The organism is Streptomyces vastus, from assembly GCF_039532825.1.
Taxonomy (GTDB): Bacteria; Actinomycetota; Actinomycetes; order Streptomycetales; family Streptomycetaceae; genus Streptomyces; species Streptomyces vastus.
In genome coordinates, this window is record NZ_BAAASJ010000003.1 from 1 (window position 1) to 113043 (window position 113043).

Annotated in this window: 108 protein-coding genes and 5 pseudogenes (1 of these 113 only partly in view); 45 read left to right on the forward strand and 68 right to left on the reverse strand. The window is 68.7% G+C overall.

Annotation, left to right across the window (positions count from 1 at the left end; all coding sequences use genetic code 11):
• Positions 1–203: 203 nt before the first annotated feature.
• The 3 genes from ABD357_RS01245 to ABD357_RS01255 form a co-directional block, all read right to left on the reverse strand.
• On the reverse strand, positions 204–614 hold the full coding sequence (locus ABD357_RS01245) for a hypothetical protein (protein ID WP_344386862.1): 411 nt from the start codon (positions 612–614) through the stop codon (positions 204–206).
• Between the two features lie 211 nt (positions 615–825).
• Complete coding sequence (locus ABD357_RS01250; protein ID WP_344386864.1) at positions 826–1920, reverse strand: sensor histidine kinase; 1095 nt, start codon at positions 1918–1920, stop codon at positions 826–828.
• 10 nt (positions 1921–1930) lie between these two features.
• Positions 1931–2626, reverse strand: a complete 696-nt coding sequence (locus ABD357_RS01255; protein WP_344386865.1) for a response regulator transcription factor — start codon at positions 2624–2626, stop codon at positions 1931–1933.
• Between the two features lie 87 nt (positions 2627–2713).
• On the opposite strand from ABD357_RS01255, the gene ABD357_RS01260 reads away from it, so the two are divergent.
• From ABD357_RS01260 to ABD357_RS01295, 8 genes are all read left to right on the forward strand, one after another.
• Positions 2714–3364, forward strand: a complete 651-nt coding sequence (locus tag ABD357_RS01260) for a M15 family metallopeptidase (protein ID WP_344387030.1) — start codon at positions 2714–2716, stop codon at positions 3362–3364.
• A gap of 116 nt (positions 3365–3480) precedes the next feature.
• On the forward strand, positions 3481–4467 hold the full coding sequence (locus ABD357_RS01265) for an endonuclease/exonuclease/phosphatase family protein (RefSeq protein WP_344387031.1): 987 nt from the start codon (positions 3481–3483) through the stop codon (positions 4465–4467).
• Positions 4468–4903: 436 nt separating this feature from the next.
• Positions 4904–5524 (forward strand): mycothiol-dependent nitroreductase Rv2466c family protein, encoded by a 621-nt coding sequence (locus tag ABD357_RS01270; protein ID WP_344386866.1) that lies wholly within the window; start codon positions 4904–4906, stop codon positions 5522–5524.
• Positions 5525–5667: 143 nt separating this feature from the next.
• Positions 5668–6555, forward strand: a complete 888-nt coding sequence (locus tag ABD357_RS01275) for an alpha/beta fold hydrolase (RefSeq protein WP_344386867.1) — start codon at positions 5668–5670, stop codon at positions 6553–6555.
• 119 nt (positions 6556–6674) lie between these two features.
• Positions 6675–7526: a transporter substrate-binding domain-containing protein gene (locus tag ABD357_RS01280; protein WP_344386868.1), complete on the forward strand. Its 852-nt coding sequence runs from the start codon at positions 6675–6677 to the stop codon at positions 7524–7526.
• The gene (locus tag ABD357_RS01285) at positions 7523–8356 is read left to right on the forward strand and encodes an amino acid ABC transporter permease (RefSeq protein ID WP_344386869.1); all 834 of its coding nucleotides are present in this window, start codon (positions 7523–7525) and stop codon (positions 8354–8356) included. The genes ABD357_RS01280 and ABD357_RS01285 overlap by 4 nt, the downstream gene beginning before the upstream one ends.
• A 38-nt stretch (positions 8357–8394) precedes the next feature.
• Positions 8395–9162, forward strand: a complete 768-nt coding sequence (locus ABD357_RS01290) for an amino acid ABC transporter ATP-binding protein (protein ID WP_344387032.1) — start codon at positions 8395–8397, stop codon at positions 9160–9162.
• Positions 9163–9186: 24 nt separating this feature from the next.
• A complete protein-coding gene (locus tag ABD357_RS01295; protein ID WP_344386870.1) occupies positions 9187–10278 on the forward strand; it encodes an amidohydrolase family protein in 1092 nt (363 codons plus the stop codon).
• Between the two features lie 16 nt (positions 10279–10294).
• Here ABD357_RS01295 and ABD357_RS44490 read toward each other — a convergent pair.
• From ABD357_RS44490 to ABD357_RS01305, 3 genes and pseudogenes are all read right to left on the reverse strand, one after another.
• Positions 10295–10438, reverse strand: a pseudogene (locus ABD357_RS44490) (transposase); the annotation flags it as partial.
• 43 nt (positions 10439–10481) lie between these two features.
• Complete coding sequence (locus ABD357_RS01300; RefSeq protein ID WP_344386871.1) at positions 10482–11216, reverse strand: TetR/AcrR family transcriptional regulator; 735 nt, start codon at positions 11214–11216, stop codon at positions 10482–10484.
• A gap of 25 nt (positions 11217–11241) precedes the next feature.
• Positions 11242–12447: a serine hydrolase domain-containing protein gene (locus tag ABD357_RS01305; protein WP_344386872.1), complete on the reverse strand. Its 1206-nt coding sequence runs from the start codon at positions 12445–12447 to the stop codon at positions 11242–11244.
• A gap of 320 nt (positions 12448–12767) precedes the next feature.
• Here ABD357_RS01305 and ABD357_RS01310 point away from each other — a divergent pair, with 320 nt between their 5' ends.
• Both ABD357_RS01310 and ABD357_RS01315 read left to right on the forward strand, forming a co-directional pair.
• A complete protein-coding gene (locus ABD357_RS01310) occupies positions 12768–13595 on the forward strand; it encodes an SDR family NAD(P)-dependent oxidoreductase (RefSeq protein ID WP_344386873.1) in 828 nt (275 codons plus the stop codon).
• Positions 13596–14025: 430 nt separating this feature from the next.
• Positions 14026–15270 carry an MFS transporter gene (locus ABD357_RS01315; protein WP_344386874.1) on the forward strand — a complete coding sequence of 415 codons (1245 nt, stop codon included), beginning with the start codon at positions 14026–14028 and terminating at the stop codon, positions 15268–15270.
• 335 nt (positions 15271–15605) lie between these two features.
• Here ABD357_RS01315 and ABD357_RS01320 read toward each other — a convergent pair whose 3' ends face one another.
• Entirely contained in the window at positions 15606–16772 is a 1167-nt protein-coding gene (locus ABD357_RS01320) for an alpha-hydroxy-acid oxidizing protein (RefSeq protein ID WP_344386875.1), read from the reverse strand.
• A 110-nt stretch (positions 16773–16882) separates the two neighbouring features.
• Between ABD357_RS01320 and ABD357_RS01325 the strand changes: the two genes are divergently transcribed.
• On the forward strand, positions 16883–17923 hold the full coding sequence (locus tag ABD357_RS01325; protein WP_344386876.1) for an Lrp/AsnC family transcriptional regulator: 1041 nt from the start codon (positions 16883–16885) through the stop codon (positions 17921–17923).
• Positions 17924–17986: 63 nt separating this feature from the next.
• Here the strand turns inward: ABD357_RS01325 and ABD357_RS01330 are convergent.
• Positions 17987–18157 (reverse strand): annotated as a pseudogene (locus ABD357_RS01330) (GNAT family N-acetyltransferase); the annotation flags it as partial.
• Positions 18158–18298: 141 nt separating this feature from the next.
• On the opposite strand from ABD357_RS01330, the gene ABD357_RS01335 reads away from it, so the two are divergent.
• The 5 genes from ABD357_RS01335 (at position 18299) to ABD357_RS01355 (ending at position 22445) form a co-directional block, all read left to right on the forward strand.
• Complete coding sequence (locus ABD357_RS01335; protein ID WP_344386877.1) at positions 18299–18772, forward strand: GNAT family N-acetyltransferase; 474 nt, start codon at positions 18299–18301, stop codon at positions 18770–18772.
• Between the two features lie 75 nt (positions 18773–18847).
• On the forward strand, positions 18848–19564 hold the full coding sequence (locus ABD357_RS01340; protein WP_344386878.1) for a DsbA family oxidoreductase: 717 nt from the start codon (positions 18848–18850) through the stop codon (positions 19562–19564).
• A gap of 112 nt (positions 19565–19676) precedes the next feature.
• A complete protein-coding gene (locus tag ABD357_RS01345) occupies positions 19677–20729 on the forward strand; it encodes an aminotransferase class V-fold PLP-dependent enzyme (protein ID WP_344386879.1) in 1053 nt (350 codons plus the stop codon).
• 56 nt (positions 20730–20785) lie between these two features.
• The gene (locus ABD357_RS01350) at positions 20786–21388 is read left to right on the forward strand and encodes an RNA polymerase sigma factor (RefSeq protein WP_344386881.1); all 603 of its coding nucleotides are present in this window, start codon (positions 20786–20788) and stop codon (positions 21386–21388) included.
• A gap of 40 nt (positions 21389–21428) precedes the next feature.
• A complete protein-coding gene (locus tag ABD357_RS01355; RefSeq protein WP_344386882.1) occupies positions 21429–22445 on the forward strand; it encodes a maleylpyruvate isomerase family mycothiol-dependent enzyme in 1017 nt (338 codons plus the stop codon).
• A 78-nt stretch (positions 22446–22523) separates the two neighbouring features.
• On the opposite strand, the gene thpD is transcribed toward ABD357_RS01355, so the two are convergent.
• The 7 genes from thpD to ABD357_RS01390 all read right to left on the reverse strand — a co-directional run bounded on the left by thpD (position 22524) and on the right by ABD357_RS01390 (position 29093).
• A complete protein-coding gene (gene thpD / locus ABD357_RS01360) occupies positions 22524–23414 on the reverse strand; it encodes an ectoine hydroxylase (protein ID WP_344386884.1) in 891 nt (296 codons plus the stop codon).
• 5 nt (positions 23415–23419) lie between these two features.
• Positions 23420–23818 carry an ectoine synthase gene (locus ABD357_RS01365; protein ID WP_033317823.1) on the reverse strand — a complete coding sequence of 133 codons (399 nt, stop codon included), beginning with the start codon at positions 23816–23818 and terminating at the stop codon, positions 23420–23422.
• Between the two features lie 39 nt (positions 23819–23857).
• Entirely contained in the window at positions 23858–25129 is a 1272-nt protein-coding gene (ectB, locus tag ABD357_RS01370; RefSeq protein ID WP_344386886.1) for a diaminobutyrate--2-oxoglutarate transaminase, read from the reverse strand.
• A gap of 140 nt (positions 25130–25269) precedes the next feature.
• Entirely contained in the window at positions 25270–25851 is a 582-nt protein-coding gene (ectA, locus tag ABD357_RS01375) for a diaminobutyrate acetyltransferase (RefSeq protein ID WP_344386887.1), read from the reverse strand.
• A 326-nt stretch (positions 25852–26177) separates the two neighbouring features.
• On the reverse strand, positions 26178–26726 hold the full coding sequence (locus ABD357_RS01380; protein ID WP_344386888.1) for a DinB family protein: 549 nt from the start codon (positions 26724–26726) through the stop codon (positions 26178–26180).
• Positions 26727–26787: 61 nt separating this feature from the next.
• A complete protein-coding gene (locus ABD357_RS01385; protein ID WP_344386889.1) occupies positions 26788–27396 on the reverse strand; it encodes a DUF1349 domain-containing protein in 609 nt (202 codons plus the stop codon).
• A gap of 167 nt (positions 27397–27563) precedes the next feature.
• Entirely contained in the window at positions 27564–29093 is a 1530-nt protein-coding gene (locus ABD357_RS01390; protein ID WP_344386890.1) for an aldehyde dehydrogenase (NADP(+)), read from the reverse strand.
• Positions 29094–29242: 149 nt separating this feature from the next.
• Here ABD357_RS01390 and ABD357_RS01395 point away from each other — a divergent pair, with 149 nt between their 5' ends.
• From ABD357_RS01395 to ABD357_RS01405, 3 genes are all read left to right on the forward strand, one after another.
• The gene (locus ABD357_RS01395; RefSeq protein WP_344386892.1) at positions 29243–30016 is read left to right on the forward strand and encodes an IclR family transcriptional regulator; all 774 of its coding nucleotides are present in this window, start codon (positions 29243–29245) and stop codon (positions 30014–30016) included.
• A gap of 10 nt (positions 30017–30026) precedes the next feature.
• A complete protein-coding gene (locus tag ABD357_RS01400) occupies positions 30027–30500 on the forward strand; it encodes a GNAT family N-acetyltransferase (RefSeq protein WP_344387033.1) in 474 nt (157 codons plus the stop codon).
• 91 nt (positions 30501–30591) lie between these two features.
• Positions 30592–32049, forward strand: coding sequence for a peptidoglycan D,D-transpeptidase FtsI family protein (locus tag ABD357_RS01405; protein WP_344386893.1), 1458 nt, complete (start codon positions 30592–30594; stop codon positions 32047–32049).
• Between the two features lie 64 nt (positions 32050–32113).
• Here ABD357_RS01405 and ABD357_RS01410 read toward each other — a convergent pair whose 3' ends face one another.
• On the reverse strand, positions 32114–33562 hold the full coding sequence (locus ABD357_RS01410; protein ID WP_344386894.1) for an NCS2 family permease: 1449 nt from the start codon (positions 33560–33562) through the stop codon (positions 32114–32116).
• Between the two features lie 288 nt (positions 33563–33850).
• Here ABD357_RS01410 and ABD357_RS01415 point away from each other — a divergent pair, with 288 nt between their 5' ends.
• The 3 genes from ABD357_RS01415 (at position 33851) to ABD357_RS01425 (ending at position 36224) form a co-directional block, all read left to right on the forward strand.
• Positions 33851–34417 carry a SigE family RNA polymerase sigma factor gene (locus tag ABD357_RS01415; RefSeq protein WP_344386895.1) on the forward strand — a complete coding sequence of 189 codons (567 nt, stop codon included), beginning with the start codon at positions 33851–33853 and terminating at the stop codon, positions 34415–34417.
• On the forward strand, positions 34414–35271 hold the full coding sequence (locus tag ABD357_RS01420) for a hypothetical protein (protein ID WP_344386896.1): 858 nt from the start codon (positions 34414–34416) through the stop codon (positions 35269–35271). The genes ABD357_RS01415 and ABD357_RS01420 overlap by 4 nt, the downstream gene beginning before the upstream one ends.
• A gap of 125 nt (positions 35272–35396) precedes the next feature.
• Positions 35397–36224, forward strand: a complete 828-nt coding sequence (locus tag ABD357_RS01425) for a pectate lyase (protein ID WP_344386898.1) — start codon at positions 35397–35399, stop codon at positions 36222–36224.
• Between the two features lie 156 nt (positions 36225–36380).
• Here ABD357_RS01425 and ABD357_RS01430 read toward each other — a convergent pair whose 3' ends face one another.
• Complete coding sequence (locus ABD357_RS01430; protein WP_344386900.1) at positions 36381–37538, reverse strand: right-handed parallel beta-helix repeat-containing protein; 1158 nt, start codon at positions 37536–37538, stop codon at positions 36381–36383.
• Between the two features lie 229 nt (positions 37539–37767).
• Between ABD357_RS01430 and ABD357_RS01435 the strand changes: the two genes are divergently transcribed.
• Complete coding sequence (locus ABD357_RS01435; protein ID WP_344386901.1) at positions 37768–40020, forward strand: glycoside hydrolase family 43 protein; 2253 nt, start codon at positions 37768–37770, stop codon at positions 40018–40020.
• Between the two features lie 3 nt (positions 40021–40023).
• Here the strand turns inward: ABD357_RS01435 and ABD357_RS01440 are convergent.
• From ABD357_RS01440 to ABD357_RS01530, 19 genes and pseudogenes are all read right to left on the reverse strand, one after another.
• Positions 40024–40219: pseudogene (locus tag ABD357_RS01440) on the reverse strand (HAD family acid phosphatase); the annotation flags it as partial.
• An 18-nt stretch (positions 40220–40237) separates the two neighbouring features.
• Complete coding sequence (locus ABD357_RS01445) at positions 40238–41350, reverse strand: right-handed parallel beta-helix repeat-containing protein (RefSeq protein WP_344386903.1); 1113 nt, start codon at positions 41348–41350, stop codon at positions 40238–40240.
• Between the two features lie 48 nt (positions 41351–41398).
• Positions 41399–42484 carry a dienelactone hydrolase family protein gene (locus tag ABD357_RS01450; protein ID WP_344386904.1) on the reverse strand — a complete coding sequence of 362 codons (1086 nt, stop codon included), beginning with the start codon at positions 42482–42484 and terminating at the stop codon, positions 41399–41401.
• Complete coding sequence (locus tag ABD357_RS01455; RefSeq protein WP_344387034.1) at positions 42471–43004, reverse strand: pectate lyase family protein; 534 nt, start codon at positions 43002–43004, stop codon at positions 42471–42473. Before ABD357_RS01455 ends, ABD357_RS01450 begins: the two co-directional genes overlap by 14 nt.
• 75 nt (positions 43005–43079) lie before the next feature.
• Positions 43080–44207, reverse strand: coding sequence for a pectinesterase family protein (locus ABD357_RS01460; protein WP_344386905.1), 1128 nt, complete (start codon positions 44205–44207; stop codon positions 43080–43082).
• Between the two features lie 268 nt (positions 44208–44475).
• Entirely contained in the window at positions 44476–45786 is a 1311-nt protein-coding gene (locus ABD357_RS01465; RefSeq protein ID WP_344386907.1) for a pectate lyase family protein, read from the reverse strand.
• Positions 45787–45823: 37 nt separating this feature from the next.
• On the reverse strand, positions 45824–46630 hold the full coding sequence (locus tag ABD357_RS01470; protein ID WP_344387035.1) for a rhamnogalacturonan acetylesterase: 807 nt from the start codon (positions 46628–46630) through the stop codon (positions 45824–45826).
• Between the two features lie 174 nt (positions 46631–46804).
• On the reverse strand, positions 46805–48157 hold the full coding sequence (locus ABD357_RS01475) for an ABC transporter substrate-binding protein (protein WP_344386908.1): 1353 nt from the start codon (positions 48155–48157) through the stop codon (positions 46805–46807).
• A 68-nt stretch (positions 48158–48225) separates the two neighbouring features.
• Positions 48226–50217 (reverse strand): pectinesterase family protein, encoded by a 1992-nt coding sequence (locus ABD357_RS01480; protein ID WP_344386909.1) that lies wholly within the window; start codon positions 50215–50217, stop codon positions 48226–48228.
• A 30-nt stretch (positions 50218–50247) separates the two neighbouring features.
• Positions 50248–52050 (reverse strand): glycoside hydrolase family 43 protein, encoded by a 1803-nt coding sequence (locus ABD357_RS01485; RefSeq protein WP_344386911.1) that lies wholly within the window; start codon positions 52048–52050, stop codon positions 50248–50250.
• The gene (locus ABD357_RS01490) at positions 52047–52892 is read right to left on the reverse strand and encodes a DUF6807 domain-containing protein (RefSeq protein ID WP_344386912.1); all 846 of its coding nucleotides are present in this window, start codon (positions 52890–52892) and stop codon (positions 52047–52049) included. The genes ABD357_RS01485 and ABD357_RS01490 overlap by 4 nt, the downstream gene beginning before the upstream one ends.
• A complete protein-coding gene (locus tag ABD357_RS01495; protein ID WP_344386913.1) occupies positions 52892–54049 on the reverse strand; it encodes a Gfo/Idh/MocA family protein in 1158 nt (385 codons plus the stop codon). Before ABD357_RS01495 ends, ABD357_RS01490 begins: the two co-directional genes overlap by 1 nt.
• Positions 54046–55350, reverse strand: a complete 1305-nt coding sequence (locus ABD357_RS01500) for a pectate lyase family protein (RefSeq protein ID WP_344386914.1) — start codon at positions 55348–55350, stop codon at positions 54046–54048. Before ABD357_RS01500 ends, ABD357_RS01495 begins: the two co-directional genes overlap by 4 nt.
• The gene (locus tag ABD357_RS01505) at positions 55347–56246 is read right to left on the reverse strand and encodes a carbohydrate ABC transporter permease (RefSeq protein ID WP_344386915.1); all 900 of its coding nucleotides are present in this window, start codon (positions 56244–56246) and stop codon (positions 55347–55349) included. Before ABD357_RS01505 ends, ABD357_RS01500 begins: the two co-directional genes overlap by 4 nt.
• On the reverse strand, positions 56243–57175 hold the full coding sequence (locus ABD357_RS01510; RefSeq protein ID WP_344386916.1) for a carbohydrate ABC transporter permease: 933 nt from the start codon (positions 57173–57175) through the stop codon (positions 56243–56245). The genes ABD357_RS01505 and ABD357_RS01510 overlap by 4 nt, the downstream gene beginning before the upstream one ends.
• A gap of 109 nt (positions 57176–57284) precedes the next feature.
• Positions 57285–59045 carry an L-arabinonate dehydratase gene (gene araD / locus ABD357_RS01515; protein WP_344386917.1) on the reverse strand — a complete coding sequence of 587 codons (1761 nt, stop codon included), beginning with the start codon at positions 59043–59045 and terminating at the stop codon, positions 57285–57287.
• Positions 59042–59953 (reverse strand): dihydrodipicolinate synthase family protein, encoded by a 912-nt coding sequence (locus ABD357_RS01520; RefSeq protein ID WP_344386919.1) that lies wholly within the window; start codon positions 59951–59953, stop codon positions 59042–59044. The genes araD and ABD357_RS01520 overlap by 4 nt, the downstream gene beginning before the upstream one ends.
• The gene (locus tag ABD357_RS01525) at positions 59950–60606 is read right to left on the reverse strand and encodes a GntR family transcriptional regulator (RefSeq protein WP_344386920.1); all 657 of its coding nucleotides are present in this window, start codon (positions 60604–60606) and stop codon (positions 59950–59952) included. Before ABD357_RS01525 ends, ABD357_RS01520 begins: the two co-directional genes overlap by 4 nt.
• Positions 60607–60867: 261 nt before the next feature.
• The gene (locus ABD357_RS01530; protein WP_344386922.1) at positions 60868–61467 is read right to left on the reverse strand and encodes a TIGR03086 family metal-binding protein; all 600 of its coding nucleotides are present in this window, start codon (positions 61465–61467) and stop codon (positions 60868–60870) included.
• A gap of 161 nt (positions 61468–61628) precedes the next feature.
• Here ABD357_RS01530 and ABD357_RS01535 point away from each other — a divergent pair.
• The 5 genes and pseudogenes from ABD357_RS01535 to ABD357_RS01555 form a co-directional block, all read left to right on the forward strand.
• Positions 61629–62342: pseudogene (locus ABD357_RS01535) on the forward strand (NAD(P)-dependent alcohol dehydrogenase); the annotation flags it as partial.
• A 140-nt stretch (positions 62343–62482) separates the two neighbouring features.
• Positions 62483–62605 carry a hypothetical protein gene (locus ABD357_RS01540; RefSeq protein WP_425584721.1) on the forward strand — a complete coding sequence of 41 codons (123 nt, stop codon included), beginning with the start codon at positions 62483–62485 and terminating at the stop codon, positions 62603–62605.
• Positions 62606–62742: 137 nt separating this feature from the next.
• Positions 62743–63252, forward strand: a complete 510-nt coding sequence (locus tag ABD357_RS01545) for a DinB family protein (RefSeq protein ID WP_344386925.1) — start codon at positions 62743–62745, stop codon at positions 63250–63252.
• Positions 63253–63692: 440 nt separating this feature from the next.
• Complete coding sequence (locus tag ABD357_RS01550; RefSeq protein ID WP_344386926.1) at positions 63693–64307, forward strand: dihydrofolate reductase family protein; 615 nt, start codon at positions 63693–63695, stop codon at positions 64305–64307.
• 96 nt (positions 64308–64403) lie between these two features.
• Positions 64404–65663: an MFS transporter gene (locus tag ABD357_RS01555; protein ID WP_344386928.1), complete on the forward strand. Its 1260-nt coding sequence runs from the start codon at positions 64404–64406 to the stop codon at positions 65661–65663.
• On the opposite strand, the gene ABD357_RS01560 is transcribed toward ABD357_RS01555, so the two are convergent.
• Positions 65597–66763: a hypothetical protein gene (locus tag ABD357_RS01560; RefSeq protein ID WP_344387036.1), complete on the reverse strand. Its 1167-nt coding sequence runs from the start codon at positions 66761–66763 to the stop codon at positions 65597–65599. The genes ABD357_RS01555 and ABD357_RS01560 overlap by 67 nt on opposite strands.
• Positions 66764–67120: 357 nt before the next feature.
• On the opposite strand from ABD357_RS01560, the gene ABD357_RS01565 reads away from it, so the two are divergent.
• Positions 67121–67744, forward strand: coding sequence for an SMI1/KNR4 family protein (locus ABD357_RS01565; protein WP_344386929.1), 624 nt, complete (start codon positions 67121–67123; stop codon positions 67742–67744).
• A gap of 51 nt (positions 67745–67795) precedes the next feature.
• Here the strand turns inward: ABD357_RS01565 and ABD357_RS01570 are convergent, their stop codons facing one another.
• From ABD357_RS01570 to ABD357_RS01590, 5 genes are all read right to left on the reverse strand, one after another.
• Entirely contained in the window at positions 67796–69169 is a 1374-nt protein-coding gene (locus ABD357_RS01570; protein WP_344386930.1) for a NucA/NucB deoxyribonuclease domain-containing protein, read from the reverse strand.
• Between the two features lie 217 nt (positions 69170–69386).
• Complete coding sequence (locus ABD357_RS01575) at positions 69387–69860, reverse strand: hypothetical protein (protein ID WP_344386932.1); 474 nt, start codon at positions 69858–69860, stop codon at positions 69387–69389.
• Complete coding sequence (locus ABD357_RS01580; protein WP_344386933.1) at positions 69821–70621, reverse strand: hypothetical protein; 801 nt, start codon at positions 70619–70621, stop codon at positions 69821–69823. The genes ABD357_RS01575 and ABD357_RS01580 overlap by 40 nt, the downstream gene beginning before the upstream one ends.
• Positions 70618–70971 carry a site-specific integrase gene (locus ABD357_RS01585; protein WP_344386934.1) on the reverse strand — a complete coding sequence of 118 codons (354 nt, stop codon included), beginning with the start codon at positions 70969–70971 and terminating at the stop codon, positions 70618–70620. Before ABD357_RS01585 ends, ABD357_RS01580 begins: the two co-directional genes overlap by 4 nt.
• A gap of 927 nt (positions 70972–71898) precedes the next feature.
• Positions 71899–72849 carry a 5-dehydro-4-deoxyglucarate dehydratase gene (locus ABD357_RS01590; RefSeq protein WP_344386936.1) on the reverse strand — a complete coding sequence of 317 codons (951 nt, stop codon included), beginning with the start codon at positions 72847–72849 and terminating at the stop codon, positions 71899–71901.
• 289 nt (positions 72850–73138) lie between these two features.
• Between ABD357_RS01590 and ABD357_RS01595 the strand changes: the two genes are divergently transcribed.
• The 8 genes from ABD357_RS01595 (at position 73139) to ABD357_RS01630 (ending at position 81084) form a co-directional block, all read left to right on the forward strand.
• Entirely contained in the window at positions 73139–73963 is an 825-nt protein-coding gene (locus tag ABD357_RS01595) for an NAD-dependent epimerase/dehydratase family protein (protein ID WP_344386937.1), read from the forward strand.
• A 275-nt stretch (positions 73964–74238) separates the two neighbouring features.
• Positions 74239–75000: a DeoR/GlpR family DNA-binding transcription regulator gene (locus ABD357_RS01600; protein WP_344386938.1), complete on the forward strand. Its 762-nt coding sequence runs from the start codon at positions 74239–74241 to the stop codon at positions 74998–75000.
• Positions 75001–75109: 109 nt separating this feature from the next.
• Positions 75110–76480, forward strand: a complete 1371-nt coding sequence (locus ABD357_RS01605; protein WP_344386939.1) for an ABC transporter substrate-binding protein — start codon at positions 75110–75112, stop codon at positions 76478–76480.
• Positions 76477–77415 (forward strand): carbohydrate ABC transporter permease, encoded by a 939-nt coding sequence (locus ABD357_RS01610; protein ID WP_344386941.1) that lies wholly within the window; start codon positions 76477–76479, stop codon positions 77413–77415. The genes ABD357_RS01605 and ABD357_RS01610 overlap by 4 nt, the downstream gene beginning before the upstream one ends.
• Positions 77412–78263: a carbohydrate ABC transporter permease gene (locus ABD357_RS01615; RefSeq protein ID WP_344386942.1), complete on the forward strand. Its 852-nt coding sequence runs from the start codon at positions 77412–77414 to the stop codon at positions 78261–78263. Before ABD357_RS01610 ends, ABD357_RS01615 begins: the two co-directional genes overlap by 4 nt.
• Positions 78260–79249 carry a zinc-dependent alcohol dehydrogenase family protein gene (locus tag ABD357_RS01620; protein WP_344386943.1) on the forward strand — a complete coding sequence of 330 codons (990 nt, stop codon included), beginning with the start codon at positions 78260–78262 and terminating at the stop codon, positions 79247–79249. Before ABD357_RS01615 ends, ABD357_RS01620 begins: the two co-directional genes overlap by 4 nt.
• A gap of 330 nt (positions 79250–79579) precedes the next feature.
• Positions 79580–79801, forward strand: coding sequence for a hypothetical protein (locus ABD357_RS01625; RefSeq protein WP_344386945.1), 222 nt, complete (start codon positions 79580–79582; stop codon positions 79799–79801).
• A 65-nt stretch (positions 79802–79866) separates the two neighbouring features.
• Complete coding sequence (locus tag ABD357_RS01630; protein WP_344387037.1) at positions 79867–81084, forward strand: TerD family protein; 1218 nt, start codon at positions 79867–79869, stop codon at positions 81082–81084.
• A 73-nt stretch (positions 81085–81157) separates the two neighbouring features.
• Here the strand turns inward: ABD357_RS01630 and ABD357_RS01635 are convergent, their stop codons facing one another.
• Entirely contained in the window at positions 81158–81595 is a 438-nt protein-coding gene (locus ABD357_RS01635; protein ID WP_344386946.1) for a hypothetical protein, read from the reverse strand.
• 83 nt (positions 81596–81678) lie between these two features.
• Here ABD357_RS01635 and ABD357_RS01640 point away from each other — a divergent pair, with 83 nt between their 5' ends.
• Complete coding sequence (locus tag ABD357_RS01640) at positions 81679–82386, forward strand: helix-turn-helix transcriptional regulator (RefSeq protein WP_344386947.1); 708 nt, start codon at positions 81679–81681, stop codon at positions 82384–82386.
• 44 nt (positions 82387–82430) lie between these two features.
• Here ABD357_RS01640 and ABD357_RS01645 read toward each other — a convergent pair whose 3' ends face one another.
• The 4 genes from ABD357_RS01645 to ABD357_RS01660 form a co-directional block, all read right to left on the reverse strand.
• Positions 82431–83447 (reverse strand): 1-aminocyclopropane-1-carboxylate deaminase, encoded by a 1017-nt coding sequence (locus tag ABD357_RS01645; protein ID WP_344386948.1) that lies wholly within the window; start codon positions 83445–83447, stop codon positions 82431–82433.
• A 14-nt stretch (positions 83448–83461) separates the two neighbouring features.
• A complete protein-coding gene (locus ABD357_RS01650; protein ID WP_344386949.1) occupies positions 83462–84109 on the reverse strand; it encodes a GntR family transcriptional regulator in 648 nt (215 codons plus the stop codon).
• 92 nt (positions 84110–84201) lie between these two features.
• Positions 84202–84450 carry a DUF397 domain-containing protein gene (locus ABD357_RS01655; protein ID WP_344386950.1) on the reverse strand — a complete coding sequence of 83 codons (249 nt, stop codon included), beginning with the start codon at positions 84448–84450 and terminating at the stop codon, positions 84202–84204.
• On the reverse strand, positions 84447–85265 hold the full coding sequence (locus ABD357_RS01660; protein WP_344386951.1) for a helix-turn-helix domain-containing protein: 819 nt from the start codon (positions 85263–85265) through the stop codon (positions 84447–84449). The genes ABD357_RS01655 and ABD357_RS01660 overlap by 4 nt, the downstream gene beginning before the upstream one ends.
• A 137-nt stretch (positions 85266–85402) precedes the next feature.
• Here ABD357_RS01660 and ABD357_RS01665 point away from each other — a divergent pair, with 137 nt between their 5' ends.
• Entirely contained in the window at positions 85403–85843 is a 441-nt protein-coding gene (locus ABD357_RS01665) for an ATP-binding protein (protein WP_344386952.1), read from the forward strand.
• 46 nt (positions 85844–85889) lie between these two features.
• Positions 85890–86330 (forward strand): GNAT family N-acetyltransferase, encoded by a 441-nt coding sequence (locus ABD357_RS01670; protein WP_344386953.1) that lies wholly within the window; start codon positions 85890–85892, stop codon positions 86328–86330.
• 26 nt (positions 86331–86356) lie between these two features.
• Here the strand turns inward: ABD357_RS01670 and ABD357_RS01675 are convergent, their stop codons facing one another.
• The 6 genes and pseudogenes from ABD357_RS01675 to ABD357_RS01700 form a co-directional block, all read right to left on the reverse strand.
• On the reverse strand, positions 86357–86683 hold the full coding sequence (locus tag ABD357_RS01675) for a hypothetical protein (RefSeq protein ID WP_344386954.1): 327 nt from the start codon (positions 86681–86683) through the stop codon (positions 86357–86359).
• Positions 86684–87069: 386 nt separating this feature from the next.
• A complete protein-coding gene (locus ABD357_RS01680) occupies positions 87070–87492 on the reverse strand; it encodes a hypothetical protein (protein ID WP_344386955.1) in 423 nt (140 codons plus the stop codon).
• Positions 87493–87612: 120 nt separating this feature from the next.
• Positions 87613–88026, reverse strand: coding sequence for a hypothetical protein (locus ABD357_RS01685; protein ID WP_344386956.1), 414 nt, complete (start codon positions 88024–88026; stop codon positions 87613–87615).
• 17 nt (positions 88027–88043) lie between these two features.
• A complete protein-coding gene (locus tag ABD357_RS01690; RefSeq protein ID WP_425584718.1) occupies positions 88044–92675 on the reverse strand; it encodes an RICIN domain-containing protein in 4632 nt (1543 codons plus the stop codon).
• 593 nt (positions 92676–93268) lie between these two features.
• Positions 93269–94066 (reverse strand): annotated as a pseudogene (locus tag ABD357_RS44495) (LAGLIDADG family homing endonuclease); the annotation flags it as partial.
• 159 nt (positions 94067–94225) lie between these two features.
• Positions 94226–95686 carry an alkaline phosphatase PhoX gene (locus ABD357_RS01700; protein ID WP_344386959.1) on the reverse strand — a complete coding sequence of 487 codons (1461 nt, stop codon included), beginning with the start codon at positions 95684–95686 and terminating at the stop codon, positions 94226–94228.
• Between the two features lie 230 nt (positions 95687–95916).
• Between ABD357_RS01700 and ABD357_RS01705 the strand changes: the two genes are divergently transcribed.
• Positions 95917–96255 (forward strand): hypothetical protein, encoded by a 339-nt coding sequence (locus tag ABD357_RS01705; RefSeq protein ID WP_344386960.1) that lies wholly within the window; start codon positions 95917–95919, stop codon positions 96253–96255.
• 72 nt (positions 96256–96327) lie between these two features.
• Here the strand turns inward: ABD357_RS01705 and ABD357_RS01710 are convergent, their stop codons facing one another.
• Positions 96328–97755 (reverse strand): hypothetical protein, encoded by a 1428-nt coding sequence (locus ABD357_RS01710; protein WP_344386961.1) that lies wholly within the window; start codon positions 97753–97755, stop codon positions 96328–96330.
• Between the two features lie 299 nt (positions 97756–98054).
• Between ABD357_RS01710 and ABD357_RS01715 the strand changes: the two genes are divergently transcribed.
• Positions 98055–99887: an endonuclease/exonuclease/phosphatase family protein gene (locus tag ABD357_RS01715; protein WP_344386962.1), complete on the forward strand. Its 1833-nt coding sequence runs from the start codon at positions 98055–98057 to the stop codon at positions 99885–99887.
• 115 nt (positions 99888–100002) lie between these two features.
• Here ABD357_RS01715 and ABD357_RS01720 read toward each other — a convergent pair whose 3' ends face one another.
• The 7 genes from ABD357_RS01720 to ABD357_RS01750 form a co-directional block, all read right to left on the reverse strand.
• Positions 100003–100740, reverse strand: a complete 738-nt coding sequence (locus ABD357_RS01720) for an SRPBCC family protein (protein ID WP_344386963.1) — start codon at positions 100738–100740, stop codon at positions 100003–100005.
• A 26-nt stretch (positions 100741–100766) separates the two neighbouring features.
• Positions 100767–101402 carry an ArsR/SmtB family transcription factor gene (locus ABD357_RS01725; protein WP_344386964.1) on the reverse strand — a complete coding sequence of 212 codons (636 nt, stop codon included), beginning with the start codon at positions 101400–101402 and terminating at the stop codon, positions 100767–100769.
• A 95-nt stretch (positions 101403–101497) separates the two neighbouring features.
• A complete protein-coding gene (locus ABD357_RS01730) occupies positions 101498–102202 on the reverse strand; it encodes an antibiotic biosynthesis monooxygenase family protein (RefSeq protein WP_344386965.1) in 705 nt (234 codons plus the stop codon).
• A gap of 122 nt (positions 102203–102324) precedes the next feature.
• Positions 102325–103182: a DUF3618 domain-containing protein gene (locus ABD357_RS44500; protein WP_425584719.1), complete on the reverse strand. Its 858-nt coding sequence runs from the start codon at positions 103180–103182 to the stop codon at positions 102325–102327.
• Positions 103179–103592, reverse strand: a complete 414-nt coding sequence (locus tag ABD357_RS01740; RefSeq protein ID WP_425584720.1) for a phage holin family protein — start codon at positions 103590–103592, stop codon at positions 103179–103181. Before ABD357_RS01740 ends, ABD357_RS44500 begins: the two co-directional genes overlap by 4 nt.
• Positions 103593–103682: 90 nt before the next feature.
• Complete coding sequence (locus ABD357_RS01745; RefSeq protein WP_344386966.1) at positions 103683–104360, reverse strand: hypothetical protein; 678 nt, start codon at positions 104358–104360, stop codon at positions 103683–103685.
• On the reverse strand, positions 104357–104494 hold the full coding sequence (locus ABD357_RS01750) for a hypothetical protein (RefSeq protein WP_344386967.1): 138 nt from the start codon (positions 104492–104494) through the stop codon (positions 104357–104359). Before ABD357_RS01750 ends, ABD357_RS01745 begins: the two co-directional genes overlap by 4 nt.
• Before the next feature lie 174 nt (positions 104495–104668).
• Here ABD357_RS01750 and dapA point away from each other — a divergent pair, with 174 nt between their 5' ends.
• The gene (dapA, locus tag ABD357_RS01755) at positions 104669–105565 is read left to right on the forward strand and encodes a 4-hydroxy-tetrahydrodipicolinate synthase (protein ID WP_344386968.1); all 897 of its coding nucleotides are present in this window, start codon (positions 104669–104671) and stop codon (positions 105563–105565) included.
• Between the two features lie 49 nt (positions 105566–105614).
• Here the strand turns inward: dapA and ABD357_RS01760 are convergent, their stop codons facing one another.
• The 7 genes from ABD357_RS01760 to ABD357_RS01790 form a co-directional block, all read right to left on the reverse strand.
• Entirely contained in the window at positions 105615–106799 is a 1185-nt protein-coding gene (locus ABD357_RS01760) for a WD40 repeat domain-containing protein (RefSeq protein WP_344386969.1), read from the reverse strand.
• Positions 106796–107353 carry a SigE family RNA polymerase sigma factor gene (locus tag ABD357_RS01765; RefSeq protein ID WP_344386971.1) on the reverse strand — a complete coding sequence of 186 codons (558 nt, stop codon included), beginning with the start codon at positions 107351–107353 and terminating at the stop codon, positions 106796–106798. Before ABD357_RS01765 ends, ABD357_RS01760 begins: the two co-directional genes overlap by 4 nt.
• Positions 107354–107623: 270 nt before the next feature.
• The gene (dapD, locus tag ABD357_RS01770) at positions 107624–108628 is read right to left on the reverse strand and encodes a 2,3,4,5-tetrahydropyridine-2,6-dicarboxylate N-succinyltransferase (RefSeq protein ID WP_344386972.1); all 1005 of its coding nucleotides are present in this window, start codon (positions 108626–108628) and stop codon (positions 107624–107626) included.
• Positions 108629–108764: 136 nt separating this feature from the next.
• The gene (locus ABD357_RS01775; protein ID WP_344386973.1) at positions 108765–108950 is read right to left on the reverse strand and encodes a hypothetical protein; all 186 of its coding nucleotides are present in this window, start codon (positions 108948–108950) and stop codon (positions 108765–108767) included.
• Positions 108951–108993: 43 nt separating this feature from the next.
• Positions 108994–109530, reverse strand: coding sequence for a TetR/AcrR family transcriptional regulator (locus tag ABD357_RS01780; RefSeq protein ID WP_344386974.1), 537 nt, complete (start codon positions 109528–109530; stop codon positions 108994–108996).
• A 31-nt stretch (positions 109531–109561) separates the two neighbouring features.
• Positions 109562–109882 carry a DMT family transporter gene (locus ABD357_RS01785; protein ID WP_344386975.1) on the reverse strand — a complete coding sequence of 107 codons (321 nt, stop codon included), beginning with the start codon at positions 109880–109882 and terminating at the stop codon, positions 109562–109564.
• A gap of 65 nt (positions 109883–109947) precedes the next feature.
• A complete protein-coding gene (locus ABD357_RS01790; RefSeq protein WP_344386976.1) occupies positions 109948–110313 on the reverse strand; it encodes a VOC family protein in 366 nt (121 codons plus the stop codon).
• A gap of 147 nt (positions 110314–110460) precedes the next feature.
• Here ABD357_RS01790 and ABD357_RS01795 point away from each other — a divergent pair, with 147 nt between their 5' ends.
• Entirely contained in the window at positions 110461–112209 is a 1749-nt protein-coding gene (locus ABD357_RS01795; protein WP_344386978.1) for a hypothetical protein, read from the forward strand.
• Positions 112210–112518: 309 nt separating this feature from the next.
• On the forward strand, positions 112519–113043 hold the 5' portion of the coding sequence (locus ABD357_RS01800; RefSeq protein WP_344386979.1) for an AbfB domain-containing protein. It continues 420 nt past the right edge of the window; the window shows 525 of its 945 coding nt (coding positions 1–525); its start codon is at positions 112519–112521; the stop codon falls past the right edge of the window.

Sequence of the window (113043 nt, forward strand, 5' to 3'; positions counted from 1 at the left end):
TCGCCCGTTCCAACCGCCCCCGGCGGCAGCATCAGTCCCACGAACGGCCCAACGAACCGACCGCCATCACGTCACGTGAACCACCGGCTGTAGTACTAGGAACGGTCGTAGTGCGGGCATGCGTACACATGCCCCAGCCCGCGCCGTGCGCTACGAGGCAGCGCACGACGAGGGCCGTCAACTCTCCGCGAGGGGCAGGTGGGTCAGCCAGTGATGGTCCGCGAGTCCACACCGACATTGCCGCCGCCCTGCTTGGTGATGTAGCCGCGGGTCATGTACTTCGATCCCGAGATCCGAGTGCTGACACACGACCAGGTCTTGGTCTGGTGCGCAGAGAACGACACCCTCTGCGCACTCTTGCAGACGCTGACGCTGCCGTTGATGTACCGGAACGTGGTCACCTGGGTCGTCTGCGTCCGGTCGATCAGGTTGCGGACTTGGTGCCGGTGCCTGATCCTGCTCCCGCTCTCGGTGATGACGCAGGCCCGCTCCTGGAAGCTCTCCACCTGCTTCCAGCCGCTGCAATAGGTGGCCGCCTGCGCAGGAGCCACGCCGAACGCGAGCATCCCGGAAGCCATCATCGTGCCCGCCACAGCGAGACGCACCATCCGCATTGGATTTCCCCCTTTTGTTGGTCAAACAGCGGTCGGTTCACAAAGATCGCGGCTCGCCTCGGGCATGTCAACGACCCCGCGACATCAGCGCGGTGAACTGCCGGAGCGGATCGCCCGGCTCCGCATCCTCAGTCAACTGCTTTGCCTGGCAGGGCACTTCACCGCGGGGTGAGGCGCAGCTCGGCACGAGGCGCGTCAATTTCCTGATTCTTCACCTGTCGGTGTGCGGTGCTGTCGCGGGTAGTTCCACGGTGATGCGGATCCCGCCGGCAGAGCGCGGGGTGAGGGTGAGCGTTCCGTCGTGTGCCTGGGTGATGGTTTTGACGATTGCCAGGCCGAGGCCGACGCCTGCGTGGTCGATGTGTATGCGCTCGGTGCCGCGCTGGAACGGCTCGGCGAGTGTCGACACCAGCCGTGGGGACATATTCTCGCCGGTGTTTTCGACAGTGAGCACCACAGTCTTGGGGCGGACGCCGGTATTCACCCACACGGTGCCCTGTTCAGGCAGGTTGTGGACGATGGCGTTCTGCACGAGATTCATGGTCAGCTGCAGCAGGAGCGCTTGCGATCCGATCGTGGGGGCGACGTCGCCAGAAGTCTCCATGGTGACGCCATGCTTTTCCGCGACGGGGAGGAGTGTTTCGGTGGCTTCTTCCGCTATGAGGGACAGGTCGACGTGTTCTCGGGTGAAGGACCGTTGGTTGGCGCGGCCGAGCAGGAGCAGTGCCTCGGTGAGGTCGATGGCTCGGGTGTTGACGGCGTGGAGGCGGTCGACGAGTTCGCCGGTGTCGTGGTTCGGATCGGTGCGGGCCACGTCGAGGAGTGCCTTCGAGATCGCCAGTGGGGTGCGCAACTCATGAGAGGCGTTGGCTGCGAATCTCTGCTGTTCGGCGACGTGTGCCTCGAGCCGTTCGAGCATCTTGTCGAAGGCGTCGGCGAGTTCGCGGAACTCGTCTTTGCGGCCCGGTAGCCGGATTCGATGGGAGAGTGATCCGCTCGTGGCCATGCGTGTGGCGTTGGTGATTCGGGTCAGGGGGGCGAGCATGCGGCCGGCGAGGATCCACCCTCCCAGAAGACCGAAAACCAGCAGGAACGCCAGTACTGCGGCTGCTCTCGGAGCGAAAACATCCAGCAGGGCGGACCGGATGGGGAAAACATCATTCGGGGGCTTTTCATCGGGATTGATGAGCCTCGCACGATCGGGGACGTAACGCAGGAGGAACACCCACACCGCCGCGAGCAGCAAGGCGCCTGCGACCATGAGGAATCCGGCGTAGCTGAGGGTGAGCTTGAGGCGAACGCTCAACCCAGGCGCTCTATCCACGGTCTCCTCCCCCACGCCCGGTGCCGGGTGCTGTGTCGATGCGGTAGCCGACGCCGGGCACGGTGGCGATGATCCAGGGTTCGCCGAGACGTTTGCGCAGTGCCGAGACCGTGATACGCACGGCGTTGGTGAACGGGTCAGCGTTCTCGTCCCACGCGCGTTCCAGGAGTTCTTCGGCGCTGACGACACCACCGTCGGCGGCGACGAGGACTTCGAGCACGGCGAACTGCTTCCTGGTCAGCGCGACGTAGCGGTCGTCACGGTAGACCTCGCGGCGGAACGGATCCAGACGCAGGCCTGCGATCTCTCGTACGGGAGGCCTGGTGTGTGCACGCCTGCGGTCGAGTGCCCTGAGCCTGAGCACGAGCTCCTGGAGCTCGAACGGCTTCGTGAGGTAGTCGTCGGCGCCGAGTCCGAACCCGGAGGCCTTGTCGTCGAGTCGGTCGGCGGCGGTGAGCATGAGGATCGGCATGCCGCTGCGGGAGGTGACGATGCGTTTGGCGATCTCGTCGCCGGAGGGGCCGGGGATGTCGCGGTCGAGAACGGCGATGTCGTAGGTGTTGATGCTGAGCAGTTCCAGAGCGGTGTCGCCGTCACCGGCGATGTCCGCCGCGATCGCTTCCAGGCGCAGACCATCGCGGATGGCTTCTGCCATATACGGCTCGTCCTCGACTACCAACACACGCATGTTCTTAAGGCTACGAGTCGGCACATATCGTCGGCGTATCGAAAACCGCATACGTGCCGGCAACACCACGCTGCCTTGACTGGCGGCATGACTTGGACCCCACCATCAGCACGAACAACGACCCGCCGGATTCGCCGGCTCCTTGTCGTCGACCTGATAGCCGTCATAGCAGTGATCACCACCCTCGGCTGCCAGGCGCCGAAGTCCTCGTCCACCTCGCCCTCTTCGTCCCCCTCGGCCGCATCGTCCTCGAATCCGCTTCACAGTGAGCACGGTGGTGCGCTCGGCGAGGCTGACGGTGCGGTCCCCGACGACGTGACGGTCTTCGATGACGCGATTCCGGCTGTGGCCAACCTCGATCCAGGTTTACGCAAGGCCCTCCGCCAGGCTGCAACGGATGCCGCGGACGACGGAGTCGAGTTCTACGTCAACAACGGCTGGCGTTCCCCGGAGTACCAGAATCAGCTTCTTCGCGAGGCGGTCTCCAAATACGGGTCTGCGGACGAGGCCGCCCGATGGGTGGCCACCGCGGTGACGTCTCCTCACGTGTCGGGGGACGCAGTCGACATCGGGCGCTCCGCTGCGATGGCGTGGCTTTCCGAACATGGTGCCGAGTACGGGCTGTGCCAGGTCTACAGGAACGAACCCTGGCACTACGAACTGCGCACCACTGCGATCGATCGTGGTTGCCCGCGTATGTATGCCGACCCCACCCAGGACCCGAGGATGCAGCAGTGACCGGCAGTGAGCGAGGACTGACGGTGGCGCAGGTGGACCCGGCGGCGACCGGGCAGGGCGGCGCGGGCCGCCGGGATACAGGCTCCGGTACCTGGCGCGCGGGCATCCGCCGGGCGATCCGCATCGGCTCCCGGCCGGGGCCCTGGAAGCGCGGCCCGGTGCTCGCGGCGCTGGCGCTGCTGCTCGGCCTGCTCATGCTGCTGCATGCGAAGATCCCGAACCGGATCGGGGGCCTCGGCAGCCTGGTGGAGACCTTCCTGCCGTGGTTCGGCCTGTTCATCCCGGTGCTCCTTGCCGGGGCGCTGTGGCGTCGCTCCGTCTCCGCGGTGGTCGCGCTGCTGCTGCCGGTCATGGTGTGGCTGCACCTCTTCGGCGCGATGCTCAGCGACAAGTCCCACCCGGGCGGCGACCTCACGGTGGCCGGCCACAACGTCGGCGCCGACAACCCCGACCCGGCCGGCACCGCCCGCGACCTGGCCGCCTCCGGTGCGGACGTGCTGGCCCTGCAGGAGATGACCGAGCAGACCACGGGCACGTACGAGAAGGGGCTGGCGAAGGCGTATCCGTACCACACGGTGCAGGGCACGGTCGGACTGTGGAGCAAGCTGCCGCTGTCGGACACCCAGCCGGTCGACATCAAGATGGACGTCGGGCCGCTGGGGGACACCAAGCCGGCCGAGGTCAAGATGGCCTACAACCGGGCGCTGCGCACCACGGTGACCACCGACCACGGGCCGCTGGCGGTGTATGTGGCCCACCTGGGGTCCGTACGGGTGAATCCCAGGGCGGGCTTCTGGACGGACTCGCGGGACCGCAACGCGCAGGCGCTCGGCGAGGCCCTCGCCGCCGAGCAGAACGAGCGGGTGGTGCTGCTCGGCGACCTGAACGGAACCATGGACGACCGCGCGTTCGACGGCATCACCTCACAGCTGCGCTCGGCCCGGAACGCGGCCGGGGACGGCTTCGGCTTCACCTGGCCGGCGTCCTTCCCGGTGGCGCGGATCGACCAGATCCTGGTCCGCGGCGTGGAGCCGGAGAGCTCGTGGGTGCTGCCGGCCACCGGCAGCGACCACCTGCCGGTGGCGGCCGGAATCAGCTGGTGAACACGCGTAAAGCCTCCGGATCCTTCCCGCGCCTCCCGCAGGATCTGCTGTCGCAGACCAAGGCGCGTCCCGGCACCGTCAGCCCCAACGTCGCATCACGCGACGGCGAGCGGGGCCCACCGGCTCACGACCGGCGGCGACGCCGGGGCCTTCACCGACCCGGACGGGTTCATGTGGGAGCCCGCGGCATGAAGTTCCGAACCCATGTCGAGCTCCCGGAGACCATGAAGGGCCTGGAGTACCGCCCGAGTCGTGGAGGCGCAGAGGGCTGGGCCATCTGGCGCTGTAGGGGCTGCCATTTCGCCGTTGGCCGGGGCCGGTGTCTCCCGTCCGTCCCCTTTCCTGCGACACCTCTGTTTCATTGGGCGCTTGACAGGTGCTCACGTAGCCGATCCAGTACGGGAGTTCGAGCGTATCCGTACAGGGAGTCGATCAGATGACCGAACGACGGACCGTCGACTTCTGGTTCGACCCTGTCTGCCCGTACACGTGGATCACCTCGCGGTGGATGGTGGAGGTCACCAAGGTGCGGCCCGTGACCGTGCGCTGGCGGGTGATGAGTCTTTCGGTGCTCAACGAGCACCGGGACGACAACCCCGAGGGCGAGTGGGGGGATTACATGTGGGCGCCGGTGCGAGTGTGTGCCGCAGTGGAGGAACGGTTCGGTCAGCGAGCGCTCGGTGACCTCTTCACGGCGATGGGCACCCGCTTCCACCTCCAGGGCGACTGGGGGAACCTCGAGGCGGCCCTGGCGGATGCCGGGCTGCCGGAAGAGACCGCCGAGGTCGCCGAGTCCACCGCGTACGACGAGGCGATCCGGTCTTCGCACGCGCAGGCCGTCGCCCTGGCCGGCGGCGACATCGGCACCCCGGTGGTGTCGGTCGCCGGGCCCCGTGGCGAGCGGATCGGCTTCTTCGGCCCGGTCGTCTCTCCCGCTCCCCGCGGGGAGACGGCTGGGCGGTTGTGGGACGGGTTTCTGCTGATGGCCACCGTCCCGGGTTTCTACGAGGTCAAGCGCACCCGAACCGAGGAACCCCGGTTCGACCTGGGCGACTGACGCCACAGGTCCGGCATGTACTCGCAACCTGCTGTATGGTGAGCACTCAACGAGACGATACGTATCGCCTCGTATAGTTACCTATCGAACTCGCCGACCCTGCCGCTCACGACCGAACCGCAACCGACCCCGAAGGGCACCCCATGCAGCACTTCATCGACGCCGCACCGGGCATCCGCCTGTGGGCGGAGGAACACGGCCCCACCGACGCCCCGCCACTGTTGCTGATCATGGGTGCCCAGTCTTCGGGCAGGGGCTGGCCTGACGAACTGGTGCGCATGCTCGCCCGCCGCCACCGCGTCATCCGTTACGACCACCGCGACACCGGCCGCTCCACCTGGTCCTTCGACGAGCGGCCCTACCCCATCACCGCGCTCGCCGAGGACGCGGTCGCCGTACTGGACGGCCTCGATGTCCGGCGTGCCCACGTCGCCGGCATGTCGCTGGGCGGAATGCTGGCCCAGCTCCTGGTCACCGACCACCCCGGCCGACTGCTCAGCGCCACCCTGATGGGAACCTGCGCGCTCAGCACCGCCCCGTACGTCCACCCGGACGGACCCCGGACCCCCGCCGAGGAACTCCCCGGTGTCGCTCCCCACGTGCTGGAGATGTGGGCCCGACCCGCCGAAGACCTGGGGCTGGAGGCCGAGTTGGAGCGACGGGTCGAGCACTGGCGGGCTCTGAGCGGCGAACTGCTTCCCTTCGACGCGGAGTACGCGCGTGACCTCGAGCGGAGGATCATCGAACACACCGGGCACCACATCGCCGGCACCGCGCACGCCCGCGCCGACGACTCCGGCATGATCCGCACCGACGAACTCGCCAAGACCGACGTGCCCACCCTCGTGATCTCCGCGCCCGCCGAGCCCGTCTTCCCTCCGCCGCATCCGCAGCACCTCGCCCAGGTGATTCGCGGCGCGCGCCTCGTCGAGATCCCCGGCATGGGGCACGCACTGCCACGCCCGGTGCTCGGCCCGCTCGCCTCCGCGATCCTCGAGCACACGTCGGAGGCCCGTCGACCGAACTCCTGAGGCCGAAACTTCTCAGGTCGGAGCACCCGGCTGCCATGGGAATGATTTGGGGTGGCCAAAGCTTTCCTTATAATCGGAAGGCGAAATTCCCTCACAGACCCCTTCAGGAGGTCACCCCCGTGAACACGGTCCTCGGACGCCGGGCCCGCATTCTGGCCGCCACCACCGCGACGGCCGGGCTGGTGCTCGTGGCCGGCTGTTCCTCGGGCGACGGGGGTGGTGAGACCGTCAAAGGGGTCTCGATCGTGAAGGCGGGGCAGCTCACGACCTGCACTCACCTTCCGTATCCGCCTTTCCAGTCGGAGATAGGCGGCAAGGTGCAGGGCTTCGACGTGGCGCTCGTCGACCTGGTCGCCGAGGACCTGGGCGTGAAGCAGGACATCCTGGACACGCCGTTCGAGAACTTCAAGACCGGCGCGTTCCTCAACTCCGGGGAGTGCGACCTCGCCGCGGCCGGCATGACGATCACCGACGAGCGCAAGAAGAACGTCGACTTCTCCGACCCGTACTTCGACGCCACCCAGGCCGTCCTCGTCGACAAGAAGAGCGGCATCGGCTCCTTCGACGCCCTGAAGGGCAAGAAGCTCGGCGCCCAGGCGCAGACGACGGGCGAGGAGTACGCGAAGGGCAAGGGCTTCGACCCGGTCTCCTTCGAGAGCTCCGACGCGGTCCTCAACGGCCTGCGCACCGGCCAGGTCCAGGCCGTCATCATCGACTACCCGGTCGTCCAGGGCTGGCTCAAGGACAAGGCGAACGCCAACGCCTTCGAGGTCGTCGACAACCTCAACACCGGTGAGCAGTACGGCTTCTCGGTGAAGAAGGGCAACACCGAACTCGTCGAGGCCATCAACAAGGCGCTGGCGGACGCGAAGGCCGACGGCACGTACAAGAAGCTGTACGAGCAGTGGATCGGCCCATACGACGAGGACGCCGCGGGCGCTGCCTCCGCTTCCCCGTCCGCCGCCTCATGAGCGAGGCCGACACCCAGGTCCAGCCACGCAAGCAGGGCCTGACCCGGCGTCAGAAACGCGCCGTCTCGCGAGGCATCCAGTACGCGGTCTTCGTCGCCGCTCTGGTCGCCCTCAGTGTCACGGCCGACTGGGACCGGCTGCAGAACCAGTTCGCCCAGGCCGACCTGGCGAAGGAACTGTTCCCGGACATCATCACGCTGGCACTGCGCAACACCGTGCTCTACACGTTGTCCGGCTTCGTGTTCGGCCTCGCCCTCGGCATGGTCATCGCACTCATGCGGCTCTCGCCGGTGGGACCGTACCGCTGGCTCGCCGGCATCTACATCGAGATCTTCCGCGGACTGCCCGCCCTGCTGATCTTCATCTTCGTGGGCGTCGCCGTACCGCTGGCCTTCCCGGGCACGGAGATCCCCGGCGGTACGTACGGGAAGGTCGCCCTCGCGCTCGGTCTGGTGGCCGCCGCGTACATGGCGGAGACCATCCGCGCGGGCATCCAGGCCGTGCCCAAGGGGCAGATGGAGGCGGCCCGTTCGCTGGGCTTCTCGCATACGCGCGCCATGGCCTCGATCATCATCCCGCAGGCCTTCCGCATCGTGATCCCGCCGCTCACCAACGAACTCGTCCTCCTCTTCAAGGACTCCTCGCTGGTGCTGTTCCTCGGCGTCACCCTCGAAGAGCGCGAACTCGCCAAGTTCGGCCGGGACTTGGCGAGCCAGAGCGCCAACTCCACGCCGATCCTGGTCGCGGGCCTGTGCTATCTGCTGGTCACGGTGCCGCTCGGTTTTGTCGTACGACGTCTTGAGGCGAAGGCCGGGGAGGCCACCAAGTGAGCACGGAAGTCTCTTCGGCGACACCGGAGATCCAGGTCATGGGCCTGCACAAGTCCTTCGGCGACAACGAGGTGCTGCGCGGCATCGACCTGGAGATCGGCCGCGGCGAGGTCGTGTGCGTCATCGGCCCGTCCGGCTCCGGCAAGTCCACGCTGCTGCGCTGCGTGAACCTCCTGGAGGAGCCCACCAAGGGCCAGGTCTTCGTCGGCGGCACCGAAGTCACCCACCCCGACGTGGACATCGACGCCGTACGCCGCCGGATCGGCATGGTGTTCCAGCAGTTCAACCTCTTCCCACATCTGTCGGTGACCGAGAACCTCGCCCTGCCGCAGCGCCGCGTACTCGGCCGGGACAAGGCGCAGGCGGCGAAGGTGGCCGCCGAGAACCTGCGGCGCGTCGGCCTCTCCGAGAAGGCGGACGCGTACCCCTCCTCGCTGTCCGGCGGCCAGCAGCAGCGCGTGGCGATCGCCCGCGCGCTCGCCATGGGCCCCGAGGTGATGCTCTTCGACGAGCCCACCTCCGCGCTCGACCCCGAACTCGTCGGCGACGTGCTCGCCGTGATGCGCATGCTCGCGAACGAGGGCATGACGATGATGGTCGTCACGCACGAGATGACCTTCGCGCGCGAGGTCGCCGACCGGGTCGTCTTCATGGACGACGGCGTGCTCGTCGAGGACGGCACGCCCGAGCAGGTCATCGGCAACCCGGCCCATGAGCGGACGAGGCACTTCCTGTCGCGGCTGCTCGACCCGGCGATGGCGGACGTGGAGGAGGAGGTCTCGGACCAGGTGGGCAAGGGGGAGTAGCCTCCGCTTACTAGAGTGCAGCACATGAGCGATCGCGCGGTGTTGCACGTGAAAGGGCGGGTGCTCGTCGGCCCCGACGACGCCCGGGACGAACTCTGGGTGATCGACGGCAGAATCTCGTACGAGCGTCCAGTCGACGTCCGTGATGTGCGTACGGTCCAGGGCTGGGCTCTTCCCGGCCTCGTCGACGCGCACTGCCACGTAGGTCTCGACACCCACGGCCCGGTCCCCGACGACGTCTCAGAGAAGCAGGCGCTGACCGACCGCGACGCCGGCACCCTCCTCATCCGGGACGCGGGCTCGCCCTCCGACACCCGGTGGATCGACGACCGCGACGACCTCCCGAAGATCATCCGGGCCGGCCGCCACATCGCCCGCACCCGCCGCTACATCCGCAACTTCGCGTGGGAGATCGAGCCCGACGACCTCGTCGCATACGTAGCCCAGGAGGCCCGGCGCGGTGACGGCTGGGTCAAGCTGGTGGGCGACTGGATAGACCGCGGAACGGGAGACCTCGGCGCCTGCTGGCCGCGAGACGCGGTCGAGGCGGCCATCGCCGAGGCTCACCGCCTCGGCGCGCGCGTCACCGCCCACTGCTTCGCCGAGGACTCCCTGCGCGACCTGGTGGAGGCGGGCATCGACTGCATCGAGCACGCCACGGGCCTGACCGACGACCTCATCCCCCTCTTCGCCTCACACGGCGTCGCCATCGTCCCCACCCTCGTCAACATCGCCACGTTCCCACGCCTCGCGGCCGGCGCCGAGTCCAAGTTCCCGCGCTGGTCCGCCCATATGCGACGGCTCCACGAAGGGCGCTACGACACCGTGCGCTCCGCGTACGACGCCGGGATCCCGGTCTATGTCGGCACCGACGCCGGCGGCTCACTCGCACACGGGCTGGTGGCCGGGGAAGTGGCGGAGCTGGTGACCGCGGGGATTCCTCCGGTCGAGGCGCTGTCGGCCACGACGTGGGGTGCGCGGGCGTGGCTGGGGCGGCCCGGCCTTGAGGAGGGGGCGCCCGCGGACCTCGTGGTGTACGACGGGGATCCACGGGAGGACGTACGGGTGCTGGCCGCTCCGCGGAGGGTGGTGCTGAACGGGAAGGTGGTGGGCTAGTGCTGTGACCGCATTGGCGGTCGTTCTTCACCCACCGCCTGGTGATGGACGACTTTTTGCCGGAGGCCCTGGTGACGGGCGAGGAGCCGGCGTATGCCTTCGGGCCGCGGGCGTCGGCGAACCGCTTCCAAGCCGGCAGGGACTCCGCCAGTGCCTGCGCGGTCTCGCCAATTACCCAATCGCCCCTGTTGCCCGACGAGGCGTCAGTTCTCCGTGTGTTCGCTTCCTTCTCCGCGGGCGCGCTGCGCGCGGAGCTCCACGGCGTCGAGGAACAGGCCGATCGCGGTCTCGAACTGGTCCTCTTCGTCGATTTCCGCGAGATAGGGGGCGACCTGTGCCAGGTTCGGGTACCGCTGTGGCGAGGCCATCAGGTACTCGCGGCGCCAGGCCAGCCGGTCGCCTTCCTGGGCGCCCTTGTCCAGCACGTTGAAGGAAGCCTCGAAGGCGCCGGCGGCGAGTGCCGTATCGGCCAGGACCCGGTAGTACGAGGCCGCTTCGCGTCCCTGGAGGCCGGCCTCGAGCAGGGCGCCGATGACCACGTCGGCACCCTGGAACTCCGGCTCGCGCCGCGACGTGCGGGCGGCGACCAGGACGGCCACACCCGGGTGCTGCAGGCATGCGGCACGGATCCGTCGGGCGAGCGAGGCGAGGGTCTCGCGCCAGCTTTCCGACGGTGCGAAGTCGTGCAGGGCATCGCTGACCAGCCGGGCGGCCAGGCCGAGCAGCAGGTCGTCCTTGCCGCGGAAGTACCGCAGGACGGCTGTGTGGTCGGCGCCCAGATCAGTGCCCAGCCGACGGAAGGTGAGCGCCTCCGGACCGTCCCTCTCGATCACAGCCATTGCGGTGTCCAGGATCAGATCTGCGGTGAGGAAGGATGCCTGACGCTGCTTCCGCCGCGCGGGAGTGGCTCCTGCCGAGTTGGTCTTCGCGCGTGTCATGGCTGTCATCTTATCGACGGCGTTGTCAACGGTGGTCATCCTGCAGATGGTCGGCCACCGCCCGCAGTGCCGTGACGGACTCCGCGTCACGCGAGGGGTCGTCCGCCGTCGGCCACGCACTGGTCTTGACGATCACCACGTCGGCGTCCGGGTCCACATACAGGTACTGACCGTGGATCCCCACCGCGGTGAACGGACGTCGCTCGCCGCCGAGTGTCCACCACTTGTTGCTGTACCCGTAATGCGGGTAGCCGCTGGGGCCCAGCGCGCCGACCTCCAGGTGCGGCACCTCGCGTCCCCGGCTGCGCGTCACCCATTCCTCGGGCACGATGCGCTGCCCGTTCAGCTCTCCGCCACGGGACATCAGCAGCCCCAGCCGGGCCATGTCGCGGGCGGTGGCATTGAGCGAGCCGCCGCCGATCGCGGTACGCGGATGCTTGCGGGTGAGCCAGTAGTACGCGTCGTGCTCGGCGCCGATGCGGCTCCAGAGGCGCTGCGTGGCGTACTGCGCGAGGGAGTGGCCGGTGGCGGACTCCAGCACCCATCCCAGGACCTGGGTGTCGATCGTCGAGTAGCTGAACTGTGTGCCGGCCTCGGTGGAACGCTCGGCCGAGGACACGACCTCGTGCAGCGAGCCGCCCCCTGTGGCGGCCTTGGTGAACCGGTTGATCAGACTGTCCCGAACGGTGTGGTCCTCCACCAGGTCACCCACTCCGCTGCTCATGTCGAGCAGATGCTCGATGGTCACGCCGTCGAAGGCAGAGCCCACCAGCCCCCTGCAGTACACCGTCACCGGCTCGGTCACTTCCTTGATCGCCCTCTCGTCGAGGGCGATCCCGATCAGCATCGACGTCACCGATTTGGTCATCGAGAACATCTGGAACCGTACGTCGTCGCCGGCGAAGTACCCCGCATACGACTCGTGGACGATCTCGCCGCCATGCAGTACGACGAAGGAGGTGGTGTTGGTTCGAGCGTGCAGTTCGGCAAGGCTCCGCTCCCGCCCCTCGAAGCCGTAGGTCACTTCCAGGGGGCGCGGTCGCCGGGGCAGGGGGAACACATCCCCGCCGCGGCGGACGTCTTCGGTGGGCATGAGGAGATTCATATGAGTGAACGTCCACTCATTGACCGGGCGCCGGGTCATCACCTCGTCCTGGTGGCGCCACAGCCACACCGCCCCGGCGCCCGCCGCGGCGGCTCCCAGCAGCCATCCACTCGCTTCAATGCGCATTACTGAGCCCCTTCATCGCATGGACATGCCGAGCTTCGGCGCCCTCACTCTGGCTTGCCACTCCATCGGTGTCAACAATGGTGCTTATTCTGGTGTCAGTGTTGGTGTCAGTGTTGATGTCAGTGTTGATGTCAGTGTTGGTGTCACCAACGTTGACATGCTTTGGGCGAGTGGTCATGATGACGACGGGGTCGTTGAACCCCCTCTCCGGCACTCCACGAAGGACAGCGCATGACAGCCATTCAAGAAGAGCTGTGCCGCAGGCCCGCCCCGGACGGACGCACGGTGAAAGCGCTCGCGGATCACAGGAACGGTGACCGATGAACGGCACTGAACTGCCCACCGCGCGCCGCCTGCTCGGAAAACTGCCCTTCGTCGACCCGGGCCGGCCCCCGCTGCCTGCGAGAACCGCGTTCCTGACCGGTGCCAGCTCGGGCATCGGCAAGGCACTGGCAGCCGAGCTGTGCGCCCGCGGCTACGACGTGTACCTCACCGCGCGCAGAACCGAGGTCCTGGAAGAACTGCGGGCACAGCTCACCGCCGCGTTCCCGCAGCGTTCGGTGACCGTGGCCGCCCTCGACGTGACCGAGCACGAGGCCGTGGCGCGGACGATCGACGACGCGGCCCGGCAATTCGGCGGACTAGGAATGGTCATCGCCAACGCGGGGGTCGACGTAGGGGGCAACATCGGGGAGGGCCACTTCGAGGCGCACCGCGCGGTGGTCGACGTCAATCTGCTGGGTGCGATGGCGACCATCGACGCGGCCGTCGCACACCTCCGCAGCAAGGGCGGCGGGCAGGTGGTGGGCTTCACCTCCGTCGTGGCCGGGGCGGGCCTGCCGGGCGGGGCGCCGTACTGCGCCTCCAAGGCAGGGCTCACGAGGTACCTTCAGTCGCTGCGAGGCGAGCTGTGGAACAGCGGCATCACCGTGACCACGGTCGCCCCCGGCTACATCGACACCCCGATCAACGAAGCCCTGGGCGACAAACGACCGTTCCTCATCGACACCCGCACGGGTGCCCGCAAGATCATGGACCGCATCGAGTCCGGCGCCGTCCACGCGACAGTGCCCCGAGTGCCCTGGACCGTCGTCGAATACGTGCTGGCCCGGCTCCCGACCCGTCTGCTGCGGAAGGTCAACGCCTGACCGCCCAGGCCCGAGGACCACTGACGCGCCGGTGCCGAGCCGCCCTCACCCGGTGACCGTCGGGCCGGGCCAAGCCTTCGGCGCACACCGCACACCCGGCCCTGGTGCCACCTGGCACATGACCGCTCCCGAGCCCCCCGGGGCCGGTTCCACCACCTGCCGCAGCGCCCGCCAGAGCGCCCCGCACGTCCTGAGCACTACGTCGAAGACGTCTGGGCCCGGCTGACCGCAGGCCGCCGCGGCCTGCGCCCCCCAACGCGTCCGGGTCGAGTCTGCCGTCTGCCCTCTATGCCCGGAGGCTCCCTTCGCCGCTCCAGTACTGGCACACGGCACCCGACCGCCTACCAGTTCTGAGGTTTCTGACGATGCTCTTCTTCCCTCCCGCTCCCACGCCCGCCTGCCAGGCGGCCCTCCGTGCACGGGGTGTTCAGTGAAAACGAACAGCGACACCGCGCTGACGTTCACCGTCGCTGCTGCCCTGATCGCCGGAGTCACGCTCGGCAGCAGTCCCAGTAATGTGATGCCCGTCTTCGTGGACGACTTCGCCGACCGCTTCGATCTGTCCAGCACCAGCGCCGGACTCGTCGCCGCCAGCCAGTTGACGGCGGTCGCGATCACCACCCTCCTGCTCGCCAACCGCGCCGCCCGCCCCGGACGCGTCCGGATGGCCCGAGGCGGGTTGGCCCTGGCCGCCGCGGGATTCATCGGCGCCGCCATGGCTTTCGACATCCTGACGCTGATCGTGGCCAGCCTCCTGCTCGGCGCCGGACTCGGAGCCGTCTACGCCGCCTCCACCGCCGCCCTGGCCGGCGCCGGCGACGACGCCGACAAGACCTCCTCGATCGCCATCACCGGCGCGCTGTTCGCGAGTGCCCTGCTGCTCCTCGCCGTCCCGACCGTCAACGAGTCCGCAGGCGGGGGAACCGGCTTCTTCCTGCTGGCCGTGTGCTGCCTGCCTGGCTGGTTCCTGGTGGGCCACCTCCCCGACGGCCCGGGCCCGGCGAGCAGTCCTTGCGCGACCGCCCCCAACTCAGCCTCCCGGTCGGCCCGTCCCTCAGCCCTGCTGCTGGTCGGCGCGGGCCTCCTGATGGCCGTCACGCAGGGAGTTTGGTCCTACGCCTCCGTACTGGGGCGCGGCCACACCGGCATGTCTGCCTCTGTGCTCTCCGCCGTCCTGGCCGTCTCCAGCGTCGTCGCACTCGCCGGAGCCGTAGCCGGACCGCTCGCCGTGAAGCGTTTCGGCCGCCTGCGCTCGATGGCCGGGTTCGTCATCGTCGAAGCGTTCAGCACGGGGCTCCTCATCGTCACCCACAGCCCCAGCCTGTTCATCGCCACCGCCGTCATCTGGCAGACGTGCTGGCTGGCCGTCCTGGTACAGATACTCGCCGCCGCCTCGGTCATCGACTCCACCGGACGGTGGGTGGCCGCCCTCAGCGGCGCCGGAGCACTCGGCGGAGGCATCGGCCCCCTGGCCGTCGGTGCGATCATGGACAACATGGGCGTCGGCGTCCTGAGCATCCTCCTCACCGCCGGAACACTCATCGCCGCACTCCCCCTCCTCAAGATGACCGCGTTCAGCGACGCGGCAGCAGACACCGCATCCGTCACACCCCACCCGCGGGCCACTCCGGCCGCGAGGACGATCAGCGAGAAACCAGCCTCACCAGCGGAATGAAGCACCCGCCCCACGATGTGCCCGCGGCGGCTGAATCCTGACCGGTGCGCTTCAACGGCAAGAAGACGAACGCAACCTGCCTGAGCCGGAACGCGCCCACCTTGCAGCCTCGTGCGACACGGCTGCGCAACAACGGCTGTGGAGGTTCTGCCCCGGCGTCAGCGACGCCAGGGGCGGAGTCTTTGGAAGGGCGACGTCGAGGTCGCACCACAGTCAACCCTGGCTCCGCTTCCGCCAAGCGCTCACCGCACATTGAACGTCCGCCCGGGCCGGCCTGGTGTCGGAGAATCGGGCCGACGTCCTGATGGTTCCTCAGGGCGACGCGTTGGGGCGTCTCACATGACGCGCTGGAGGGCTTCCGGAGTGAGGTGGCCGAGGGTGGGATAGCCGTCGACGGCCATGATCAGGTCGGCTTCGGCGAGCAGTGAGCGCAGCACGTGAACGATGCCGTCGGTGCCGCCGAGGGCGAGGCCGTAGGCGTAAGGCCGGCCGATGCCGACGGCGGTGGCACCGAGGGCGATGGCCTTGACGATGTCGGCTCCGCTGCGGATGCCGGAGTCGAACAGGACCGGCAGCCCGTCAGCGGCCTCGACGACAGCGGGCAGTGCCTGAAGGGCGGGGAGGCCGCCGTTGGCTTGCCGGCCGCCGTGGTTGGAACAGTAGATGCCGTCCACACCGCCGTCCTTGGCGCGCCGGGCGTCCTCGGGGTGACAGATGCCCTTGACGATCAGTGGCAGGTCGGTGAGTGAGCGCAGCCACGGCAGGTCGTCCCAGGTGAGGGGGTTGCCGAAGACCTGGACCCACTGTATGACGGCTGCTTGGGGATCCTCCTTTGGTGTGCGGGACAACCGGGACCGGAAGACCGGGTCGGTGGTGTAGTTGGTCAGGCAGTGCCCGCGCAGCTGGGGGAAGTTGCCCCCGGCGAGATCGCGCGGACGCCAGCCGGCCACCCATGTGTCGAGGGTGACGACGATGCCCTTGAACCCGGCCGCCTCGGCCCGGCGGACGAGGCTTTCCGCCAGGTCCCGATCGGAAGGGGTGTACAGCTGGAAGAAGCCCGGTGTGCCGCCGAGTTCGGGGGTGACCTGCTCCATCGGGTCGGCGGAAAGGGTGGAGGCGACCATGGGCACTCCGGTGCGGGCAGCGGCCCGTGCGGTGGCCAGGTCACCGTGCCCGTCCTGGGCGCACAACCCGATGACCCCGACAGGGGCCATGAACACCGGTGACGGCCACGTCATTCCGAAGAGCTCCACCGACAGGTCGCGCTCGGCAGCACCGACGAACATTCTCGGGATGAGCCCCCAGCGGTCGAAAGCCGTGACGTTGGCCCGCTGAGTTCGCTCGTCCCCGGCGCCTCCGGCGACGTACGACCACACCGAGGGCGACATCGCCGCTTGAGCCTTGGCTTCCAGCTCCCCATGGCTCACCGGGAAGGGCGGCAGCACGCCCGCCAGCCCGTTGAGGTAGATCTCGTCCTGGTAGGAGCCGAACGTCTGCTTCATGTGATGCCCTTCCCGTCGCGTAGGCCGGCAGGGTGCGCGCCCGTACCAGGATGGAAGACTGGAAGCCGAAGACAGGAAATCGCAGGAATTCCGCACTCAGGTGGATCCGCATGCAGGATGACGTCAGATTGCTGAGCGAGGAGGACCTGGCGCTCATCCATGCACTCCAACTGCGGCCACGGGCCTCGTGGAGCGTTCTGGGCCGGGCTCTCGACGTGGACCCGGTCACCGTGGCCAGGCGTTGGAGCCGGCTCGCGACACGCGGCGAGGCATGGATCAGCCTGTCCCCCGGGCCACGGATGTTCGACCAGATCTGCTTGGCCTTCATCGAGATCGACTGCGCACTGGGCAGCGCCGCCGCGGTGACCGGCGTGCTGAACCGCCACCCCCATATGCTCACCATCGAACGCACCGTCAGCGGCCACGACATCCTCGCCACCGTGGCCACCCGCGACCTGGCCGCCATGTCCCGCTACACCCTCGACCACCTGCCCGCGATCACGGGCGTGACCGCCGTCCGCGCCCGGATCGTCACCCACATGTTCACCGAGGCCGGGCGCTGGCGGATCGACGCACTGGCTCCCGGCCAACGAGCCCAGCTCACCGCCGCCACCAAGTCCGCACCCACCGGCCGACACGTACGTCAGGTCACGCCCGCCGACCGGGCAGTCCTCGCACACCTGGCCCAGGACGGGCGGGCCTCGCAGCAGGCCCTGGCCACCGCGCTGAAGACCAGCGCCTCCACAGTCAAACGGCGCATCGACCAACTCACCGGACTGGGACTGCTCAGCTTTCGTTGCGACTTCGCCCGCCCTCTGGGCGGCTGGCCCGTGGCGGCCACCTTCTGGGCCAGAGTCACACCGGCGAACCTGCCAGACCTCGGACCCGCCCTGATCCGGCTGCCGGAGACACGCAACTGCGCCGCGATCAGCGGCCCCGACAACCTCATTCTCCAGGCCAACCTGCATTCGGTGACCGACGTCCTTCGCTTCGAAACCCACCTGGCCGCCGCTCACCCCGACCTCGACATCGTCGAACGGGTGATCACCATGCGGCACGAGAAGCTGCTGGGCCGCCTGCTTGACCACCACGGCCGCACCATCGGAACCGTCCCTCCGGACATCTGGGCGGAGCCGCGCGGAGACCTCTGACCCGACGTCTGCCATGCGGCCCGCCTCCTTGACCGTTGGTGAGGCGCCCGGCCAGATGATGATCGAGCCGATCGAGTAGCTGGCGTACCCGTCCGGGACGCCGTCGGCGTCACGGTGGACGGCGACGTAGCGCGGCGCCGGCGAGATCGGGGGCTGCCCCGCACGCAGGGCCCACCAGCGGTGCGGCCGGGACAGCGCGCCGGGCCGGGCGCGGCGATACCGGTCGTATACCTCGTACGGGTGCCGGCCGCTCCGCGGAGGGTGGTGCTGAACGGGAAGGTGGTGGGCCAGGGTGTCGCCACGCGGCGGAACCGCGGCCGAGCCGGACACGTCCTCCGCGGCGTGATCAGAACGCACCGAACTGTCAGAACCCTGGTGATCAGGACCGCCCTGCCCGCCGAAGCCGCGGACGTGGCCGAACTGCACAGACGTGCCCGCACCACGTACTACCCCGACGGCCTACCGGACGACGACACCGACTGGCCCGCCGTCTGGCGTGGTGTCATCGAGCGCCCCGACACCCGTGTGCTGTGCGCGGTGCGAGCCACGCGTCTCGTGGGTATCGCCTCCTTCCGGCCCGCCGAAGGGGCCCCGGCCGACTCGGTCAAGCTGTTCCAGTTCCATGTCGACCCCGGCCATTGGCGCTCCGGTATCGGCGCCGAGCTGCACGCGGCCTGCGTCGAGCAGTGGCTGGCCGACGGCAAGCGGACCGCGACTCTCGAGGTGCACGTCGACAACCAACGTGCTCAGGCTTTCTACGCCCGCCAGGGCTGGGTCCCCGATCCGGAGCAGCCGCCCCGCGAAGGCGACCACCACCTCTTGCTGACCTACGCGGTGAACGGGGAATGACCTGAGCCGATTGAACGTTCACACACCGAGCGGAGGGAGCCTTCGCGTACCCGTACGGCCTGGAGAGACGAAGACATGCGCGTCGAGATCTGGAGCGATATCGCCTGCCCCTGGTGCTATGTGGGCAAGGCCCGCTTCGAGAAGGCGCTCGGCGCCTTTCCGCACCGGGATGAGGTCGAGGTGGTGCACCGGTCCTTCGAGCTCGATCCGGGGCGGGGCAAGGACGAGACGGAGTCCGTCGTAGCCATGCTGACCAAGAAGTACGGGATGAGCGAGGCGCAGGTCCGGGCGGGTGAGGAGAATCTGCGTGGGCTGGCCGCCGCCGAGGGGCTGGGGTACCGCGCCGAGGGCCGCGACCACGGCAGCACCTTCGACATGCACCGGCTGCTGCACTTCGCCAAGGAGCAGGGCAGGCAGGCCGAGCTGCTGCAGATCCTGTACCGGGCGAACTTCGTCGAGGAGCGGTCCCTCTACGTGGACGCCGACGCGTATCTGGTGGACCTGGCCGTCGAGGCCGGTCTCGACGCGGACGCCGCCCGCAAGGTGCTCGCCGACAAGGACTCGTACGCCGATGAGGTCCGCGCCGATGAGCGTGCGGCCGCCGAGCTCGGCGCGAACGGCGTCCCCTTCTTCGTTCTCGACCGCAAGTTCGGCGTCTCCGGCGCCCAGCCCGTCGAGGTCTTCGGGAAGGCGCTGGAGCAGGCATGGGGAAGCCGCTCACCGCTCAAGCTGATCGAGGACGGCGATGCGGACGCCTGCGGTCCCGACGGATGCGCGGTGCCGCAGCGCTGAGAGACAGCACGAGGAAACGGCGCAGGTCGGGGCCGACGTATAAGCGTTCCTTAGCGGGATCAGGTAAAAAATCGCAATGGACCAGGAGGTGGCGAGGGCTCACAGTGGTCTCATGGAGACCTTCGAGAGCCTCGTCCGTACCGAGTTCGCCCCGAAGAACACCTTTCTGAACACCGCGAGCAGCGGGCTGCTCCCGGCCCGTACCGTCGCCGCCCTGCAGGAGGCCGCGGCGCTCCGGGCCGACGGCAGTGCGCTGGACCCGCTGTTCGCCGATGTGGAGGCCGCCCGGGCCTCCTTCGCCCGGCTGGCCGGAGTGCCTGTCGGCCGGGTGGCGGCCGGGTCCTCGGTCAGCGCCTACACCGGGCTTGTCGCCGCCTCGCTGCCCGCGGGCGCCGAAGTCCTCACCGCCGAGGACGACTTCGCCTCCGTCGTGAACCCCTTCCATGTCCGCACGGACCTCAAGGTGCGCGCCGTGCCCCTGGAGCGGATCGCCGAGTCCGTCCGGCCCGGCACCGCACTCGTCGCGGTCAGCGCCGCACAGTCCGCCGACGGCCGGATCGCCGACCTGCCCGCGCTGCGCGAGGCGGCCGGGGAGCACGGGGCCCGTACGTACGTCGACTTCTCCCAGGCGGCCGGCTGGCTGCCGATGGACGCCGAGGCGTACGACTACACCGCCTCCGTCTGCTACAAGTGGCTGCTCGGTCCGCACGGAGCGGGCTTCCTCGTCGTGCCGGAGGACTTCGGCGCGCTCACGCCCATCCTGGCCGGCTGGGTCGCCGGCGAGAATCCGTGGGACAGCTGCTACGGCCCCGTGACCGAACTCGCCCACTCCGCCCGCCGGTTCGATCTGCCCCCCGCTCTCTTCAGCTACGCCGGACTGCGCCGCTCCCTCGAACTCATCGAGGAACTCGGCGTCGACGCCGTGCACGCCCACGACCTCTCCCTCGCCGACCGCTTCCGGGCGGGGCTCACCGGCCTCGGCCACGAAGCCCTGCCGGCGCCGGGCTCGGCGATCGTGTCCGTGCCCGGCCTCGGCCACCTCCAAGCCGAGCTGGGCAAGGCCGGGATCCAGGTCTCCAACCGCGCGGGCAACCTGCGTGCCTCCTTTCACCTCTACAACACGCCCGCCGATGTCGAGCGCCTGCTGGACGTCCTGTCTGCTTGAACCACTGGCGCGGACCCGGCGGGGACGCTAGGAAGGGGCATCAGGGGGTGGTGCCGTTGGAGACCACGGGGACGTCCGTCGAACCGGCCGCCGACGCGGAGTTGCAGCGGCGGCTGGTGTACGGCGACGAGTCCGCGCTGACCGAGGCGTACGCCGCGTACAGCGGGCTCGTCCGGGGGGTGGCGGTCCGGGTGACGCGCAGCCCGGCCGCCGCCGAGGATGTGGCGCAGGAGGTCTTCGCCCAGCTGTGGAGCAGGCCGTACGGGTTCGACGCTCGCCGTGGCTCGCTGCGTACCTGGCTGTCGGTGCTGGCGCACCGGCGAGCCGTGGACTGGGTGCGCAGCGAGGCCCGGCACCGCAAGGCCGCCGGTGCCGACGACTCGGCGCTGCAGGCGATCCCCGACACGGGACCCGGTCCGGACGAGACGGTCGTCGACCGCGAGCGCTCGCTCCTGCTGCACTCGGCGCTCGCCGAACTCCCGCAGTCCCAGCGGGAGGTGGTGCACCTCGCGTTTTTCGCGGGCCGCACCTACCGCCAGGCCGCCGTCGAACTCGGCATTCCGGAAGGCACCGCCAAGACCCGGCTGCGCTCCGCATTGCGCAAGCTGGCCGAGTCCGTGGCTGACCCACCGGATCCGGCCTTGGAAAGGGGCGCATGATGGATGGATGCGGCCGGGAAGCAGGGAAGGGAGGTGCGCGGTGACCACTGATCACGACGGTGTACGTGAGCTGCTGGGGGCCTGGGCCTTCGGCGCGTTGCGGCCGGAGGAGGAGAGGTCGGTGCCGCGGCATCTCGCCGAATGCGAGAGCTGCGCGGCGGAGGCGGAGCGGCTGCGGGAGACGGTGCGGCTGCTGGACGGGCCGCGGGGAACGGCCATGAGCAACGGTTCGGGAGAGTCGGGTGGCGTACTCGCCCTCGCGCTGCGTGCCCGGCCCGCCGCGCCGCGAGTCGCCGCGCACGCCGCCCCGTACGCCGCCGCCGTCGCCGGACTCCAGGCGCTGGTGCGGGAGTTGGACGGCCGCTGGAGCACGCCGGTCGTGCACGACTGGGACGCGCACGCGACGGTCGCGCATCTCCTCGCCGCCGACGAGCCGCTGGCCCTGTGCCTTGGTCTCGACGCGCGCGTGCCCGCGTCGGCGGTCCCGGAGGGGACGCGCTGGGAGGAGGCCTGGAACACGCGCACCGCCGAGATGATCGCCCATGAACTAGCGCGCACGCCCGAGGAGACCGTCGCCGACTGGTCCGCGCAGGCCGGCGCGCTGCTGGCCACGCCCGAGGCCCGGGATCCCGAACGTGCCGCGCACGCCACGACGTTGATGGGGATCCGGCTGCCCGTCGCCGATCATTTCCTGGTGCGGGGCTTCGAGACGTGGATCCACACGGACGACATCGGCCGCGCGCTCGGCCTCGCCGTACCGCCGCCGCCCGAGGAACACCTCTGGCAGCTGGTCCGGCTCGCCGTCCGCATCCTCGACTTGGCGCTGGGAACCACCGCTCCTCCGGTGCTGTTCGCGGTGGCCGGAGGCGAGGACGCCCAGTGGGTGCTCGGCTCCGAAGACGAACCGGTGCGGGCCGAACTAGTCCTCGAACCCGTCGACTTCTGCCTGCTCGTCGGCGGACGGTACGCGCCCGAGGAGGTCCCGAGGGGCGCGACGGGCGACGAGGGTGCCGTACGGAACGTACTGGAGCGGGCGGCAGCGCTGTCCTGGCTCTAGACGGCGGAGGGCGGCACCCCAGGAGGGTGCCGCCCATCATCCGTACGTCACTTCAGCCGTACGTCACTTGCCCGTGCGTCACTTGACCGGTGTGAAGTCCCGAGCGCCGATGAACTCGGGCCGGCGCACCGGTGCCGCGAACGGCTCCACCGCCGTGTTCTCCACGCTGTTGAACACGATGAAGACGTTCGACCGCGGGAACGGGGTGATGTTGTCCCCGGAACCGTGCATGCAGTTGCAGTCGAACCAGGTCGCCGAGCCGGCCCGCCCGGTGAAGAGCTTGATGCCGTGCGCCTGGGCGAACTTGGTGAGCGCCTCGTCGGAGGGCGTGCCCGCGTCCTGCATCTGCAGCGACTTCTTGTAGTTGTCCTTCGGCGTGGCACCCGCACAGCCGAGGAACGTCTTGTGGGACCCCGGCATGATCATGAGGCCGCCGTTGGTGTCGTAGTTCTCGGTCAGCGCGATCGAGACGGACACGGTGCGCATGTTGGGCAGGCCGTCCTCGGCGTGCCAGGTCTCGAAGTCCGAGTGCCAGTAGAAGCCGCTCGCCCCGAAGCCGGGCTTGACGTTGATCCGCGACTGGTGGACGTACACGTCCGAGCCGAGGATCTGCCGGGCCCGCCCGACGACGCGTTCATCCCGCACGAGCCGCGCGAAGACCTCGCTGATCTTGTGGACCTCGAAGACCGACCGGATCTCCTGCGACTTCGGCTCGATGATCGAGCGTTCGTCGGCGCGGATCGCCGGGTCACTCACCAGCCGCTCCAGTTCGGAGTGGTAGACGGCGACTTCGTCGTCGTCGATGAGCTGACCGATGGAGAGGAAGCCGTCGCGCTCGAACGACTGGAGGTCGGCCGCCTCGATCGGGCCCGGGGCGCCCGGCGCGCTCCACACGACCGGGTCCTGGCGGGGTACGGACACCTCGGCGGCGCCGCGGCTCGGATACAGATCGGTGAGCGTCATGGCCATGATTCTCAGACCTCCTCGGTCAGCAGGGGGTAGACACCGTTCTCGTCATGGTCCTCCCGGCCGGTCACCGGCGGATTGAAGACGCAGAGGCAGCGGAAGTCCTCCTTGATCTTCATCGTGTGCTTCTCGTGGCCGTCGAGGAGGTACATGGTGCCGGGGGTGATGGTGAACTTCTCCCCGGTCTCGTCGTTGGTGAGCTCGGCCTCGCCCTCCACGCAGACGACGGCCTCGATGTGGTTGGCGTACCACATCGACGTCTCCGTGCCGGCGTACAGGATCGTCTCGTGCAGGGAGAAGCCGACCTTCTCCTTGGCGAGGACGATGCGTTTGCTCTCCCAGGTGCCCGACGCGGACTTGACGTGCCGGTCGGTGCCTTCGAGGTCCTTGAACGAGCGGACAATCACGGTGGTGCAGTGCCTCCTTCAGGCTGCGGGCGGTTGCGGTTACGCCGTCTCTCGTACGGCGCGGGCGAGGGTGCGCAGACCCTCGTCCAGCTCGTCGGGCGTGATGGTGAGCGCCGGGAGGAGCTTGACGACCTCGCTCTCCGGGCCCGACGTCTCGATGAGCAGGCCGAGCTCGAAGGCCCGCTGGGCGATGCGGCCCGCGCGCTCCTTGTCGTGGAACTCGATGCCCCAGACAAGGCCGCGGCCCCGGTACTCCTTGATGGCGTCGGGGTTCTCCTCGCAGACGGAGATCAGCGCCTGCTCGATCTGCTCGCCGCGGGCCCTGGTCTGCTTCTCCATGGCCGGCCCGTCGGTCCAGTACGTCTCAAGGGCCGCCGCGGCCGTCACGAAAGCGGGGTTGTTGCCGCGGAACGTGCCGTTGTGCTCGCCCGGCTCCCAGATGTCCAGCTCGGGCTTGAACAGGGTCAGCGCCATGGGCAGTCCGTAGCCGCTGATGGACTTCGAGACGGTCACGATGTCCGGCGTGATGCCCGCCTCCTCGAAGGAGAAGAACGCGCCGGTACGGCCGCAGCCCATCTGGATGTCGTCGACGATGAGCAGCATGTCCTGACGCTCGCACAGCTCGGCCAGGGCCTGCAGCCACTCGGGACGCGCGACGTTGATGCCGCCCTCGCCCTGCACGGTCTCGACGATCACCGCGGCGGGCTGGTTCAGTCCGGAGCCCTGGTCCTCGAGGAGCCGCTCGAACCACAGGAAGTCCGGGACCTGGCCGTCGAAGTAGTTGTCGAACGGCATCGGCGTGCCGTGCACCAGCGGGATGCCGGCTCCGGCCCGCTTGAAGGCGTTGCCGGTCACGGCGAGGGAGCCGAGCGACATCCCGTGGAAGGCGTTCGTGAACGACACGATCGCTTCCCGGCCCTTCACTTTTCGCGCCAGTTTCAGCGCCGACTCGACGGCGTTGGTGCCCGTCGGGCCCGGGAACATGACCTTGTACGGCAGGTCGCGCGGGCGCAGCACGATGTTCTGGAACGACTCGAGGAAGGCGCGTTTGGCGGTCGTCGACATGTCGAGACCGTGGGTGACGCCGTCGCGCTCCAGGTAGTCGATGAGGGCGCGTTTGAGTACGGCGTTGTTGTGGCCGTAGTTGAGCGACCCGGCACCGGCGAAGAAGTCGAGGTACTCGTGGCCGTCCTCGTCGTACATGCGGCTGCCCTGCGCGCGGTCGAACACGGTGGGCCAGCCGCGGCAGTAGCTGCGCACCTCCGACTCCAGGGTCTGGAAGATGCTCAGGTCGGGCTGGGTGATGGTCACAGCGAATCTCCTCCTGGGAGATGAAGTCTTGGGGGGACGACCGGATGGTCGGGTCCGGTCGTTTGGATCTGCTGTCTGCTGAATCTGCTGGTCGGGATCGGCCGTGGCCGGTCGGTTCGACCAGCCGCCTGCTCGGTCGCTCAGTCGGCCTGGTGGCCCGATCTGGACGCTCGGTCAGCCGGCCGGAAGGTCAGCGGTCCTATGCGGTACAGCACCTCGGAGTCGTGCGGGCCGTCCGGGAAGTGCGCTGTGTCGAACAGCACTTCACGCTCGACGCTCGCTCCGTGGCGTGCGGCGTACGAGGTGAACAGGCGCTCGGAGGCCGTGTTGCCGGGGGTGATCGTGGTCTCGACGGTTTCGAGGCCGCGGTCGTGGGCTACTCGTGCCGAGAGTCCGTCCAGCAGGGCGGCGGCGAGGCCGCGTCCGCGGTACGCGGCGTCGACGGCCACCTGCCAGACGAGCAGAGTGTCCGGCTGGTCGGGCCGGACGTACCCGGTGATGAAACCGACCGGCATCCCCTCCTTGTCGCGCGCCACCACCGAGGTGCCGGCGAAGTCACGGCACCACAGCAGGTAGCTGTACGAGGAGTTCAGGTCGAGGGTTCTGGAGTCCTTGGCGATGCGCCAGAGGGCGGCGCCGTCCGCCACCTCCGGACGGTCGATCCGCAGGCCCTCCGGCATTTCCAAGAATTCCGCTTGCAGGTCTGCTTGTGCGGCGGTCATGCGGATTGAATTTACCGAGAGAAAGCTGAAATTGCATCGCCGGATGGGGTTACATGAGCGCCGTTGATATGTTATCGCGCGGGCGCGGGCACCGCACGTTGGGACGGCAAGAACTCCCGGTTTGTCCGGGAAATACGGGAGGAAGCAGACACCCTGTGTGTTGCGTCACATATACGTAACGGCCACGAGACCTGCCCGAATTACGAGGTTGGCGTTCACGAAATCTTAGTGTTTAGGGCCGGGAAAAGCGGGCAGAAGAAAACGGGAAGCTGCACTCGAACAAGCATCGGGTGGAGGGCAAATCAAAGGCGGAATGAATTCCTCAATTACGCTCCGGTGACCCCGTCGATACGCTCCCTCACAATGTCCGCGTGACCGTTGTGACGGGCGTACTCCTCGATCATGTGGATGAGGATCCAGCGCAGGCTGACCTCAAGCCCGGCCATCGGGCCGTCGGCGATCCGTCCGGTGTCGTCCAGCGACCGCCCCGCACACAGCTCCTGCCCCCGGGTAATCTCCCGCCGCCAGTTCGCCAGCGCCTCGTCGAGCCCGCGCTCCGGTGCGAGGGTGGTGCCGCCGGACACGTCCCCCCACTTGTCCCCGTACACGGTCGGCACGTCGAGCCCGGCGAACACCCGCTGGAACCAGTTCCGTTCGACCTCGGCGAGATGCTGGACCAGCCCGAGCAGGGTCAGCTCCGACGGTTCGGCGGAGGCCAGCCGCAGCTGGCTGTCGTCCAGCCCACGGCACTTCAGCTCCAGCGTGGCGCGGTGAAAGGCGAGCCAGCTCTCCAGCATGGGCCGCTCCGGCCCGGTCAGGAGCGGGATGGGGCGGCCGTCTGGCAGGGTCTGGGTCTGGTGTGCGTCGGTGGCCATGCCGGGCAGCATGGCACGGGGGCCCGACGATGCGGGAGAGGCGAAAACCAGCCGTCAGGAATCAGCTACCGTCCCGCAGGTCTGCCGGCCAGTCCGGGCGGAACTCGATGCCGTCGTACGTGACCACGCACCCCTCCCCCAGCGGCGACTGCGTCATGAAGCCGACGAGGGCCGCTCCGGAGGCCTTTTCGTCAGCCAGGGTGAACAGGCGCACGAAGATCCAGCGCTTGCCGTCCTTGGAGGCGTGGAAGGCGAAGGCGCGGCCCGTGCGGCTGATCCGCAGCCAGACCGAACTGCCCTCCACGGGCCAGGAGTTGGCGTCATCGGAGTGGCCACGGGTGACCACCGTGCACACGGTCGGCACATCCGGCGAGTTCTCCAGACAGAGCTTGGCCCACTCCCGCTCTGCCACATGCACGTAGAGCACCCCCGCGTCAAAGGCCCCCGCAAAGCCCACGGTGACACGAGCGATCAGCTGAAAGTCCCCCTCAGGCGCCCCCAGCAGCCGAGGCGCGTCCGCGGCGGGGTCCAGAGCCTCCCCGGTAGGCGGCACAAACCGATCCTGCCGAGCCCCCGCCCACCCGGTGAGCACCCCGTCCTCGTACGACCAGTGCCCATCGGGCCCGTAACTACGAAGCGGAAACGGAAGTTCGGGTATTTCGAGATCCATGCGCCGAGTCTCCCAGGTCCCCCGCCGAGCCCTCAAAGAGACACGGCACTGTCAAAACATGCGGCACGGGCAGCGCCCCGTCGGGGGCGCGGGGAACTGCGCGACCAGCCGCGAACTACCCGCGGCCCGCAGTCAACCGCGCCCCTACGGCGCATCCCGTATGTCTCTCAGCGCTCAAGGCGGCCGTTGAAACGCCGCGGCAGCCCCAGCGGATTCTCATCCCGCAACTCCGGAGGAAGCAGCGCCTCAGGCGCGTGCTGGTACGCAACCGGCCGCAGCCACCGCTCAATAGCCGTACCGCCCACAGACGTGGACGTCGACGTCGTCGCAGGGTACGGCCCTCCGTGATGCTGGGCCGGAGCCACAGCAACACCGGTGGGCCAGCCGTTGACGAGCACGCGCCCCGCAAGCGGCGTCAGCTCGGCAAGGAGCTCCGCTCCACGCCCCTCCCCCGCCGCTTCCTCGGCAGAGAGATGCACGGTCGCCGTGAGGTTGCCGGGCAGCCGGGAGAGGACGGCGCCTGCCTCCGAGTCGTCCTCGTACCGGGCGACAACGGTGATCGGCCCGAAGCACTCCTCCAGGAGCAGATCATGCTCACCCTCGGCGGCGAGCCGACTCGCCGGCACAGTCAGGAACCCGGGGCTCACCGTGTGCTCGCTCCCGGCGCCCGGCGTCACCGGAGCGTCCACGTCCGGGAGTTCGGCCCGCTCGGCAACGCCCGCGATGAAGTTGTCGCGCATCCGGTGGTCCAGCAGCACCCCGGCGTCGGTGTCGCTGACCGCGTCGGTGAGGGACTTCACCAGCCGGTCCCCCGCCGCACCCGTCGGCGCGAGAACGAGCCCCGGCTTCACACAGAACTGGCCGACACCCAGCGTCATGGAACCCCCGAGCCCCGTACCGATCGCCTCGGCGCGCTCGGCGGCGGCGGCCTCGGTGATCACGACGGGGTTCAGCGAGCCCAGTTCACCGTGGAACGGGATCGGCACGGGCCGGGCGGCAGCCGCGTCGAAGAGGGCACGACCGCCCCGTACGGAACCGGTGAAACCGGCCGCCGACACCAGCGGATGCTTGACCAGCTCGACGCCCGCCTCGAATCCGTGCACGAGGCCGACGACCCCCTTGGGGATGTCGTGCTGGTCCGCGGCCCGCCGCAGCGTCGCCGCGACCAGCTCGGACAGCCCCGGGTGGTCGGGGTGCGCCTTGACGACGACCGGGCAGCCCGCGGCGAGCGCACTCGCGGTGTCACCCCCCGCGACCGAGAAGGCGAAGGGGAAGTTCGACGCCGAGTAGACGGCGACGACACCCAGCGGCACCTTGTAGCGGCGCAGGTCCGGGATCGGCGGCGTCGCGGTGTCGTCGGGGTGGTTGATCACGACGTCGAGGAACGCGCCCTCGTCGACGATGTCCGCGAAGGCCCGCAGCTGGTAGCAGGTACGGGCGAGTTCACCGGTGAGCCGGACCGGGCCGAGCGCGGTCTCCGCGTCGGCGGCCTCCACGAGGTGGTCCTTGGCGCCTTCGAGCAGGTCCGCGGCGGTGCGCAGGAAAGCCGAGCGGACCGTGCGGTCGGCCAGGGCGCCCCGGGCGGCGTGGGCCGCGCGGACAGCCGTGTCCACCTCCTGGGCTGTTGCCTCCACCGCAACCTGTTCACGCTGCTTCCCGGTTCGGGGGTCGACACTCCAGACTGGTGCTGCTGCCACCGCGGGTCCCTCCAGATGTGATGCCGCAGTTCTTATGTGATGCCGCAGTTCTTGTGTCACTCACCAGGGCGTTCGATATGCTGAACACTGTCTCTGATGGTGAATATGTCTCGGAGACTATTTCCCGTCGAACGAAGGGGTCAAGAGCGATGTCGGCTGGCGAGACAGGCGGCGGGGCGCAGGTCAAGTCCGCGGTGCGGACCGTGGAACTGCTCGAGTTCTTCGCCGGCCGACCAGGAATGCACTCCTTGGCCTCCGTGCAGGAGGCCGTAGGTTACCCCAAGTCCAGTTTGTATATGTTGCTCCGTACGCTCGTCGAGCTCGGCTGGGTCGAGACGGACGCGACGGGCACGCGGTACGGCATCGGGGTGCGCGCCCTCCTCGTCGGTACGTCGTACATCGACGGCGACGAGGTGGTGGCCGTGGCCAGACCGACCCTCGACCGGCTCTCCGACGACACTACGGAGACGATCCACCTGGCGCGGCTCGACGGCACGAATGTGGTCTATCTCGCCACCCGCCAGTCCCAGCACTACCTCCGCCCCTTCACGCGCGTGGGCCGCCGGCTGCCCGCCCACTCCACCTCGCTCGGCAAGGCGCTGCTGGCCACTCACACCGACGAGCAGGTACGCAAGCTGCTGCCGGAGACCCTGCCCGCGCTGACCGAGCACACGATCACCGACCGGGAGAAGCTGATCGAGGAGTTGCACCAGGTGCGGGAGCAGGGCTTCGCGGTGGACCGCGAGGAGAACACGCTGGGGCTGCGCTGCTTCGGCGTCGCGATTCCGTACCGTACGCCCGCGCGCGACGCCATCAGCTGCTCCGTACCGGTGGCGCGGCTGACACCCGCGCACGAGCAGATGGTGAAGGACGCCCTGTTCGACGCCCGCGACCGGCTGACGCTCGCCACCCGGAGGCTCTGACATGTCTGATGTGAAGGTCGTGCTCCGCGAGGTCCACGACAGCGATCTGCCCGTGTTCTTCCGGCAGATGAACGATCCCGAGGCCGCCCTGATGGCCGCGTTCACGGTCAGGGATCCGGCCGACTGGGATGCCTTCGACGCCCACTGGAAGCGGATCCGCGCCTCGTCCGATGTGGTCAACCGCACGGTCCTCGCCGACGGCGACGTCGTGGGCAGCGCGGCGGTGTACGGCGAGCCGGGCGAGCGCGAAGTGACGTACTGGATCGACCGCGCGTACTGGGGCCGCGGCATCGCCACGCGCGCCCTGCGGGCCCTGCTCACCGAGGTCCCCGAACGCCCGCTGTACGCCCGCGCCGCCGCGGACAACGCGGCTTCGCGCCGTGTCCTGGAGAAGTGCGGCTTCCGCGTGACCGCGCACGCCAGGGGGTACGCGAACGCACGCGGGGCGGAGATCGACGAGGTGGTCCTCACCCTGGACGGCTGAAGTCCTCGGACGGGCGGCTTCATGAAGCCGGGATGAGAAAGCCGGGCCGGCGGGAACTCGTCCCCGCATCCCGCTCGTCTTCCAGAGCGCGATGAACACGACGATCAGGCGGGCCTCCGTCTTCACGCTGCTGCTCGTCCTCGCCCTGCTGGTCAGGGCGACCTGGGTGCAGTTCTACGACGGCACGGCGCTCGCGGAGAACAAGGAAAACCGGCGGAACGTGATCGAGCAGTACGCGTACCCGCTCGGAAGCATCATCGTGGCCGGCGACGCGATCACCGGGTCCAAGGAGACGGACAGCGGCGACCTCAAGTACCAGCGGACGTACAAGGACGGCGCGCTGTATTCGGCGGTCACGGGCTACAGCTCGCAGGTGTACGGGGCGACGCAGCTGGAGGGCGTCTACCAGGATCTGCTCGACGGCACGGACAACCGCCTGAAGAACCCGGTGGACACGGTCACCGGCAAGCGTGCCGACCCGGGCGACGTGGTCACGACGATCGACCCGGATGTGCAGCGGGCCGCGTATGAGGCGCTGGGCGACACGAAGGGCGCTGCCGTCGCCATCGACCCGACGAACGGCAAGATCCTCGGTGTCGTGTCGACCCCTTCGTACGACCCGTCCGAGATCAGCGGCTCCGACGACTCCGCCGCCTGGGAGAAGCTGACGAAGGATCCGGACAAGCCGATGACGAACCGGGCGCTGCGCCAGCCGCTGCCGCCGGGCTCGACGTTCAAGCTGGTCGTGGCGGCTGCCGCGCTGGAGGACGGGCTGTACTCGTCGGTGGACGAGAAGACGGACAGCCCGAATCCGTACCCGCTGCCGGGCACGACCCGCGTGCTGGACAACGAGAACCCGTCGGCGCCCTGTGAGGACGCCACGATCCGGGTGGCTCTGCAGTACTCGTGCAACAACGTCTTCGGGAAGATGGCCGTCGACCTGGGCCAGGACAAGGTCAAGGAGATGGCGGACGAGTTCGGCTTCGACGACGCCGAGCAGGACGTTCCGGTGCGGGCGTACGAGAGCGTCTATCCGTCCGGCATGGACAAGGCCCAGACCGCGCTGTCGGGCATCGGACAGTTCGACGTCACGGCGACGCCGTTGCAGATGGCCATGGTGTCGGCGGCCATCGCGAACGGCGGTGAGCTGGTCTCGCCGCACATGGTGTCGCAGATCAGCGACGCCAGCGGCAATGTGCTGGAGAACTACGACGACAACACGGACACGAAGGAGATCGTCAGCTCGTCCACGGCCGAGCAGTTGCAGTCGGCGATGCAGACGGTCGTCGACGAGGGCACGGGTACGAACGCGCAGATCGACGGCGCGACCGTGGGCGGCAAGACGGGTACGGCCCAGCACGGCGAGAACAACAGCCAGACGCCGTACGCCTGGTTCACGTCGTACGCGAAGGACGACTCCACAGGCAAGGAGGTCGCTGTCGCTGTGATCATCGAGCAGTCGAACGCGGCCCGGTCGGAAGTCAGCGGCAACGGGTTGGCCGCGCCGGTGGCGAAGGCGATGATGGAGGCGGCGCTCCAGCAGAACTAGCGGAAGGCCCCGGCCCGTTGAATCCTCCGGGCCGGTGCCTTCGCACGTCACAGCCTCAGGGGCCTCAGACGCCCAACAGTTGCTCGATCGGGTCGATCGCGAAGTACACCAGGAACAGTGCCGACGCGCCCCACAGCAGCCAGTGGACCTCGCGGGCCTTGCCGAGTACCGACTTGATGAGGACGTAGGCGACGAAGCCCGCCCCGATGCCGTTGGTGATCGAGTACGTGAACGGCATCACGGCGATTGTCAGGAACGCGGGGATGGCTATCTCGTATTTGTCCCAGTCGATGTGCTTGACCTGAGTCATCATCAGGAAGCCGACCGCGACCAGGGCGGGGGCCGCCGCCTGGAGCGGGACGATGGTCAGCAGCGGGGTCATGAAGAGGGCCAGGGCGAACAGTCCGCCGGTGACCAGGTTGGCGAAGCCCGTACGGGCGCCCTCGCCGACGCCCGCCGCCGACTCGATGTACGAGGTCGAGGAGGATGCGGAGGACGCGCCGCCCGCGACCGCGGCGGCGCCGTCGATCAGCAGCACACGGCCCAGGTTGGGCACGTTGCCCTCTTCGTCCAGCAGCCCCGCCTCGGCGCTGATGCCGACGACCGTGCCCATGGTGTCGAAGAAGTCCGAGAGGATGAGGGTGAAGACCAGCAGAACCACGGTGATCGCGCCGGCCTCGCCGAAGGCGCCGAACAGGCTGAAGTCGCCGATCAGCCCGAAGTCGGGGGTGTCGACCACCTTGTCCGGCCAGTCGGGCGTGGTCAGTCCCCAACTCTTGATGTCAGCCGCCGAGTTGATGATGATCGCGAGGATCGTCATGGCGACGATGCTGATCAGGATGGCGCCCTTGACCTTGCGGGCGAGCAGCCCGATGGTCAGCAGCACCCCGAGGCAGAAGACGAGCATGGGCCAGCCGGTCAGCGCGCCGGTGGCGCCCAGCTGCACGGGCACCGTGGTGTTCGCCGCGTCCGGGATGCGGCTGACGAACCCGGCGTCGACGAAGCCGATGAACGCGATGAACAGGCCGATGCCCACGCTGATCGCCTGCTTCATGGGCTGAGGTATCGCGTACATGACGGCCTCGCGCAGGCCCGTCACCACCAGCACACAGATCAGCAGGCCCTCGAGGACGATCAGGCCCATCGCGTCGGCCCAGCTCATCAGCGGGGCGATCTGGAAGGCGACGACGGCGTTGAGGCCGAGCCCGGCGGCGAGGGCGAGCGGCAGATTGCCGCCGATGCCCATGATGACGGTCATCACGGCGGCCACCAGGGCGGTGGCGGTGACCAGTTGGACGCTGTCGAGCCGCTGCCCGAACTTGTCCTCGGCGCTGCCCAGGATGATGGGGTTCAGGACAAGGATGTACGCCATCGTGAAGAACGTGGCGAAACCGCCGCGGATCTCCCGGGCGAAGGTGGATCCCCTGGCGGAGATCTTGAAGAACCGGTCGACGCTGTTCGCCGGGGGTGGTGCGGCACTCGGCCGGTCGGCCACCTTCTGTGCTCCGGACATGCGGATGCTCCTCGTTCCTGCGTGCTGGGTGTGCGGATGCTGGCTGGATTGTTCCCGCCGTCCTCCGCTTTCGGGTTTTCTCCGTGTTACGGAATCACGTACGGAACCGAGTTCGGCCTACCGCACGACCTTCGAAGTCCTGTACGGACGCCTGCTACTCTCTCGAACCTCACCCCACAGGGGCACCATTCCTTCACGGGTGACACACGGGGTCCGTATACGCACTTCGCAGGCACGGCGCACGCAGGTCAACCGCACTGTCCGGATTCAGCAGGGGAGAGGTCGCCCGTGGGCACGGTCGTCGACGACTCAGCCTCCGTGGAGTTCCACGACTTCTTCGAGCGGCACTATGCCGAACTGGCGCGGCTGGCCCACCTGTTGACCGGTGAGTCGGACGCCGCCGACGATCTCGCGGCGGACGCGCTGCTCGCCATGTGGCACCGCTGGGACCGGGTGCGGGCGGCGGACCATCCGGTGGCGTACGCGCGCGGAGTGGTCGCCAATCTGGCGCGCAGCCGGATCCGCAGCGCGGTGCGTGAGCGCAGACGCATCACGCTGTTCTGGTCGCAGCGCGAGGAGAGCAGCGAGAACCCGGATGTGCCGGCCGTGGTCGATGTCCAGGGGGCGCTGCGCAGTCTGCCGTTCCGCAAGCGGGCATGTGTGGTGCTTCGGCATGCTTTCGACCTCTCGGAGAAGGACACCGCGCTCGCTCTCGGCATCTCGGTCGGTACGGTGAAGAGCCAGACGTCGAAGGGAATGGCCGAGTTGCAGCGGTTGCTGGGCAGTGCGGACGGCCCGAGCCGTGTGCACGCGGCGGTGCTGCGCACCGGTGGGGCCGGAGGGAGGAACCCGTGACGGGGCAGCGCGACGCACGTGCCACGGACGACAAGGTGCGCGCCCGGCTGCATGAGGCGGCCGGCGCTCATGAACCCGACCGTGCGCGCATCCTGGCCCGCATCGAGCGAGGCATGGCCGAGTCCGAGATCTCCCGGCGCCCCGCGCAGCGACCCCCGCTGCTCGGCTGGGCGCGGGTCGTCGGCGCCACGGCCGCGGTCGCGGGCGTCCTCGCGGTGGGCGGCTATGCGGCGGCGTCCGCGCTCAAGGACGACGACAAGACCCAGCAGACCGTCGCGGTCACGCCGACTCCCGAACCGTCGCCGGAGGAGTCCCGCCGCGGTGAGATCCCGCCGGACCCGACGAGTTCCCCGCGCCCCGAGAAGCCGACCGCGGCCGAGTCGCCGCCCGTCAAGCCGCCCGAGCAGCCCCCTGCCGTCACTCCGCCCGCGGACGCCGGCACCGAGGAGGGCCCGCTGTGGTCGGACGGCTCTGTCGATCCGCACAGCAACGACTTCTGGGCGCAGAGCAATGTGACCGTGAAGTCGGACAAGCAACTCACCTCGATGACCGTCGAGTTGCGCATCAAGCAGACCGGTGGGGTCACCTCGACGGGCGCCTGGCGCTCTCTGCCCGAGGCCGACTTCGAGCTGACGGTCGGCGAGCGGGACGGCTTCATCGTCTACACCTGGGAGCTCAAGGAGGGCCGTACGGTCCCGGCCGGTGAGTTCGTGTTCGCCGGACAGTACGACCACGACCGCGGCGGCCGTGACGCCGGCGACGACCGTTACGCGGCCACCGCAACGGCCGACGGCGAACAGGTGGGCGTGCAGGGCGACTTCGAGGGCCAGGACTCCGACGACGAAGACTCATGACCGGCGGTTCGGAAAGCTCATAACGAGCGGCGGCTGCAAAAAGGTTCCGAGGGGCGGCAACCCGCTCCTTCCGGGTGGCAACCAGGGAGACACAAGGTCTCTCCCCCCACTCAAGGAAACGGGACATGAGTTCAGAAACACAGCAGCGTGCACGCCACCGCCGCAAGCTCAACCGGACGCACGCCGTGATCGGCGGCGTGTCCGCGTTAGGCCTGACCGGAGCGGCAGTCTTCGTCGGCACCTTGATGTCGTCGGCGAACGCCGCGGCCCAGTGGCCGACCCCCAACGGCAGCGAGGCGGTCTCCAAGACGATCCCGGTGGAAGGTGTCCGGGACGGCGGCATGAAGCGCTTCTACGGCAGCGGAGACCTGGCCGGTGACGGCCAGGAAGAGGGCGGAGACCCGATCTTCGAACTCGCGGACGGGGCGACGCTGAAGAACGTCGTCATCGGCAAGCCCGGCGCCGACGGCGTCCACTGCAAGGGCACCTGCACGCTGCAGAACGTCTGGTGGGAGGACGTCGGCGAGGACGCAGCCACGTTCCGCGGCGGCGAATCGGCCGTCTTCACCATCAAGGGCGGCGGCGCGAAGCACGCCGAGGACAAGGTCCTCCAGCACAACGGCGGCGGCAAGCTCGTCGTCTCGAACTTCGTGGCGGAGGACTTCAAGACCCTCTACCGCTCCTGCGGCAACTGCTCGACGCAGTACAAACGCAGCGTGATCTTCAACGGTCTGGAGGTGACCGCTCCCGGCGGGCGTCTGACCGGCATCAACAGCAACTACGGCGACTCCGCGGCCCTGCGCAGGGTGACCATCACCGGCGACAGCGGCAAGGAGATCGTGCCGTGCCAGAAGTACAAGGGCAACAACAGCGGTGACGAGCCGGAGGAGGCGGGCTCGGACGCCGACGGCACTCACTGCAACTACAAGCCGTCCGACATCACGTACAAGTAGGTCCTCCGCCGAGTAAGTACTCCGCGGACTCCACAGATCTGCTGGCCCAAGCCCCCCACAAGGGCCAGTAGCAAGGGGAACGCCCCCGCCGGACGCAGCCGGTGGGGGCGTTCTCATGGGCCGTGGGGGGATGGGCCCGTGGGGGGAGCGGAAGGATCAGTTCATGGTCGAACCGATGGTGGTGGAGCCCGTCGTCAGGAACGTCGTCGCGGGCAGTGAGCCGTTCGCCTTGCGGGCGCCGTATGCGGTGGACACGTTCGTGGACTTGAAGGCGGGGGCGGCGATGCCCTTGTCCCCGTTGTTGCCCGCGGAGACGGTGGACGGGCCGAGCTTGCGCAGACCGCCCTTGTTGCGCACCGCGAGGTTCTTGCCGAGCCGGGCCTTGCCGGTGGCGAAGTAGTAGCCCGAGCCGGCGTTGGCGTACGCGGTGTTGCGGTTCAGGCTCATGGCACCGGTGTTGGAGTTCTCGGTGAAGCCGTGCTTTCTGTTGTCCCAGGCCGCGTTGTTGTTCACGAGGTGGGCGACCGAGGCGCCTCCGCCGCCGAGCTTGAAGCCGTTGCCGTTGCCGTCGAAAGCCGGGTCCTTCCAGCGGTTCTCGCCGTTTCCGAACGCCCAGGAGTGCTCGACGGTGACGGGGCTGGAGAACTGCCAGAAGTCGAGTCCGTCATCCGAGTTGTTGTAGAGGCGGGCACCGGTGATCTTGTTGCCGGTGCCGGAGCCGAACTTGACGGCGATCCCGTCGGCGTTGTGGCCGTGGCCGGACGGGTCGTAGTTGCCGTAACTGTCCAGGTTCTGCACGAGGTTGTCCGTAGTGCCGTCACCGCGCAGTGTGAAGCCGGAGTCTCCGTTGTTCGCGGTGACGAGGTTCCTGAACACTCCGCCGACGGAGGAGGTGGCGACGAAGCCATGGGCCGGCGCGTTCTGCCAGGTGATGTTCTCGACGGTCCAGTAGTCGCCGTAGACACCGGCCAGCCAGGACCCGTCGGGCAGCTTCGAGCCGTCGATCTTCACCTTGGCCCCGGCAGCGGCCTGAAGAGTGATACGGGCCGAACTGGTGCCGCTCGCCGAGGACTTGAGGCTCTTCGTCGGGTAGTACGTGCCGCCGCGCACCTGGATGACGGTGCCGGCCGTGGCGCCCTTGACGGCGGCTTCCAGCTGAGCGGCGCTGGACACGGTGACTGTCCTGACGGCGGCGGCGTCGGCTCCGTCGTTCGAGAGTCCGAGGTAGACGCCACCCGCCCCCGAGGCGACGGACACAGCGGCGGCGATGGAGAGGGTGCGCGTCCTGCGGTGGCGTCCAGTGCTCTGGAGCACGGCGCGTTCCTTTCCTAGGAGCCGGGGACGAGAGGCGGGCCCCGGGACTCGCCTCTGTACACCCATGTCGCCGCCATGGCCGGAAAAGGTTGCCGCGCCCACCCGAAAAGGAATCGAAACTTTCGATCACTCCTGTCCCTGTCGCACCGATTGACGCACCGTCGCCCACTGGTGAAACTCCAGGTCAGTTCAGCCCAACAGAAACCACCAGACTCCGACAGGATGTGTCATGCGCCCCCGCACCGCCCGCACGCTCCTGACGTCTCTGTCAGCGCTCCTCGCCCTGTTCCTGAGCCTCCTGGCAGCCCCGCCCAGTCCCGCCCAAACCGGAGCGCAACCCATCAACAAAGCGGAGAGAGCCACGCAGAAGGCCAAGCCGAAATACGCGGGCTATCTCTTCGCGTACTTCACCGGTGAGGGCACGGCCGACGGCGAGCAGATCCGCTATGCCCTCAGCCGAGGCAACGACCCGCTGCACTGGCGGGAGCTGAACGCCGGGAAGCCGGTGCTCACCTCCACCATCGGCGAGAAGGGCCTGCGGGACCCGTTCGTGATCCGCGCCCCCGAGGGCGACAAGTTCTACATGATCGCGACCGATCTGCGCATGTACCAGAACAGCAGCGGCAGTTGGGACCACGTCCAGCGCCACGGCAGCAAGTCCATCATGGTCTGGGAGTCCACGGACCTGGTGAACTGGACCGACCAGCGCCTGGTGAAGGTCTCCCCCGACAACGCGGGCAACACCTGGGCCCCCGAGGCGTACTGGGACGAAACGCTCGGCGAGTTCGTCGTCTTCTGGGCCTCGAAGCTGTACGCCGACGACGACCCGGACCACACCGGCTCGACGTACAACAAAATGATGTACGCGACCACGAAGGACTTCCGCACCTTCAGCGAGCCCAAGGTCTGGAACGACCCGGGCTACTCGGTCATCGACTCAACGGTCGTGCAGCACAAGGGCACTTACTACCGCTACACCAAGGACGAGCGCGACCCGAACTCCTCCAGCCCCTGCGCGAAGTTCATCACCGGGGAGAAGTCGAGGACGCTGACCTCCACGAAGTACGACTTCGTCGCGGACTGCATCGGCAACGGGGCGATGGACCGTGGCGAGGGCCCGACGGTGTTCAAGTCCAACACCGAGGAGAAGTGGTACCTGTTCATCGACGAGTACGGCGGCCGGGGCTACCTCCCCTTCGAGACCACCGACCTCGACTCCGGCAAGTGGGCACCGTCGCAGAACTACCAGCTGCCCACCAGCCCGCGCCACGGCACGGTCATGCCGGTGACGCAGAAGGAGTACGACCGCCTGCTGGCCGCGTATCCCGCAAGCCCCACCTCCATCGTGGACGTGACGGCGAAGGACCAGGAGGGCTACGCGATCGTCACGGAGGCCGCGAACAAGGTCGTCCTGCCGATGGAGCCAGACATCAATGAAGCAGCCCTCAGGCGCCTTGCGCCGAAGCTGGCGGTCGGCGCGGACGCCAAGGTCAGTCCGGCCTCGGGTACGCGCCGCGACTTCCGCAAGCCGCAGACGTACACCGTGACGGCGGCGGACGGGACAAGCCGCAAGTGGACGGTGGAGGCGGTGCCTACGCGCAGTCCTGTCCTGCCCGGCCTTTACGCGGACCCCGACGTCAAGTACATGAACGGCCGCTACTGGATCTACCCGACGACGGACGGCTTCCCCGGCTGGAGCGGCACCAAGTTCAAGGCGTTCTCCTCCAAGGACCTGGTGCACTGGAAGGACCACGGCGAGATCCTCGATCTGGGACCTGACGTGTCCTGGGCCGACAAGAACGCCTGGGCACCGGCGATCGCGGAGCGCAACGGCAAGTACTACTTCTACTTCTGTGCCGAGCAGCAGATCGGCGTCGCGGTCGCGGACTCCCCCGCGGGCCCGTTCAAGGACGCGCTGGGCAAGCCGCTGGTCGCCAAGGGCGGGCAGTTCCAGGGCCAGATGATCGACCCCTCGGTCTTCACGGACGACGACGGGAAGTCGTACCTCTATTGGGGCAACGGGCACGGCTATGTCGTCCCGCTGAACGACGACATGGTGTCCTTCGACGCGACGAAGGTGCAGGACATCACCCCGGACAACTTCCGTGAGGGCGCCTTCGTGATCAAGCGCAAGGGCACCTACTACTACATGTGGTCCGAGGACGACACGCGCAGCGAGAACTACCACGTCGCCTACGCCACCGGCCCGTCCCCGCTCGGCCCCTGGACCAAGAAGGGCACGATCCTCTCCAAGCGCCCGGAGTACGGCATCAAGGCCACCGGCCACCACTCGGTGGTGAACACCCCCGGCACGGACGACTGGTACATGGTCTACCACCGCTTCGCTCTGAACGGCCCCGGCAAGTCGGGCGGCGACGGCACCCACCGCGAGACGACGATCGACCGCATGGAGTTCGCAGCGGACGGCACGATCAAGCCGGTGGTACCGACGCTGGAGTCGATCAGGCCGGTACGGCGGTGAGCCTCAGCTCACGAAGTACGTCGGGTTCGGGAGCTTGTACCTCGTCGGCGTAGCCGCCCTCCAGGTCCGAGTACTGGTCGCCGAAGTTGGCGATGACCTCGTACCCGAGGTCCTTCTCGATGTGCTCCCGGGTGCCGGCCTTGTACTGCACGGTCGTGCAGGTCCAGGTGCCCGGGGCGGCGCACTCGCTCAGGCAGCTCGCGCCGCCCCGGACAGGTCAGTCCATCGTCGCCCCGATGGTCGTGCTGCTCGTGGTCAGGAAGGTCGTCACCGGGAGCGAGCCGTCGGACTGCCGCGCGTTGTACGTGGTGGAGGCGTCCGTGGACCGGAAGGCCGGGGCAGCGATCCCGGAGTCCCAGTTGTTGCCGGACGAGACGACCGACGAGCCCTTGTTGACCAGCCCGGAGCCGTTGCTCACGGCGAGGTTCTTGCCGAGGCGGGCGGCGCCCGTGGCGAAGTAGTAGCCCCACTTGCCGTTGGCGTAAGCGGTCGTGCGGTTGATGACGATGGCGCCCTTGTTGCTGTTCTCGGTGAAGCCGTTGCCGGTGTTGTCCCAGGCGGCGGAGTTGTTCACGACATGGGCCACCGTCTCCCCGTCGCCACCCAGCTTGTAGCCGTTGCCGTCGCCCGTGAAGGCGGAGTCGCCCCAGCGGTTCTTGCCGTTGCCGAAGGCCCAGGTGTGCTCGACGGTGACCGGAGAGGAGAAGGACCAGAGGTCGATGCCGTCGTCGGAGTTGTTGTAGAGGCGGGCGCCGGTGATCAGGTTGCCGGTGCCCGAACCGTACTTCACGGCGATGCCGTCGGCGTTCTCGCCGTGGTCGGCGGCGTCGTAGTGGCCGTAGCTGTCGATGTTCTTGACGGTGTTGTTGACCGTCCCGTCGCCGGTGAGCGTGAAGCCGGAGTCGCCGCCGTTGATGGTCTTGATGTTGTTCCAGTTGGTGCCGGTGCACGACTGGCAGACGACCGCGCTGTCCGGGGAGTTCTGGAAGGTGATCTTGGAGACGTTCCAGTAGTCGGCGGTCAGCTTGAAGATCCAGGCGCCGGCGGGCAGCGAGGACCCGTCGATCTTCACGGTCTCCGAGCCGTACGCGGTGACGGTGATCGGCGAGGACGCGGTGCCGTTGGCCGTGGACTGCAGGGTGGCCGTCGGGTAGTAGGTGCCGCCGCGGACCTGGATGACGGTGCCGGGGGTGGCGTTCTTGATGGCGTTGGACAGGTCGGTGGAGTTGCTGACGACCACGGTGGCGGCCTGGGCCTGCGTGGGGAGGGCGGCGAGGCCGGTGCCGAGGGCGAGGGCCGTGCCGAGGGTGAGAGCGGTACGACGAGACATGGAGTGCGGGTCCTTTCGTCGTTCAGTGGGGAGATGAGCGGTGGTGGTTCACAGGACGGAGTCGAGCCAGGCGAAGACCTCGTCCTGCATGCGGTCGACGAAGACATGGCCGAGGTCCGGCCATGTCTGCAGCCGCAGCCGCTCCTCGGCGTGGCGGGACCGCCAGACGGCGCGCAGCTTCTCGTGGGCCACGCGGACGCCGTCGGTGGAGAACAGCGGATCGAGTCCGCCGTTGAGGAAGAGCATCGGCCTGGGGGCGGCGATGCTCGCCACGTCCGGGATGTCGAGGTACCGGGCGAGCCCGGGGTGGAGCATGTAGTACGACGACTGCCCGCGCAGCGTGTTGTTGCCGGGCACCATCATGTGCTTCAGGCCGGTCATCCAGCAGATGACGGCCGTGGCGGCGATGTCGTCACTCAGCGCGGCCGTCTGCCAGGCGCGGTAGGCGCCCATGGAGAATCCGACGGCCGCGATCCGGGGTGCGTCCACGCGAGCGAGCCCGGCCAGGAACCCGGCGGCGCGGGCGTCCTCGCGGGCCATGAGTCCGGCGAGAGACGACCCGAGGTTGTAGAAGTTGCTCGCCAGCGCCTGCTGGTCGTCATAGGCGAGCGGCCCGCGGTCGCCCCACCCGAGCGCGTCCAGGCAGAGGACGACGTATCCGCGCCGGGCCAGCTCGTCACCGACGAAACGGCCGCTGAAATACTTGTCCGCCCAGGCCCGGGCGGAGGCGAGCCGGGTCTCGTCGTACCAGGGCCGGACGAGTTTCTCCTTCCCGATGTCGAACTTGGCCCCGTGGTCGTGGAAGAGCAGTACGGCGGGGAAGGGCCCGGGGCCGTGCGGGGTGAGGAGGGCGCCGCGGACGCGCTCGTAACGGGTGAGCGAGACGGTCACCAACTCCTGCGTGTAGCCGTTGGCTTGGGAGGGCTCGCCGTACTCGGGGTCGTATGGCGTCCTGTCCTGCCGGTCGACGAGGAGGTGCTCCTCGACCTTCGCGCGGGCCGCGCGACGCCACGCCCGGAAGTCGCGGAAGGATGAAGTGCCCCAGGCCAGCGGGAAGTTCAGCTGGTCCTTGAGCGTCCGGTGGAAGTCGGGGAGATTGCCGCCGACCAGGTCGAGGGCCTCACCGGTGGTCATGCGTCCTCCCGGCGCCCGCGTGCCGAAGGACGTGGTGCTCGACGGCCGACCGGGACGTGAAGGGCCGGTAGTCATAGACGTCGGCGGGGTCCCAGCCGACCTCGTCCGTCAGGCCGAGCCCGCTCGCCACCTCGTTAAGGCGGGCGGGACGCCCGTTGAACCAGGAGCCGGTGTCCCGGAAGTGGTCGCCGCCGTAGTCCGCGACCGTCAGGGCGGGGCTGCCCTGCGGGTATGCGAAGACGCTGCGCTCGGAGAAGATCGCCGACTCGACGCCGGCGCCCAGCGCGTACAGGGTGCCGGCCGCCCGCCCCCGGTAGACGTTGTTGACGACGTGCACCTGCCCGAAGCGGACGCGCGGGGCGCGCTGCACGATGTCGGTGAAGAGGTTCCGGGCGAAGGTCACCTTCAGATGCCCCCGGTCCCGGTCACCGCGCCCGTCGCCCGACCCGACGAGGATCGCCTTGTCATGGTCGTCGAACCGGCTGTCGGAGACCGTGATGAAGTCGGAGCCGTCCTCGATGTGGCTGAGGCGGGCCGGGTGCCGGCGGCCACCAGGCCGCCGGCGATTGCGGCGAGCAGTGCGCGCCGACGCATCTCAGCACTCCTTCCAGGGCGCCCAGTCGCCGAGGCAGGCCTCCCGGGTGTGCGCCGCGGCCTCCTCGTCCGTCAGCTGGGGACGGTTCTCGGGGACGGTGATCTCGGCGCCGGGGCCGATGTTGCGGTACTCGGCGAAGCGCTGGTCCTGCCAGGGGTGTTCGGCACGCATGTCGGCGTAGGGCGCCACCGCGTCGATGCCGGGGCCCAGCCAGGCCTCCCGGACGGTGAGCATCGGGCGGGCGGTGGCGCTGGAGCTGGGCACCCAGGGGCGGGCCACCTTGTAGTGGGCGTCGGGGGCCTCGCTCGTCACCCGGCCGCGCAGGACCAGGTAGCCGTACGGGTTGGTGCCCTCCGTGGAGGGTGCGAAGACGAAGCCGTACGGGGCCGAGGAGAGGTCCGTGCGGTTGAGCGTGCGGAAGTGGCAGTGCTCGTAGACGGCCGTGGCCCGGCCGAAGACGAAGTCGACGTCGCCCTCGACGTAGCAGTGGGCGAAGTACTGGCGGGCGAAGAGAGTCGCGGAGTTGGAGTCGGCGTACAGGGTGTCCTGGTGGCCGAGGAAGCGGCAATGGTGGAAGGCCGAGCGGTCGCCCTGCACCTTGATGGCGACGGCCTGGGTGCCGCTGATCCCAGGGTGCTCGGCGCGCAGCCAGTCGTTGGCGAAGGTGATGCGGTGAGCGGTGAAGCCGTCGGCCCTCACCGTGGTGGTGGCCGAGCCGGTGGTGCCGTAGGTGCCGGAGCCGTCGGGCTTCGGGGTGCCGGCCGCGTTGTCGTAGACGATGACGACATCGCGCGGGCCCTCGCCGGCGCCGAGCCAGGTCATCTCCGTGCGCGAGCGGTCGACGGAGACCGTCTCCCGGTAGGTGCCCGGCGCGATGACGAGGGTCCAGCCGCTGCCGCTCGTGGCGGTCACCGCGGCCTGGACGGAGGTGAAGTCGCCCTGGCCTGACGGGTCGACGTACAGGGTCTGTGCGTTCAGGCGCGCGGCCGGTGAGCCGTACGGGCCGAACGGAGGGGACGACGCGGCTCGCGCGGAGGTCGGCGCGAGGGCGAGGGCGGCGCCGGTACCGGCGGTCGCCAGCAGGAAACCCCTTCTGGACAGGGGAGGTCGGAGGCGGGGCGGGGCCATGGGGGTACTCCTTCGTGGTGCGGGGCGTTTCTGGGGGTGCCGGGGTAGTTCCTCGCCGTGGGGGGTGCGGGGCCGGGGCGGCGGTGCGCCCCGGCCCGGTGGTGCCGCAAGCGGCGCCGGGGAGGTGCGGGTGCGTTCCCGCGCCCGCCGCGGCAGCGGCTGTTGTCACAGCCGTGCGGCGAGTGGTTCTCCTCCTTGCTCGAAGAGCTTGAGGGAGCGTGCCGGGGGGCATGGGAGCGTGCCCACACCCCCGCGGGGCGTGCTCAGGTCAGCACACGCGGCCGGCGCCCGCGCGGTGGTCGACGATCCACGGGATCGACTGCGGCGGGTGAACCTGGGCGCGCAGGGTCGGCGTCCAGCCGGCGCCGGACCGGAGGGTCTCCTCGGGGATCTCCGCGTTGTGCACGGCGATCAGATCGGTGAGCTTGCCGTTGACGTAGTTGTTCTCGGCGGTGAGCGGCGCGTCCTTCCACTTCTTCAGCGTCTTGGCGGCGCTGACACCGGGCGCCAGCGAGAACGCGTTGTGCGTGGCGTACAGGTGGGAGTCGATGCCGATGCCGAAGGTGTAGCCGTACTTCTGGTCCTTCGTCACGGCGAAGTGGTTGTTGTAGACGTCGACCTCGCCGAACCGGACGCGTGGGGCACGCTCGACGATGCCCTCGAAGCGGTTGTGGTGGAGCGTGACCTTGAGCTTGCCCGCGTCGGTGGCGGCGGCGCTGTCGCTGTTCCCGATCAGCATGGTCTTGTCGTGGTCCTCGAAGGAGTTCCAGGACGCCGTGACGTAGTTCGCCCCGCGCACGATGTCGAGCAGTCCGTCGTGCTGCTGGTAGGTCTTGCCGAAGTAGGACGGCAGGGAACTGTCGGGGTAGCGGCCGTCGGTCAGCGTGTTGTGGTCGATCCACACGTGGGTCGAGCCGTAGACCACGACGCCGTCGTACTCGGAGTTCCAGGCGCCGGTCTTGTTGTCGTCGGTCGGGTCCCACTGCGGGAAGCAGTCGATCGGGGCCTCGATGGTGAGGTTGCGGAGGATGACGTTGTCGACGGCCTTGATCTGGAGGCTGCCGCCGAGGATCCCGGAGTTCTTGCCGACCCCGACGATGGTCGTGTTGGAGGGGACGTTGGCCTTGATGGCCTTTTCCTGGTTCTTCGAGGACGCGTCGCGCAGGTCCTCCTGCTCGCCGCTGACCGGGGTGTCGTGGCCCCAGACGGCCGGGTCGTAGTCGGCGAGGTACTGCTGGAAGTCGTAGCCCTCCGCCTCGAAGGCCTGGCAGCCCTCGGAGACGGCGTCGATCATCCCGTCGACCTTGATGATCTTCGGGGCGTCACCGCCGGCCTTGAGGGCGGCGTTGAACTCCGCCCAGGTGGTCACGGTGTACACGTGCTCGGCGTCGGCGGCCGACCCGCCGGTCGTGCCCACGCCCTCGGAGGCCCAGCCGTCGTTCGCGGCGAGGACCTCACGGCCGAGCTCGTGGGAGCCCGCCTGGGCGCCGGTGCCGGTGACGGCGAGGACGAGGGCGGTGCAGCCGGCCAGGACGACCGCTCTTCTCATGGCATGCCCATGCCACAACTGTCTGTTCATGGTGTGCGACTCTCTTCTCTGCGATCGAGGGATGGGGTTACGCGACGGCTTCCGGCCAGGTGATCCAGGACTCCGGGATCACCTCGTCGAGCCGGTGCAGGTCGTACGGGGCCAGCACGCCCGTGCGCAGCAGCTCCCGCGCCACCAGACGTGCCACCGCGATCGCGCCCGGCGGGTTGAAGTGCGTGTTGTCCTGCTCGGTCTCGGTCCAGTTGAAGTACTTCTTCGTCTCCTCGACGCCGAGTTCCTGCCACAGCGCGAGGGACAGGGCCTGGATGTCGAGCAGCGCCACGCCCTCCTGCTCGGCGAGCGCGCGCATCGCCGCCGGATACTCGCCGTGGCTCGGCCTGGCGTTGCCGGCCGAGTCGAACCTCCGGCGCTCGACGGACGTGGCGAGCACGGGCCGCGCCCCGCGGTCCCGCGCGCCGTCGATGTAGAGGCGCAGGTGGTCCTGGTACGTCGACCACGGCTCGGTGTAGCGGACGGGGTCCGTGGTCTTCGAGTCGTTGTGGCCGAACTGGATGATCAGGAAGTCGCCCGGCCGGATCTCGTCCAGGATGACGTCGAGCCGGCCTTCGTCGACGAAGCTCTTCGAACTGCGCCCGTTCACAGCGTGGTTGGCGACGGGCCGGTCCTTGTGCAGGAAGAAGGGGAGAGCCATGCCCCAGCCGGTCTCGGGAGCCGCGTCGGCGTACTTCTGGGCGGCGGTGGAGTCGCCGGCGATGTAGAGGGTGCGGGTGCCGTGGCGGCCGCCCGTGGTGGCCTGAGCGGTACCCGTGGCCGCGAAGGAAAGGGGGACGGCGGCGAGGGCGGTCATGGTGACCTGTCTACGGGTGAGGGACACGAGCATGTGCCTTTCTCAAGGTGTTACTGGATAGAGGTGCCTTTCACGTGTGGGGGGTGGCCCCGCGCCCCCCCAGAGGGGCGCGGGGCAGTACTCGATCAGCGGCTACCGCCGCGTGCGCGACCAGCCACGACGAGACCCGCGGCCGGCCAACTGCCGAAACTGGCCGAACTCTTAGCCCTTCTGCTCGTTCCACTCGGCCTGAGCCTCGTTCAGCTGCTCGGCCATCGTGTCCAGGAAGTCCTTCGCGCTCATGTCCCCCAGCAGGACCTTCTGGAAGTTGGGCTCGTTGTCGGCCTTGGAGATGGTGTTCCAGTCCGGCAGGTAGTACGGCAGCTGAACAATCGTGGTGGAACCGTCATTCAGCGCCGCCGCCGCCAGCTTCGTCGGCTCGGCCTCGGAGATCCACGCGTCCTGCGATGCCTCCTTGTTGGACGGGATCGCGCCGGCCGACTCGTTCCACTTGGAGTTCGACTCGTGGGAGACGGCGAACTCGATGAACTTCCAGGCCGCTTCCTTGTTCTTGGAGCTCTTGAACAGGCCCAGTCCGTCAACCGGGTTGGAGACCTGGACCCGCTTGCCACCCGGCCCGGTGGGCTGCGGGATGCCCCGGAACTTCTCGGTGGTGAGGGCCTTCACGTGGTCCTGGTACGACCCGAGGTTGTGGTTCAGCATCCCGATGGTGCCGGAGTCCCACTGGGCGACCATCTTGGTGAAGTCGTTGTTCAGGTCGGCCGCCGGGGTGACCTTCTTGTAGAGGGCGGCGTACTTCTCCAGCGCCTCGACGTTCTTCGGGTCGTTGAGGGTGGTCTTCTCACCGCTGGAGTCCCAGAAGGACGTGATACCGGACTGCCCGTACATCGCGTCCAGTGCCTGGGCGATGGAGCCGGCGCCGCCGCGGATGGTGTAGCCGAACTCGTTCTTCTTGGCGTTGGTGAGCTTGTCCGCGGCCTCGTAGAACTTCTCCCAGGTCGACGGCTCGTCCAGGCCCGCCTTCTGGAACAGGTCGGTGCGGTAGTAGAGCGTGCCGTTGTTCGCGGAGGTCGGGATCGTGTACATGTGCTCGTCGGAGCCGCCGGCGACCTTCACCGACTCGACCATGCCGTCGTTCAGCTTGTCGTTCAGGGAGGACTTGGTGAGGCGGTCCCCCAGGGGCTCCAGCGCGTCCTGGGCGGCGATCCCGGCGAGCATCGCCGCGCCGACTCCGCCGACGTCAGGCAGACCGCCGCCCTGGATGGCGGTGTCGAACTTCGACTGCACCTCGGTGGAGGGGATCCCGACGTACTCGACGTCGATGTCCGGGTTGGCCTTCTCGAAGTCGGCGATGATCTCCTTCCAGATGTCGGTGCGGACACCACCGTTGTTGTCCCAGAAGACAATCTTCCCCTTGCCGCTACCCTCTTCGCCGCTCCCACTGCTGCCGTCGTCGCCGCAGGCCGTGGCGGTCAGGGCGAGCACGGCACCCAGGGCGACGGCGGCCGATGTACGGCGCCCGCCCGTGCTGCTTCTGCGATTGCTGATCTTCATTGGTCGGCTCTCTTCTTCTGGATCAATCGGAGATGTGAAGTTGTGGGGGCCAAACGGAGCCCTGGGGCTCAGTGACGGGCGTACGGCTTCCAGCCGTCGGTGCCCTGGAGGTAGTCGGCGACTGTGTGGGTCCGTGCCTCCTCGTCGCTCATCTGCGGCCGGTCCTCGGTGACGACCGCACCCGGCCCGTAGTTCCGGTACTCGGTGAACCGGGCGTCCTTCCACGAGAACCCGCTCATGTCGGTCCACGGCGAGGCCTTGATCGCGGCCGGCAGCTCGGTGTTCCGGATCAGCACCTGGGCGATCGCGTCCGGCTCACCACCCGGATGCCAGGGCCGCCCCAGGTGGAAAGAGCCCTCGGGGGCGTCGCTCACCACCTTCGAGTCGGTGATCAGGAACCCGTACGGGTTGCCGGTCCAGGTCGAGGCGGCGGTGATGTAGCCGTTGTTGGTGGCCGAGCCGCGGCTCAGCGCGCGGATCATGGAGCGCTCGATGACGGTGGTCGCGCGGCCGTAGACGAAGTCGACGTCGCCCTCGATGTACGAGTCGCGGATGTAGACCCGGCTGACGGTGGTCAGCGAGGGGCTGTTGGTCATCAACGTGTCCTGGTTGCCCAGGAAGGCGGTGTCCTCGAAGACGATCCGGTCGCCGTTCGTCTTCATCGCCAGCGCCTGCTCGGCCTTCAGCTCGTGTGCGGCTTCGTCGAAGTCGTTGCTGAAGGTGAGGTTGCGCGCGGTGACGTCGTTCGCGTCGATCCGCACGGTGGCGCTTCCGGTGGAACCGCCGTACTCGGCTGGTGTGTCGTAGACGATGACGGTGTCGGACCGATCTTGTCCAGTCCCTTGCAGCACGATATTCGGCTTGTTCGAGGGGATGTGGACCTTCGCCCGGTACGTGCCCGGTGCGACCGCGATCGTCACCGTGCTCGCGTTCCCCTTGGGCACGGCGTCCACAGCGGCCTGCACGGTCGGGTAGTCGCCCGGAACGTGCAGCGTCACCGAGTCGCCGATCCGCTTCTGCGGCCCGGAGAACCGCGTCACCAGCGCCGGGACGGCGGCGGCCGGGTCCGGCCGGTAGTCGTAGAAGTCCCGCGGGTCGAAGGCGTCACCCCGCTCGTCGTGCCGCCCGCTGGTGTTCCTCAGGATCGATCCGCGCTCGACCAGCTCGGCCGTCTCATCGGCCTGGTAGGGATGCTGTACGCCGTCGTAATAGCTGTTCTCCAGGACCATCCTGGTCCGGCCGCGTGCCCAGCTGCCGTACGTCCACACCGGGTCGTCGTCGCGCACCTGGTCCGTGAAGTAGTTGTTGTACAGGTGGGCGTAGGCGCAGTTGTCGGCGGACGGGTTGCGCTGTTTCGTGCCGGTGAACCAGTTGTGGTCGATGGTGATCTGCGTCAGCGCGTTGGGCGTCCAGCCGATCCCGAGCGCCTTGTTGTGGTTCGTGAACTGGTTGTGGGAGACGGTGATGTACTGGCTGTCCTTGCGGATGTCGAGCAGCCCGTCGCCCATGTGCGTGAAGCGGTTGTGGTCGATCCAGACGTGGTCGACGGTGTCCATCTGGATCGCGTCGAAGTCGGTGGTCTTGCCGTCCCAGTCGCCCTCGACGTAGGAGTCGCGGATCGTCAGGTTGCGGATGATGACGTTGCTGGTACCGGGATTGAGGTGCAGCTCGCCGTGGACGATCTCGCCGGTGTCGCCGACGCCGATGATGGTCTTGTCCGACCCGACGACGATGTCCGAACCGAAGGGCGCGACCTCGATCGCCCCCGCCACGCGGATGATGTACGGCTCCTCGGCCGCCGCGTACTTGGCCAGCGAGGCCTGGTCGGTGACGGTGACCACCTTGCCGCCCGCCCCGCCGGTGGTGCCGCCGGCGAGGGAGGCGAAGCCATGGGCCCGGTCGGTCCAGCGGTCCGCGGCCACCGAAGGGGCGGGCTCGGCGGCCTTCGCCTCCCCGATCGCCCCGAGGCCCAGAGCGGCCACCAGGCCCATGACGGTGGCCACGGTTCTCCCGACACCCGGAACGGCTCCGGGCAAGCGCTTGCTATGGAGGTGCGTCATTGCGGCTCCCAAACAGGCGGTACGAGTGAGTTACAAAGCGCTGATCCTGAACTGCGTAAAGGTCGCCGCGCCGGCATGTCCCTGACCGGCGGGTGCAAGACCGAAGAGTCCGAGCAGGGCGCCGACCCAGCGCCACGGGGTGGCTGCTAAGACCTGACCGGACGGACGGAACCCGGCACCGATGTCGTACGAGAAGCGGCACCGCGCCCCGGCACCGATCTCGATCCGCAGCCGCGCCCGCCCCTCGGGCGCGGAGCGCTCCGCTGGAGGTGCCGCGACAGGCCGTCGATCGTCTGCGGCACCATCGTGGCTGGTCGCTCCCCCACTCTCGGCTCCTCCCCCACTCTCGGCTTCGCTCGAGCGGGGGGACCCCCATGAGCGGGGGGACCCCCATCGCGGCGGAGCCGCATATCGATCCAGCCCCGCGCCCCTTTGGGGCGGGGGCACCAGCCTCGGATAATCGGCGTCCCGTTCCCTCTCCGCGACCGCCTCCGCGAACCGGTGCACGACGTACACCGCCCCGTCCGCGCCCCGCTGCAACCCGATCCAGCCGAAGGCGTCCCCCAGCACCGCGAGCCCGGCCCGCGCCCCCGGCTCCTCGCTGTCGAGCCGCAGCTCGACTTCCACCGCGCACGGTTTTCCCGGCAGCCGCTGGGTGAGGACGTTCGGCAGTTTCCGCAGGTCGTGCGCGTCGGCCGAGCGGACGCAGGTCAGCCGCAGCCCATCGCCGGAGTGGTGGGTGGCCCAGCCGGCATGGGGGTCCCCCCGCTCATGGGGGTCCCCCCGCTCGAGCGAAGCCGAGAGTGGGGGAGGAGCCGAGAGTGGGGGAGGAGCCGAGAGTGGGGGAGGGTTGGCCGTCCACTGCCACTGGCGGCCGTACCGCCCGCCGGGGAAGTCGTCGTCGGTGGCGGGCGCGGCGGGCGGCTGCGGCGGCAGGTCGGGCCTGGTGTGTACGGCGACGGGGGCGCCGTCGTCCCCGAGCACCGGCCAGCCGTCGGCCCCCCAGCGCATCGGCTGGAGGTGGACGACACGACCGTAGGCGCCGCGCTGCTGGAAGTGCAGGAACCAGTCCTCCCCGGACGGGGTGCGCACCCAGCCGCCCTGGTGCGGCCCGTTGACGTCGGTGTCCTTCTGCTCCAGGACGACCTTCTCCTCGTACGGCCCGAAGAAGCCGCGCGAGCGGAAGGCGCCCTGCCAGCCGGTCTCCACTCCCCCGGCGGGGGCGAGGATCCAGAACCAGCCGTCGTGCTTGTAGAGCTTGGGTCCTTCAAGGGTGAACCAGCCGGGTATCCGGTCGCCGTCGACGATCAGCTTGCCCTCGTCGAGGAGTTCGGTGCCGTCGGGGTGCATGCGGTAGCCGGTGAGACGGTTCTTGATGCCGGAGCGGGACTTGGCCCAGGCGTGCACGAGGTAGGCCTCGCCGGTCTCGTCGTCCCACAGGGGGCAGGGGTCGATCAGGCCCTTGCCCTCCTTGACCAGGTGCGGGCGCGTCCACGGGCCGCGGATCTCGGGGGCGTTGACCTGGAAGATGCCCTGGTCGGGGTCGCCCCAGAAGATCCAGAAGCGGTCGTCGTGATGCCGGAGCGACGGTGCCCAGACCCCGCAGTCGTGCCGGGGCCTGCTGAACTCCCGAGCCGGTTCCAGGCGTTCTACGGCGTGGCCGACCAGCGTCCAGTTGACCAGGTCCCGGGAGTGCAGCAGGGGAAGTCCCGGGGCGCGGCCGAAGCTGGACGCGGTCAGGTAGAAGTCGTCGCCGACGCGGACGACATCCGGGTCGGACCAGTCGGCGTTGAGGATCGGGTTCGTGTAGGTCCCCACGGTCTCTGCGGTCATGGGCTCACCGCCTTGCGGACCAGGGCCGCCACTTCGAGACGGCCGATGCGGCCGTCGGCGACGACGGTGACGATCCGGCGTACGGCGGTCTCGCCGGGCTGGACAGGCAGTCGGTCCTCGGAGGCGAGCGAGGAGCCGACGCCGGGGTACTCCTCCGCGCGCACGAACCACGGGTCCTGACGGGTCTCTTCGGTGGCCCCGGCGAAGATCAGGGTCCAGGTGGAGCCGGTGAGGGCTACCCAGGAGGCGTGGGTGCCGTGTATCTCCCGCTCGCCCTCGCGGTCGATGGTGAACACCTGCGGGGCCTCGGCCTCCTTGCGGGCCCGCCAGAAGAAGCCGCCGTAGGCCGCGCCGGGGCGTCCGTTCGTGGCGGGGCTGCCGATCGACAGCGGGCCGGAGGTGACGTTCGTCAGGGAGAAGGTGAAGTCCAACGCCCAGGCGAAGTCGGTGAGTTCGGTGGCCGCGACCGTACGGCGCTCACGCAGCAGCTCGGCTCCCGCGGCGACCCAGCGCAGCTCCTCCACGAAGCCGTCCGGGTCGCGCAGCTGGAAGGCGCTGTGCCGCTGGGCGCCGTGGTTGCCCAGCTCGGTCGGGCCCTGGTCGCGGACATAGGTGCGTCCGCCCCAGAAGTTGGATCCCTCGACGTCGGGAACGGCGACACCGACGCCGAGGTGGTGTGCGTGGTCGGCGGGGCTGAGCTCGGTGACCGCCGTGCCGGCCAGGGTGGTGACGGGGTGCAGGTACGGGCGCGGGGAGAGCCGGGCCGGCAGTTCGGGCCGGGTGACATACCGGCCGACGGGGCGGCCCGCGACGCGCAGCACCGCGGTGTCGTGGGGGGTCATCAGGTACTCACCTCTTTCTTTCTCGCCGGGAGGGCCCAGGGGGCGCCCAGCTCGGAGTAGAGGGCGAGGGTGTCGGCGGCGGCCGCGACGAAGCCGTCGATGCCGGGCACGACCCGGCGCCGCTCGTCGGGGAGCAGCTGCCAGGCCTGCTCCGGCAGCGGGGCCGGGTCGGGGGCCAACCGGATCGCTTCGACGACCTTCATGAAGGCGCCGGTGTCGTCCGGGGGGACCAGCAGGCCTGTTCCGTCGGTGAGGTGGTCGACGAGGTTCTCGAGCAGGTCGGTGCGGCCGTACTCGAACTCCTCGGGGCCGTGGTCGGCGCGCTGGAGCAGGACGCGGTCCTGCTTGTACCAGAAGGTGATCCGGCCGCGTTCGCCATGAACGACGACATACGGCTCGTCGGGGTCCTCGGCGCACAGTGTCGCGGCGACGACGACCGGGCGGCCCTGCGCGGTGGTGACGCGGACGCAGGAGGTGTCGTCGGACTCGATGTCGTTGGCGCGCAGCAGCTCGGTCTGGATGTCGGTGACGTCCTCGGCGCGCACGGTGCCGCCCAGTGCGAGGGCGGTGGCGACCGCGTGCGCGAGCGGGTTGGTGAGCACCCCGTCGATCACGTCGACGCCGTTCAGCCTGCGCTTGCCCGCCCAGGGCGCCCGCCGGTAGTACGCCTCGGCCCGCGCCCAGGCCCCGGCCCCGCCGATCCCGACGACCTCGCCGATGACGCCTTCGGCCATCAGCGTCCGGATCGCGGGGACGGCGTGCGAGCCCAGCGACTGGAAGCCGATCTGGCAGACGACCCCGGCCTCGGCGACCCCTTCGGCCATGCGCCGGAACTCGGCGTACGAGGGGGCGGGTGGCTTCTCCAGCAGGAGGTGCACGCCCCTGCGGGCGGCCGTCAGGGCCAGGTCGGTGTGGGTCGGGATCGGCGTGCAGATCACCGCGATCCGGGCGCCGGTGGAGTCGAGGAGGGCACCGAAGTCGGCGGACTGCTGGGGCGTTCCCAGGCCTTCCGGGAGCTCCCCTTCCATCAGCGGGGTCAGCTCGCAGATGCCGGCCAGCCGGACGATGCCCTTGTCCTGGAGCCTGCGGATGTTGTCCAGGTGCCAGCGGCCGTGGCCGCGCGCGCCCGCCAGGACGATGGGTACGGCAGTGCTCATGGGATCCTCCCCGCGCCCGCGCCGCGTGCCACCTCTCGGTCGGCCGTACCGGCGCTGTCGATCTTTCCGTGCAGGGTGGGTGTCCAGCCGACGTCGGCTGTGAGATCACGTTCGCTGCCGGAGTTGTAGGCGTTGTGGATCGCGAGCAGGTCCACCGGGTAGCCGTTGAAGAGAGTGCCGGACTGGTGGAAGGCGGTGCCGTTCCAGCTCTTGACCAGGTCGGCGACCTCGATGTGGCCGGGGGTGTGGAAGGCGTTGTTCCCGGCGTGGATCGCGGACTCGGTGCCGACGCCGAGGGAGTAGCGGTAGTCGTGGGCGTCGGACGGGACGACGTACCGGTTGTTGTAGAGGTGCACCTGCCCGAAGCGGACGCGCGGGGCGCGCTGGACGACGGACTCGAACTCGTTGTGGTGCAGGGTGACGCGGAGCTTGCCGCGGTCGCCCGTCGCCGTGTCGCCGCTGCCGATGAGCATCGCCTTGTCGTGGTCGGCGAAACGGCTCCAGGAGACGGTGACCAGGTCGGAGGCGTTGGTGATGTCCAGCAGGCCGTCGTGGCGCAGGTAGTTGCGGGCGAAGTAGGTGGGTTCCCGCTCGTCCGGGTGCCCCTTGTCGCTGACGGTCACGTGGTCGATCCACACATGGGTGGCGCCGCGCAGCCAGATGTTGTCGTACGCCGTCTTCCAGTCGCCGAGGCCGCCGGTGTTGGGCTGCCAGACGGGGAAGCAGTCGTAGGCATCGCGCAGTTCGAGGTTGCGGACGATGACGTTGTTCGCGCTCTTGACCTGCAGGCTGCCGCCCTTGAGGACGGCTGGGTTCTTGGAGTCGCCGAGACCGACGATGGTGGTGTTGGAGCCGACGGTCAGCTGGACGCGCTCGGCCTGCTTGGCGGCGGAGGCCCGGCGAGCCTCTTCCTGCGGGCCGCTGGGCTTGGCGGAGCCCCAGGTGCGGGGGTCGTAAGTGGCCAGGTACTTCCTCAGGCTGTAGCCGTCGGTGGCGTAGTCGGCGCAGGTGAGGCGGTCGCCGTCGTCGTCGGTGTTGGCGTCGATCGTCCCGGCGATCCTGATGATCTTCGGGGTGGCGCTGCCGCCGTCGAGGGCACCGACGAGTCCGGCGCGGTCGGTGACCGTGTACACGTGCGCGTCGTCGGCCGCAGCCCCGCCGGTGGTGCCGCCGTCCGCGGCAGCCCAGCCGTCGTTCGCGGGCAGGGTGTCACGGCTGATGTCGCGGGCGTCGTCGGCGTGGGCGGGGACACCGAGCAGTCCCAGCAGGACGGTGCCGACGATGACATGACGGAGTCTCATCCCTTCACCGCCCCCGCACTGAAGCCCGTGATCAGCCACTTCTGGATGAAGGCGAACACGATCACCACGGGTACGGCCGCGATGATGCCGCCCGCGGCGAGCGCGCCCAGGTCCACGCTGTCGGCGCCCATCAGGGTGTTGAGGCCGACCGGGATGGTCTGCTTGTCCTGGTTGTTGAGGAACATCAGGGCGAACAGGAAGTGGTTCCAGGAGTGCACGAAGGCGAAGGAGCCGACGGCGATCAGACCGGGCCGCAGCAGCGGCAGGACGACGATCCGGAAGGCCTTCATCCGGCCGCAGCCGTCGACCCAGGCGGCCTCCTCCAGGGAGTACGGCACGTTCTTGATGAAGTTGCTGATCAGGATGATCGACAGCGGCAGCTGGAAGACGGTCTCGGCGATGATGACGCTGCCGAGGGAGTTGATCATCTGCAGCTCGGCGAAGATCTCGAACAGCGGGACCAGGAGCAACGCGCCGGGCACGAACTGGGAGCACAGCAGGGCCAGCATGAAGGCCTGTTTGACCTTGAAGTTGAACCGGGCGAGCGCGTAGCCGCCGGCCAGCGCGACCAGTGTCGTCATGAGCAGTGTCACGACGCCGACGAGCACGCTGTTCTGGAAGTAGACGCCGAAGGATCGCTCCGTCCACACCTTCTCGAAGTGGTCGAAGGTCATCGGCCAGGGCACGAGCGAGGTCGAGCCCGACGGGCGCAGGGAGAAGAGCAGGATCCAGTAGAACGGGATCAGGGTGAAGACGAGGTAGATGCCCAGCGGCAGGTAGATCTGCCAGCGGGGAGCCTCGTCCCAGGCGCGGCGGCTCTTCTTCGCCGGCCGCGGCGGTTCGGGGACGACGGTCGCGGGCGTGGGAGCGACCTCGGTGGCCTCCTTGGTAATCACTTCTCGCCTCCGAACTTGCTCAGCCGCAGATAGACCATCGAGCAGAAGAGCAGAATCACGAACGCCACGGTGGTCAGGGCCGACGCATAGCCGAAGTTGTGGGATTCGACGCTGGTGTGCGCGACGTACAGCGGCAGCGTCGTGGTGACCCCCGCAGGTCCGCCGCCGGTCAGGGTGTAGAGCAGGTCGACGTTGTTGAACTCCCACACCGCGCGCAGCAGAGTGGACAGGATGATCGCGTCCTTCAGGTGCGGCAGGGTGATGTGCCAGAACTGCTTGATCCGGCTGGCCCCGTCGACCTCGGCGGCCTCATACAGGTCCTTCGAGACGGACTGGAGGTCGGCGAGGATGAGGATCGCGAAGAAGGGCACGCCGCGCCACAGGTCGGCGACGATCGCGGCCCAGAACACGGTCCCGGTGTCCGACAGCCAGCTGGTGCCGTAGGACCCGATGCCCATGTCGGCGAGGTAACGGGTGATGCCGGTCTGGGAGTTGTAGAGCAGCACCCAGATCGCGGAGGTCAGCACGCCGGAGACGGCCCACGGGGAGAAGACCATGGCTCGGCCGAGCGACCGGCCCACGAAGGTCTGGTTCACGATCAGCGCCAGCGCCAGACCGAACAGCAGCTGCAGCCCGACCTCCACGACGACCCACTTGGCGCTGAAGACCAGCGAGTCCCAGAACAACGGGTCCTCGGTGAAGGCGTGCACGAAGTTCTCGAAGCCCGCGTAGCCGTTCCGCCAGGGCTTGGTGGGGTTGTAGTTCTGCAGGCTGTAGTAGAAGACGCTCAGCACCGGGTAGGCGATGAAGCCCAGCATCAGCAGTCCCGCCGGGGCGATCAGCAGATACGGGAGCCGGCGTGGCGTGGCTGAGCCGCGGCGCCGCCGGGGTGGCGCGGGCTCTTTCGCCACGGCTGCGGCTTGGGCCATGACTGTTCTCCGTTCTCGGGGGTGCGGGTGGTGCTGTGCGCGCTCGCTCGTGCTGTGCGCTTGGTGCCCTGTGCTGGTGCGCTTGGTGCGCTGTGCTGGTGCGGTTCGCTCAGCCCGCGTACGGGTCCGGCACCTTGCCCGGCTTGGCCAGGAAGGCGAAGTCGCAGCCGGTGTCGGCCTGGGTGATCTGTTCGTTGTAGAGCGCTCCGTAGCCGCGCTCGTACCGCTCGGGCGGCGGCGTCCAGGCCGCCCTGCGTTGCTCCAACTCCTCGTTGCTCACGTTGAGTTGAAGGGTTCGCGCTTCGACGTCGAGGGTGATCGTGTCCCCGCTCCGTACGAGGGCGAGCGGTCCGCCGATGTACGACTCCGGCGCCACGTGCAGCACACACGCGCCATAACTGGTGCCGCTCATCCGGGCGTCGGAGATCCGCACCATGTCCCGTACGCCCTGCTTCAGCAGGTGGTCGGGGATCGGCAGCATGCCGTACTCGGGCATGCCCGGGCCGCCCTTGGGACCGGAGTTGCGCAGCACCAGCACGCTGTCGGCGGTGATGCCGAGCGCGGGGTCGTTGATGGTGCGCTGCATGGTCTTGTAGTCGTCGAAGACGACTGCCGGACCGGTGTGCTTGAGCAGGTGCGGCTCGGCGGCGATGTGCTTGATGACGGCGCCGTCGGGGCAGAGGTTGCCGCGCAGGACCGCGACCCCGCCCTCGTCCGCGACCGGGTTGTGGCGCGGGCGGATCACCTCGTCGTTGTGCACCTGAGCTGATGCGAGCTGCTCGCGCATGCTGTCGTAGGACACCGTCGGCCGGTCCAGGTGCAGCAGATCGGTGATCCGCGACAGGAAGCCGGGCAGCCCACCCGCGAAGTGGAAGTCCTCCATCAGGTACGTCCGGCCGCCGGGCCGTACGTTCGCCAGCACCGGCACCGTACGGGCGATCCGGTCGAAGTCGTCCAGCGTGAGCCGTACGCCTGCCCGCCCGGCCATGGCGATCAGATGGATGACGGCGTTCGTGGAACCGCCGAGCCCCAGGACGGTCGTCACGGCGTCGTCGAAGGCCTCCTGGGTGAGGAGGTCGGACAACTTCCGGTTCTTGCGGACGAGTTCGACGATCCGGAGGCCGGAGCCCGCGGCCATCCGGTCGTGCCCGGAGTCGACGGCCGGGATGCTGGACGCGCCCGGCACGGTGACGCCGAGAGCCTCGGCGGCGGCCGTCAGCGTCGATGCCGTGCCCATGGTCATGCAGTGGCCGGGCGAGCGGGCGAGTCCGCTCTCGAGCTCGGTCATCTCGCAGTCGCCGATGAGCCCGGCCCGCTTGTCGTCCCAGTACTTCCACATGTCGGTGCCGGAGCCCAGGACTTCGTTGCGCCAGTGGCCCGGCAGCATGGGCCCGGCGGGCACGAAGACGGCCGGCAGATCGACGGACGCGGCGCCCATCAGCAGGGCGGGCGTGGACTTGTCGCAGCCGCCCATCAGCACGGCCCCGTCCACCGGATACGACCGCAGCAGTTCCTCGGTCTCCATCGCGAGCATGTTGCGGTAGAGCATCGGGGTCGGCTTCTGGAAGGTCTCGGAGAGAGTGGAGACGGGGAATTCGAGGGGGAAGCCGCCGGCCTGCCACACTCCGCGCTTGACCGCCTGGGCGCGATCACGCAGATGTACGTGACAGGGGTTGATGTCACTCCACGTGTTGAGGATCGCGATGACCGGCTTGCCCAGGTGCTCCTCGGGCAGGTAGCCGAGCTGGCGGGTGCGGGCCCGGTGGCTGAAGGACCGCAGGCCCTCGGTGCCGTACCACTGGTGGCTGCGCAATTCCCTTGCGCCGTCGGCTGTTTCGCCCGCTCTGGGCTGTGGTCCTCTGTCGGTCATATGGACCACCCCGCGGCGATCGCGGCGACTTCGGCGCGCTCGGCCTCGGGCAGCAGGTGGCTCGGCGGCCGGACCTCGCGACGGCACAGGCCCAGCGAGGCCAGGGCCTCCTTGACCACGGTCACGTTGTTGGCGGAGCCGTTGGCCGCGCGCAGTTCCTCGAAGCGGCGGACCTGCTCCCACACCTTCATGGCGCCCGCGTAGTCACCGGATCGAAGCGCTTCGATCATGTTCAGCGAAACGGACGGGGCGACGTTCACAAGACCCGAAGTGAAGCCGGTCGCGCCCGCCGAGAAGTACGAGGGCGCGTACGGCTCGGCGAGCCCCGCCACCCAGACGAAACGCTCCAGCCCCGCATCCCGTGCGAAGGCGGCGAAGCGGGCCGCGTCCGGCACGGCGTACTTCACGCCGATGACGTTCGGGCAGTCGTCGGCCAGTTCGGCGAGCCGGGCGCCGAGGAGCTGCGCGTTGCGGATGTACGGGACGACGCCCAGCTCGGGGACGGCTTCGGCGATCGCCCGGTGGTAGTCGACCCAGCCGGCCTGCGCCACGTACGGATGCACCGGCTGATGGACCATCACCATGCGTGCCCCGCAGTCGCGGGCGTGCCGCGCGGAGGCGACGGCGGTCGGCACATCGTGCCCGACGCCGACCACGATGGCGGCCCGCTCGCCCGCCTCGTCGATGGTCAACTCCGTGACCAAGCGGCGCTCTTGTGGGTTCAGTGCGTAGAACTCGCCGGTGTTGCCGTTCGGCGTGAGCGTGCGTACGCCGCCCTCGAGCAGACGGCCGAGCAGGGCGCGGTGGCTGTCCTGGTCGACGGTGCCGTCCTCGGCGAACGGGGTCACCGGGATCGCCACCACATCGGCCAGCGCCGCCCGCTCCGTCTCGAACGTCGGGCTGCTCACTTGTGCTCACCCTCTCCCTGGGCCTCGGGGAAGGCCCGGTGCACGAACGACGCGATGTGCGAGTGCAGGGCGCGGGCCGCGCCGTCCGAGTCGCCCTCGAGCGCGAGCCGCAGGATCTCCCGGTGCTCGCCCGCCTCCCGTTCCCAGGAGGGGTTGGCGGCCCAGGCGACCGCGGAGACCAGGGCCGCCTGGTCGCGCACCTCGTCGAGCATCCGGCCGAGCAGCGGGTTGCCGCAGGGGACGTACAGCGCGCGGTGGAACTCCCGGTTGGCCAGGGAGCGTTGGGCGGTGTCGGTGGCGGCGTCCGCGCGTTCCAGCGCCTCGCGCGCCGTGTCGAGGGAGGCGCCGCGCTGCACGGAGCGGCGCAGTGCCTCCGGCTCGAGGAGCAGCCGCACGTCGTACACCTCGCGCGCCATGTCCGCGTCCACCATGCGCACCGTGACGCCCTTGTACTGGTTCATCACGACGAGCCCTGTGCCGGCCAGGGTCTTCAGCGCCTCCCGCACCGGGGTCTTGGACACCCCGAACTGCGCGGCCAGCTCCGTCTCGACCAGGGCCTGACCTGGCGTCAACTGTCCGGTGAGGATGCGGTGTTTGATCCCCTCCAGCACGTACTGCGTGCGGGACGGAATCGGGGTGGGCACAGAGGTCATGCGCGCCTCTCGGATCTCATCGATCACTTCACGTGTCGGATCACGGGATCGGAACGCAGTATCTCGCGTATCTGATCTCGCGTATCGCGTCTCATATATGACGTACGAAGTACGACGCGTTGAAGGTAGAAGCGCGCTGATGTTTCGTCAACGCTTCTGACAGAAGTTGTTTGCGTTGACGCTCAACAGACATCGGGCGCGGGCTCGCCCCCAGGGATGCGGAACCTTTCGTTCAGGTCCTTGCCGTCCAGCTCGGAACACTCAGCCCCTTGCCGTCCAGCTGGGATCGCGGCCGCTCAGGCCGATCGCGCGGTCCAGGAGAGGGGCTTCGTCCGGTACGGGCACCGGCGGGCCGAAGATTTCGGAGCCGTCCGGGTCCTCGGCCGCGGGAGCGAGGAAGTCGTGGGACGCCTGGAGCGCAGCGGCGTCGGGAGCGTAGTGCTGACCGGTGGCTCGGGCCAGGTCCCAGCCGTGGATGACGAGTTCGTTGACGGCGACGAGGCCCGCGATCTCGCCGGGGAGGTCCACGCCGCCCGCCCGGGTCACGCCGGTCCAGGCGGACGGGTCGCGCCAGGCCTCGGCCAGCTCGGCGAGGAGCTTGGGGAGTTCCGCGCGCCAGCCGGGCGTGACGTCCGGCAGGGAGGAGCCGGGGTCCGTGTCTGTCGTCGGTCCCAGGTCCTTTCGGCCGGCGTCCCGGAAGGCCCGCGTCAGACCGACCAGGTGGCCCAGAAGATTGCGTACGGCGTACTCCGGACAGGGCGTCGGAGCGCCCAGCTGCTCCTCGCGCACCGCCTCCGCGAGACGCGCCACGATCAGGGCCTGCGGCCCCAGGTCAAGCGTTGTCGATGTCGTACCGGCCATGCTCGGCTCCTCTTCTGATCACGGGGCCACGGGGTCACGGGGTCGCTGAGTTGCGGTCCGACTTGTAGCCCCGTCCTGTAGACCGTCGGCCGTACGAAAAGTCATCGCATCCACTCCCGAGATCATGCTCAGGAAGCTGGTCAGGGCTTCGGGCTGCCGCGATGCTCGGGGTATCCGGGACGCTCTGTGTCCGGGACCGCGAAGGGGAGCCACGCTTGAAGGCGATCGTTCAGGATGCCTACGGATCAGCGGACCATCTGCGACTGCGCGGCATCGACCGCCCCGTCCCCGGGGACGACGAAGTACTCGTCGAGGTACGCGCGGCCGGCGTCGGCCCCGAGGTGTGGCACCTCATGACGGGCCGGCCCTATGTGGCCCGGGCGGTCCTGGGACTCCGTAAGCCCAAGAATCCCGTACGGGGCTGGGACGGCGCCGGACGGGTCGCGGCGGTCGGCGCGAAGGTGACCGACTTCAAGCCGGGTGACGAGGTCTTCGGCAACTGCGAGGGCTCATTCGCCGAGTACGCGCGCGCCAAGGCCGAAAAGCTCGCCCACAAGCCCGCCGGCCTCAGCTTCGAACAGGCCGCCGCCCTCCCCGTCTCGGGCATGACCGCCCTCCAGGCCCTGAGCGGCAAGGCCCGCCCGCAGCCCGGCCAGCGGGTCCTCGTCATCGGCGCCTCCGGCGGCGTCGGAACGTACGCCGTCCAGCTCGCCACGATGTACGGCGCCGAGGTCACCGGCGTCTGCGGCCCCACAGCCGCGGACTTCGTCCGCTCCCAGGGCGCCACCCACATCATCGACTACACCCACGAGGACATCACCGACGCCCCCCATCGCTACGACGTCATCATCGACAACGCGGGCCTCCGCCCCCTGCCCGTCCTCCGCCGCGCCCTCACCCCCCGCGGCACCCTGGTCATCGTCGGAGGCGAGGGCGGCACCGGCTTCTTCGGCGGCATGAGCCGCGGCACGCGGACCGGCATGGCGCCACGGTCCCTCAGATCACCCTGGCCTGGCTGCTCGCCTCCTCCCCCGTCACCCTGGCCATCCCCGGCACCGGCTCCCTTGCCCACCTGGAGGAGAACACCGCCACCGGATCGATCTCCCTGACCCAAGAGGATCTCTCCGACCTCACCTGACGCGAGGACACATTGCCTCGTCCATGAGCAGGTGGAGCAGGCCGACGAGCGAGCCGCTGCTGACGATCTCTCACATAGGGATGGCGGACGGCGTAGATACTGGCCCTGAATGCAGGCACGGATGAGGAGCACGGTCAGTGACCACCGACAACCGCATAGGACCGCCCAGTTTTGGCAGCGAACGAGACATGTTGCGGGCTTTCCTCGACTACCACCGCGCGACCCTCGCCATGAAGTGCGAAGGACTGACCGACGAGGAGCTGCGGCAGCAGTCGATGCCGCCGTCCACGCTTTCGCTGCTCGGGCTGGTGCGGCACATGGCGGAGGTGGAGCGTGCCTGGTTCCGTCGGGTGTTCGAGGACAACGACGCGCCCATGGTCTGGTCCGACAAGATCGACTTCCAGGCGGCGTACGACGCGAGTGCGTCGACCAGGGACGAGGCGTTCGGGGCCTGGGAGGCCGAGGTGGAGAACTCGCGTCGTATCGAGCGGGAGGCCGAGTCCCTGGACCAGGCCGGGTATCAGCCGAGAGGGGGCGAGGAGGTGTCGCTGCGGATGGTGATGGTGCACGTGCTCCTGGAGTACGGCCGCCACAACGGGCACGCGGACTTTCTGCGTGAGGGTGTCGACGGGACGGTGGGCGCCTGAGTCCGCAGGAGCCGCCAATCTTGCTTGGAATGCTCCTTCTGCAGGCCGTTGCGGTCCTTGAGGTCCTGGGCGAAGGCGACCTGTGATGCGTAGGTGGCGGCCCGGTTGCAGGCACGCAGGGTCGTCTGAAGGGCCGACGCCTGCTCGGGCGTCGGCAGCAGTGTAGGCAGCTTCACGACATCGGACCGTAGTGCGATCACCGCACGCATGGTCGCCATTCGCACGACGACCACCACAACCGGTGACCTCTAGGGCGGTTGTTCGCATTCCCTGGCTCCGTCGGGCAGCCGTAGGAACGCTCCGCACCGGGCAGCAAGCAGACACGGCGACGCTCCGCGTCGCAGCCACAGGAGGCGATTCCTCCCCGGCGTGAACGCCGGGGCGTCCTCGGCAGAATCAGGTGAAGGCAGCACATCCCAGGACATGAGGAGCACCCGATCGTGACCGTAACCGCTGATATGGCCATCTCCCTCGACGGCTACATCGCCGGCCCCAATGTCGCCCCCGACAACCCGGGAGGCGACGGCGCCGAGCCGCTCTTCGAGTGGATCCACAACCTGGCGAGCTGGCGGGAGCGCCAGGGCATGACCGGCGGGGAGGAGAACCGCGACTCCGAGCTGATGCGCGAGTGGTTCGATGCCACCGGAGCGGTGGTCATGGGGCGGATGATGTACGACACGGGCGAGGAGTTCTGGGGCGACAACCCGCCGTTCAGGGCCCCGGTCTTCGTGCTCACCCACCGCCCCCGGCCGACCCTGGTCAAGGAGGGCGGCACCACCTTCACCTTCGTCACCGACGGCATCCACAGCGCCCTCGACCAGGCGAAGGCCGCCGCCGGGGACAGGAACGTCGACATCGCGGGCGGGGCGAGCACGGTGCAGCAGTACCTCGGGGAGGGGCTCATCGACGAGCTGCAACTGCACGTGGTGCCCGCGCTCCTCGGCGCGGGACTGCGGCTCTTCGAGGGACTGGGCGCCGGGCGGCGGAACCTCGAGCCGGTCAGGATGGTCGACACGCCCCTCGCCACCCATCTGAAGTACCGCTTCGCCAAGTGACCCCGGCAGGGATGAAGTTCGGCCCAGGCATGACGTGGTGAATTAAGGCAGTCGCCCGATCCCTTGCCCAGGTCCTTAGCCCCAAAATGACGAGCCATGACGACATCGGCATCGCATTCGCCATGGACAGTGACCCGTGTCCTGAAGGACCGCAACGCGGGCCTGTACCTGGGCGGAGTCGTGGTCTCCGGGTTCGGGTCGTCGGCGATGTGGCTGGTGACCGGGATCTGGGTGAAGGAGCTGACCGGCTCGGACGGGCTGGCCGCCCTCTGTGTCTTCGCGCTCTGGGCGTCCACGCTGATCGGCCCCCTCCTGGGCACGCTCGCCGACCGCACCCGCCGCAGACCGCTGCTGGTGTGGACGAACCTGGGGCTGTCCGCGCTCCTCCTGTCCCTCCTCGCCGTCGATTCCCCGGGCACCCTCTGGATCCTCTTCGCGGTGCTGTTCGTGTACGGCGCGACCGGCGTCGTACACGACGCGGCGGAGTCGGCCCTGGTCGCCACGGCGGTGGACGAGCGGCTTCTCGGCGACTTCAACGGCCTGCGGATGTCGGCCAACGAGGGCATGAAGCTGGTCGCCCCGCTCGCCGGAGCGGGTCTGTACGCGGCCTTCGGGGGCGCCGGCGTCGCCCTCCTGGACGCGCTCACCTTCTTGCTGGCCGCGGGGCTGTACACACTCCTGCGGGTACGCGAGCCGAAGCCGCTCCAGGCCTCGGCCGGCTGGCGCACCCAGACAGCCGACGGCGCCCGCTACCTCTGGCGCCACGAGACACTGCGCTCCCTCGTCGTCGCGGGCGGCACGACCATGCTCTTCGCGGGCCTCAACGGCGCGACGATCTACGCGGTGGCCGAAGGCCTGGGCCACTCCCCCGCGTACGTAGGTCTTCTGTACGCCGTGCAAGGCGCCGGTTCGGTGGCCGTCGGCCTGGCCTCGGGTCCGCTCCTCCGCCGCCTGGGCTCACACCGGTTCGCGAGGTACGGCATCGCGCTCACCGCCCTGGCCGTGGCCGCCCGCGCGCTCCCGTACGACGCGGTGGCCCTCGTCTCGTCCGCGGCCGTGGGCGTTGGCCTCCCGTGCGTGCTGATCGCGGCCCTCACCACGGTTCAGCGCGAGACTCCGGACGACCTCCTGGGCCGTACGACCGCGACCACCAACACGCTGGTCTTCGCCCCGAACGCGGTGGGACTCGCGCTGGGCGCCGGCCTGGTCGAACTGGTCGATTACCAGGTGCTGTTGGTGACGTTCGGGCTGATCCGGCTGGTGACGGTCGTACCGTTGCTCAGGCAGCGTCAGCCGAGCTGCGCAAGCGCCTCCGCCACGAGTGACAGGTCCTCGTCGGACGCCAACCCCGCGTGATACAGCCGTACTTCGGTGGCTCCCAGCTCGACCGCCCGTGCCACGTCCTCCGCGAGCGTGCCCGGGCTGCCGCCCATGCCGCTCACGACGGGGAAATTGGCCGCCAGCACACTCCTCTCAACAGCCTGCTCGGCGAAGGGAGTCAGCAACTCGGGCCCTCCGGCACACGGCACGACCACGCCGTCGGCGACCGACAGGATGTGCGCGGGATCCACGCCGACGTTCGCGCCGACGTGGTACGAGGCCGGGTCCGCGTGCAGCAGGATCTGGAACCCATCGGGAGCGACCGCGCGTACGGCGGCGACGGCCTCCGTCTGGAGGGAGCGGGCGACGGAGTCCCGCCACGCGCGCGTGGCCATTGCGAGTTCGGCGCCGAGCAGCTTCTCCACCGCTTCCCAGGCTCCGGTGGGCGCCTCGCCCCGCCAGACGGGTTCCAGGGCGCGCCGGACCGAGGCCGCCAACTCGTCGGGGGCCAGGCCCAGTTGCGTATAGCCGTCGCGGCAGGAGGGGCAGAAGCACAGCGACATCAGGTACTGGCCGGCGTCCCCGAGTTCCACGCCGGCCGTCTTGTCGTGGGCGTGGAGATGCGTGAGGCCGTACCAGCCGAGGGACTCCAACTCCGTGCCTGAGGCGCCGGGCCGTACCGCCGCCTCCGCGGCGAGGTCGATCAGGTACGCGCGCGTGTCGGGCTGTGCGATGCAGGGCGCCCAGGGATAGCGGTCTCCGTAGGCGTTGGCCACGGAGGTGTCCGGGAACTCCTCCCCCATACGGGAGTTGTGCGCGAGCACCACCCAGGTGTGTACGTCGAGTCCCGCCTCCGCGAGGGACGTGGCGGCCTGCCCGTACGCGTCCCCGGGGGCCCAGTCCCCGGCGGCGTACGGCCGCAGCCGGCGCCCCTCCCAGCGCGGGCCGGGCGGATAGAGCACGGCCGCGTGGCGGGCGGTGACGATGCGGTGCCGGGGGTGGCGGGGCGTCAGCACGCGCGTGGAGTGGTAGGCGGAGGCGAGCGTCGCCTGGCGTACGCCCAGGCCGGCGATGCGCGCGGCGGCCTCGGGGTCGCCGTTGACGTCCCACGGGTACACGAAGGTGGACGCCTTCAGAGACCCCTTCACAGACCCTGCCGCCTGGCTCACTTGTCCTCCACTTTACCGACCGCGGGAGCTCGGATACCTGCCCTGAGCTGCGACGATTCATAGACTACATGTTCGTGATGATGAGCGGGGACGTTGCTGTAACTCGCCTGAGTGGCTTCGCCCCACGGCCCGTCCACCGGGAGGTGGACGGGCGGGCGTTTGTTGTATCCATGCTTATTGGAGGGCAGGATGCGTGGGGTGGGTGTGACGTCCCACGATGGTTTTTCGGACTGTCATGCAGTGGACCACATGGTTGAAGTGACGATACGTGATCACTTCGCGCCAATGGCGTACTCGATCATCGCCAGGTAGCAAGATGACACCATGACGACAACACTCACCGATGCCTGGGCACGTGTCCGAGCGGCTCTGGACGCGCATGCCCCCTCGACAGCACGTACTGTCCGGCCATCGGCGACCATGAACGACATATCCGAGGCTCAGTCCGTAATGGGGCAGACGTTCCCCGATGCGGTGAGGGATCAGTTGTTGCTTTTCGACGGGGTGGAGCCGAACCCGATCACGGGCGTTTTACTGCCCCCCTTGTACATCCCTGTCGGCCTCCAGCGCATGCAGATGCTGTGGCAGCGCAAGCTCGCCGCCCCGCAGACCCCAGTCAACGGGGCAGCTGCCACAGCCCATGCCGGGGAGGCTTGCCAGGAGTTTCATCCACTCCTGGTGCCCATTGGGGACGACACGACGGGGGACCTGCTGGTGGTGGACAACAGGCCCGGTGAGCTGCGCGGGAGCGTTCTGACCTGGAGCAAGGTCGACGGCTACTTCGGCACGCCCACCTGGCCCAGCGTGGCCGACATGTGGGCCGATGTGGCGCGTGCACTGGAGACCGGAGTTACTCAAGGCACCGCATGCGACATTGATCCCCATTTGACGCTCAACGGGTGCGCTGCGGTGTTCACCGCTGACGGATACCTTGAGTGGGAATTCTAGCGAGGCCGGTGCTGTTCCCGGCCGAAGCCGGCCGGGAACAGACGACTGGCGTCAGGGGATGATCACCACATAGAACTCGTCGTTCGGGCCGTCGATGATCCTGTTGTTGGCGTAGTACGTTGCGAGCTGAGTGCCACCCGCAGTGTTCTCGGTACCGTTGATGGCCAGCGCCGAAAAGTTCTTCTTGGGTTTGCTCGGCTCGTAGATGGATTGGGCCGATCCTTCATAGGTTGAGGCGAACGGGTACTCGTCGCACTCCAGCCCCTTCGACGCGTAGTTGGGGTCTACGGCTGTGCACACCTTCACGGCCTCACGCCGGTTTGCATTGTATCTGTTCAGGTTCGTCTGGTTGATGCTTTTCTGCAGCCGGTGCAGTGGGTCTCTGGCGCTCTGGCCCGCCACGTGCTTCGAGGGATTGGTCGGCAGGGTGTTCTGTGGCTGCGTGAAAGCCGTCTTGATATGGGAGGCCACCGCACGCTCCGGAGCAGTGCTGGCGGTGCTGTACCGCAACGGGGAGACGTCGTAGCTCAGTGCGGCGCCCCCGGTGTGCAGCACGTCCGTGGGCTTGTAGTTGGGAAGGTAGGGAGAATTGTCCCAGCGCAGCCCGAACGAGGAGAATTTCCACTCAGCCAGCGGGTTGGTCTCCACCCAGCCGGGCGGCCACTCGGGCACGAACTTCATGTTCCAGACCGCCCATATGCCGTCGTCGGGTGCGAGGCCCTGACCGGGCGCGGCGTTGGTCGATATCATGAAATGCGGGTTCGCCTTGAGTTGAGCCACCGTCGTCGGAGTCGGATTGAGGCCACCTTGGCCCAGCGTCACACCGTCGGGAACCGTGGGGTGGTTCACCGAGGTGCCCACGAGCGTTGCGTCGATCGCGTTGATGCCTGCTGCGTAGAAGTCCGAGAAGTAGTAGTCGAACTTGATGTCACGCGAGTTGGCTGACACCGTCGCGATGGCGCTGACCGTCATCTGCGAGAAGCCAACCACTTTCCCGTTTTGGTGCCAGTTGGCAGCAAACCACTTAGATTCGCACATCGCGAAGCGGGACGCGATCCACATGCTTGCGTCAGATGCGGTATGCGCCTTGCATTCCGCGAGCGTCATCGTCCTCTTCGGCACGTCCGTCACGGTGGGGCTCAACCGGACGCCGGACGCCCCGGCTTCCCCTGCACTGGCATTGGGCACATCCCCTCGCAGGGACGCCGGACCGATCCTGCGGACGGCGTCGCTCTTGATCGCCCTGTGCCGCTGCGTCAACCCCACAGCCTCGGGAGTTTCGCCAGCCTTCAACCGTTTGAAGATGGTGCCAGGGGACTGCGTCGGAGCGTCCGTTACGTAGGCGTCGACCGTCATCGCGTCGGAGTGGGGCGCCGCCTGCGCGGCTGAGGTCCCCAGCAGCGCTAAGGCCATCGCGGTCAGCAAGATTGTGAGCGTATGTCTGAGGCTGCGCATGTGATCCTTCCGTGAGACAGGAGCCAATGGGCAGGTCCCTGCCAAGCTCCGCAACGGGAAGTAACCGTAAGCCAGTTCGACTGTCGGCGCCGCAGGTTTTGCTGCCAACGCAGGGAAAGGGAGAGTGAACCAGCCATGATCGACAGCAGCGGCCTGACAGCAACATCTGGATGCTGTGTGTGACGGGTTATCCCTGACGGTCCCTCTCGTAATGAAACAGGCTGAGAGCGACGGTACGATGTCGTACGAAGTGCATCTTGACGTCGGTGTTGGATTCCTCGGGCAGGACCCGGATCGCGCCGATGACCTTATTGAACTGCGCTTGGCCATCGGCGGGTTCAACGGCCTGCGGGTTCGTTGTGCGGCACGCGGATGCCGGCCGGAGCGCCCTCGTACCCTCTGTCCGCCATGAGCGGGACTCCGTCAACGGCACGTGAAGCTCGGTCTCGATGTAGCCGGCGTCCCGGGTGTCGGAGGGGGTGAAGTAGACCTTCCGCAGGGCCTGTTGCATCTCCTGGACCATGCGCTGGTGGTAGGCGCGGCGGAAGACGGACGCCTCCAGGCCGGCCAGGGAGTCCACGTCGCGGCGCTGGCACTCGTCCGCGAGCGACTGCACCCACGTCAGGCGCCACACGGCGACGGGCTGCAGGCAAGTGGACATGCATGCCCCACTGCAACTCCGCCCGCAGCAGGGGCCGCAGGCCCGCGCAGGTTGACCGTTCCGGTGCGGTGCACCGGCAGCTGTGCGCGGCACCAGGCACGGAAGGCGACGTCGTCCTCGCAGGTCACCGGGACAGGGCGATCACGGCGCTCGTAGGTCGCGAAGAAGTTCTTCGGCAGCCTCGCCCCGCCCGGCCGCGCGGCCCGGATATAGCCGCGCTCGTGCGCACCGCACAACCCCAGCGGCGAAGCGGCCAGTTCGTCGCACACGTCCGCGCGGCACTCCCCATAGCCCGGCAGCGACGGCTGGTCGGCCAGCCACCGCTCGAACTCCGCCTCACCCCCGCCGGGGTGCCGCTTCAGGTGGCCCAGCCACCGGTTGCGGTGCCGGAAACACAGCACCAACTGCAGGCTGAACGCCGGACGCTGCGGGCAGATCCGGCACATCATCGCCTCCGGCATCTCCGTGGCCGGCAGCGGCTCCGCGGCCCGCAGGAACTGAGCCCGGTTCATGCCGCGCGCCTCCGCCTCCTGCCACTGCCCGGCGTGCACCGAGCACATCGCATAGCGCCGCCAGCGGGGCCGCGCGCAGTCGACGACCGTGCAGTTCCACGGATAGACCGGGTGCGTCGGCGGGATCTTCAGCACCCCGCCGCGCAGCGCCGGGTCGAACTCGGGCCCGTTGATCAGCGCGCTGAGCACCTCCAGCCGGTCCCGTCGCGTGCGGGCATCCTGCTGCGGCAGCAGCGACGGCGCCGTCACTTCGTCTCACCCCAGACCGTGCGCAGGGCGGCGTCGAAGACCGGGTCGTGGACATCCACGTGGCCGTAGACCTCATCCACCATCGCCGCCGACGCCCAGCCGCCGGCATCGCGGGCGATCAGCGTGTTGCCGTTGGCGGCGTCGAGAACCGCGGACGTGAACGAGTGCCGGAAGGCATGGGGTTTCACCAGCCCCAGGCCAGCGCGTTTCCCGGCCCGGCCGAGCATCCGCCTGGCCCCGACCGCCCATGGCTGTCCGGTATCGGCGCCGTGCAGCTGGACCAGGAGCATGCCGTGCCCGACGCCGCGCGGGTACTCGGTGGTGACGTACTCGAAGTAGGTGTGCACCATCGCGGGGCTGACCCGTTTTGATCAGCCCGCCGGTCACGATGCCGTGCTCGACCCGCCAGGGGTGCTTAGTCTTGGCCTCGGCCCGGTTCGGATTACCGGACCGGTGGCAGACGTGCAGGTGAGGGGCGCGGCACTCGCCGCAGGCCGCGTTCTCCCGCAGGTGCAGGTCGACCAGGTGCAGTCCGCAGAGCTCGCCGATGCGAAGCCCGCCGTCGGCGAGCCAGGTGACCACCAGCCGGTCCCGGGCGGCGTTCACCGTCTCCAGCAGTCTCTCCCGAGCGCCGTCCGGAAGCATCTTCGGATGCCGGCGGTGCGGCCCCTTCGGCGCCAGCGGGTTGGTGGGCAGCGACGACTTCACATGCCCGAGGAACGAACGGCGCCGGTCCACCCGCGACGGCAGCCGCGACTTATCGAGCTTCTTGCCGAGTTCGCCGTTGATACCGAGGGAGGACTGATGCGGGTAGAAGCCCTTCAGGCAAGCCGCCGCGGTCGACAGGGCAGAGTGGCCGTAGGGGCGCTTGCCGACCCGCCACGGCTCACCGAGCGGCATGCGGACCTCGGCACCGAGGATGCCCATGTACCGTTCCAAGTCCCGCAGTTGGACCTCGGTGAACGTCAGGCACTCTCGCTCCAGCCACCGCAGATGGTCCACCAGCAGATACGCGTACGTCCTCTGCGTTCCCGAACCATCATGCAGACGCAGGAACCGGTCCGCCTCCGTGTGCACCGTCCCCTCGGGCCACACGATCGTCCACGACCGCCGCCCGTCCTTCCGCTCGATCTGCTGGACCCTCAGGTCCCCGACCACCACGTGCCGTGCCACTCGTCCTCCGTACCGACTCCAGAACATGACAGACGCCCGGACACGGTCGGTAAACAAGCCTGGGACGTGCTGGTCACAGTCCCAGACGGACATCACGGGCAGGACTACCTGCGGTCGGTAAACTCCTGGAGAAGCGCCTCGCCCCGCTCGATCAGCTGGGCGAGCTGCTTGACGTGGTCGTCGCTCGGCTCGTGCAGCGGCGGTCGCACCTCGCCCACGTCGAGACCCCGCAGCCGTACCCCCGCCTTGACGAGTGAGACAGCGTATCCGCGGCCCTGGGCGCGCAGTTCGACGAAAGGACGGTAGAAGCCGTCGAGCAGGCGGTTCGCCGTGGCGTCGTCTCCGGTGTTCAGCGCCTTGTGGAACGCGAGGGCGAGCTCGGGGGCGAAGCAGAAGACGGCGGAGGAGTACAGCGTGATGCCGATGCCGCGGTAGGCGAGGCCGGTGAGCTCGGCGGTCGGCAGGCCGTTGAAGTACAGGAATTCGCCCGGGACTTCGGCGCGTACCGCGCTCACGATGCGCTGCATCAGATCGAGGTCGCCGACCCCGTCCTTGAAGCCGATGATGCCCTCGGTACGGGCCAGCGAGACGACCGTTTCGGGCGTGAACACGGCGTTGTCGCGCTGGTAGACGATGACCTCGAGGGAGGTGGCGCGGGCCAGCTCGGTGTAGTGCCGCAGCAGCCCTTCCTGCCCGGCGACGACGAGATACGGCGGCATGGCGAGCAGCCCGTCCGCCCCGGCCTCCTCGGCGAGCTTTGCGTACCGGACGGCGAGCGCGGTCCCGTACCCGGCGCCCGCGATCACCGGCACGCGCCCGGCCGCCTCCTCGACGGCCGCGCGTACGCAGTCCTGGAACTCCTCGGGGGTGAGCGCGTGGAACTCCCCGGTCCCGCAGCAGGCGAAGACGGCGGCGGCCCCGGCCTCGACACCCCGCCGGACATGCGCGCGGTACACGTCGAGGTCGACGGCACCGTCGGGGCCGTACGCGGTGACGGGGAAGAACAGCGGCCCGCTCGGGATATTGAGGCGAGCGGCAAAGGGCGCTGACGTCACGGGCTCTCCCTAGGCATGCACGCACACGCCGACCGTGCACGTTTTTCCGATCCACGTTTCTGATCCACGTCCATATTTCTGAACACATACACGCTAGAGCGCCTCTTCGGGGGTGGTCAAGCGGGCGGAGTGGCAAGACAGTCGCAAGACAGGAGCGACATACGAGCAATCACGGTGCGGAATTCCCGCCCCCGCGCGACACTTGACGCGGCCGGACGGCGATCCATAGTTTGTCCACAGATGTGAATGCCGTACACGATGACGGCTGCTGATTCAAGGAGACCCGAGGATGCCCGCTCCCCGCACCGTTCTGCTCACCGGCGCCGCCGGCGGCCTCGGCACCCTGATGCGGGGACTGCTGCCCGCGTACGGGTACGAGTTGCGGCTCCTCGACCTGCGCCCCATCGAGGGCGAGCCGGACGCGATCACCGCGGACCTCGGCGACAAGGAGGCCCTGCGCGAGGCGGTGCGGGGCGTAGACGCGGTCATCCACCTCGCGGGCATCTCCCTGGAATCCTCCTTCGACAAGATCCTCAAGGCGAACATCGAGGGCACGTACAACCTCTACGAGGCCGCCCGCGAGGAGGGTGTCCGGCGCATCGTCTTCGCCTCCTCCAACCACGCCGTCGGCTTCACCCCCCGCCCGCTGGGCGAGGCACCTCACGCCCCGAGCACGCTGATCCCCATCGACACACCGCACCGTCCGGACACCTTCTACGGGCTGTCGAAGTCGTTCGGCGAGGACATGGCGCAGTTCTACTGGGACAAGCACGGCATGGAGACGGTCTCCGTACGGATCGGCTCGTGCTTCCTGGAGCCCACCAGCGTGCGCATGCTGTCGGTGTGGATGAGTCCCGGCGACGGCGCCCGCCTCTTCCACGCGGCCCTCACCGCCGAGGACGTCAAGCACACGGTCGTCTACGGCTCGTCCGCGAACACCCGCCTGTGGTGGGACCTCTCGACGGCGCGGGCACTGGGTTACGAGCCGCAGGACGACTCGGAGCAGTACGCCGAGAAGCTCATCGCCGAGCAGGGCGAGCTGGACCCGGAGAACCCGGACCACGACTACCTGGGCGGGCACTTCGTGACCAAGCCGCCGATCTGGCCGTACTGACGCGACACGGCGCGGCGAAAAAACGCCTACACAGGGCGGGCGGGCACCGAACGGGCCCGCCCGTTCGGTATTTCGGGCACGGATGCTGCCCGAACTCACGGCACGTTCCGCTTCTTCCCAGGTCCGGAGCGGACACCGGCAGAGGAAAACGGTCGGACACGGGCAGCATCGGGCAGCGAACAGACCTGGTCAGCGCCGCATACCCGCTGTAGAACTTCCCCCATGGGTCGACAGGGCCCGAACGGGCAGCAAGCAAGGGAAGGCAGGTGTCGGCCATGACCGCGGAAGAACGCCAGCGGGAAATCGTCCTGGCCGCCCGCCGCACGGGTTCGGTCGATGTGAACGCGCTGGCCGCCGAGCTCGGCGTCGCCAAGGAGACCGTACGGCGTGACCTGCGCGCCCTGGAGGACCACGGCCTGGTACGCCGCACGCACGGCGGTGCCTATCCCGTGGAGAGCGCCGGATTCGAGACGACCCTCGCCTTCCGCGCCACCAGCCACGTACCCGAGAAGCGCCGGATCGCGACCGCCGCGGCCGAGCTGCTCGGGGACGCCGAGACGGTCTTCGTCGACGAGGGCTTCACCCCGCAGCTCATCGCCGAGTCACTGCCCCGGGACCGGCCGCTGACCGTGGTCACCGCGTCCCTGCCGGCCGCGGGCTCCCTCGCCGAGTCCGAGAACATCTCGGTCCTGCTGCTCGGCGGCCGGGTACGGCACGGCACGCTGGCGACCGTCGACCACTGGACCACGAAGATGCTCGCCGGTTTCGTCATCGACCTGGCGTTCATCGGCGCCAACGGCATCTCCCGCGAACACGGCCTCACCACCCCCGACCCGGCCGTCAGCGAGGTCAAGTCGCAGGCGATCCGGGCCGCCCGCCGGACCGTGTTCGCCGGCGTGCACACCAAGTTCGGCGCGGTCAGCTTCTGCCGCTTCGCGGAGATCAGCGCGCTGGAGTCGATCGTCACCAGCACCCTCCTCCCCGCGTCCGAGGCACACCGCTACTCCCTGCAGGGCCCCCAGGTCATCCGAGTCTGACCACGAGTCCGAAAACCCAACCGACTCAGTCCAAAAAACAAATCAACCCCCTCACGGCAACGCACTCCCCAGAGTCATCCCATTTGCACCAAATATCCAGGAGCGATCCATGCGAACCCAGAGCCGACGGAGGCCGCGCGCGCTACTGGCCGCGACCGCCGCAGGGACGCTGCTCGCCCCGCTGCTCTCCGGCTGCTGGACCGGAGCGGGCGGAGCCGGTTCCGGCGGCAACTCCATCAACGTCCTCATGGTCAACAACCCGCAGATGGTGGAGCTGCAGAAGCTCACCGCCGCCCACTTCACCAAGGAGACCGGCATCAAGGTGAACTTCACCGTGCTGCCGGAGAACGACGTCCGCGACAAGATCAGCCAGGACTTCGCCAACCAGGCCGGCCAGTACGACGTCGCCACCCTCAGCAACTACGAGATACCGATCTACGCCAAGAACGGCTGGCTGCACGAGATGAACTCGTACGTCGCCAAGGACAGCGCGTACGACGAGCAGGACGTCCTCAAGCCGATGCGGCAGTCCCTCACCGCCGAGGACGGCAAGCTCTACGGACAGCCCTTCTACGGCGAGTCGTCCTTCCTGATGTACCGCAAGGACGTCTTCGCCAAGAAGGGCCTGACGATGCCCGCGCACCCGACCTGGACGCAGGTGGCGGATCTCGCCGCCAAGGCCGACGGCGCCGAGCCGGGTATGAAGGGCATATGTCTGCGCGGACTGCCGGGCTGGGGCGAGATCATGGCCCCCCTCACCACGGTCGTGAACACCTTCGGCGGCACCTGGTTCGACAAGAACTGGAAGGCGCAGCTGAACTCTCCCGAGTTCGAAAAGGCTACGAAGTTCTACGTGGACCTGGTCCGCAAGCACGGTGAGTCCGGCGCCGCCCAGTCCGGCTTCGCCGAGTGCCTCAACAACATGACCCAGGGCAAGGTCTCCATGTGGTACGACGCCACATCGGCCGCCGGCTCCCTGGAGTCGGCCAACTCCCCGGTCAAGGGCAAGGTCGGCTACGTACCGGCGCCGGTCGAGAAGACGAAGTCCTCCGGCTGGCTCTACACCTGGGCCTGGGGCATCCAGGACGCGTCCCGGAACCCGGACAAGGCCTGGAAGTTCGTCTCCTGGGCGTCCAGCAAGGAGTACGAGCAGCTGGTCGGCGACGAGATCGGCTGGTCGAACGTACCGGCCGGCAAGCGGGCGTCGACGTACACGAACGCCGCGTACCGCAAGGAGGCAGCCGCCTTCCAGGAGACGACGAAGGCAGCCATCGAGGGCGCCCGGCCCAACGACCCCGGAGTGCAGCCGCGCCCTGCCCCCGGCATTCAGTTCGTCGGCATCCCCGAGTTCACCGACCTCGGCACCAAGGTCTCGCAGGAGATCAGTGCGGCCATCGCCGGGCGCCAGTCGGTCGAGTCGGCCCTGGACAAAGCGCAAGCACTCGCCGAGGAGATCTCCGAGGAGTACGAGGGACGATGACCGCCACGACGACAGCTCCGGTAGCCGCCACACCCGTACACACGACGAAGCCCCCCTCGGGCCGACTTCGCGCCTGGGCGACCAGGGCCCCGCTCCTGCCCGCCCTGATCTTCCTGATCGCCGTGACCCAGCTCCCGTTCGTGGCCACGCTGGTGATCTCCTTCTTCGACTGGAACTCGCTCTACCCGGACGCCCGCGAGTTCGCGGGCCTCGCGAACTACTCCGAGGTGCTGACCGACGCGGACCTGCGGAAGTCGGTCTTCACGACAATCCTGCTGACCGCGGCCGTGGTCCTGGCCAGCCTCGTCATCGGCCTGGTCCTGGCCCTCCTCCTGGACCGTAGATTCCGGGGCCGCGGCATCGTCCGTACGCTCCTGATCGCGCCCTTCCTGGTGGTCCCGGTGGCCGCGGCCCTCTTGTGGAAGCACGTGCTCTACAACCCGGAGTACGGCCTGTTCAACGGCCTGCTGCACTATGTGGGCGGCCCTCAGCCGGACTGGATCTCCGACAACCCGCTGCTTGCCATCGAGGCCTCACTGATCTGGCAGTGGACGCCCTTCATGATGCTGATCCTGCTGGCGGGCCTGCAGAGCCGCGACCACCAGCAGATCGAGGCGGCGAAGGTGGACGGCGCGAACGACTGGCAGGTCTTCCGCTACCTGACACTCCCCCACCTGCGCCGCTACCTCGAACTCGGCGCCCTCCTGGGATCGATCTACATCGTCCAGAACTTCGACGCGGTCTTCACGATCACGTCCGGCGGCCTGGGCACCGCCAACCTCCCGTACACCGTCTACCAGAGCTTCTACCAGGCCCACGAGAACGGCCTCGCCTCCGCGGCCGGCGTCCTCGTCGTCATCGGCTCGATCATCATCGCGACCTTCGCACTGCGCGTGGTCTCGTCCCTGTTCCGTGAGGAGGTGTCCCGCGCATGAGCGCCACCGCGATCCGACTGCGTCCCCGCCGCACCCGGGGAGCCGGCCTAGGTCTGCTGGCCTGGCTGCTCGGTCTGCTGTTCTTCCTGCCCATCGCGTGGATGGCCCTGACGTCCTTCCACTCCGAGGAGGACGCCGCCACCAATCCCCCGTCCTTCGCAGCCGCCCTCACGCTCGACGGCTACCGCGAGTTCTTCGGCGCGGGCGGCGGCGCGAGCCCCTGGCCCTCGCTCATCAACTCGACGGTGGCGTCGCTGGCTTCGACGCTCTTCGTCCTCGTGCTGGCCCTCCCGGCGGCGTACGCACTCTCCATCCGCCCGGTGAAGAAGTGGACGGACGTCCTGTTCTTCTTCCTCTCCACGAAAATGCTGCCGGTGGTGGCGGGCCTCCTGCCGATCTACCTGTTCGCGAAGAACACCGGCCTGCTGGACAACATCTGGCTCCTGGTCATCCTCTACACGTCGATGAACCTGCCGATCGCGGTGTGGATGATGCAGTCGTTCCTCGCCGAGGTCCCCGTGGCGATCATCGAGGCGGCGCAGATCGACGGCGCGAGGCTGCCCACGATCCTGACCCGCGTGGTGGCCCCCATCGCTCTCCCGGGCATCGCGGCCACGGCCCTGATCTGCTTCATCTTCAGCTGGAACGAGCTGCTGTTCGCGAGGGTGCTGACGGGCGTCGTAGCCGAAACAGCCCCCGTCTTCCTCACCGGCTTCATCACCAGTCAGGGCCTGTTCCTGGCGAAGGTGTGCGCCGCTTCGCTCGTCATCTCCCTGCCGGTGCTCGCCGCGGGGTTCGCCGCCCAGGACAAACTGGTCCAGGGCCTGTCCTTGGGAGCCGTGAAATGAAGGCCGCCGTCATCGAGTCCGTGGGCCGCGCCGTCGTCGCCGAGGTCCCGGACCCGACGCCAGGGCCCCGCGAGGTCGTCGTCGAGGTCGCCGCGTGCGGCCTGTGCGGCACCGATCTGCACATCCTGCAGGGCGAGTTCGCGCCCAAGCTGCCGATCGTGCCGGGGCACGAGTTCGCGGGCGAGGTGGTCGGGGTGGGCACCCAGGTCACGGAACTGTCGGTGGGCGACCGAGTGGCGGTGGACCCGTCCCTGTACTGCTACGAGTGCCGCTTCTGCCGTACGGGCCACAACAACCTCTGCGAGCGCTGGGCGGCGATAGGCGTGACGACGGCCGGCGGCGCGGCCCAGTACGCCGTCGCCCCCGTGGCCAACTGCGTCAAGCTCCCCGAGCACGTACGCACCCAGGACGCGGCCCTGGTCGAACCCCTCTCCTGCGCGGTACGCGGCTACGACGTCCTGAACTCCCGCCTCGGCGCCCATGTCCTGATCTACGGCTCCGGAACGATGGGCCTGATGATGCTGGAGCTCGCCAAGCGGACGGGTGCGGCGAGTGTGGACGTGGTGGACCTCAATCCGGCCCGCCTGGCGACGGCCGAGCAGCTCGGCGTCACGGCGTCGGCCGCGACCCCCGACGAACTGGACCGCCCCCAGGGCTGGGACCTGGTCATCGACGCCACGGGCAACGCGGCGGCGATCCAGGACGGCCTGGACCGGGTGGCCAAGGCGGGTACGTTCCTCCAGTTCGGAGTCGCCGACTACGCGACCCGCGTGACGATCGACCCGTACCGCATCTACAACCAAGAGATCACGATCACCGGCTCCATGGCGGTCCTCCACAGCTTCGAACGCGCGGCGGAACTGTTCGCGACGGGTGTCCTGGACCCGGACGTGTTCATCAGCGACCGCATCTCGTTGGACCGCTATCCCGAGGCGCTGGAGCAGTTCTCGTCGGGGGTGGGCAGGAAGATCGTGGTGGTGCCGTAGGGGTTTTGCTCGCCCCCGCCGCCCCTACCCGTCCCATACCAAGGGGCTCCGCCTCTGGACCCCGCTGGGGGCTGTGCCCCCAGACCCCCGCATCGGCCTGAACGGCCTCGTCCTCAAACGCCGGACGGGCTGAAAATCAGCCCCTCCGGCGTTTGAGGAGCGGGGGTCCGGGGGCTGGCCCCCGAAACGGGGTCCGGGGCGGAGCCCCGAAGGGGGTCTGGGGGCGCAGCCCTCAGCGGGGCCTGGGGTCGGCCCCGGGATGGGACGGGTAGGGGCGGCGGGGGCGAAATCCACTGGGCCGGCCCGGCGCCGAGCCGTAGCATCCGAGCCATGCCCAGCCCTCACGGCTTCCAATACGAAGCCCACCCAGACGGCACCGTACGGATCACGCACCACGGCCGCCCCGCGACCACCCTCCGCGGCCCTCGCGCCGACGAGTTCCTCACAGAAGTGGAATCAAGCGATCCACAACTTGCCATGGCCCGCTGGACCGGCAACTACAAGCACGGCAACGAACGCACGGCCCGCAATCACCCCCGCAACCGCCGCTGACCCAATTGGGCGGCAGGTAAGGGAACGGTAAAGCGGGCCCGCTCGTTACCCCCCACATGACAGCTATGACCCCCGGCTCGAACATCCCTCTCCCCGTCGCCCGCGTGACGGTGGACGTCACCGCCCCGGTGCGGCTCGACGTATCGGGCCTGCTGCTCACCGCCGACGGCAAGGTGCGCTCCGACGACGATTTCATCTTCTACAACCAGCCGACCGGCCCCGGCGTGACGTACCGCTCGGGCGGCGGCACGGCCCCGGACGCGATCGTGGTCGACACGGCCTCCGTGCCCCCGGGCATCGAAAAGATCGTCGTCACGGCGAGCCCGGACGCGGCGGGCCAGACCTTCCAGGGCATCGAACCCACCGCGACGATTCGCAGCGCGGACGACAACTCCGTACTGGCCACGTTCACACCCCCACAGCTGGGCGCGGAGACGGCACTGGTGATCGTGGAGGTCTATCTCCGCAACGGCGCCTGGAAGGCCCGAGCGGTCGGCCAGGGGTACGCGAACGGCCTGGCGGGCATCGCCACGGACTTCGGCGTCACGGTGGAGGAACCGGCTCCGGCCCCGGCCCCCGTCCAGACGCCCGTAGCCCCGCCCGCTCCTGCCATGCAGCCCCCGGTCGCCCCGCCGGCCCCGGCGATGCAGCCCCCGGCCGCACCCCCGGCGGCCCCGCCCGCGCCCGCCCCCGGCGCCGGCGCCGGAAAGATCAACCTCGACAAGGGCCGCGTAAGCCTGCAGAAGAACCAGACCGTCTCCCTGGTCAAGGGCGGCGCCCCGCTCCTCTCCCAGGTCAAGATGGGCCTCGGCTGGGAGCCGGCGTACCGCGGCAAGGACATCGACCTGGACGCGTCGGTCATCGCGTACGGCCCGCAGCGCAACCACATCGACAGCTGCTACTTCGGCAAGCTCCAGATCGTGAACGGCGCGATCAGGCACTCCGGCGACAACCTCACAGGCGAGGGCGGCGGAGACGACGAGGTCATCACGGTCGACCTCGGCCGCCTCCCCCAGGAGGTCACCGGCTTGGTCTTCACCGTGAACTCCTTCTCCGGCCAGAAGTTCACCGAGGTCGCCAAGGCCTACTGCCGCCTCCTGGACGCCGCCACAGGCGAGGAACTGGTCCGCTTCGACCTCACCAACGCCGAGGCCCAGACCGGCGTCATGATGGCCAAGCTGATCAAGCAGTTCTCCGGCGAGTGGGACATGACGGCCATGGGCAACTTCGTCAAGTCCCGCACGGTACGGGGCATGGTGAAGCCGGCGGCACAGTCGCTGTAAGTCCGCAGCCCTGTAAGTCCGCACGCGCCCGAGGCCGCCCCCTTCGAGGGGCGCCTCGCCGCGCGTCAGGCTTTCAGCGTGCCCGCCGCTTCCCGTGGTAGCGCTGGGCGAGCCTGGCGAGGGCGACCGCGCCGAGCAGAAGCCCGAAGTCGCGCAGCGCGATGTCGTAGTAATCGGGGATGGTCAGCAGGTTGATGATGATGCCGGTGAGCCATGCGGCCACCAGCCAGCCCCCGAAGCGCGGGGCGAGGGCGACGGCGAGGCCCGCCACGATCTCGATGACACCGACGGCATACATGGCCTGCTGGGCGCTGCCCGGGACGACGTCGTTGATCCACGGGGCGAGGTAGGTGGGCCAGTCGACGAGCAGGTTGGTGAACTTGTCCAGACCGAACAGAATCGGCGCCACGGTGAATCCGGTGCGCAGGATGACGAACGCCTGGTACCCGGGGTCGGTGAGCGCGGCTCGCCCGGAGGTGGCGGGCGGGGGGTTCGTGGTTGCGGACGCCATGACGTCCTCCTTCTATTGACCACTTTCACTGTCAATAGAAGCGCGCCATGCCTCTTTAGTCAATGCCTGTTGGTTTTACACTGGTGCTCGTGGATGACCCGAAGGAAGCAGAAGCACCCGACACCGACGTCTCCGCCATCGCCGCCCTGGGGGAGCCGACTCGCCGGAGGCTGTACGACCATGTCGTACGCCGGCCGGGACCGGTCAGCCGCGACGAGGCGGCCGCGGCCCTCGGCCTGGCGCGGCAGACCGCGGCGTTCCATCTGGACCGCCTGGCCGAAGAATCACTGCTCGACGTGGTGTACGAGCGCCGCAGCGGACGCTCAGGACCGGGTGCGGGCAGGCCGGCCAAGCTCTACCGGCGCTCGACGAAGCAGGTCAGCGTCAGCCTGCCGGAGCGGCACTACGAACTGGCCGGGCGGCTGCTCGCCCAGGCGGTGGAGGAGTCCGCGACGACCGGCGAACCGGTGCGGACCGTCCTCCACCGCAAAGCCCAGGATCTCGGCAGGCAACTGGCCGGGCAGAGCCCCGCGGGTGTGACCGAGCGGAGCCGCGCGGCTGTGACCGAGTTGCTGGAGCGGTACGGATTCGAGCCGAGAGACGACGGTGATGCCGTCGTGCTCGGCAACTGCCCCTTCCACGCGCTGGCGCGAGAGCACACTGACACGGTGTGCGGCATGAATCTCCACCTGCTCCGCGGCGTCCTTCAGGGACTGGGCGAGGGAGGGCTCGAGGCACTCCTGGCGCCCGCCCCCGGCCGGTGCTGTGTCCGCCTGGAACCAGCCGCCTGACCCGAGGTGAACGAGATCGTCGCCAGGTCCGCCGCCCGGCCCGTCTAGAACAGCGCGCTGTACGCGTTCAGCGCGGGCTGCCCGCCGAGGTGGGCGTACAGCACCGTGGACTCCCGCCCGATCTCTCCCCGCGACACGAGATCGACGAGCCCGGCCATCGACTTCCCCTCGTACACCGGATCCGTCACCATCCCCTCGGTCCGCGCGGCGAGCCGCATCGCCTCCAGCGTGGCCTCGTCGGGAATGCCGTACGTACCCGCGTGATACCGCTCGTCCAGCTCGACGTCCGACTCGTCCAACTCCCTCTTTACGCCGATGAGTTGCCCCGTGCCATGAGCGATCCGCACGATCTGCGCACGGGTGCGGGCGGGCGCGGCCGACGCGTCGATGCCGATGACGCGCCGGGGCCGCCCTCCCGCCTCCTCCAGGGCCGCGAGCCCGGCGACCATGCCCGCCTGCGTGGAGCCGGTCACGGAGCACACGATCACGGTGTCGAAGAAGACCCCCAACTGGCGTTCCTGTTCGGCGACTTCGTACGCCCACCCGGCGAACCCGAGACCACCGAGGGGATGGTCGGAGGCACCGGCGGGGATGGCGTACGGCTTCCCGCCGCCCTCCTCGACCTCCCTGAGCGCCTGCTCCCAGCTCTCCTTGAACCCGATCCCGAACCCGGCCCGCACCAGCCGCACATCCGCGCCCGCGAGCCGGCTGATCAGGATGTTGCCGACCTTGTCGTACACGGCGTCGGGCCACTCCACCCAACTCTCCTGCACGAGCACGCACTTGAGCCCGGCACGGGCGGCGACGGCCGCGACCTGCCGGGTGTGGTTGGACTGCACGCCACCGATGGAGACAAGCGTGTCGCATCCCTGGGCGAGCGCGTCGGCGACGAGGTACTCCAGCTTGCGGGTCTTGTTCCCGCCGTACGCGATACCGGAGTTGCAGTCTTCGCGCTTGGCCCAGAGGGCGGCGCCACCGAGGTGCTTGGTCAGTCGCTCCAGCGGGTGCACGGGCGAGGGCCCGAAGAGGAGGGGGTAACGCTCGTACGAGGAAAGGGACATGGATCCTCCCAGGATCAGTCGCCGTCGGCGAGGCCTTCGAGCCCTCGCCAGATCTCCGCGGTGACACGGACCGCCTCGTCCACGTCACCGGCCGCGCAGGCCTCGATGAGCTGCTCGTGCAGCCCGGCCGAACGGCAGTTGCCGCCCTCACCGAAGCGCCGTCGCTCCAGCCGGCGGATGAGCGGGGTGTAGCGGGCGATGGTGGCGGCGGCCGCGCGGTTGCCGCTGACGCGTACGAGCACGTCGTGCAGTTCGTCGTCGGCTCGCAGGGCGGTGTCCACGTCGCCGGTGCGGACAGCAGCCGCGAACCGCTCGTTGGCCGAACGCATCATCTCGACGTCCGCGGCGAACAGCCGGGGCACGGCGGTCCGCGCGGCCAGCTCGTGCATGGCCCCGACGACGGCCGCCGCGTCCCGCACGTCGGAGGCCACGACCGGGGTCACCCGCGTATAGCTCTGCGGCTTGCTCTCCAGCAGCCCCTCGTCGACGAGCCGCGAGAAGGCTGCACGCACGGGCGCCCTGGACAGCCCGAGCCGCTCGGCGAGATCGGCGTCGCGCACCGCCGCGCCCGGTTCGATGTCTCCGGCCACGATGGCGTCCCTGATCGCTTCGTATGCCCGGTCCCTGAGCAGGGTGCGGGGTACGGGCCCTATGGCGTCCACAATTGAAATGTTAGATGTCAATCTCCGCCGCGCACAAGGCTGTGGCCCGCACCGAGGTGCGGGCCACAGCCTTGGGTCTCGAGGGCCGGGACTCAGGCCTCGCGGGAGGCGTACGTGACGAAGGCGGTCCAGGCAGCGGAGGGGATGGTGAAGCGGGGGCTTCGAGTGCCGAGCTTTGAGTCGCGGATGTGGATGGTGTGAGGGCAGGCGGCTACTTCGAGGCATTCACCGCCCCCACTGCTGCTGTAGCTGGACTTCCGCCAGTTATAGGCAACTTCGAGGCAGGCGCTGCCTTCGGAGTCGCTGTAGCTGGACTTGAACCATGACAGTTCGCCGCTCATAGCTCCTCCGCCACCTTCCTGATGAACTGGGCAGACTCCTCAACGCTAAGGGCCTGCATCCGGATCATGCCATAGCGCTGCGTGAGCGTACTGAGCTTGTCGCCGTCGGAGTACAGGGCCCCTGTCGACTGGCCGTCCACAAAGGCGTAGCGCTCGTGATCGGCGGTTTCCACGAGCACCATCGGGCCACTGAGCGCCGCCGTGGGAGCAGTTGCGAAGGGCAGCACCTGGACAGACAAGTGCCGCTGCTTCCCGGCGTCCAGCAAGTGATCGCACTGCCTGCGCATCGCATCCCGGTTACCGACCACCGAACGCAGCGCGGCCTCGTGGATCACAAAGCTGAAGTACGTCGGCGGCTTGCTGGTCAGCTTTTCCTGCCGTTTGAGTCGCGCCGTGACCCGCTCATCCACCGTCTCCTCGTCCAGAGGTGGACAGTTGCTGCTGATCAGCGCTCTCGCGTACTCCGGGGTCTGCAGCAGGCCGGGAATCAACATGGGCTCGTACCACTGCACCGTGATCGCCTCGGCCTCCACCAGCACGTACTGCTGGGTCCGCTGAGGAAACGGCTCCGGCTTCAGAAACTCGTGTGCGGCAACCAACTTGCCGCGCGCCCCGCACAGTTGATCCGCAACCTGCAACAACCTCAGCGTCGGCCTACGCCTCCCGCACTCCATCGACTTGACGTACTCATAGTCGTACCCGGCCTCCCCCGCCAGCTCCTGCCGACTGACCCCCGCCTCCTCCCTCCACAACTTGATCTGCCCACCGCAGTACCGCCAGTTCTGCTGCGCCTGCTGCGACTCCCCGGAAGCCACGCACCCACCCGCCTCCCACCACCACACCGTGTACAGCCACGCTGTGTACCCACACCGACACTCCCCGAGACTGCGCACCAACCACCAGCCTGATCACAGCGAATGACGGAGAACCACACGCAAGGAACGGCACACACATGCCCAAGGACCGCGACGACGCCGAAGCCATCGAGGACATCCAAGACGTCGAATGGCACCTGCCCCGCCACGCCCGCAGCGTCGGCCGGGCCCGCACCCTCCTCCGCGACCAGGCCACAACCTGGAAGCTCCCGGACGAGCTGACGGAAACAGCCGTACTCCTCCTCAGCGAGCTGATGACAAACGCATACCGCCACGCAAAGGTCTCCCCAGGCCGCGAGATCTGGACCCGCTGCACCCTGAACGCCGGCCACTTCTGCGTATCCGTGACGGACGCGAACGACACCCTCCCGACGCTCCACGAGGCGACCCCGGACGACGAGTCCGGCCGGGGCCTCCCCCTGGTGGCGACACTGGCGGACGACTGGGGCTCGGAACCGCGAACCGGCGGCATCGGCAAGACGGTCTGGTTCACGCTCCGCAGCGACGGACAGCCATGAACTCTTGGTGCCACGTGGGCTGTTGTGCTCGTTCTAGGCTCGGCGCATGAAGATCACCGTGCGGTCGGCATCCGAGGGCGACCTCTCAGCACTGCTGGCCCTCTACAGCGAGTTGAACCCGGACGACACTCCGCTGCCCCGGGCGTCTGCAGATGCCATCTGGACAGCGATATCGAAGCAGCAGGGACGGACCATCCTGGTCGCCGACGTTGATGGCAGCGTGGCCGGAACGGCGGATTGCATCGTCATGCCGAACCTCACCCGCGGCGGGCGGGCCATCCTGTTCGTGGAGAACGTCGTGGTAGCCGACTCCTTCCAACGGCGTGGCGTCGGACGCCGGTTGATGGAGGCGGCCGTGCAGCTGGGTGAGTCGGCGGACTGCTACAAGGCGCAGCTGCTCGCAGCGGATGACGAATACGTCCACACCTTCTACGAAGCGTGCGGCTTCAAAGCCACAGCACAAGGCTTCCGCCGCTACATCGCATAGGGCCACCACTATCCCCGGCCACCAGCTCATGACACCCGAATCGCCTCCGCGATCTCCTCGGCGGTCGACGCGACAACATGGGTCCATCCGTCCTTGAGGTCCTGTGACAGGTGCTCACGGTCTTCCTCGCGTTGCAGGACGACGGTTCCGCCAGGAAGGACAAGCACGGCTCCCAGCCTCTGCAGCAGGTCCGCGATGACGTCCATGATCTCGCCCACACTGAAATGACTGACCGTGATGTTGGTGTCGGTGCTGGTGTAGACGTCTGCCTGCCCTCCGTCGCCTGCCGTGAGCTGGAGGAAGCCGTGTTCCGGGTCCCGTGCCGTCACATAGGGATCGAGAGCCGCGTTCATCGCACTCCGGTCCAGGGGCACCGATTGACCGTTCATAAATCGGCACACGAATACGTCGTAACTCAAGACTTATCCAGAATGCGCGCGATCAGGAGGCCGTGGGCGGATGTGGTGTTTCCGCCAGGTGGGCGATCGTCGGGACAGCCCCACGCGGACGCGCACACCACAGGACGTACGCGAATCGCGGGCCCATGACCCCTCGCGCAAAAATCGTGAACACACCGAGGGAGGATGCCCCCTAAGCGCTCAAAGGAGCGGTTCGTGAACATGACAGGGGGAAATGTCCACGCTCTCACTCTCGTTTCCGTGCCGTTGGCCTTCCTCGTAGGTGCGCAGGCCCCGTCGACGCTGTACGGCTCGGCGTCTACGGGGCCTGAAGGACGGAATCAGGGCATGAAACCCTTTACATGAACCGCACTCCCGTAGGTGTGTTTATTCGTTTCTTCCACGTCGAACCCCGCTGAGGCGAGGATGCCCAGAAGAGCTTCTCGCATGCAGGTATGGACGGTTTCGTAATGGCGAATCGCGTGAGGCAGATCCGAAGGTTCGACTCCGCCCTCCAGAAGGTTCACTGCTGCAGTTGCCAGTTCTGCCTCCGTGTTCCATTCCACCAGTACACCGCCGATAGCGAGATGGTCCACATGAACCTCCGCTCCAGGCCTGCTTTCGGACTCGCCTCCGAGGCCGACTCGGTAGACGGGAATCCCAGCCTGGGCCAGAGCCTGGCAGGCTTCATCAGCCAGTGCGTTTCGCCGGGCGATGACATCCGGCTGGGCTTTTGGCGGCAGATCGAATCCGTGCTCGTTCATGCGTCTCTCACGTCCCTTCCTGCTGTCCAGGGCTCCGTCGGAAGGCCGAAGACCCCGCCGGAGCCGGAGCCGCGGCGGGGCCTGATACAAGCGAACGGATCCCGTTGCCCTGTTGTCGGATTACCTGGATGTGGTGACACGAACCGACAGCGGATGCAGGTCGCCGTCGAATTCAGCCGCAGTATCAGCCTGCAAGCCAGCCGATCTGAGGATTCCGATGATCGCCTTCTGCATATGGGAGCAGACGGCTCCATTGTGCTGAATGACGGGAGCCTGGTAATCGCCGCTCTGCATGCTGTCAACGACGGCTTCCGTGAGACTGGGGTCGGGACACCAGTCCACGATCACCTCTCTCGCCGCATCGAGGGCAGTGTCGTCGACCTCAACCCTCGCACCTGCTCGATCGGCCTGCTGCTCCCGGAAGGCGGGGATTCCCGCACGTTCCAGTTCACGGCAGACCCGGTCAGCCAGCACATCCCGCTCGGCGGTGACATCCCTGGGCGCCGACGGATGGTCGAAGTCGTGTTCAGACAACTCTCACTCTCGTTCCTCTAATCGGCGTGTTCCTGCGCAGTGGTTACGACCCGTGTGGCCGCCTCACTGGCGAGGCTGGAGCGTGATGACCGGTGCCCGGCGGCAGCCTTGATGTAACGCTGCAGTAGGTCGTCGGCCGCTCGGTTCAACAGAGCGTCGGATCCCCATGGAACCGACCAGCTGACTGGAGTCCCCTCCTTGAGAGAACCCTCCAGCAGCGATGCGCAGTTGGGGCAAGGTTGGCGTTCACTGTAGAACTCCGTGATCTGAGTCGGCTTGAAGCCCCTTTCCTTCAGCTGGTCCAGGATGTGGTTCTCCGAGTGGTAGCCGCCGCCCTTGCTGAATCCGACGACCAAGTCACCGGTCTTGGGGTCATTCCAGCCCGGAACCCTGGCTACCGCGACGTTACTCCTGTACTTGAATTCCCATCCGCTTTCTCCAAGCCTGGCTCTGAGTGCCATGGTGCTCAGTTCGGTGCTGTTGTACGCGACCAGCCCTACTGGACATGCGCTACCCGCCCTGGCCGATCCGGCGGCCAGAGTTGTTCGGGCGGTCTTGGTGCAGGTCTTGACGAATCCGTCGAGCCCCTTGACCCCGATACGGAAGAGGACGTCGTCGGCCAGGCCGAGGGAACGCAAGGCCTTGTAGGCGTTGGCGAAGCCAATGCCCGTCCTCGCTGCGGCGTCCAGCGCCTTCACGGCGTCGGCGATGGGCCTGAGGATCTTGCCCGCGAACAGGGTCGCGACGTCCACAGCCGCCCAGGCACATCCGCCCCAGCTTCCGTTCGCACCACCGGGGGTGATCTTCTGGACGCACTTGATCCAGTGTCCGAAGAGGATGTCCACCGGGTCGATGCCCTGGTTGAACTCCACCATCGAGATGGTGTCGGTGACCTCGGTGGACAGTGCCTTCGTCGGGTGTTCGCCGAGGTACACCGTCGCACCGGCGGGACACCTGTACTGGGACGGATCCAGGTCCTCAGCGGTGCACATGTACAGGTCGAGGACCGCCTTGAACCGGATCTTCGCGGTGATCTTGCAGTCGCCGGTGTGGATGATCGGGTTGCAGTTGTCCTTCTTGATCACCTCCGGATCGCCGATCTTCTCGATCTGGTCGACGACGTAGAACATGTTGCCGATGGCGACACCGGCCTCGTCGACAACGGTCCCCGTGGTGATCTGTTGCGCGTTCTCCTTCGCTTCGGCGCGCTCGGCCGCTTCCTGTGCCTCCCTGGCGTACTTCTCCGCGTCATTCGCCGCCTGTTCCGCTTCGGTTGCGGCGACGTCGGCGCGGTCGGCCGCCGCGCGGGCGTCCTTCGCGGCCTGTTCGGCCTCCGAGGCGGCCGTGCGGGCGGCGGAGGCGTCGAGTGCTGCCTGGTCGGCGGAGTCACGGGCGTCCTTGGCGTGGCCTTCGGCGCGGCCTGCGGCCTTGTCCGCGGCGGCTGCGTCTTCCGTGGCCTGACGGTCGTATTCGACTGTGCGGGCCAGTGACGCGGTGGCCTTGGATGCGGCCGTGGCTGCGTCGGCCGCGTAGCCGAGGGCCTCCTTCGCGTAGGTGCGTGCGTTCGACGCGTGCGCGGCGGCGTTGGCGGCGTGCTGGTAAGCGGCCTTGGCTTCGCCCTGCGCCGCCTGGGCGAGGGCCTTTGCCGCTGCGGCTTCTTCCTGTGCGTTCTTGGCGTGGGCGTCGGCCACGGCCTTCTGCTGGTCGGCGATCGTCTTCGACGCCTGCCCGGTCAGTACCACCAGGCTCGCGGCCGAGTCCGTGGTGACGTACGGGGAGCCGAGTTGGATCGCGTCATTCGCCGGTTTGGCGACCTGCGCGGCGGAGTTGCCGGCGTCCACGGCGGCCTGGGCGGTGACATGGGCGAAGCCCACGGCCTTTGCCGATGCCGCGAGAGCCTTGGCGACCTCCTTCTTCGCCTCGCCCGCATGTCCCTTGGCGGTCTTGGCCTGCTGTTCCGCTTCGTCGGCCAGCTTGACGGCCGTCTTCGCCTCGGCGGCGGCATGCTTCGCGGCGGCGATGGCGTCCGCTGCGGCGCTGGTCGCGGTCTTCACCGCGGCGTCCGCCCTCAGCTTCGCCGCCTGAGCGCCGTCGGCATGGGCACGGGCCCGCTTCGCTGCCGCCTCCGCCCGGGTGGCCGCGGCGTCCGCTTCCGCAGCTGCCTTAGTCGCGGCGTCGGCCGCGGCACGGGCCTTCGTAGCGGCGGTCTCGGCATCGTCCGCGTGCTTGTCCGCCTCAGTGGCAGCGGCGCGAGCGGCGTCTGCCGCCTCGCCCGCTTCCAGGGAATCGGCGTAGGCGTCCTTCGCGTCCGCCTTGGCGCGGGCGGCGTCGGCCTTCTGCTCCGCGTCCCAGGCGTCGTCCCGCTTGGCCTTCGCGTTGTCGCGGGCCTTGACCGCGTCCTTCTTCCTCTCAACAGCGGTGCTCTCGGCGGTTTCGGCCTTGGTCTTGGCGTCCTTCGCCTTCGTCGCTTCGGTCTCGGCGTTCTGTCTGTGCCTGGCTGCCTCGGCCTGCTTGGCCGCGGCGGTCTCCTTCTCCGCCTTCGCCGTCTTCTCCTCGGCTTCCGCCGCGAGTCGCTTGGCGTGGGCGTCGGCGGCGGCCGCCTTCGCTTCACCCTCGGCCTTGAGCGTCTCGGCGAGCTTGGCCTCGGCGGTCTCCTTGTCCTTCTTCGCGTTGTCGCGGTGCACCTTCGCGGCATCGGCGGCCGCCTTCGCCTGCAACTCGGCCGTGTGCGCGGCTTTCTTGCGGAACTCCGCCTTGACCTGCGCGGCCTGGGCCAGCGCACGCTGCGCGATGGTCTGGCTGTCGCCGCCGGAGGCGCGGGTGGCGGCCTCGGCGGTCTCACCGGCCTTCATCATCGCCTCAAGAGCGGCAGCAGCACCCTGAGTGACCTGGGCCTTCTGCTGACCCACCAGCAGACCACGACCCCGAGGAGCCCCATTGCCGTCCGCGATGGCGTAGGCGGCCTGCTCGGCGGTGCCCGTGTCGGTGGCGGCCTTCTTCGCGGCGACAGCCTGCGCCTTGACGACGGCGAGCTGCTTCTTCGCCGCGGCCTGCGCGCTTGCGATGCCCTTCTTGGCCTTGTCGAACTGCGCCTTCGGCGGAACAGCGCCGTTGTGACCGGACGGCTTGATGTCGAACTGCTGGGTGCCAGTGCCGTTGCAGGCCCACTGCCACGAGTGGCGACCGTTGGTGTAGTCGTACAGATCCAGGCACTTGCCGGTGCCTACGTTCTTGAGGCTCGTCGTCGCGCGCAGGTTGTACTCCCACGTCTGCGCCGGAGAGCTGTTGCACGTCCAGATCTGGATCTTCGTGCCGTTCGCCGGGTCGCTGTTCGACACGTCGAGACACTTCCGGGAGTTGACGTTCTGCAGGTGCAGGCCCTTGTCGTCGCCGTACACCTGCCACTTCTGCGCCGCCGTGCCATTGCACGTGTACTGCTGGACCGGTGTGCCGCTGGCCGTTCCGCTCCTCAGGACGTCGAGGCACTTGCCTTTCGCCCCGTGCGCCTCGATCACCGCAGGCGCGTCCCCGACCCACCCGACGCCGCCCTGGGACCAGTAGTCCTGCCAGCGGGCGAGGTGGTCGGCGGTCCACGAGTGACCCAGCAGGTCCCCGAGCACCTTGGCGCCGGTGGCCAGAGCCTTGGTGGCGTCCTTGTTCGCGTTCAGGATCTGGTTGCGCTGCGCGGCCTGAGAGCTGATCTCCCGCTGCCACTCGGTGGCGGCGGCGGTGGAGATGTCGCCCAGCACCTTGCTCGGGTCGATCGGGTCACGCCACGCGCAGGCGGCGAACCGGGTCTTCAGGTCCTCGACCGCGACGCGGTACTCCGCAGTGTCCGGCTGCGGGGCGGTGCGGGGGAATCCTCCGGAAGCCAGGAAGATACGGGCGTTGTCCGCGCCCGCGTTCTCCCCCGGGGCCCCATGCAGCCGCTGGAACGCTGACCGCTCGGCTAAGGCACGGTTCCACTCGTCTGAAGGAAGACCCGTGTCCGGGGCTGTCCCGTAGAGAGGAGTGCCCAGGTCATCGACGGCCTTCAGGGTCCTCTCGTCCGCCCTGGGGGTGGGGTCTTCGTAGAAGTCGTTCTCGATCTTCCAGAACCGGTCGGCGGTCCACTGCGTCAGACCGGTCTGGCCGTAGAAGTCGTCCTTGCCGTCACCCTGCGAGCCCGGAGGCCATTGAAAGGAGGCGTCGGTGAAGCCGGCCGGGGTCGTCAGACCGCCGAGAGGCTTCTGCCATCCGTTGCGGAGAGCGTGAAGGGCGCCGAGTTCCTTGCCTGCCGCGTCCCGGTCCTTCTGGTACGCCTGGGCCAGCGGGGTGTTCTCCCAGTGCTCCCGGTCGGCCAGAGCATGGAGCTTGTCCGGAGTCTGGTTGAGGCCGTCCTGTGCGGTCGCCGCCATGGACAGGCCGCCCAGACGCAGCACGTCGGCCATCAGGCACTGGTCCTGCCGCAACTGCTCGGCGGCCGTGTCCTCGTGCCAGTCGTAGGAGTCGCCGGCCGGAGCGGCCCCCGCTCCGGCGAGTCGGTCGAGCAGATCCGGACGGATGGCCAGGCCGAAGAGTACGGCCAGGGCCAGGACACCCGTGATGACGGATGTGAGGAATCCGGATCTTCGTGTTCTGGGTATGACGAACCCCGTTCCAGGGCGCAACAGAGCATCCATTCATCGCAGAGGGAGGCAGGCGGGGGTGCCCGTCCGAGGAGGCGGAGGCGATGCGTGAAGCTCAGCCCGCCGCCCCGGTACCGAGACCGGAGCAGCGGGTGGTGTCCCTCCCCGTGGCGACGCTGTTCCCCCGGCCGCCGGCTGATGTGCGTGCGCCACGGCAGAGCGGTCAAGGTCCACCAGGGAGCGCGCGGCGATCACCATAGCCACAGGTCAACGGGCCGGGACAAGAGGTGACTTCGGAGTCAGGAGTGGCATGGCGCGAAAGCGCTCACATGACAACAGCCGTTCCGGTTGGCATAAAACTCATGGTGACGCGGGGGGTGAACTGTGTAGCTGCCGTGAAGACGACGGAGGTCAAGTGAGCGGCCTCGGTCAGAAGTTGACCAGAAATCACCCTGCCCGCGCCTGAGTCCCTACGGCATCACATGCGGCCCCGCACCAGCGTGTGGCCCGCACCGAAGCGCGGGCACACCCTTCCCTATCGTCCATCAGGCCCCCCAAGGCCAGTCCGCGTCCCGCGCCCCCTCAAGCAGCGGAACGATCCGGAAAGCCGCGTCCGAGAGGCCGCCGTGGCGCAGAAGGAAATCACTGAACTGTCGGGCGAGGGTCTCCGAGATGTTCGCGAACTCGACGTCGTTGCGACTCACGGAGCCATCGCTGTCGATCAGTCCCGAGACGAGACCGCGCACGAACGCTTGGCTGTAAGGAAGATCTGCAACCCTCTTGCCATCCCCTTTGAACCCCCAAACCTGGTGCTCGATCAGCAGATCTCGAAGTTGGTTCCGGTGCCATCGCGGATCCGTCAGCCGAACACGCAACCACGTGCCATTGTCGTCCACGCTGAGCTCGCAGTCGTTTCGTTCAACGAACTTGCGCATTTGGGCGAGTGTCCCGTCGTCGTGCCCGACCCAGACCGGGGTTCGCCCCGTCATGTTGCCGTCACCCAGCATGATCCCGACGAACCACCCGTCCCATTCGTCCCCGAGAGATCCAAAACAGGTCGCTGTCAGCGGTACTGGAACGGACCACCCCGGCTCCAGAGAAGCAGTGGTACGCAAGACGGGGCGCCGCGCCCCTTCACGCATCCGAACCACCCAGGGCTGTCCGGCCGCGGCCTCAACGCTGCGACCGGATACCAACCGGACGATGAACACGGCTTCAGAACTGTGTACTTCCCATCGCACTGGGGTGGCCGGGAGCAGCTTCCCCACAGCTTGGTCTCTCGGCGGATACGGGCGTCCCACTCTCGGCTCCCGCAGATCCCATGTCTTGTCATACGTAAGAACAGGGAGCTGCTCACCAACAACCTGCCCGACCGGCAAGATCCTCCCGTCGGGAAGCCAGATCGGAGTCCCCTCCGCAAGCCCCACACCCATACTCGCCTCTCCCCACCAGTTCTCGGAGAACAACGCCCATTCGGTTCTCAACGTCAAGTTATTCGATACCCGAACGCTCAAATGGGCTATGTCTCCCCGATTCACCCGATGGGGATATTCCGGCGGGCCGAGGATTACGCTCCCCGGCCCGCCAAATCTCTACTTGCGCTGGCGCTTCCAGGGCCCGGTGATCGCGAGCAGAATGCCGGGGTCCTGGATGTTGGCGTACAGGGTCTTTCCGTCCGGCGAGAACGTGACGCCGGCGAACTCGCTGTATTCCGGCTCCTCTTCGGTGCCGACGTTCAGGTCGTTGCGGGCGATGGGGTACGTACGGCCGCTGTCGGTCGCGCCGAAGAGATGCGAGACGCCCTCGCCGTCCTCGGCGAGGACGATGCCGCCGTAGGGCGAGACGGTGATGTTGTCGGGGCCGTCGAAGGCTCCGTCCTTGGAGGGGTCGGGGTTCACGCCGAGGAGGACCTTGAGAGTGAGCGTGCGGCGCCGGGGGTCGTAGAACCAGACCTGTCCGTCGTGCTGGACGGGGCTCTCCTCACGGGCGTACGAGGAGACGATGTACGCGCCGCCGTCGCCCCACCACATGCCTTCGAGCTTGCGGGCGCGGGTGACCTCGCCCTCGCCGAACTGCTTGCGCACCGCGACCGTCTTGGCGTCGCGGTCGGGTACGTCGACCCAGTCGACGCCGTACACGGTGCCGATCTTCGTGGCGCGGGACAGGTCGTCCACGTAACGGCCGCCGGAGTCATAGCACTTGGGGGCCTGCAGGACGCCGGCGTCGTCGGCGAGGGTGCGGAACTTGCCGCGGCCGTAGGTGAATCCCTTCGGCGGCACCCAGCGGAAGAACAGGCCGTTGGGCTCGTCGTCGTCCTCGGTGAGGTAGGCGTGGCCGCGCTTGGGGTCGATGACGACTGCCTCGTGGTCGTAACGGCCGAAGAACTTCAGGGGCTTGGGGTCGCGGTTGGCACGGCGGTCGGTGGGGTCGACCTCGAAGACGTAGCCGTGGTCCCTGGTCATGCCGTTCTCGCCGGCGCGGTCGGAGTTCTCCTCGCAGGTGAGCCAGGTGCCCCAAGGGGTGCTGCCGCCCGCGCAGTTGGTGGAGGTGCCGGCGATGCCGACCCACTCGGCGACCTGGCCGTCCGGGCGCACCTCGACGACCGTGCAGCCGCCGGACGCGGCCGGGTCGTAGACGAGACCCTTGGTGAGGGGCACCGGGTGGTCCCAGTTGGCGCGCGGGCCCTTGAGTTCGTGGTTGTTGACGAGGAGGGTCGTGCCGCGCGGACCATGGAAGGCGGCCGTGCCGTCGTGGTTGGAGGGGGTGGTCTCGCCGGACTCCAGCTTTGTCTTGCCGCTGTAGGTGAGGACGCGGTACGAGAATCCGGCGGGCAGCGCGAGGATGCCCTTGGGGTCGGGGAGGAGCGGGCCGTAGCCGACGCCGCCGCCCGGACGTTCCGCGTCCCCCGCTTCCGCGTCGTCCCCCAGGGTCTCGGTGTCCTGGGTCGCGAGGGCGCCCGGCGCGGTGGCGAAGGCGCCGACGCTGCCGACCAGGGCGACACCGGCACCGGTGATCGCGGACCGTCTGGCGAAGTCCCTACGAGTGAGCGACATGCTGTCTGTTCTCCTGTGACGGTGGAGTGGAACCGTGGAGGGTGGCCGATTGCCAGCCTTCGGCCACACCGTTCCGCTTGTGACTGAACTCCGGCTGAACGCGGACCGACAACCGGGAGCCAAGGGGCCACCCATATGGCCCAGCAATCCCGGCGTGCGAACGAATGATCGGAATAACCTTCGTAAAATAGGCTGTAACCATCCGCACAACCCATGGGAGGCGAGCCGGAGTGGACGCACGTCAGGCGCGCCGCCTCCATGAGGAGCGGCTGATGGGGCTGGCCCATGTGACCGGTGTCGGCATCGGCCGGGACGAGGACTCGGGTGAGGACGTGATCGTCGTCTTCGTCACCCACGAGGTGCCCCGCGACCACCTCCGGCCCGAGGACGTGATTCCGGACGAGCTCGAGGGCGTACCCGTACGCGTGCTGCCGATGGGCGACGACGAGACGCAGGACGACACGCGGGACGACACGCGGGACGACACGCAGAGCGAGACGAAGACCGGGACGAAGGGCGAGGCGGCGCAGGATGAGACGGAGCAGGAGCAGACGCAAAGGGGCTCGTGAGTTCCGTAAGGCACCGTGAGTCCCGTAAGGCACCCCCGTTGAAGCCCTCTTGACCTCAACCCCCCTTACACCTCAACCCCCTTGCTGCGACCGCGCCTTGAACGCGGCCTTACGGGCCTCCTTGGCGACCTTCTTGTCCGGGTGGAGCCGCCCCATGGCCTCCAGGACGTCAGGCGTGGCCGGGTGGTCGACGCGCCAGGCGGCGGCGAAGAAGCTGCTGTGCTGGGCCGCGAGCCCTTCGACCAGGGACTGGAGTTCCTCGGAGTTGCCCTCCGCCGCCAGCTGCGCGGCGATCGTGTCGACGGTCAGCCAGAACACCAGTTCCTCGGAGGGTGCGGGCACGTCGGGGGCGCCCCGCTCGGTCAGCCACACCCGGGCGAGCCCGCCCAGCTCAGGGTCGTCGAGCACTTCGCGCAGGGCCTGTGAGGCCTCCCCGCCGACGAGCGACAGGGCCTGCTGGCAGAGCAGCCTCCGCAGCGGTGCGCCCGGGTCGGAACCGCGGGCTGCGGCGAGCAACTCCCGTGCGGCGGCGAGGGGTTCACGCTGGGCAAGCCACTGCTCCGTCTCGGCCTGCGCTGCCGCGGGCGGGAACGTGGAGGTGCCGTCGAGCAGGGCGTCCGCCCCCTTGTCGGCGAGGTCGCCGACCGCCGGGGCGTGGATCCCCTCCTCCTGCAGCCGGGTCCGGATGCCGTAGAGGCCGAGCGGGGTGAGCCGTACCATTCCGTACCGCGAGATGTCCGTCTCGTCTGGCGGCGCCGCGGGCTCCTCCTCGGGGTCGGTCATCAGCGTCTCGTCGACCGGCTGGAAATCGACGAGACCGGCCGGCTCCAGGAGGCGGAACTGGTCGTCGAGCCGCATCATCACGTCCGACACCTGCTCCAGGACGTCGTTCGTGGGCTCCGCCATGTCGTCCGGCACGACCGCCGAGGCTGCGAGCGCGGGCAGCGGCACCGGGCTGTCGCCGGGTCCGTCCTCGCTGACGGTCAGCAGGTAGAGGTTGCCGAGCACGCCGTCGAGGAAGTCGGCCTCCGCGTCCGGGTCCCAGTCCAGTGCGGAGAGGTCGATCTCGCCGTCGTCGTCCATGGCGGTCATGAGGTCGTCGAGGTCGGGCACGCCGGCGTCGGCGAGCACCGTGTCCAGGGCGACGAGCCACAGGCTCAGCACGTCGGCCGGCGCACCCGAGGTGACGAGTGCCAGTTCGGCCCCCTTGTCGACCGTGCCCTCTTCCTCGTCCAGGACCGCGACGAGGCCGGTGTCCACGGCCACCCGCCAGGCCTCGCTCGCGAGAGCGGCGGCGTCCTCCCCCTCGAGGCCGAGTTCCGCGGCGGCGCCCGGCAGTTGCTCCTCGACGAGTTCGCCGCCGGCTCCGACCCGGGTGTCCGGGCCGGCCCAGCGGGCGAGGCGTACGGCACGGGAGAGCAGCGGCGTGGCGAGCGCGTCCCGCGCGAGCTCCGCTTCGGACGTCAGCCGCACCGGCGGCAGGGTGGAGCTGTCTGACATCGGCTGGTTCTCTCCTCGGACGTACAACCGTGCACACGTGCATGGGGTCGGGCGGCCGTACCGGACGTCGTGCTCCGGCCGCCCCTTGACCGCAGCCTCAGCCTAGACGGATTTCCACCCACTCGGCCTAGTTCATGAACCTGTCAGGACCCGTACATGGCTGAAACCTTGACAAGTCACGTGGCCACACACGAGATTGACGCGCGTAGAGCCCTTTTGCTCCACAGGCTCCACTGGATCCACCAGCCCCTTGCACCACCCTCGTCCCGGCGCTCATGTACGTCCCCGGAGGGATTCCGTTGCCGAGCAAGTCTTCCGCGCGCATAGCCGCGCTCACCGTCGCCGCAGTCTGTTCCACCGTCTCCGCCGTGGTGTTCACCGGCTCCGCCCAGGCGGAGGCCGTGGCCGTCCACGACATTCAGGGCAGCACCCGGACATCCCCGCTCGCGGGGCAGCAGGTCACGGATGTGACCGGCATCGTGACGGGCGTACGGACCTACGGTTCGTCCCGTGGCTTCTGGATCCAGGACCCGAACGCGGACGACAACCCGGCCACCAGCGAAGGAATCTTCGTCTTCACCAGCTCCACGCCCAAGGTCGCCGTCGGGGACTCGGTGAAGGTCTCGGGCACCGTCACGGAGTTCGTGCCGGGCGGTACGTCCTCGGGCAACCAGGCGGTCACGGAGATCACCAGGCCGACGGTGACGGTGGTGTCGAGCGGCAACGCGCTCCCGGCGGCCACGACCATCAGCGGCCGTTCCGTACCGGACGCGTACGCGCCCGCGGGCGACGAGGGCTCGAACGGCTCGGTCAACGGGCTGGCCCTGCAGCCGCGAAAGTACGCCCTCGACTTCTACGAATCCCTGGAGGGCATGAACGTCAAGATCGGCTCGTCGCGCGTGGTCACCGCCACCGACCCGTTCTCCGAGCTGTGGGTGACGGTGAAGCCGTACGAGAACCCGAACCGCCGCGGCGGCACCGTCTACGGCTCTTACGACGCGCAGAACACCGGCCGGCTGCAGATCCAGTCGCTGATCCCGACCGCCACGCAGCCGTTCCCGACGGCGAACGTCGGCGACACCCTGAAGGGCACCACCGAAGGCCCGCTCGACTACACCCAGTTCGGCGGCTACACCCTGACCGCCCGCACCCTGGGCACGGTCGCCGACGGCGGACTGGAGCGCGAGAGGACCCGTAAGCAGTCGCGGAGCGAGCTGGCGGTGGCGACGTACAACGTCGAAAACCTCGACCCCGCGGACGACTCCTTCGCCGATCACGGGGCCGCGATCGTGAAGAACCTGCAGTCGCCCGACATCGTGTCCCTGGAGGAGATCCAGGACAACAACGGCTCGAAGAACGACGGCACGGTCGCCGCCGACGAGACGATGCGCAGGCTGACCGACGCGATCACCGCATCGGGCGGCCCGGCCTACGAGTGGCGGGCCATCGACCCGGTCAACCTCGCGGACGGTGGCGAGCCGGGCGGCAACATACGCCAGGTGTTCCTCTTCAACCCGGAGCGCGTCTCCTTCACCGACCGCGCGGGCGGCGACGCGACGACCGCCGTGGGCGTCACGAAGACGAACGGCAAGGCGGCTCTCACAGCCTCTCCGGGCCGTATCGACCCGGCGGCCGAGGCATGGAAGAACAGCCGCAAGCCGCTCGTGGGCGAGTTCGTCTTCCGCGGCAAGACCGTGTTCGTGATCGCGAATCACTTCGCGTCGAAGGGCGGTGACCAGGCGCTGCACTCCCAGTACCAGCCGCCGGTCCGCTCCTCGGAGACCCAGCGCCACCTCCAGGCGAAGTCGGTGAACGCCTTCGTCAAGGACATCCTCGCGGCGCAGAAGAACGCGTCCGTCGTCACGCTCGGCGACATCAACGACTTCGAGTTCTCTCAGACGACGAAGCTCCTGGAGGACGACGGCGTCCTCTACTCGGCCATCAAGTCCCTGCCCAAGAGCGAGCGTTACAGCTATGACTTCCAGGGCAACAGCCAGGTCCTCGACCAGATCCTGATCAGCCCGTCGATCCGTAAGTACTGCGACTTCAGCTACGACAGCGTGCACATCAACGCGGAGTTCGCCGACCAGATCAGCGACCACGACCCGCAGGTCCTCCGGTTCAGGCCGTAGTTCCTGCGCGCGGACGAGCCCGGCCCCGTCGTCCGGGGGGCCGGGCTCGTTCCCTTTTCCGCCTCGCCTGTACGGGCGCCCGTACGGGCTCAGGTGTACGGGCGGGCATACGGGCTCAGGCGAAGACGCTGTTCAGCCAGCCCTGCCAGGCGGTCTCGTCGGCTTTGGCGTCGGCACCGGGCGCGAAGTCGTGCACCGAGATGCCGACCGGATAGCCCCAGTGGTTACGGCCGAAGAAACGGATGAGGGCGTCCTCCGTGCGCAGCCCGAGGAAGTACGGATTGCGGAAGTCGACCACGGCGTCGAGGAGTTGGCCCTCCGGACCACGCGCCTGGACCCGCGCACCCTCCGCGGTGTCGTCCCCGAGGCCGAGCGCCCGCCCCACCGCGTCGAAGGCGTCCGGCGCTTTGGAGGCCTCGGGCCCGTCGAAGGTCGTGAAGGCGACGACCGGGCGTCCGCCGAACCGCGTCAGGAACTGGCGCAGCGTGTGCAGATAGAAGTCCGTGTGCCGGCCCGCGGCGTCGTACTGGTTGTCCCAGTCGTCCACCAGGATGCCGCTGTGCACGTACCGCACCCAGGCACGGCGGCCCTCGTCGCGCGGTTCGATGGTGTAGTCGAGCTGGTTGAGGGTCTGTTCGGAGATGCCCTCGACGTCCTCGGTGCGGTTGACGTAGCGGTGCGGCGGGTCCCAGGCGGTGACCGTGGAGCCCATCGCGCCCTTGCCGCCCACGCGCGGCTCGGGCGGCTCCTCCGGCCACAGCCAGCCGCCGGTGTTGTGGGTGACCGCGTCCCACACCTGCTCCGGCGTGGCGTCGACCTCGAACTCGCGGGCGATCTCGAATTCCTTGGACATGGTGGGCTCCTGAGTACTTCTGGCTACTACTGGTTCAATTCCGGGGCGGGTTGGTCCTCGACCGTCGGCTGGGCTGCCGTGGGCTTGACCGTGGGATGGACGGCGACGACGATCCGGTGGTCCCGGCCGCCCTCGGCATCGGGCGCGTCGTACTTGCGGATCAGCGCGCTCACTCCGGCCGTCAACTCCTGGATGAACGCGGCCCGTTCGGCGGCCGAGGCGAAGCGGACCTCGCCGTCGAGCGCGTACGTCGCCAGCCGTTTACGGGCCTTCGCCGCGCCCGTGATGAGCAGGCCGACGTCCCGGACGAGCCGGGCGCCGAGCGCGAGCATCCAGCGGGCCGAGAGCTGGTCCCGGAAGCGGTCCGGGTCGGGCTGCACGGAGGCGAGCGCGAGCGGCGAGATGACGTACGACGCGGCGGTCGCGCGCATCAGCCGCTCGGTGACATTGCCCTTGCGGCGCTCCCCCGCGAGCTCGACCAGGCCGTGCCGCTCCAGGGCCTTGAGGTGGTAGTTCACCTTCTGGCGCGGCAGCCCCACCTTGCCGGCCAGCATGGCGGCCGACGCGGGTCCGGCCGCCAGCTCGGCGAGCAGCTGGGCCCTCTTGGGGTCCAGGGAGGCGGCGGCTGCCGCCGGGTCCTCGATCACGGTGACGTCCAACATCACTCCACCGTCCCACCGAAAACTTTTTTTGTCCAGACGGTTCTAGTTTTCGGTGAGCGTCGCTTCGAGCCTCTTCTGGAACTTCGGGGTGAGGGTCACGTCGGGACGAGGCCGAGGGCGTACGAGTACCTGCTGACCGTGGAGCCCTTCAGTCCGGGGTACGTCTGTACGCGCTCCCACTGCGGCGTGCGTGATCCGACGCCGTTGCCCGGGCCGGACAGGGCGTCGATGTGGGCCTGCGCGCTCTCCCACTCCGCGTAGTTGAGGACCTTCGTGCCGTCGGTGCTCAGGTGGAAGTGGGCGGAGATCCCGCCGGGGTGCTGGTTCGGCTCGCTCTCCAGGGCCTCGAACACGGCGTCCACCCAGGCGCGCTGCCGGTCGGGGTCCGGACCCTCGAACTCGACGTCGACGATCACGATGCAGCCGGGTACGCGTGGCTCCGCCTCGGGGCGGGTGCCGCTGCGGTAGTGCCGGTAGCGTTCCAGGGCCACCCGCTCGATCCCGGGCACCGCGGTGTCGATCTCGTCGACGCGCTCTTGCCGGTGCACCTTCGTGAACGCCTCGTAGGCCTGCTCATCCGCCCACTGCGAGTGGTGCAGCAGGGTCGTGCCGTCGTGGCCGGTGTAGAGGTAGTAGCCGAGCAGGCCCTCCGTCGGCCAGGGCCTGCTCTCCCAGGTGTCTGCGATCGCCTCGACGGTCTCCTTCTGCCGCTCGGGCGTCCCCACCCTCCAGGTGCTGAAGAGAGGGGCTCCGACTCCGGGGCGGGTCATGTCGGGGTGCGCGTCGGTACGGCGGGTCATCACAGCCTCCAGTGATTCGATGCTCGGTGCGAGCACCACCCACCCTCTGACCTCAACCAAGGTTCAGGTCAAGGTCAGGAGGGCGGCACCAAGATGACTGTGGTGTTGTGATGGCTGCGGTGTCAGCGACGGCCCACAGCGCGGCGGAGGTCAGCAGCGCGCCCGAGGCCGGTAGCGCGGCCGAAGCGGAGACCGCTCGTGCGGCGGAGACCGAAGCGGCGAAGGCCCGTGGTGCGACGGAAGTCGATGGGGCCGAGGCGCGTCGTGCCGCGGAAGCCGGTGCGGCGGAAACCGGGGCCGCGGCGACCGATGCCGCCGAGGCCCCTCGTGCGGCGGAAGCCAATGCGGCCGAGGCCCCTCGTGCGGCGGATGCCGATGCGCCCGAGACCCTTGGTCCGGCGGAAGCCGATGCTGCCGAGGCCGGGGGTCCTGCGGCTGCCCACGATGTAGCGGTGGCCGGGGATGTAGCGGTGGCCCTGAGGCTGACGGCGCAGCATCCCCGCCGCGATCGCAGCTCCCACTCCGGTGATCAGCAGCGACCGAGGGTGGCGCCGTCCGGCTTGACCGACCGCTGTCGCGGCGTTACGCACGGGCTGCGGCACGTTCGCCTGCACGGCATGCCCGGCGTGGGCGGCCTTGTCCTGTACGGCGTGCCCGGCGTGGGCGGCCTTGTCCTGCACCGCATGCCCCGCGCCGGAAGCCTTGCTCCTGAGCTTCGCGCCGCCCGCCCGCGCGCGGCCGCGCACATCCGCCTTGGCGGCCAGCTCCTCTACGGTGTCGCCCAGTTGCGCACGGGTCTGAGCGATCTGCTGTCGCAGTTCGTCCGGGCCCTTGGCCCCATGGGCCGCCTTCGCGGCGTCCTCGGGCGCGGCGGACTCCACAGCCTCTTCGGCCCCGGCAGCCTCTTCGGCGCCAGCAGCCCCAGCAGTTCCGGCAGCCCCAGTGGTCTCGACGCCGCTCTTGTTCTTCCTCTCGTTCATCGATGAGCCCTTTCCTTGATTTCGTCAACGTCGGCCCGGACGCTGTCGAGGGTCTGCTCGGGCAGGGGCGGCACGGCGCGGCGCAGCTGGCTGCGGCCGACCTGGCCCAGGACGGCGGCGATCACGAAGAGTACGGCCGTGACGATGAGCGCCGAGAGCCATACAGACAGAACCAGCGAAAGCGCGGCGACGCCGGTGCCGGCCAGGGCCATCACACCCACATAGCCGATGGCGCCGGCCGCGCCCAGCAGCCTGCCACCTCGCCCCGCGCGCCGTCCCTTCTGCGCCAACTCCTCCTTCGCGAGCCGCACTTCCTGGCGTACGAGTTCGGAGAGCTGTTCGGTGGCCTGTCCGACCAGTTCGCCCACCGAGTGGTGTTCCTGCGGCGGCCGCTGCATGGTCTCGGTCACGGCGCCCCGCCTCCTCTCGTCTCGGGACGCCCGAGTACCCCGTCGAGCCGCCGCTACCCGTGTCAGGGCGCCGCGCTCGTCGAGCTGCCGCTACGCCTGTCCGGCCCCGTGCTCCCCGAGCCGGGCCAGCTGGGTCTGGAACCAGTCGAGCCGGGCCTGCAGGAGCGCTGCCTCGGCGATCAGCTCGGACACGCCGAGCCCTTCGGGCAGGTCACCGCCGGACGGTGCGGCACCTCCCCCGGCCCGTACCCGCAGCCCCTCTCCGCCCAGCCGCGCGAAGGTCGCCAGCGATACGGACGGACGGCCGCGTACGCATCCGGCGCAGCTCGCCGCGAGCGCCCGCCAGCCGGGCTTGCCCCAACCGGCGTCGGCCAGCGCCACGGCCACGGAGCCGCACGTACAGGGACCGACCGTGGCGGTACGGACCCGCTGCCGGGCGTAACGGAACCCGAGCTCGAAGCGCAGGTAGGCGCCGAGGACCGACACCTCGAGGAGTACGGCGGTCCGGTGGTCGGCGGTGCACAGCATGGCCTCCGCCGCCGTACGGTCGTGCACGCAGTGGAAGCCGCAGTCACAGCGGCGATGCGGTGCCCGGTGCCGCAGCCCGTACACACAGCGAGCCTCGTCGAGCACCCCGTACGGCAGCGCGCCGCCAAGCGACACACCGGTGAACCCGGCCCGGCTGCCGTCCTGCGACAGCATCGGGTGGGCGATCTTGAATCCGGTGGGCGGCTCCGCCGGACGTTCCTCGGGGAGCCGCCACCTCATCGCGCGACCGGAACCTCTTCGGTGACGGGCTCCAACTCCTCGATTTCCTCAGCGAGTTGAAGCTCTTCCTGTTCCTCTTCCACCCACGGCCGCTCCTCGGCGACTCCGGTGGCGAGCGCCTTACCCAGCCTCATAACGCCTCCCGTGACCGATCACCAACTACCGTTCCTCGCCATGGTGACCCAAACGCCGCCGCGTTCCTAGACCACGCCGGCACGCTCACATGCGGCCACCGCGCAGAGTTCCTTACGGATATCTCGTAGAAGAATTAAGTGGAGCTTCAGCGTCGGGGTGCCGAGACTACGGACATGACCACATCCTCCCCCCCGCCCTTCGGCCGCGCCCTCTGCGCGATGATCACGCCCTTCACCGAGGACGGGCTGCTCGATCTCGACGGTGCGCAGGCCCTGGCCGAGCGGCTGGTCACGGACGGGTGCGAGGGGCTGGTGCTGTCGGGGACGACCGGGGAGTCGCCGACCACGACGGACGACGAGAAGGCCGAGCTCGTGCGGGCCGTGGTCGAGGCGGTCGGGGGTCGGGCCGCGGTGGTGGCGGGCGTCGGGACCTCCGACACACGGCACACGATCGAGCTGGCCCAGGAGGCCGAAAAGGCGGGCGCGGACGGCCTGTTGGTGGTCTCGCCCTACTACAGCAAGCCGCCCCAGGAGGCCCTCCAGGCCCACTTCCGGGAGATCGCGGACGCGTCCGGGCTGCCGCTCGCGCTCTACGACATCCCGGGCCGCACCGCCACCCGCATCGAGCCGGAGACCATGCTGCGCCTCGCCGCGCATCCACGGATCGTGGCGGTCAAGGACTGCGCGTACGACCTGCTCGGCACTCAGAAGGTGCTGGCCCGCACGGACCTCGCGTACTACACGGGCTGCGAGGAGTTCACGCTCCCCCTGTACGCGGTGGGCGGCACCGGATACATCAGCACCGTCGCCAACGCCGCACCCCGCCAACTCCGGGGAATCCTGGACGCGTTCGACACCGGAGACACCGCCGAGGCCGCCCGGCGGCAGCGACAGGCCATCCCTCTCATCGAGCTGATGATGGCCTCCGGCCTGCCCGGCACGGTCACGGCGAAGGCATTGCTCGGTGCGCTCGGCCTGCCCGCGGGCCCGGTCCGCGCGCCGCTGCGGCCCGCCGGACGCGAGACGGTCGACGGGCTGCTGGCGGCGTACGAGCGGCTCGTGGCCGCCTGATCAGTGCCCGACGGAGATTTGTCCGGCGGAGATCAGAGTCCGGCGAAGATCAGCGCTTGGCGAAGACCGGCGTCCAGCGTCCGGGAGCGCCGTCGTTCCCCTTGCGAGCGCCGCTCAGGCGTACGAGTTTGTCGCTGCCGATCGTGACGATGACAAGCCGGTTGTGGAACTCGTTCTGACCCGGTTCGCTGTACCAGACGATGAGCCGCTCGTCGTCGACCCAGGCGAGCGGCTCGTATCCCCGCACCTTGGCGATCCGCTCGCCGGTGTAGGCATCGAGGACGACGCCGTTGCCCGCGACCAGTTTGCCGTTCGGGGACACCCCCCCGTCGTTGAACCAGTTCGTGTACTTCCCGTTCGCGGGCTTGTCGACCTTGTTGCCCTCGAAGTCGTAGTACTGCATGTACGGTTCCGAAGACAGTCCGGAGTAGACCAGCTTGCCGTCGTGACTGAAGTCGAAGTCCTGACGGGCGTTCATGTCGTCGCCCTCCGGGACCTCGCTCCACGATCCCTGGCCGGAGGCCACATCGATGACGTAGAAGCCGTTCCGCGGCTGGTCGTGCGACTGGTCGTAGTCGTTGTTCTTGCCGTCGCCGTCGCTGTCGTAGTCCACCTTGTACCGCAGGTCGGGATTCGTCTTGTACGTCGTCGCGACGAGCCTGTCGCCGTCGGGGGAGAACTCGACGCCCGCGACGCCGCGGTCCACCGGGATCCAGCGCTCGACCTTGCCGGAGAGCAGGTTGAGCAGGCCGATCCGCTGGGTCGGCAGATCCTTCTCCAGGACGGCGGCGGTCCGCATACCGGGAGCGATGTCGATGAAGGACCACCGGGGGGCCTTCTCGTACTTGCCGGTCTTCTGGTCGAGGAGCCAGTACTCGCGGACGGCGACGGCACGGTCGTCCGTCTGCTCGACGTTCTTCCGGGTGTAGTACGCGGCCAGCGCGACGTCTCCTGCCGCGATCAGGTCACGCGGGGGTGATTGGTCGGGGTGGGCGATGATGTCGCTCTCGTTCATCCCGGTCGCGAGCCGATCGCCGTCCTTGCCGGACTCCAGCATCGGCACCGCCACCGCGATGGCCACCACGGCGGCGGTGGCCGCGGCGACGGACGCGAGGGTACGGGTACGGCGGCGGCGCCGGGCCGTCAGCACCCGGTCGACGAACCCGGGGCCCAGCGGTGGCTGTTCGGTGGCCTGCTCCCGCAGGGAGTCACGCACCAGTTCGTCGACGTTCACGGGCGTACCTCCACGGGCGAGAAGTCACGGGACGGGCTTTCTTCGGCGTCGGCGAGTCCGAGTGCGGCCAGTTCGGGTGCGAGGGCGCGCAGCCGGGCGAGGGAGCGGTGCGTGGTGGAGCGCACGGTCCCGACGGAACAGCCGAGGATCCGCGCCACGTCGGCCTCCGGCAGATCCTCGAAGTACCGCAACACGAGCACGGTCCGCTGCCGCGAGGTCAGCCGTGCCAGCGCCCCGCGCATGACGATCCGCAGCTCGGCGGCGGAGGCGGCGTCACCGTCGCCCGTCCCCTCGGGCGGCTCGGCGACGGTCAGCTCCCGTCTTCGCCACTTCAGCCGCCACCGGCTCACCTGCTGCCGGTACAGGATCCGCCGTACGTACGCCTCCGGCTCGTCGATCCGCTGCCATCGGCCCGCGGCCTTGATCAGCGCGTTCTGCAGCAGATCCTCGGCGGCGTGCCGGTCTCCGCCGCTGAGCAGGACGGCGGTCTTCAGCAACGCCGACGACCGGTTCTCCACGAACTCCCGGAAGTGCTCCTGCCCTTGGGCATCCATCGCCACCTTCTCTTTCCCGGCGGGCCTCCCCCGCTTCGCATTCCTTGTGACGCGTGCAGCCTGCTCCCGCTATGCCTCTGCCACAAGGAAAGTTCCCGCCTCGACATAGCCGAGCGCCCTCCCACGGTGACCGTGGGAGGGCGCTCGGCTATGGGGCGCGCCCCTTTAGGGGCGCGGGGCTGTATCAATTTGCGGCTCCGCCGCGTGGGCGCGACAAGCCACAACGAACCCGCAGCTTCAAACAACCCGTCGTGGCGAGCTAGTGCGGAACTAGTCGTGGCTGTGAAGGATGTCGTTCAGCCCGCCCCACGCCGCATTGTTCGGCCGCGCCTCAACCGTGCCGCTGATCGAGTTGCGGCGGAAGAGGATGTTCGAGGCGCCGGAGAGTTCGCGGGCCTTGACGATCTGGCCGTCGGGCATCGTGACGCGGGTGCCGGCGGTGACGTACAGGCCCGCCTCGACCACGCACTCGTCACCGAGCGCGATGCCGACGCCCGCCTCGGCGCCGACGAGGCAGCGCTCGCCGATGGTGATGCGGACGTTTCCACCGCCGGAGAGGGTGCCCATGGTGGAGGCGCCGCCGCCGATGTCCGAACCGTTGCCCACCACGACCCCGGCGGAGATACGGCCCTCGACCATCGACGTGCCGAGCGTGCCCGCGTTGAAGTTCACAAAGCCCTCGTGCATGACCGTGGTGCCCTCGGCGAGGTGCGCGCCGAGCCGGACCCGGTCGGCGTCGGCGATGCGTACGCCCTTGGGGGCCACGTAGTCCGTCATGCGCGGGAACTTGTCGACGGACGTCACGGCCAGGTGGAGGCCCTCGGCGCGGGCGTTCAGCCGGACCTTCTCGAGATCGTCGACGGCGACCGGGCCGAGCGAGGTCCAGGCGACGTTGGCAAGGTGCGCGAACATGCCGTCCAGGCTCTGGCCGTGCGGCTGCACGAGACGGTGCGAGAGCAGGTGGAGGCGCAGGTACACGTCATGCGCGTCGATCGGCTTCTCTTCGAGCGAGGTGATGACCGTACGGACCGCGACCACCTCGACGCCCCGGCGGGCGTCCGGACCGATCGCCGCGGTCGCGCCTCCGCCGAGCAGCTCGGCGGCCCTCTCGGCGGACAGCCGTTCCGTACCGGACGGGCCAGGACCGCCTGCGGCAGACTCAGTGACGAGCTCCGGCGCGGGGAACCAGGTGTCGAGAACGGTGCCGTCGGCGGCAACCGTGGCGAGCCCGGCGGCAACGGCGCCGGTGGTGCGAGTAGCAGTCGTGTCGGTCATGGGGGAAACCTAACCGCCGGGAGCCCGCGTAGGCCAACCGGTGGGAGGAGCGTCTCAGGGTACGGGCCCGTCCCGGCCGTGGAAGGTACGGGCGGCCCGCGTCCCCTGTGCACAGGCCGCCCGTTTCGGGGAGTGGTCAGTCGGTCCGGCTTTCCTCCTCGGGCACGATGACCCTGGTCACGACCGTGATGCTGCTCTCCAGCTCGCCGCTCACTAGCGTGCGGCGGCCGACGGGCCGGTACGTCTCCGGGTCGAGCAGCCACTCGGTGGCGGAGGCCGGTTCGTCGTTCGCGAAGGCCGGGACGTCGTTCAAGGAGGACATGCGGGCGGGATACCTCAGGGCGATGGCCCGGCACAGAAAGGGCTCAGGGGATCACCCGGGCCAGCACATCCCGGGCGTACTCCTCGTCGTACGCCGCCCCCGTCAGCAGCACCTGCAGACAGATGCCGTCCAGCAGGGCGACCAGGGCGCGGGCGGTGACCGGGTCGGTGCGGTGGGCGATGCGGTCGGCGAGGTCCTGGCACCATTCGGCGGCTACGGGGCGCAGGGCGGGACGGCGGAGGGCGGCGAGGTAGAGCTCGTACTCGAGCTCCACTCCCGTACGGTCGCCCGCCAGCCACTCGCCCGTCAGGCCGGCGAGTTCGGCGGCCAGGTCGCTCGCCGGGTCCTCCAGGGCACCGCGTGCGGCGACCAGTTTGGCGAAGCCCTCGTTCGCCTGCCTCAGCGCCGCGACCATCAGCTCGTCGAGGGTCTTGAAGTGGTACGTGGTGGAGCCCAGCGGAACATCGGCCTCGGCCGCGACGGAACGATGGCTCAGCCCGGCTATGCCCTTGGCGCCCACGACACGGATGGCCGCGTCGATGATCCGCCGCCGCCTGTCGGGGTCGTAGCGCCGGGCCATCAGCGCACGCCCCTTGTGGCATGGCGGGCCATCAGTGCCCACCGCCCAGGTGCAGCACCACTACGCCGACGATGATCAGCGCGATCCCGGCCGCCTTGGCCGCGTTCAGCCCCTCCCCCAGGAACACCATCCCGATCGCCGCGATGGCCGCCGTGCCAACTCCGGCCCAGATCGCGTACGCCGTGCCGACCGACAAGGTCTTCAGCGTCTGCGCCAGCAGCACGAAGGAGATGACGTATCCGACCCAGGTCCCCACGGTGGGCCACAGCTTGCTGAAGCCGTCGCTGTACTTCATGGCGGTCGTGGCGGCCACCTCGGCCGCGATGGCGGCCATGAGCGTTGCGTATCCCATGCGTACGAGCGTACACATCGATACGTACGCCCGTACACACGGGGGGAGGGACCGGGAAAGACGGTTCAGTCGAGGAGCGTCTTCTTGGGTCGCAGTACGCAGAACTCGTTGCCCTCGGGGTCGGCGAGAACGACCCAGGTCACGTCCTCGCCCTGACCGACGTCGACCCGGCGCGCCCCGAGCGCGAGCAGCCTCTCGACCTCTGCGGCCTGCTCGTCCGGCGTGAGGTCGATGTGCAGCCGGTTCTGGGTCGTCTTGCGTTCGACGACCGGTACGAAGCAGATCCCCGGCAGCGCGTCCGGGGCGGACGCGATGATGATCTCCTCCTCGGCCTCGAACACCACGCGCCAGTCCAGGACTTGGCACCAGAAGCGGGCGAGTGACGGCAGATCGTGTGCGTTTACGGCGAGTTGATACCAGCGGACAGCCATGCGCCGCAGTCTTCCCCGTCACCCGGCCTATCCACCAGATTCACGACGGCCGGACGGCGGCCCTTGTGCGGATCCGCGCAAGGGCCGCCGCCGTTTGCGCGCATTCCGTTGTAGAGCCGGTGAGTTACCGCTGGTTACGGTGCGGCCATGAGCAGAGGAGCCGCACATCGCAACAGGCCCTGGACGCGTGCCGTGGCCGCCGGAGCGCTCGCCGTGGCGGCGCTGACCTTGACACCGTCGGCGGACGGAACACCGGGCCGTACAGAGAGCGCCGTGGAGTCCACGTCGCCGGTCACCGAAGTCACCGAGACCGAGGTGTCCGTACGGATCCCGCTGCCGGCCTCGGCCGGCACTCACCCGGCGCGCTGCGACTGGCTGTCGTATCTGCGCTACCGGTCCTCGGACGGGCCCTCGAAGTCCGCCGACGCCGACCGGATTCTGGTCGCCCAGCCGGGCATTCTGGAGGGCGCGGGCGCCTTCGACAGCGTGGCCCGGAACACGGTGAAGGCGGCGGCCGAGAAGGGCCGGCACATCGAGTTCTGGGCGCTGGACCGGCGCTCCAACTGCCTTGAGGACAACGCCGGGATCGCAACGGGCAATGCCACGAGGGCTGTTGACTACTACTACGGGGGCAAGCAGGTCGACGGGCGTAAGTTCGACGGCTTTCTGACCAGCGATCAGACGGGCTGGCTCGCCGAGGTCGGTCTGGAGCAGACCGTGCGCGACCAGTACGACCTGCTGTCCGCCGAACTGCCCGGCCAGAAGCTGCGCAAGGAGAAGGTGCTGTGCGGCGGGCATTCGCTGGGCGGCGTCCTCACCGGCGTCTTCGCCACCTGGGACTTCGACTCGAACCCCGCGACGAAGGCGGACGCGGGCTTCAACCAGTGCGCGGGCTACTTCGCCCTGGACACCACGATCTCCACCTCGCTGGACGACCTGAACGGCACGTCGTCCGGCCCCGGCGGGTCCCTGCTGCCGGGGCTGATCCCGGACACGGGTATCGGTTACGCCGCCGTACAGGCCGGACTCCGCACCGGAGTTCTGCCCCGTTTCCTCGCACTGCCCGCGGTACTCAACCCCGAGACGATGAACCTGCTCGCGCTCGCCGGCCTGGCCGCCGGTAACGCGCCTGACGCCGAGTCCGCGCTGCTCGACTCGGTCCCGTCGAACGCCAACATCGAGACGACGGGCCGCATGCTGTTCTCCAAGAACTCGGAGGTCTTCCTCAAGGGCAGCCCCACCATCCGCGACTTCCGGCTCACCAACGAGGCGGTGCTGGGCGCCTTCATGGACGACCACTCGGCACCGCTCGCCTTCATCCAGACGAGCGTGGGCTTCTTCGACAGTGCGAGCGGCAGCGGCGGCGCCGGGATCGTGGACAAGAACTTCCCCGTCTCGAACAGTGACCCGGCCCAACCAGCCCTCTTCGGTACGGAGTTGAAGGCGATCCCGGACGAGCCGGGCGGCCCCCTCTACACCTGGCGCAACTACGACCGGGTCGGCGCGGCGGACGACCCGGTGTACCGCTCGGCCAGTGGCGCCCCGTTCACGGCTGCTGCCAAGGAGGTCACGGACATCGGGGAGTTGGCCCGCAGCCTCTCCGAACAGCCCCTGGACTTCACGGAGGACTACTTCCCGACCAGGCTGGTCACCGACATCCAGCTGATCGACGATCCCCAGCTGGCGGGCAAGTTGGTGCACAAGGCGGGCCTCACCGCGAACCCCAAGGTCACGTTCGTCGCGGGCGACGGCATCCTGGCGGACCACATCCCCCAGGACGAGAACCCCGTGGTCCTGCCGGGCTACCAGCACCTGGACGTGCTCACGGCCGCGCCCGTTCAGAACGACGGAAGCCGGGAGCGGATCGCCGCCGGCCTGGCCGAGTTCGCTCGCTGACGCTGCGTCACACCCGTGCGCTCCCCGCGTTCTCCTCGTGTGGAGCGCACGAGACGGTGCAGGTCGGGCCAAAGTGAGCGCAATTTGCTTCAGGTTATGAAATTGTTCCCTCCGGTCTTGAAACCGCTCTCTGAAACATCTGCTCAGAAGGCGCCGGGTCCACTACTGTTTCAGCGTCGCGCAGCGGAGTTACCCGGCCACAGCCGTACCTTCCGTGTCGCGACCTCCGCTTCCTCTCGTGCTTCCTCTCATGGCGAGGGCACATGACCAATCCGCGTTCGCCTCAAGGCGACGCTGGAGGAACAGCGCATGCCAGACAGCAAGCCCGGACCCGGTCCGGACCAGCCCGCACCTGAGCCGAAGGGCGCACAGAGCCGTCCCCCACGTGCCGCTGCCAAGACAGCGCATTCCCAACTCCCCACAGAACAGCCCCCGAAGGTATGGGAGACCGGCGAAGACCTCGACGGAGGCCGCATACCCGGGACGCGCCGCCTCTACCTGGCCGGCGTACTGGCCGTGGCGGTGCTGGCCTCCACGGTGACCGCGATCGCCATACTCGACCAGACCGAGGGCAAGGGGTCGCAAGAGCCGCAGACCACCTCGGCCGCGCAGCCGGTCGTCCCCGGCTACACCCCCGAAGGCCCCACCACGGAGCCCAGCGGAAAGAGCGGCCTTTCCTCACCGCAGCCGTCCCCCGAGGAGGACGCCTCCTCGGACGACAAGGATGGTCCCGACTCTTCCGAGGCCCAGCAGCGAGGCTCCGAGCCCATCCCCGAGCCGTCAAAGCCTCCCGCCTCAAGCAAGGCCCCCGCCAAGCCGCCGGCCTCCTCGCGG

Bases quoted from the DNA above. Each gene is read 5' to 3' on its own strand.
- ABD357_RS01255 (WP_344386865.1), bottom strand. From the start codon at position 2,626: ATGCGTGTGTTGGTAGTCGAGGACGAGCCGTATATGGCAGAAGCCATC.
- ABD357_RS01405 (WP_344386893.1), top strand. From the start codon at position 30,592: ATGAACACGACGATCAGGCGGGCCTCCGTCTTCACGCTGCTGCTCGTC.
- ABD357_RS01600 (WP_344386938.1), top strand. From the start codon at position 74,239: ATGACCGCGGAAGAACGCCAGCGGGAAATCGTCCTGGCCGCCCGCCGC.
- ABD357_RS01630 (WP_344387037.1), top strand. From the start codon at position 79,867: ATGACCCCCGGCTCGAACATCCCTCTCCCCGTCGCCCGCGTGACGGTG.
- ABD357_RS01635 (WP_344386946.1), bottom strand. From the start codon at position 81,595: ATGGCGTCCGCAACCACGAACCCCCCGCCCGCCACCTCCGGGCGAGCC.
- ABD357_RS01620 (WP_344386943.1), top strand. From the start codon at position 78,260: ATGAAGGCCGCCGTCATCGAGTCCGTGGGCCGCGCCGTCGTCGCCGAG.
- ABD357_RS01565 (WP_344386929.1), top strand. From the start codon at position 67,121: ATGACGACAACACTCACCGATGCCTGGGCACGTGTCCGAGCGGCTCTG.
- ABD357_RS01305 (WP_344386872.1), bottom strand. From the start codon at position 12,447: ATGCGCATTGAAGCGAGTGGATGGCTGCTGGGAGCCGCCGCGGCGGGC.
- ABD357_RS01750 (WP_344386967.1), bottom strand. From the start codon at position 104,494: ATGAGGCTGGGTAAGGCGCTCGCCACCGGAGTCGCCGAGGAGCGGCCG.
- ABD357_RS01325 (WP_344386876.1), top strand. From the start codon at position 16,883: ATGCAGGATGACGTCAGATTGCTGAGCGAGGAGGACCTGGCGCTCATC.
- thpD (WP_344386884.1), bottom strand. From the start codon at position 23,414: ATGGCCATGACGCTCACCGATCTGTATCCGAGCCGCGGCGCCGCCGAG.
- ABD357_RS01345 (WP_344386879.1), top strand. From the start codon at position 19,677: ATGGAGACCTTCGAGAGCCTCGTCCGTACCGAGTTCGCCCCGAAGAAC.
- ABD357_RS01410 (WP_344386894.1), bottom strand. From the start codon at position 33,562: ATGTCCGGAGCACAGAAGGTGGCCGACCGGCCGAGTGCCGCACCACCC.
- ABD357_RS01525 (WP_344386920.1), bottom strand. From the start codon at position 60,606: ATGACCTCTGTGCCCACCCCGATTCCGTCCCGCACGCAGTACGTGCTG.
- ABD357_RS01555 (WP_344386928.1), top strand. From the start codon at position 64,404: ATGACGACATCGGCATCGCATTCGCCATGGACAGTGACCCGTGTCCTG.
- ABD357_RS01670 (WP_344386953.1), top strand. From the start codon at position 85,890: ATGAAGATCACCGTGCGGTCGGCATCCGAGGGCGACCTCTCAGCACTG.
- ABD357_RS01475 (WP_344386908.1), bottom strand. From the start codon at position 48,157: ATGAAGATCAGCAATCGCAGAAGCAGCACGGGCGGGCGCCGTACATCG.
- ABD357_RS01320 (WP_344386875.1), bottom strand. From the start codon at position 16,772: ATGAAGCAGACGTTCGGCTCCTACCAGGACGAGATCTACCTCAACGGG.
- ABD357_RS01500 (WP_344386914.1), bottom strand. From the start codon at position 55,350: ATGAGACTCCGTCATGTCATCGTCGGCACCGTCCTGCTGGGACTGCTC.
- ABD357_RS01380 (WP_344386888.1), bottom strand. From the start codon at position 26,726: ATGGCCACCGACGCACACCAGACCCAGACCCTGCCAGACGGCCGCCCC.
- ABD357_RS01795 (WP_344386978.1), top strand. From the start codon at position 110,461: ATGAGCAGAGGAGCCGCACATCGCAACAGGCCCTGGACGCGTGCCGTG.
- ABD357_RS01775 (WP_344386973.1), bottom strand. From the start codon at position 108,950: ATGTCCTCCTTGAACGACGTCCCGGCCTTCGCGAACGACGAACCGGCC.
- dapD (WP_344386972.1), bottom strand. From the start codon at position 108,628: ATGACCGACACGACTGCTACTCGCACCACCGGCGCCGTTGCCGCCGGG.
- ectA (WP_344386887.1), bottom strand. From the start codon at position 25,851: ATGACCGCCGCACAAGCAGACCTGCAAGCGGAATTCTTGGAAATGCCG.
- ABD357_RS01310 (WP_344386873.1), top strand. From the start codon at position 12,768: ATGAACGGCACTGAACTGCCCACCGCGCGCCGCCTGCTCGGAAAACTG.
- ABD357_RS01680 (WP_344386955.1), bottom strand. From the start codon at position 87,492: ATGAACGAGCACGGATTCGATCTGCCGCCAAAAGCCCAGCCGGATGTC.
- ABD357_RS01785 (WP_344386975.1), bottom strand. From the start codon at position 109,882: ATGGGATACGCAACGCTCATGGCCGCCATCGCGGCCGAGGTGGCCGCC.
- dapA (WP_344386968.1), top strand. From the start codon at position 104,669: ATGACCACATCCTCCCCCCCGCCCTTCGGCCGCGCCCTCTGCGCGATG.
- ABD357_RS01395 (WP_344386892.1), top strand. From the start codon at position 29,243: ATGTCGGCTGGCGAGACAGGCGGCGGGGCGCAGGTCAAGTCCGCGGTG.
- ABD357_RS01585 (WP_344386934.1), bottom strand. From the start codon at position 70,971: ATGGTGCACACCTACTTCGAGTACGTCACCACCGAGTACCCGCGCGGC.
- ABD357_RS01285 (WP_344386869.1), top strand. From the start codon at position 7,523: ATGAGCGAGGCCGACACCCAGGTCCAGCCACGCAAGCAGGGCCTGACC.
- ABD357_RS01730 (WP_344386965.1), bottom strand. From the start codon at position 102,202: ATGACCCGCCGTACCGACGCGCACCCCGACATGACCCGCCCCGGAGTC.
- ABD357_RS01260 (WP_344387030.1), top strand. From the start codon at position 2,714: ATGACTTGGACCCCACCATCAGCACGAACAACGACCCGCCGGATTCGC.
- ABD357_RS01575 (WP_344386932.1), bottom strand. From the start codon at position 69,860: ATGTCCACTTGCCTGCAGCCCGTCGCCGTGTGGCGCCTGACGTGGGTG.
- ABD357_RS01700 (WP_344386959.1), bottom strand. From the start codon at position 95,686: ATGTCGCTCACTCGTAGGGACTTCGCCAGACGGTCCGCGATCACCGGT.
- ABD357_RS01665 (WP_344386952.1), top strand. From the start codon at position 85,403: ATGCCCAAGGACCGCGACGACGCCGAAGCCATCGAGGACATCCAAGAC.
- ABD357_RS01425 (WP_344386898.1), top strand. From the start codon at position 35,397: ATGAGTTCAGAAACACAGCAGCGTGCACGCCACCGCCGCAAGCTCAAC.
- ABD357_RS01245 (WP_344386862.1), bottom strand. From the start codon at position 614: ATGCGGATGGTGCGTCTCGCTGTGGCGGGCACGATGATGGCTTCCGGG.
- ABD357_RS01300 (WP_344386871.1), bottom strand. From the start codon at position 11,216: ATGACACGCGCGAAGACCAACTCGGCAGGAGCCACTCCCGCGCGGCGG.
- ABD357_RS01765 (WP_344386971.1), bottom strand. From the start codon at position 107,353: ATGGATGCCCAAGGGCAGGAGCACTTCCGGGAGTTCGTGGAGAACCGG.
- ABD357_RS01385 (WP_344386889.1), bottom strand. From the start codon at position 27,396: ATGGATCTCGAAATACCCGAACTTCCGTTTCCGCTTCGTAGTTACGGG.
- ABD357_RS01490 (WP_344386912.1), bottom strand. From the start codon at position 52,892: ATGACCCCCCACGACACCGCGGTGCTGCGCGTCGCGGGCCGCCCCGTC.
- ABD357_RS01675 (WP_344386954.1), bottom strand. From the start codon at position 86,683: ATGAACGCGGCTCTCGATCCCTATGTGACGGCACGGGACCCGGAACAC.
- ABD357_RS01710 (WP_344386961.1), bottom strand. From the start codon at position 97,755: ATGTCAGACAGCTCCACCCTGCCGCCGGTGCGGCTGACGTCCGAAGCG.
- ABD357_RS01485 (WP_344386911.1), bottom strand. From the start codon at position 52,050: ATGACCGCAGAGACCGTGGGGACCTACACGAACCCGATCCTCAACGCC.
- araD (WP_344386917.1), bottom strand. From the start codon at position 59,045: ATGACCGACAGAGGACCACAGCCCAGAGCGGGCGAAACAGCCGACGGC.
- ABD357_RS01435 (WP_344386901.1), top strand. From the start codon at position 37,768: ATGCGCCCCCGCACCGCCCGCACGCTCCTGACGTCTCTGTCAGCGCTC.
- ABD357_RS01270 (WP_344386866.1), top strand. From the start codon at position 4,904: ATGACCGAACGACGGACCGTCGACTTCTGGTTCGACCCTGTCTGCCCG.
- ABD357_RS44500 (WP_425584719.1), bottom strand. From the start codon at position 103,182: ATGAACGAGAGGAAGAACAAGAGCGGCGTCGAGACCACTGGGGCTGCC.
- ABD357_RS01495 (WP_344386913.1), bottom strand. From the start codon at position 54,049: ATGAGCACTGCCGTACCCATCGTCCTGGCGGGCGCGCGCGGCCACGGC.
- ABD357_RS01725 (WP_344386964.1), bottom strand. From the start codon at position 101,402: ATGTTGGACGTCACCGTGATCGAGGACCCGGCGGCAGCCGCCGCCTCC.
- ABD357_RS01275 (WP_344386867.1), top strand. From the start codon at position 5,668: ATGCAGCACTTCATCGACGCCGCACCGGGCATCCGCCTGTGGGCGGAG.
- ABD357_RS01780 (WP_344386974.1), bottom strand. From the start codon at position 109,530: ATGGCCCGGCGCTACGACCCCGACAGGCGGCGGCGGATCATCGACGCG.
- ABD357_RS01530 (WP_344386922.1), bottom strand. From the start codon at position 61,467: ATGGCCGGTACGACATCGACAACGCTTGACCTGGGGCCGCAGGCCCTG.
- ABD357_RS01610 (WP_344386941.1), top strand. From the start codon at position 76,477: ATGACCGCCACGACGACAGCTCCGGTAGCCGCCACACCCGTACACACG.
- ABD357_RS01465 (WP_344386907.1), bottom strand. From the start codon at position 45,786: ATGAACAGACAGTTGTGGCATGGGCATGCCATGAGAAGAGCGGTCGTC.
- ABD357_RS01605 (WP_344386939.1), top strand. From the start codon at position 75,110: ATGCGAACCCAGAGCCGACGGAGGCCGCGCGCGCTACTGGCCGCGACC.
- ABD357_RS01745 (WP_344386966.1), bottom strand. From the start codon at position 104,360: ATGAGGTGGCGGCTCCCCGAGGAACGTCCGGCGGAGCCGCCCACCGGA.
- ABD357_RS01595 (WP_344386937.1), top strand. From the start codon at position 73,139: ATGCCCGCTCCCCGCACCGTTCTGCTCACCGGCGCCGCCGGCGGCCTC.
- ABD357_RS01445 (WP_344386903.1), bottom strand. From the start codon at position 41,350: ATGTCTCGTCGTACCGCTCTCACCCTCGGCACGGCCCTCGCCCTCGGC.
- ABD357_RS01625 (WP_344386945.1), top strand. From the start codon at position 79,580: ATGCCCAGCCCTCACGGCTTCCAATACGAAGCCCACCCAGACGGCACC.
- ABD357_RS01790 (WP_344386976.1), bottom strand. From the start codon at position 110,313: ATGGCTGTCCGCTGGTATCAACTCGCCGTAAACGCACACGATCTGCCG.
- ABD357_RS01655 (WP_344386950.1), bottom strand. From the start codon at position 84,450: ATGAGCGGCGAACTGTCATGGTTCAAGTCCAGCTACAGCGACTCCGAA.
- ABD357_RS01295 (WP_344386870.1), top strand. From the start codon at position 9,187: ATGAGCGATCGCGCGGTGTTGCACGTGAAAGGGCGGGTGCTCGTCGGC.
- ABD357_RS01720 (WP_344386963.1), bottom strand. From the start codon at position 100,740: ATGTCCAAGGAATTCGAGATCGCCCGCGAGTTCGAGGTCGACGCCACG.
- ABD357_RS01460 (WP_344386905.1), bottom strand. From the start codon at position 44,207: ATGGCCCCGCCCCGCCTCCGACCTCCCCTGTCCAGAAGGGGTTTCCTG.
- ABD357_RS01450 (WP_344386904.1), bottom strand. From the start codon at position 42,484: ATGACCACCGGTGAGGCCCTCGACCTGGTCGGCGGCAATCTCCCCGAC.
- ABD357_RS01510 (WP_344386916.1), bottom strand. From the start codon at position 57,175: ATGGCCCAAGCCGCAGCCGTGGCGAAAGAGCCCGCGCCACCCCGGCGG.
- ABD357_RS01615 (WP_344386942.1), top strand. From the start codon at position 77,412: ATGAGCGCCACCGCGATCCGACTGCGTCCCCGCCGCACCCGGGGAGCC.
- ABD357_RS01480 (WP_344386909.1), bottom strand. From the start codon at position 50,217: ATGACGCACCTCCATAGCAAGCGCTTGCCCGGAGCCGTTCCGGGTGTC.
- ABD357_RS01340 (WP_344386878.1), top strand. From the start codon at position 18,848: ATGCGCGTCGAGATCTGGAGCGATATCGCCTGCCCCTGGTGCTATGTG.
- ABD357_RS01290 (WP_344387032.1), top strand. From the start codon at position 8,395: ATGGGCCTGCACAAGTCCTTCGGCGACAACGAGGTGCTGCGCGGCATC.
- ABD357_RS01645 (WP_344386948.1), bottom strand. From the start codon at position 83,447: ATGTCCCTTTCCTCGTACGAGCGTTACCCCCTCCTCTTCGGGCCCTCG.